The following is a 109,050-nucleotide window of genomic DNA, read 5'->3' on the forward strand; positions in this document are numbered from 1 at the left end:
CCTTCGCCGCCTCCTCCGCCCTTGCCCGCCAGATCAGGAGCGGCGCGCCCGCCGACCTGTTCGTGTCGGCCGATGAGGACTGGATGGACGATGTCGAAAAGGCAGGCCTGCTCCAGCGCGGCACAAGGGCCGACATGGCGGGCAACCGGCTGGTGCTGGTCGCCCCGGCGCGGGCGCCGCTGCGGCTCCGCATCGCGCGCGGCATGCCGATCGCCAAGGCGCTGGGCGATTCCCGGCTCGCCATGGCCAATCCCGACAGCGTGCCCGCGGGCAAATATGGCAAGGCGGCGCTCAGCGCGCTGGGCGTCTGGCCCAGCGTCGCAGGCCGGCTGGCGCTGGGCGACAATGTCCGCTCGGCCCTGACCCTGGTGGAGCGCAGCGAGGCGCGGCTCGGCATCGTCTATGCGACGGACGCCCGCGCATCGAAGGATGTGGTCGTGGCGGGCATTTTCCCAGCGGGCATCCATGCGCCGATCCGCTACCCCATCGCCCGCCTGAGCGCGAGCCGGAACCCGGATGCGGAGGGTTTCCGCCATTTCCTGCTGTCGCGACCCGGACAGAATATCCTGGCCCGCTACGGCTTCAGCCGCCCTTGACCCTCCTCTCCCCTCCCGCAGGCGGGAGGGGCCGGGGGTGGGCATGCCGCGCCAGCGGCAATTCGAACGGATGGCGCAGAAGCGCGCTCCGCTCACCCCATCCCCAGGCTGTATCGGCATTCAATAAACAACGTCATGCTGAACTTGTTTCAGCATCCATTTCTCCCCAAGAGCCGCAGGTGCGTAGAGGCACAATGGATGCTGAGCCGAAGGCCAACGCAGTTAAACAAGTTCAGCATGACGAATGAGGCAGGGGCAGCTTATGTCCCCTATTGGCCGTTTCCCGACATTCCGAATTTGTCCACTCGGCCTAACCCTTCAAACAAGGCGCATGACTCATCTCAACGCCCACGAAAGGGAAATGCGTCATGCTTTATTTCTGACAGGCCACGATGGCATCGATCACCGCCAACGTCTCCTGCGGATCGCGCACCCGCACCGTATCCAGCCCCAATTGCTTCGCCGGATAGTCATTCCCGCCGGGGAAGATCGCGTCCCCGATGAACATCATCGCATCCAGCGCGATCCCGCTCGCGTCGCGCAGCTTCTTGAGGCCATAGGCCTTGTCCACCCCCTCTCGCGTGATGTCGATGGAAGTCGCCCCGCCCATATTGATCGACAGCCCCGGCAAGCGGCCCCGCAAATCCGCCTGGATCACCTTGCGCTTGGCGAAATCCGGGTCCCACAGCTCCTTGGCGTGGATCGGCGCCTGCTGCCCGAGCGCGGAAAAGGTGATCTGGCTCCCGCGATCCTCGATCCGTTCGCCCCACACCTGCTCCGGCACGAAGCCCGTCGCCTCCAGCGAGGCATCGAACGCCGCGAAGATCGCCTGCTTCTGCCCCGCATCGAACAGTTCGGCATAGACCGGCGTCCAACCGCCCGCGCCATAAGTATAAAGCTTCGTCCCCGTCGTCGGCATCAGCCACAGGCGCGAGCGGTCCGCCCGCTCCGGCAAGCGGCTCGCCACCTGCTTGTCGAATTGCGGCCAGTCGCCGCCGGAGATCACCGCGACATGCGCGACCTCCAGCAGCCGGGCCAACGCATCCCCCATCGCCTCGCCCAGCGGCTGCTTGCTCTCCGCAAGGGTTCCATCAAGGTCGAAGGCGATCAGGGATTTCATGCGGGAGGCTCCGGACGCGACAGGCAGCGGCTTTGCCCCGCGAACCAGCGCGATGCAATAGCGATGGGAGTGTGAGCATTCAGTTCAGGGTGCGGTGAAAATGGTGGATTTCGAGAACCTCGAAACGAGGCACGTGACTCGTTTCGACGCAGCGTACTCAAAGTATGTGAGCACCGGAAGCGCAGAAATTGAAGCGAGGCACGTGACTCGCTTCAACCATTTGCAGCCCGCCCTGGGCTGAAGCCCCGCACTCCCACGACGAATGCTGGCATTTTCCCCCATCCTGTTAGAAAGAGGGCGGCATGATCCTCTCCCCCGAAGAATGGAGCATCGTCGCGCTGTCGCTCCGGGTCAGCCTGGTCGCGGTCGGGCTGATGCTGCCGGTCGCCTTCGCGCTCGCCTGGCTGCTCGCCCGGTCGCGCTTTCCCGGCAAGCTGCTCGTCGACGCGCTCGTCCATCTGCCGCTGGTGGTGCCGCCGGTCGTGACCGGATGGCTGCTGCTGCTGCTGTTCGGCGCGAACGGCCCTCTGGGCAAGCTGTTCGAACAGGTGCTGGGCGTCAGCTTCATGTTCCGCTGGACCGGCGCGGCGCTTGCCTCCGCGATCATGGCGATGCCGCTGATGGTGCGCGCCATGCGCCTGTCGATCGAGGGCATAGACCGGCGGCTGGAGCAGGCCGCCCAGACACTGGGCGCGAAACGCCGCCGCGTCTTCCTCACCATCTCCCTGCCCCTCGCATTGCCCGGCATATTGGCGGGACTGGTGCTCGGCTTCGCCCGTTCCATCGGGGAATTCGGCGCGACCATCACCTTCGTGTCCGACGTCCCCGGCGAAACCCGCACCCTGCCCATCGCCATCTATTCCGCCCTGCAAATGCCCGGCGCGGAGACAGCGGTGACGCGGCTCGCCATCATCTCGATCCTGCTGTCGCTGGGCGCGCTGGTCGCTTCGGAAGCGCTCGCCCGCCGGGCCGGCGGCGGAAGGACCAACCATGTCCTTTGACCTGGAGATCGACCACCGCATCGGGGAACGCCATATCGCGCTGCGAGCGCATGCGGGCGCGGGCCTGATCGCCCTGTTCGGCCCGTCCGGCGCGGGCAAGACCAGCATCCTCAACATGGTCGCGGGCATCGTCACGCCCGACCAGGGCCGGATCGCGGTCGCGGGCGAAACATTGTTCGACAGCAGCGCCGCGATCAACGTCCCCGCCGCCCAGCGCCGCGCAGGCTATGTCTTTCAGGACGGACGCCTCTTCCCCCATATGCGGGTGCGGGCGAACCTGCTGTACGGACGGCATGGCGATGCCCCCTTGCCCTTCGACGCCGTGCTCGATTTCCTGGGCATCGGCCATTTGCTCGACCGATGGCCCGCCACGCTCTCCGGCGGCGAAGCGCAACGCGTCGCCATCGGCCGGGCGCTGCTCTCCGGCCCCCGATTCCTGCTGCTGGACGAACCGCTTTCCTCGCTCGATCCGGCCCGGCGGGAGGAGATATTGACCGTCATCGAACGGATGAAGCGCGATCTCGCCATGCCGATGCTCTACGTCAGCCACGACCGGGCGGAGGTCGAACGGCTGGCCGATCACGTCATCCCGCTATAAGCGGCAGGCCCACCGCCGCCAGCGCGCCGTTGAGATAGGCCAGGAAGGCCTTCCGCCGCACCGGCGCCCGCGCCCGCAGCCAGGCCAGCGCCACCACCGCCCGCCATTCCGCCACCTGCGCGAAATGCCCCGGCGCGATCCGGCGGTAATGATCCGCATAGCAGCGCGCCGCCCAGTCCCGCGCCCGGTTGGTCAGCCAGTCCTGCGGCCCCTCGCCAAAGCGCATCAGCATTTCCGTGCGCAATATGTCCGGCGTGACCGGCCCCCGCGCCGCCTTCGACCAGTCGATCGCGACCGGTCCGTCCCGCGCCATCAGGATATTCTTCACATGGAAATCGCCATGCAGCAGCCGGTCGCCATCGGGTAGCCCGTCGAGCAGCCGAAGCGCCGCCCGCTGCAAGTCCGCCTCGGCAGGCCCATAGAGTATGTCCGTCCGCAACACCGCCCGCAGCGACCGCAGCTCCGGCGCTCCGCAATCGTGAATCCGCCGATGGAACGCCGCCATCTCCCGCAGCATCGCCCCGCTGCGCAGCGGCCGCAGGCGCAGTTGCCGCATCATCGTCGGCCCCTCGACCTCCGGATAGAGGATCCCCCGCCCCGCCCTCAGCCGCAATTGCCCGACCGGCCGGGCGACGGCGACGCCGCAGTCCGCCGCCAGCGTCGCGGCGGCATATTCGCGCTCGATCATCTCCTCCGACACGGCGGCGTGGAAAATCTTGACGACATGGCGCTCCCCGACGCGGCACACCCGCGCGCTGGCGCCCGACGCCAGGGTCGCCAGATTGTCCTCCACTATCTCCGAAAGCGTCGGCGGCATCCCCGCCATGCTAACGAACGCCATTCTAACGAACAGCGGTGCGGGCGCTGTTCAGATCATGCACCACGGCCGCTCGCCGGGCGGGCGTCCGCGCAGGCGGCCTGCGGGTCAGCCGCTCCACCGCATTCTCGACCAACAGGCGCAACCCTTCCTCGCTCAGCAACCCGCCCCGGATCAGGCAGCGATCGATCAACACCCGGCGGAAGGCCGAATAAAGCGCCATGTCCGGCGCACCCGGCGCGGACCAGAATTCGTCCAGCGACCGTTTATGCACCACGCCCGGCACCTTGTAGACCGCATGGCCCAGCACGACGACCGGCTTCCCGGCATTCAGCGCCAGCGTGCCCACGGTGCTGTTGACCGTGACCACGCCCAGCGAATGGCCGACCACCTCGGCAATGTCCCAGTCCGCCAGATAATATACCCGGTCGCCCACGCCATAATGCGCCGCCAGCCGCCGCGTCAGCCGCCCCCAAGCGACCAGCCCGGGATCGAGCGGATGCCGCTTCACCACCAAAGCGGTATTGGCCGGGGCGTGCGCGGCAAAGCTCTTGATCACGAAGCGCAACGCCGCCCGCATCGTGCCGAAGGGCGAATGGACGCGGATCTGATAATCGGAATCCAGTTGCAGCGGCAAAGTGAAATAGGGCCGGTCCTTGACCTTCGCCCATTCCTCCCGCGACCTGCGCCGCTCGGTCTGGCGCAGGTTCAGCTTCTTGAACCAGCCCACCGTCTCCCAGAGGAAGCTGTTGGGCCGGTGCGTCCGGTAGAAGGGAAAGGCAGGCCGCATCAGCGCCGACGCCATGCCGTTGCGCCCGGTGTTGAAGGCGCGCTGGCGGAAGGTGGAGGGGATTTGCGGCTCCAGGCCATTCTCCTCCGGCGGCAGGGTCTTCGCCTGCTCCAGAAACCATTCGGGGTCGAGCGGCAGGGTCGAATTGCCGTTCACCCCATCTTCCTGCAAGGTCAGGAAATCGGGGCGGATATAGCCCTCCTCCACCACATGGACGCGCAGGTTGCGCAGCCGCGCCATCTTGTGCGCGGAATCATGATAGGGTCGGCAATCGCCATAGAGGATCAGGTCGGTCACGCCATGGCTGACGATATGATCGTCGAAGAAAAGCGGCCAGTTGCGGAAGGTGCCGCGATAGTCGGTCGCGCCCTCGCCCGGCCAGTCGACCTTGTCGCCGCCATTGATGTTGATGCGCAGCGCCCGGTGCCCCCGCGCCCGCAGCGCATCGGCCAGCATCGCGAAATAGGGGCCATGCGGTCCCTGAAGGAAGAGGAAGGTCTTGGCGGACACGTCAACCATGGAAATACTCGGCGGACAAGGTCATAAATCTCTGCAACTTCCCCTGTAAAGTGCGCAGGCGGATTAACCATGACGCCCGAGACGGCGCCCCGCTTGCCAAACGCTCCACCATGATTTCAGGTCCGCAAGGCAGGCGGGTGACCGGGTCCAGATACCGTGGATAGAGAATCAAGGCGCCCGCGACAAGCTGATCCAGGGTGAGCCGACGACCGCGCCGTCCATTGGGCGCGGCGAGATCCCGGGTCAGCCCCCAGCCCGCATAGAAAGGCATGCCGTGGACCGTGACGGGCCGGTCGCGCATCAGCGCCTCGAACCCGGTCAGGGAGGAGAGCACATGCACCTCATCCACCGCCTGCACCAGCGCCATCAGCGGCGATCCGGTGTCGATGGCGTCGGCCAGGGCGAGCACCGTGGCGTCGCTCAGATGGCCCTTGCGCAGCCCCGCCTGCACATCGGGATGGGGGCGATAAACGATGAAGGCATCCGGCTCGGCGGCGCGCACCCGCTGCAACAGGTCCAGATTGCCCGTCACGCCCGCGCCGCCATATTCGACCGACAGATCATCCTCGACCTGCCCCACGGCCAATACCGTCCGGCGCCCCTGGGGCAGATCGATCATCCGCCCCATATCCTTGCCATATTTGGTGACGCCTGAAGCCCGGATCATGGCCCGCAGGCGCGCCGCCCGCTGCTCCAGCGCCGGGGTAAAGCCCTGGGTCGCCAGCAGCTTTTCCATGTCGCTTGGGAAGCGCGCATCATAATAGATGCCCGACCGGTCGATCACCACAGACCCCGGCGGATGCAGCGCCGCCCCCAATCCCTTCGACCGGAGGAAGCCGTCCTCGACCTTGGCGACGGTCACGCCCCGCCGCCGCGCTTCATCCATCGCGGCGGACGGCACCCGCGAGGGCCAGACCGCCAGCGCGCCGCCTTGCCTGACCGCCCGCCGCAGTCCCCTGTCCGGCGACAGGAAGGGCGGCGAGCGAACCCCATCCCACAGAAAATAACGGATCGCCTCCCGCTTCCAGAAGGCCATGCCGCAGGCCACCGCTATGCCGTGATTGCCGTCCAGATGCCGTCGCCAGTCGGCAAGCTGCGCCACGGCATGCAGGGCATCGACCGGCTCGCCGCTGAAACAGTCGCGATAGCGGGCCGACGCCACCGCCGACCGGGCCGCCTCCCGCAACACCTCCGCCGCGACCGGACGCGAATCCACCCCATAGACCGGCACGCCCAGCAAGCCCGCAATGATCGCCAGTTCGTCATCCGCCCCCGCATGCACGGACCGCGCACCGGCAACCGCCGCCCAAAGGTCGACAGGCGACGGCAGCTCACGACCCGCAATGCCATTCCTTGGCCGACCACCCCCAACAATGCCGATTTCCTGCGCGGAAAGCCCTTCCAGCGCTTCCGGCGGTACGGCTATCCCGGCCCGCGCCACCAGCCTGATCCCTTCCGGCCTGTGGCCCCAGAAAGCGCCGCCCACCCGCGCCTCGGCCATGGCCTCCAGCACAGCGTCGGCCACGACGACGGGCGCGTCCCCGGCCTGGCGCGGATGGCTGATCGCGGCCGTCGCCGCCTTGATGCCCGGAAAGGGGGGAGAGCGCAGAAAAGCTGGCGCGTTCACGAAAAAAGCCGTCCCCTGCCCCGTCCAGTCCCCGAGCGATGCTTTCCGCCGCCAAAAAAACCCGTCACATCAGCTTCTTGCGCGCCCAATGGGAGGACGTCAAGCAAAGGCCGAAGCCGTCATTTCATGCAGCATATCGGCCACAATATCGAAATAGGCATCCCATGTCGGCGCCCGCCAACCTGCGATCCGCGCCAGTTGCGCCGCTCGCTCCGGCGAATCCGGTCTGCTATAAGCCTCGATGGCCCTCAGCCAGCCCAGACCGTCCAGCGGATCGAGATAATCCGGCGCCTCCCCGCCGACCTCCCGATGCGCGACGATGTCGCTGCAGATCACGGGCACGCCCGCCGACAGGGTCTCGATCACCGGCATGCCATAGCCTTCCTCGAAGGAGGGCATCAGCATCGCCCGCGCCCCCGCGACCAGCGCGTTCATTGCATTGTCGGGCACGCTGCCCGCCTCTATCACATGGCCGCGCAGGATTTCGGCGCGCTCCAGCATGTCGACGACATTCTCATTCTCCCAGCCGCGCCGTCCGATCAGCACCAGCACCGGCGCCTGATCGCCCAGCCTTTCCACCAGCCGCCGCCAGATGTTCAGCAGCAACAGATGGTTCTTTCGCGGCTCGATGGTCGAAATATAGACGAAATAGGGCCGCTCCGGCACCTCATGGCCGCCCTCCACCACCATGTCCGGCGCATCGGCCCCGAAATGCGCCACCCGGATCACCCGCCCGTCCAGCCCGCGCTTGAGATGCGGCGCCAGCGCATCGATGGTCGCCTGGCTGTTGCCGATAATCCCGTCGGCATAGCGGTCGATCGTCCGCACCCGCTTCAAATGCTCCTCCGCGCCCTGAGGCCGGGCGAATTCGGGATGGGTGAGCGGGATCACGTCATGCACCAAAGTCACGAAGCGCGCGCCCTCCGCCCGCAGGATCGCGCCGACCTGATCGGCGTCGTCCAGATGATGCGGCGACACCTGCAAATAGATGCGCGGCCCCTCCGCCACCGGCACCGGGCGGGGCCGCAAGGCGATCAGATGGCGGATCACCGCCGCCTTGCTCTCCTTTTCATCCACCGGCCCCTTGTTGCGCCAGCGCGCCGCCGTGAACGCCAGGAACTGGCGCACCGCCGCATCCTTCAGCCGTCCATAATAGCCGCCCGCCGGATGCACGGCGGCAAAGGCGAGCCGTTCCGGCATCCGCTCCAGCAATTCGCGGGCATAGGTGAACTCGACCCGGTCGATCCCGGTCGGCGCGGCATGGAAACTGCGCGAGAGCAACCGCGAAATGTCGAGGATCACCTCGGCAGGCCGTTCGCCACCGGCAAAGCGCCGGCTCTCCCGCTTGGAACGCAGCGCCAGCCGCGCACCGGGAGCCTTGAAGGGCTTGAGCGCCATGTCAGAGCGCTTTCATCGGGATTGGCCGCATCAGAACTGGGCGCGAATCTCTTCGGCCAGCGCCTGCAAGGCCGCAGGGTCAGCGAAATCGCCCTGCGCATGGGCGACGAAGTTGCGCGGCTGCCCCTCCCAGCGCGGCACGATATGGACATGCAGGTGGAACACCGTCTGCCCGGCGGGGGCGCCGTTGAACTGCGCGACGTGGATGCCGTCGGGGTCCAGCGCCTTGCGGGTGGCGATGGCGACCTTCTTCACCGTCGCCATCACCTGCGCCAGCGCCTCATCCTCGACCTCCAATATGTTGCGCGCCTTCGACCATTTGGAAATGACCAGGCTGTGCCCCTTGGACTGCGGCTGGATGTCCAGGAAAGCGTAGCTATGCTCATCCTCATAGAGCTTGGTCGAAGGGATTTTTCCCTGAAGGATCAGGGCAAAGACATTGCCCTCGTCATAGGTGCCGTCGAGGCTCATCGCGCTTCCTTAAGCCAGATAATGCGCACTGGTCTTAGCGGCGACTTCCTCCGCCGTCACGCCCGGAGCGAGCTCGACGAGGCGGAACGGGCTGTCATGGTCCGACCGCTGGAACACGCAAAGGTCGGTGACGATCATGTCGACCACATTCTTGCCGGTCAGAGGCAGGGTGCAGGCGGGGATGAACTTGGGGCTGCCGTCCTTGGACGTATGCTCCATGACGACGATGATCTTCTTGACGCCCGCGACCAGATCCATCGCGCCGCCCATGCCCTTGATCATCTTGCCGGGGATCATCCAGTTGGCGATGTCGCCATTTTCCGCCACTTCCATCGCGCCCAGCACGGTCAGGTCGATATGCCCGCCCCGGATCATCGCGAAGCTGTCGGCGCTGGAAATAGACCGACTGCGGCAATTCGCTGATCGTCTGCTTGCCCGCGTTGATCAGGTCCGGGTCTTCCTCCCCCTCGAACGGGAAAGGCCCGATGCCCAGCATGCCATTCTCCGACTGGAGCGTCACTTCCACGCCCGCCGGTATATGGTTCGCCACCAGCGTCGGAATGCCGATGCCCAGGTTCACATAGAAACCGTCCTGCAATTCCTTCGCCGCACGCGCGGCCATCTCATCTCTGGTCCAGGCCATTATGCAGCCTCCCTCTGGCGAACGGTGCGGAATTCGATCTTCTTCTCATAGGGGCTGCCTATGATCATGCGCTTGACGTAAATGCCCGGCAGATGGATCGCATCGGGATCGAGGCTGCCGGTCGGCACCACCTCCTCGACTTCCGCGATGCAGACCTTCGCCGCCGTCGCCATGGGCTGGTTGAAGTTGCGCGCCGTCTTGCGGAAGATCAGATTGCCGCTCTCATCGGCCTTCCAGCCCTTGATGATGGCGACGTCCGCGAAGATGCCCCGCTCCAATATATAATCCTGCCCGTCGAAATTCTTGACTTCCTTGCCCTCGGCCACGGCCGTTCCGACGCCGGTCTTGGTGTAGAAGCCCGGAATGCCCGCGCCGCCCGCCCGGCAGCGCTCCGCCAGCGTGCCCTGGGGGCAGAACTCCACCTCCAGCTCGCCCGCCAGATATTGCCGCTCGAACTCTTTATTCTCCCCGACATAGGAGGAGATCATCTTCTTCACCTGCCGCGTGCGCAGCAGCTTGCCCAGCCCCTCGCCGTCGATCCCGGCATTGTTGGAGGCGATGGTCAGATCCTTGACGCCCGAATCCCGGATCGCGTCGATCAGCCGCTCGGGAATCCCGCACAGCCCAAAACCGCCCGCGCACAGATGCATCCCGTCGAAGAGAAGCCCCTCCAACGCGCTCGCAGCATCAGGGTAGAGCTTGTTCACCATCGCAATCCTCCTGTCCGGGAATCCGCCCAAGGAAATAGGAGCAACCCGGCAAAGGGTCAATTTGCTGCGACAGCGAAAAACACGCTCCCGTGCTCCTGCGCAGGCAGGAGCCTAGTCCCGCCCTCGCGTGAACAGGCAACTTCCGAACTGGGCTCCTGCCTGCGCAGGAGCACGTCGGATCGGGAAATCAGATCAGCCCGGCGAGCGGACTCGACGGATCGGCATACATGCGCTTGCCCATCCGCCCGGCGCGATAGGCCATGCGGCCCGCCTCAACCCCCGCCTTCATCGCGGCGGCCATCAGTACCGGGTCCTTCGCCTCGGCGATCGCCGTGTTCATGAGAACCCCGGTGCAACCCAGCTCCATCGCCTCAGCCGCTTCCGAAGCCGTCCCCACGCCCGCATCGACCAGCACCGGCAGCTTGGTGCCCTCGACGATCAACCGGATCGTCACGCGATTCTGAATGCCCAGCCCCGACCCGATCGGCGCGCCCAGCGGCATGATCGCCACCGCGCCCGCATCCTCCAGCCGCTTCGCCGCGATCGGATCGTCGACGCAATAGACCATCGGCTTGAAACCTTCCTTGGCCAGAACCTCGGTCGCCCGCAGCGTCTCCACCATGTCGGGATAGAGCGTCCGCGCCTCGCCCAGCACCTCCAGCTTGATCAGCTCCCAGCCACCCGCTTCCCGCGCCAAGCGCAGCGTGCGGATCGCCTCCTCACCCGTAAAGCACCCCGCCGTATTCGGCAGATAGGTGATCTTCTTCGGATCGATGAAATCCGTCAGCATCGGCGCCTTGGGGTCCGACACATTGACCCGCCGCACCGCCACGGTGACGATCTCCGCCCCCGAAGCCGCGACCGCCGCCGCATTCTGCTCGAAATTCTTGTACTTGCCCGTGCCGACGATCAGCCGCGAGCGGAAGGTCTGCCCCGCGACGGTCCAGCTATCTTCGTCCACCGCCGACACGTCGCCACCACCAACAAAGTGCACGATCTCCAGCTCGTCGCCATCCTCGACGCACACCTGCGCCAGCGTCGAGCGCGGCACCACCTCCAGATTGCGCTCCACCGCGACCTTTTCCGGCACGAAGCCCAGCTCGCTCGCCAGCTCCGCCAGCGTCAGCCCGGCGCGCACGCGGCGATGCTCGCCGTTGATATGGATGGAGACGGTTCCGTCGACGCTCAATGCTCTGTCCTGTCAAACAAGGTGTCTCGACTTGGCGCGACACGAAGGGCTAAAGATCAGCGCGCATATAGGGGCGGCATGGCCCCGCAAGCAACATAAAGGGGGACCGTCATGGCCGAAACGCGCAAAATCTATGTCCTGAACGGCCCCAACCTCAACATGCTGGGCACGCGGGAGCCGGAAATCTACGGCTATGACACGCTGGACGACATTGCCGAACGCATGGAAGACGCCGCCGGCCGCGCCCATGTGGAGATCGATTTCCGCCAGTCCAACCATGAGGGCCACCTCATCGACTGGCTTCAGGAAGCCCATGCGGAGGGCGCCCACGCCGTCCTCCTCAACCCCGGCGGCCTCACCCACACGTCGATCGCGCTGCACGATGCGATCAAGGGCATCACGGTCCCGGTGATCGAAATCCACCTCTCCAACCCCCATGCGCGCGAGCCTTTCCGCCACAAAAGCTATGTCGGCATGGCGGCGAAGGGCACCATCGCGGGCTTCGGCGCCATGTCCTACATGCTGGCGCTCGAAGCCGCTCTCGAACTGTAACTCGACGCACATAAGTTGCGCTCCGGCGCAAATGCGCATAGGCGCGACCGTCAGAAACGAAATTCACCGTCCAGGGACTGAAAATGAACGACAAGGCTGAAAAGGGCGCGATGCAGGTGGACGTACAACTGGTGCGCGATCTCGCCGCGCTGCTCGACGACACCAACCTGACGGAAATCGAGGTGGAGGACGGCGACCGCAAGATCCGCGTCGCCCGTAAGGTCAGCAACGGCAATGGCGCGCCCGCCTATATCGCCGCGCCTGCTCCGGCGGCCGTCGCGCCGGTCGCCGCTGCCGCTCCGGCCGCCGCCCCGGCCGAAGCGGTCGCCACCAACGCCATCCGTTCGCCCATCGTCGGCACCGCCTATCTGTCGGCCGAGCCGGGCGCCGCGCCCTTCGCCTCGGTCGGTTCGACCGTAAAGGCAGGCGACACCGTACTGATCGTGGAGGCGATGAAGGTCATGAACGCCATCACCGCGCCCAACGCCGGCACGGTCAAGGCCGTGCTGGTCGATAACGGCCAGCCGGTCGAATATGACCAGCCGCTGATCGTCATCGAATAAGGGCCGCTTCACATATGGCCATCGAAAAGCTGCTGATCGCGAACCGGGGCGAAATTGCGCTCCGCATCCACCGCGCCTGCCATGAAATGGGCATCAAGACGGTGGCGGTCCACTCGACCGCCGACGCCGACGCCATGCATGTGCGCCTTGCCGACGAAGCGATCTGCATCGGGCCGCCCGCGGCGAAGGACAGCTATCTCAACATCGCCGCGATCATCTCCGCCGCCGAAATCTCCGGCGCGGACGCGATCCATCCCGGCTATGGCTTCCTGTCGGAAAACGCGCAGTTCGCGGAAATCGTGGAGGCGCATAACCTCGCCTTCGTCGGCCCGAAGCCCGAACATATCCGCATCATGGGCGACAAGGTGGAAGCCAAGCGCACCGCAGGCGCGCTCGGCCTGCCGCTGGTCCCCGGCTCCGACGGCGCGCTCACCAGCGTCGAGGAAGCGAAGGAAGTGGCCGCGAAGATCGGCTATCCGGTACTGATCAAGGCCGCATCGGGCGGCGGCGGTCGCGGCATGAAGGTCGTGCCCTCCGAAGACCTGCTCGAAACGTCGATGAAGCAGGCTGGCAGCGAAGCCAAGGCCGCCTTCGGTGACGACACCGTCTATATGGAAAAATATCTGGGCAATCCCCGGCATATCGAATTCCAGGTCTTCGGTGACGGCAAGGGCAACGCCATCCATCTGGGCGAGCGCGACTGCTCGCTCCAGCGCCGCCACCAGAAGGTGCTGGAGGAAGCCCCCTCCCCCGTCCTTTCCGCCGCCGAACGCGACCGAATGGGCGAAGTGGTGCGCAAGGCGATGGCCGACATGGGCTATCGCGGCGCGGGCACGATCGAATTCCTGTGGGAAGACGGCGAATTCTACTTCATCGAGATGAACACCCGCCTGCAGGTGGAGCATCCGGTAACGGAGATGATCACCGGCCTCGACCTGGTCCGCGAACAGATCCGCATCGCGGAAGGCAAGCCGCTCTCAGTGGCCCAGGAAGACCTGCGCTTCACCGGCCATGCCATCGAATGCCGCATCAACGCCGAAGACCCCCGGACTTTCGCGCCCTCGCCGGGCACCGTCACCAGCTATCATGTGCCGGGCGGGATGCATGTCCGCGTCGATAGCGGGCTGTACCAGGGCTATAAAGTGCCGCCCTATTATGACAGCATGATCGGCAAGCTGATCGTCTACGGCCGCACCCGCGAAGGCTGCATCATGCGCCTGAAGCGCGCTCTGGAGGAATATGTGATCGAGGGCATGAAGACCACGATCCCGCTCCACCAGAAGCTGCTGACCGACCCGGATTTCCTCAACGGCGACTATACGATCAAATGGCTGGAAGAGTGGCTGGCGAAGGACGAAGCCCAGTGAAAGCGATCATCTGGCACAACCCCCGCTGCTCCAAGTCGCGGCAGGCGCTGGCGATCCTCGAAGCCACGCCGGGGGTCGAGGTGGAGGTCGTCGAATATCTCAAGACCCCGCCCAGCCGCACCGAAATCGAAGCGGTGCTGGCCAAGGCGGGCGTCCGCTCCTCCGAAGCCGTCCGCAAGGGCGAGGCGGTGGTGAAAGAAATCGGCCTCGACCTGACGGACAACAAGGCGGTGCTCGACGCCATGGCGCAACACCCGATCCTGATCGAACGCGCCATCGTGATTACGGACAAAGGCGCCGTCATCGCCCGCCCTCCGGAACGCGTGAGCGAGGTCCTTTAAGACCCGCCCCCTACGCCGTCACCCCAGCAGAAGCTGGGGTCTCAGGCCATGTCGCGCATCGCCTCCCTAAATGCCTGCTTTCGCTGGCATGACGGAAAAGAGGTGGTTAGCGGACGGGCAGCTAAACCGATCAATCATGCTCTTGGCTTGTGCATCATCCTGCCAACCGTAGTGCCCACAAACGCAAATCCGAAAATAAACGGCAGACCAACTACCGTGGCAATGAGGCCGCCGTCATTGTTGCGCTCGATGAAAATCAAGATCGCTAAGGAGAGCAGGGATAGAAACGTGCCAATGAATACGGCCTTCCAAACTCTTCCCCATTCCGCTGACACGATCAAGGAAGCAAATAGGGGAAGCAGTGTCCCGGCAAGGATCATCAAAGCATGCATGAAAGGCTCCGTTGAGCGCCTTATCACGTTGATGGATTAAATGACCTTTAAATTCGCTCCTGAGGGCTACCGTAAGCTCATAGGCCGATAGCCAGATGTCCTTTATTGGTCGCTTCCAGTCTATCCTTAGTCCATCCGGCCTTGAGCCTGGATGACTGGTTAACGGTCATGCGTGACTCAACCGCCACAGCCCGTTCCCAAAAACATCCTATTTCTCCACCAGAGAGCGATTTTATCCTGTCCTATTCCGCTCCAACCGACCTATCCCGTTCCCTTCTTTGAAAAGTCCGACACAATCCGCCTCGCGCCTACGCGCGCTCAGGCACGCGCGCGCATACACTGTGAACTTCGGCCCAAAAATGGCGGATTTCCGTCCTTTCCGCTGCATCGCCCCAGTCTTGCGCCGGGAACCCGCTTCCTACACCGACAACCCCACTAGAGCCCCTCCCCATAACCCGCTATCCCCTCACCCCATGCCCCAGAATCATCTCTACCTCGTCGACGGCAGCGGCTACATCTTCCGCGCCTATCACCAGCTTCCGCCGCTCACCAACAAGCATGGCCAGCCCGTCGGCGCGGTCTATGGCTACACCACCATGCTCTGGAAGCTGGCCGAGGAACTGGGCAAGGCGGAAGGCCCCACCCACCTCGCCGTGGTGCTGGACAAGGGCAGCCACACCTTCCGCAACGACATGTACGACCAGTATAAGGCGAACCGCCCTCCCGCGCCGGAAGACCTGGTCCCCCAATTCCCGATGATCCGCGACGCCACCCGCGCCTTCTCCCTCCCCTGCATCGAGGAAGCGGGGTTCGAGGCGGACGACATCATCGCCAGCTACACCAAGGCCGCCGTCGCGGCGGGCTGGCACGTCACCATCGTCAGCTCCGACAAGGATTTGATGCAGCTCATCCAGCCCGGCGTCGACATGTACGACACGATGAAGAATGAGCGGCGCGGCGCCGACTATGTGATGGGCAAATTCGGCGTCCAGCCGGAGCAATTGGGCGACGTCCTCGCGCTGATGGGCGACAGCGTCGACAATGTCCCCGGCATCCCCGGCATCGGGCCCAAGACCGCCGCCAAGCTCATCACCGAATATGGCGGGCTGGAAGCGGCGCTCGAAGCCGCGCCTTCGATGAAAAAGTCGAAGATGCAGGAAAATCTCATCGCCCATGCCGACATGGCGCGGCTGTCGCGCCGCCTCGTCGCGCTGCACGATGCGATGGACCTGCCCGAACCGCTGGACGACCTGACGCTCAAGGGCATTCCGTTGGAACCGCTGCAAGCCTTCCTCGAACATCATGGCTTCAAGTCGCTGCTCGCCCGCGCCGGAGCGCCCGCCGCCGCCGTGGCGGTCGCGACCGCAGCCGCCGCCGTCACGCAAGCGACGCCCCCCGCCGCCCCGGTCCATGAGGAAGAACCGCCGATCGACCGCAGCCTCTACGAAACGGTCGTTACCGAGGAAGCGCTCGACCGCTGGATCGCCGCCGCTCATGCCGAAGGTCTGGTCGCCGTCGACACCGAAACCGATATGCTGGACTGCGTCTCCTGCACACTGGTCGGCGTCAGCCTCGCCGTCGGGCCGAACGCCGCCTGCTACATCCCGGTCGGCCATGGCGGCAGGGACATGTTCGCGGAGAAACCCGACCAACCCCCCCTCGCCCTCGTCCTCGCGAAATTGAAGCCGCTGCTGGAGGACGACAGTGTCCTCAAGATCGGCCAGAACCTCAAATATGACATGACGGTCCTGCGCCGCCATGGGATCGAGATCACTCCCTATGACGACACCATCGTCATGAGCTTCGACCTCGACGCCGGGCAGAGCCTCGCGGGCCACGGCATGGACGAGGCGGCGAAGGTGCACCTGGGTCACACCTGCATCAGCTTCAAGGAGGTATGCGGCACCGGCAAGAGCCAGATCAGCTTCGCGGAAGTCCCGCTCGACAAGGCGACCGAATATGCCGCCGAGGATGCCGACGTCACGCTGCGCCTGTGGAAGCTGTTCAAGAACCGCGTCGCCCATGAAGGCGCGACCCGCGTCTACGAGCTGGTCGACCGCCCGCTCGTCTCCGTCATCGCGAAGATGGAGCATGAGGGCATCAAGGTCGACCGCGAAGCCCTCTCCCGCCTCTCCGCCGAATTCACCGCCGGAATCGCCGCGCTGGAAACGGAAATCCACGGCCTTGCGGGCCAGCCCTTCGCCATCGGATCGACCCAGCAACTGGGCGCGATCCTGTTCGACAAAATGGGCTACAAGGGCGGGAAGAAGGGCAAGTCGGGCGCCTATTCCACCGACGTCACCATATTGGAGCAGCTCAAGGCCCAAGGCGTCGAAATCGCGGGCAAGGTGTTGGACTGGCGGCAGCTATCGAAGCTCAAATCCACCTATACCGACGCGCTCCAGGCCCAGATCAACAAGGACACCAGCCGCGTCCACACCAGCTACTCGCTGTCCGGCGCGCAGACCGGCCGCCTGTCCTCGACCGATCCCAACCTCCAGAACATCCCGATCCGCACCGAAGTCGGCCGCCAGATCCGCCATGCCTTCGTCGCGGAGCCGGGCAATGTCATCCTGGCGGCGGACTATAGCCAGATCGAACTGCGCCTCGCTGCGCACATGGCCGATGTTCCGGCACTGAAAGAGGCCTTCGCGAACGGCGAGGACATCCACGCCGCCACCGCGCAGCAGCTTTTCGGAGAGGTCAATCGCGACACGCGGGGCCGGGCCAAGACGATCAACTTCGCCATCCTCTACGGCATCAGCCGCTGGGGCCTTGCCGGACGGCTGGAGATCAGCGCCGACGAAGCGCAGGACATGATCTCCCGCTATTATGAGCGCTTCCCCGGCATCAGCCTCTACATCACCGACACGATCGAAAAGGCGCGGGAGCGGGGCTATACCGAAACCCTGTTCGGCCGGAAGACCTGGTTCCCGCGCATCAAGGCCTCCGTCCAGCACGAACGGCAGGGCGCCGAGCGCGCCGCGATCAACGCCCCGATCCAGGGCACCAGCGCCGACATCATCAAGCGCGCCATGGCCCGCATGGGCCCGGCGCTGGCGGCGGAGGGATTGGATAAGGTCAAGATGCTGCTGCAAGTGCACGACGAACTGGTCTTCGAACTGCCGGAAGGCGATGTGGAGCAGGCCAGCGCCGTCATCCGCCGCGTGATGGAAGGCGCCGCCGAGCCGATCGTGAAACTGAGCGTGCCACTAGGGGTAGAGATCGGCCACGGCCCAAGCTGGGGCGCGGCGCACTGACCTTCTCTTCCGTCATCCCCGCGAAGGCGGGAATCCATCTCCCGACGTCGCATCCAGCGCTTCGGGTAGGAGATGGATCCCCGCCTTCGCGGGGATGACGAAGCGCGCTTTATCAGCGCTTCGTTCACTTTCGCGCGTATCGATCCTCATACCGCACGATGTCATCCTCCCCCAGATAGGTGCCCGTCTGCACTTCGATGAACACCACCGGTATCTTCCCCGGATTCTCCACCCGATGCTTCGCTCCGGCGGGCACATAAAGCGACTGGTTCTCGGTCAGCAGCGTCACATCGCCGTCCACCGTGACCTTGGCCGTCCCCTCGACCACGATCCAATGCTCCGACCGATGGAAGTGACTCTGTAAGCTCAGCGATTGCCCCGGCTGCACCACGATGCGCTTCACCTGGAAGCGCTCCCCGGTCAGCAGGCCTTCCACCCAGCCCCAGGGCCGGTGATCCTTGGGAAAGCTCTCCGCCTGCACCGCGCCCTTCTTCTTGAGCGCCTCCACCGCCAGTTTCACATCCTGCGCCCGCGACTTGTCCGCGATCAGCACCGCATCGCTCATCGCCACCGCGATGATGTTGCTGAGGCCAATGCCGACCAGTTCCATGCCCTCGCTGTCGGAGCGCAGCAGCGTATCGCTGCAATCGATCGCCGTCGCTCCGCCGCCCAGCGTCACGCCAGCGCCATCCGGCCCGGCATGGCTCCACACCGCGTCCCAGCCGCCAAGGTCCGACCAGCCGGAATCATAAGGGACGACCGACAGATTGCCGGCCCGCTCCATGATCGCATAGTCGATGGAGATGTCCGGCGCGGCATCCCACGCCTCGGCCGCCAGTCGCAAAAAGCCCAGATCGCCCTCCGCCGCATCCACGGCAGGCCGCACCGCCGCCAGCACGTCGGGCGCATGACGTTCGAACGCCGCGATCAGATCCTTTGCCGCGAACAGGAAAATCCCGGCATTCCAGAGGTGATCGCCGCTCGCCAGCATCTCCTGCGCCCGCGCCGCATCCGGCTTCTCCACGAAACGGGCCAGCTTGATCGGCTGTCCCGATCCGTCGGGCCTGGCCACGACCTGCAAATAGCCATAGCCCGTCTCCGGCCGCGTCGGCTGGATGCCGAAGGTCACCAGATCGCCGTCCCGCGCAGCCGTCAGCCCCTGGCTCACCGCCGCCCGGAAAGCCACTCCATCCGGCACCACATGGTCCGACGGCGCGACCAGCATCACCGCATCGGGATCGCCCGCCGCCAGATGCAGCGCCGCCGCCAATATCGCGGGCGCGGTGTTGCGCACCGAAGGCTCGATCATGATCGCCTCAGCGTCCGCGCCTTCCTGCGCCAATTGCTCGGCCACGATGAAGCGGAAGGCTGCGTTGGTCAGCACCACCGGTCGGGCAAAGGCAAAACCCTCCCCCGCGCCCGACAGCCGTTCCACGACGGATCGGAACAGCGTCTGCTCGCCCAGCAGGGGCACGAACTGCTTGGGGTAGGATTTGCGCGACAGCGGCCACAGCCGCGTCCCCGATCCTCCCGCCAATATGACCGGCGTAACCTGCTGAAAAGCGTCCCCGTGGGTACCTGGCATGCAACTCACTCGAATAAGGCGATCCGGCCCGATGGGATCATATCCGCCCCTCTTATCGCCATTCCGGGAAAGCGCCTATGATGCATCCATAAAAAAAGCGGCCCGCAATCGGGGCCGCTTCCGGTCAGTCGAACAGCTCTTCCAGAAAGCTCTTCTTCCGCTTCTTCTGATAATATCGCCCGTCGTCACGATCCGGCCGATAGCTGGGCGGTGGCACCGGAACTCCGCCCACCGACCGCTCGATGATCTTGTCCAGTTCACCCCGGTCCAGCCAGACGCCCCGGCATTGCGGACAATAGTCAATTTCGACCCCCTGCCGGTCCGTCATGGAGAGTCCCACATGACAGACCGGGCAGAGCATGGCCGACACCGCGGCCTGATCCCGCATCCGGATTACTCCCGCTCGCCGGTCAGGCTGAGCAGCATCTGGAACAGGTTGACGAAGTTCAGATAAAGCGACAGCGCGCCCATCACCTGCATCTTCTGCGCGACTTCATGGCCAGCGTAAGTGAAATATTCCGACTTGATGCGCTGCACGTCCCAGGCGGTCAGGCCGGTGAAGACCACCACGCCGATGATCGAGATCACCATTTGCATGGCCGAGGAGCCGATGAAGATGTTGATCAGGCTCGCGACCAGGATGCCGATCAGGCCCATGATCAGGAACGACCCGAATTTCGACAGGTCGCGCCCGGTCGTATAGCCCCACAGCGCCATGGCCAGGAACATCACGGCGGCAGAGAAGAAGGCCTGCGCGATCGACCCGCCGGTAAAGACCAGGAAGATGCTGGCCAGCGACACGCCCATCACGCCCGAAAAGGCGTAGAAGGCCATGCGCGCGCCCGCGGTCGTCATCTTTTCGATGCGGAAGCTGAAGAAGAACACGAAGGCCAGCGGCGCGAAGATCGCCACCCACTTGAGCGGCGTGCCGAAGATCGCGGCGGCCAGCACCGGCGTGTTGCCGATGAAGGCGGCGACCAGCCCGGTAATGACCAGGCCGATGCCCATATTGCGGAAAACGCCCAGCATGTGCGCGCGCAGCCCGGCATCGGTCTGCGCCGTCTGGCTCGCACCATAGCCCGGCATACGAACGGGATTGTTCACGGCGTTGATACTCCATCCAACAGTCAGTTACGGCCGAAACAGCCTTGGGATCGAGTGGCCCGGCGCGGTCTTCGTGAGGTCAGAGGGGGGCAAACGCTCACGAACCTGCACCGAGCACACTCGATGCGGTCCGACATCGCGGCTGGACATGTCACATCATCCAACCGCCAGAGGGGCCCGGCCCGCACAAGCAATATCGGGGGACCAACGCGCCAATGCAAGGGATGGGACAAAGGATCGGCCCGTCAGCAACAATTTGTTACAAATGCACAGCCCAGTTGACGCCTCGATCCAACCGCCGCATGGCTGCGCCCATGAGCGACCAGTTCACCCCCGCCGAGCAGCATGCCGACGCCCCCTTGCGCCTGTTCAACAGCCTGACGCGCACGGTCGAACCCTTCACGCCGATCGAAGCCAACCACGCCCGCGTCTATAGCTGCGGCCCGACGGTCTATAATTACGCCCATCTCGGCAATCTGCGCGCCTATGTCTTCACCGACACGCTGCGCCGGACGCTGCTGTGGAAGGGGCTGGACGTCACCCACATCATCAACATCACCGATGTCGGCCATCTGACCTCGGATGCCGACGCGGGCGACGACAAGATGGAAGCGGCCGCCCGCGCCCAGGCGAAGAGCATCTGGGACATCGCGGCCCATTATACCGACGCCTTCAAGCGCAACATCGCGGACCTCAACATCATCGCGCCCAGCGAATGGACGGTCGCGACCGATTACGTCCCACAAATGATCGCCTTCGCGGAGAAGATCGCGCCCGATCATTGCTACGAGCTGGAAACCGGCCTTTATTTCGACAGCAGCACCGTCCCGGATTATGGCGCGCTTGCCGGGGGCCGCGATGATGCCGCTCACGCCCGCATCGATCCGGTCGCGGGCAAGCGCAACCCCAGCGACTTCGCCATCTGGCGCAAGTCCCCTCCGGGCGAGCAGCGCCAGATGGAATGGGATTCTCCCTGGGGCAAGGGCGCGCCGGGCTGGCATCTCGAATGTTCGGTGATGAGCGAGGCGCGCCTTGGCCATCCGTTCGACATCCATACCGGCGGCATCGACCATCGCGAGATCCACCACCCGAACGAGATCGCCCAGAACCAGGCCTATTGCGGCTGCAATGACGCGCAACCGGGCTTCACCGGCGCCCAATGGTGGATGCACAACAACTTCCTGGTCGATCGTCAGGGCAAGATGAGCAAGTCGAAGGGCGGCTTCACCACCCTATTCTCGCTGATCGACGCAGGCGTGCATCCGCTCGCCTACCGTCTGCTGTGTCTGGGCGCCCATTATCGCAGCGAACTGGAGTTCAGCGCGGAAAGCGTCAGCGCCGCCCTCACCCGCCTCAAGCGCCTCATCATGGGCGTCGAAAATCTCAAGGCCCGCGCTGAAGGCATCACCTGGCAATCGCTGCGCCTGGACTGGCTGCGCGCCAATCTCCACCCCAAGCTGGCCCCGCTGCTCGAACAGTTCGACGCCGCGATCAGCGACGATCTAATGACTCCCCGCGCCCTTCCGCTGCTGGAAGAGACGATCGCCCTGAAAAAGGTGCCGGTGGACGAAAAGCTTTGCCTGCTAGCCGCCTTCGATCAGGCACTGGGGCTCAACCTGCTGACGATCAGCCGCGCCGACCTGCGTATCCAGCCCAAGGACGCCCAGATCACGCCGGAAGAGATCGAAGCCGCACTGGACCGCCGCCAGACCGCCCGCGCCGAAAAGGACTTCGCCCTGTCGGACGAAATCCGCGACGCCCTGATCGCCCGCGGCGTCGAAGTAATGGACGGCGACCCGCTCCGCTGGGACTGGCGCCTGAACCTCGCTTAAAGCTTGCCGGCAGGCGTTTGCACGGAGCGCGCTGGAAAACGTCCCTCATCTGAGGCAGGATGTGCGCGGGGAAGGCCGGTCCGTTTGGACAGGCCGCGCCGAAACGGGCAGATTCCGCACATGCTCAAACACGCAACGGCAGCGCTTATCGCGCTCAGTGCAATGGCGGCAATCCCAATTGCTGCACCTGCTCAGACCTATATGTTCGAAACGGGGACCACCCTGCTCGTCAAATGCCGCAACAAGGCACCCGAATATGCGCTCGCCTGCACCGCCTATATCGTCGGCGCGGTGGACGGCATCAAGAAGGACGTGTTCATCGGCCGCGCCAAGCCCAATTGCTGGCCCGCGCAGATGGACGCGGAGGAAGTGAAACGCATCGTCATCGCCTATCTCAACCGCTATCCCGACCAGCGAAAGGCGCCCGCCTCCGTCCTGGTCAGCGTCGCGCTCAACGAACATTATCCTTGCGAGAAATAACGCCGGTCGCCCCGGCCGCGCCGCTATAGGAACCCGGCACGCGCCACCGCCGCTATAAACTTGCGTCAGGCTCTGGTTGCGCGTAGGTGCGGCCCCTATTTTAGACTTTTTGGGAGACTCAAAGTGGCGGCGAAGTGGACGCCGGAAAGCTGGCGGGAGCATAAGGGCATTCAGATGCCCTTCTATCGGGATGCCCAGGCGCTTGGCGCGGTGGAGGCACAGCTCAGCCAGTTTCCCCCGCTCGTCTTTGCCGGCGAAGCGCGCAACCTGAAGCATGAACTCGCCAAGGTGACGAATGGCGAGGCGTTCCTGCTGCAAGGCGGCGACTGCGCCGAGAGTTTCGCGGAGTTCCACCCGAACAATATCCGCGACACCTTCCGCGTGCTGCTGCAAATGGCGGTGGTGCTGACCTTTGCCTCCAAGCTGCCGATCGTGAAGGTCGGCCGCATGGCGGGCCAGTTCGCCAAGCCCCGCTCCGCCGATACGGAGACGATCGGCGGCGTGGAGCTGCCCAGCTATCGCGGCGACAATGTCAACGACATCGCTTTCACGCCCGAGGCCCGCGAACCCGACGCCCAGCGCATGATCCGCGCCTATAACCAATCGGCGGCGACGCTGAACCTGGTGCGCGCCTTCTCGACCGGCGGCTATGCCAGCCTGGACCGAGTGCATGGCTGGATGCTGGATTTCATGGGCCGCAGCCCCTGGGCCGCAAAGTTCGAGGCGATGGCGGACCAGATCGGCCAGGCGCTCGACTTCATGCGCGCCTGCGGCCTGTCGCCCGAAACCGTGCCGCAGCTTGGCGGGACTAGCTTCTACACCAGCCATGAGGCGCTGCTGCTCCCCTATGAGGAGGCGCTGACCCGGCAGGATTCGTTGACCGGCGACTGGTACGACACCTCCGCGCACATGCTGTGGATTGGGGACCGCACGCGGTTCGAAGGGTCGGCCCATGTCGAATATCTGCGCGGCATCGGCAATCCGATCGGCATGAAGTGCGGCCCGTCGCTGGAGCCCGATGCGCTTATCCGCCTGCTGGACGTGCTGAACCCGACCCGCGAGGCCGGGCGCATCACGCTGATCACCCGCTACGGCCATGACAAGATCGAGGCGGGCCTGCCCAAGCTGGTCCGCGCCGTCCTGCGCGAAGGCCATCCGGTGGTCTGGTCCTGCGACCCGATGCACGGCAATGTGATCAAGGCGGCCAATGGCTACAAGACGCGCCCGTTCGACCGCATCCTGGCGGAAGTGCGCGGCTTCTTCGCCGTGCACCGCGCCGAGGGCAGCTTCGGCGGTGGCATCCATGCCGAAATGACTGGCCAGAATGTGACGGAATGCACCGGCGGCGCTGTGGCGATCACCGACGAAGGACTGGCGGACCGCTACCACACCCATTGCGACCCGCGCCTCAACGCGGCGCAGAGCCTCGAACTCGCTTTCCTGCTCGCGGAAATGCTGAACGAGGAACTGAAGGAACGCCGCGCCGCGGCATAAGCCATGGCACTTCCGTGCTCCTGCGCAGGCAGGAGCCCAGTCCCGCCGTCAGTGGATCGTCGCAACGTCTGAACTGGGCTCCTGCCTGCGCAGGAGCACAACATTCTTCGAACTAAGGTCATCCGCAGCAGAATCTTGAGCAAAGCCCCCTCCCTTGGGCGAAAAATGCTGCTGCTCTCGGTCTAAATCCTCACCCTGCCCGACAGGATAAGGACCACCCATGACCGAAGCACTGGCCATCGAAACCCGCAGCTTCCGCGACCTGCGCGCCTTTGCCGAGACCGCCACGCTCCCCGCCGAAACCCTGGGCGACCCCTTCCTGGCCAGCCGCGCCGCTCTCGATCTCCCCGCAGGCCCGATCTCGATCAGCCTTGTCGTCCTGCCGCAAGGGCGCGGCCGCGTCGAAGCCCTGCCCGATGACGAATTCCTCATCCTCCTCGACGGCGCGCTCACCCTGGAAACCGCCGACGGCACGACCCAGCTTGCCGCCAACCAGAGCACCGTCATCACCAAGGGCACCAGCTTCACCTGGTCCTCGCGCGAGGGCGCGCGCCTCATCGCCATGCGCCGCAACGGCAGCCCGGACGGCGCCCCGGCCGTCATCCCCATCGACGAAAGCGCCCCGCTCGAACCGTCCAACCCGCCGCTGGCCGAGTTGCTGGTCGGCCCGACGCCCACCTGCCGCAACTTCACCGACTATCGCTCCGCCGACACGGAATTCGTCTGCGGCACATGGGATTCGACCCCCTATCACCGCCTTTCCATGTCCTATCGCCATTATGAACTGATGCACCTGCTCGACGGCAGCGTCACTTTCGTCGACGGCGACGGCCGGGAAGGCACTTTTCGCAAGGGCGACATCTTCCTGGTCGAACAGGGCGCGCAGTGCAGTTGGGACAGCCGCGAACAGGTGAAGAAGGTCTACGCCATCTACCGTCCGGCCTGAATTCAACCTTCTATCCACTACTCCTGCGCTGACGGGGATGGCGGGCGCTGCCTGAGCCCTTCATCGGCGCCCAATGTCATGACCCCGTAACATTGCCATGATTCAGCCCTTGCTTTGGCGGTGCAGCAATATAGCTTCCGCTCATGGCAAAGGAACCGCAAGTGGCGACCATCGCCGTTTACAGCCTCAAGGGGGGCGTGGGCAAAACCACCTTCGCGATCAACCTCGCCTGGGCATCCGCAAGCATCTCGAAACGGCGAACATTGCTCTGGGATCTCGACCCGCAGGCGGCGTCGAGCTGGCTGATCTCCACCGACAGCGAAAGCCGCGACGCCGCGCAGGCTATCTTCAGCAAGGATGTGGAGGTCCGCAAGCTGATCCAGCCCTCGACCGTGCCCGGCCTGGACCTGATCGCCGCCGACACCTCGCTGCGCAGCCTGGACCATCTGTTCCGCGAGATGGACAAGAAGAAACGCCTCGCCAAGCTGATCGAGAGCCTGGGCAAGGATTATGACCGCATCATCCTCGATTGCCCGCCCGGCTTGACCGAAACCAGCGAGCAGGTGCTGCGCGCCGCCGACATGATCGTGATTCCCGTCATCCCCTCCCCCCTCGCCCAGCGCGCCATGGGGGAGGTCGCCCGCTATCTGGTCCAGCGCGGCGGCAGCCATCCGCCGATCATGCCGGTCTATTCCATGGTCGACCGCCGCCGCGCCCTGCACCGCGCGGCGCTGGAAGCGCAGCCCGGCTGGCCCGCCATTCCCATGGCCAGCACGGTCGAGCAGATGGCGGTCCGCCGCAAGCCGCTGGGCGCCTTCGCCGCCGCGTCAGCCCCGGCTCAGGCCTTTGCCGCGCTGTGGACGACGATCGAACGGCAATTGCAGAAACGCTAAGGTTCGTGCGGGGATTTTGCCGCTAAGCGTTCCGTACTCCTGCGAAGGCAGGAGCCCAGTTCAGACGGCGCGGTGATCCATTCAGGGCGGGACTGGGCTCCTGCCTTCGCAGGAGCACGGAACGCTTCAAGGAGCGGACGGTCCGCTTCCCACCCAAGCCCCCATTCCCAACGCCATGGAATCTACGCCCGCGCCCGCAACTGATCCGCCGGGAAGAGCGCCGCTGCGTCCGACGCCGGCATGGGTCGCCCGAAATAGAAACCCTGCACCTTGCGGCAGCCAAGCCCACGGACCATCGCCAGTTCCGCTTCGGTTTCGACGCCCTCCGCCGTGGTCGCCATGCCCAGGCTGTCGGCCAGCGTCACCACGGCGCGGATGATCGCCAGGCTCTCTGCCTTGTTGTTGGCCGCGCCCACTACGAAGCTGCGGTCGATCTTGATCGTATCGAAGCGCGTCCGGCTCAAATAGCCGAGCGAGGAATAGCCCGTCCCGAAATCGTCAAGCGACAGCCGCACCCCCAGCCCGCGCAACTGATCCAATATCTTGAGCGCCCCGGTATCGGCGTTGACGAACACGCTTTCGGTGACTTCCAGCTCCAGCCGCCGCGCATCCAGCCCGCTTTGCGCCAGCGCCGACACCACCGCGCCGACGAAGCTGGGATGCGTCAGTTGCTCGGCCGAAACATTGACCGCGATCCGCACCCCATCGGGCCAGCGCGACGCCTCCTTGCAGGCAGTCCGCAACACCCATTCCCCGATCGGCCCGATCAGCCGCGCCTCCTCCGCGACGGGGATGAATTTGGCGGGCGAAATCGGCCCCATTTCCGGATGCGTCCAGCGCACCAGCGCCTCGAACCCGACCACCGTGCCCTCCTGCGCCTCCACCACGGGCTGGAACAGGACGTGCAACTGATTCTTCTCCAGCGCGTCGCGCAGCGCTAGCTCCAACTGGCGCCGTTCCTCCGCCTGCGCGTGCAGTTGCGGCTCATAGGCGCAATGCAGGCCGCCGCCCTCGCTCTTGGCGCGATAGAGGGCCAGGTCCGCGCTGCGGATCAGTGCCTCCGATTCGCTGCCGTCCTGCGGCGACACCGCCGAACCGACCGACGCGCCCACATACAGCGTATGTTCGTCCACCTGATAAGGGGCGGAAAGGCCGCTGATGATCCTGACCGCCAGCTTCTCTATGCCGTGATGCTCTCCCGCCTGCGGGACGACGACGGCAAATTCGTCGCCGCCGATCCGGCCGCAAAATTCCGCGCCGGAACAGATGTGCCGCAACCGCCGCGCCACCTGGCTCAGCAGCTTGTCACCGATCTGGTGGCCCAGCGTGTCGTTCACCGCCTTGAACCGGTCGAGGTCGATCATCAGGAAAGCGCAGCCAGCCCCGCGCCCGCCGCCGCCCGCCATCGCCTGGTCCAGCACATCGCGCAGATGCGCGCGGTTGGGCAGGCCCGTCAGCGGATCGAAACGCGCAAGCTGCGCGATCCGCTCCGCCGATTCCCGCTGCTCGGTAATATCCGACCCGACGCCCCGGAATCCCAGGAACGTCCCCCCTTCGTCATAACGGGGGGAGGCCGACAATTCCCACCAGCATATCGCGCCCGCCAGTTCGACCGGCAGGACGATGTTGCTGAAGCTCTCCCGCCGCTTCAGATGGTCGGCCAGCTCATGCAGCTCGGTCGGAAATAGGCCGCTTTCCCAAGCGCTTCCCGCCAGCAACTGCACCAGCAGCACGCCCTCCGCCTGGGCCGGCGCGCGGCCCAGCATTTCAGCCAGGCGCGGCGACACGCCGTTCAACCGCCGCGCGGCATCGGTCTGCCACAGCCAGTCGGACGCGCCATGTTCATATTCGCGCAGCAGCAGGCTGACGACCTCGCTCTTTTCCTCCAGTTGCACGCTGGCGCTATGCTGGCGGGCGAAGGTCCGCGCATAGAGGAAACAGCCGACCAGCAGCGACAGCGCATAGCTGGTGGCGAGCGCCAGCAACGGCGCCTGGTCCCGCCCGCCGAACATGACGAAAAGAGCGGCGATGCATGGCAGCAGGAAACCGGTCGCCGCCAGCGGCGTCGGGGCATAGCTGATCGCGCCGCACACCATGATGCAACTGATCAGCGTCCAGTGCGCCACCAACTGCGCCGCGCCATGGCCCGACGACAGCGACATCATGCACGCCGCCCAGACCAGCCCATGGAGCAGGCCGGTAAGGCCGTGAATCCTGATGTCGGCCGCGCTCACCGCTCCGGCGGTCCGCCTGCGCCGCAGAAAGGCGCCGACCGCCATGGAAAGAACCAGCGCGACGCTCCACGACGTCAGCCCCGTCCCCGATCCATGATGCCCAAAAACCTGCCACAGAAAGACAAGGCCAAAGACGTTCATCGCCTGGCGCAGCAGCGCGACATGATCCGCCGATCGCAATTGCGCGGTCAGCACCCGTTCGGCGGCGTCGCCCTGGACGGCAGCAAGCCCCATCATCGCCCGAAGCGACATGCGCTCCTGACAAGTCTGATCAGAGGATGGCCCTTGCCCGCGTTTCACCCTGCCGGTTTAGCAGCAAGCGGTTAGCAATCCGTAACGCTCGGGCGAAAAGGTGCAGAAAAAAGCGCAGGGCCTGGACCGATCGATATTCGGCCGTGAAAAAGGTGATTACTCTAAGAACATTCGTCATGCTGAACTTGTTTCAGCATCCATTTATCCCAACGAGCGAACGTCTCTGGAGGCACGATGGATGCTGAGCCAAAGGCCAACGCAGTTAAACAAGTTCAGTATGACGAATTGGAATACGATCAGCCTTGGGAAAGCGCCACGCGAACAGGATCAGGCGGCGATGTCGTAGGGCCGGATTTCGCCGGTCAGATAGAGGTTGCGCGCCTTCGACCGGCTGAGCTTGCCCGAGCTGGTGCGCGGCAGGGTGCGCGGCGGCACCAGTTCGACCACGCAGTTCATGCCGGTGATCGCCCGCACCCGCTCGCGGATCTGGTCGCGCAGGCGCGTGCGCTCATCATTGTCGGAGGTGCGGCAATGCACCAGAACCGCGGGCGCTTCCTCGCCGCCCGGCGTGGTGATGGCGAAGGCGGCGATGTCGCCCTGCTTGAAGCCGGGGAGTTGCTCCACCGCCCATTCAATGTCCTGCGGCCAGTGATTCTTGCCGTTGATGATGATCATGTCCTTGGCGCGGCCGACAATATAGAGATAGCCGTCGCTCAAATAGCCCATGTCGCCGGTGTCGAGCCAGCCGTCGGCCATGCAGGCGTCGGTCGCCTCCTGGTCGCGGAAATAGCCGACCATCAGGCTTGGTCCGGTGGTCCACACCTTGCCAATCTGGCGCTCGTTCAGCTTGGCCCCATCCTCGTCGCGAATTTCCACGATCATGTCGCGGGCGGGCTTGCCGCAGTTGACGATCGAGCGGAAACGCTGCGGACGGCCCTCGGTCGCGTCGCCGCCGGACAGGTCGGTTTCCTCGACCAGCTCGACGATGATGCCCTCGCCCGGCGGCATGATGGTGACGGCCAGCGTCGCCTCGGCCAGACCATAGCTCGGCAGGAACGCCTTGGGGCTGAAACCCGCGTCGCCAAAGGCGTCGACGAAGCTCTGCATCACATCCGGGCGGATCATGTCCGCGCCATTACCCGCGAGCCGCCAGCGGGACAGGTCGAAGCGATCCTGCGCCTTGGTCTGGCTCGACATGCGGCGCGCGCAGATGTCGTAGCCGAAGGTCGGGGAATAGCTGATCGACGTGCCTTCGTTGCGGCTGATCAGGTCCAGCCACGCCAGCGGACGGCGGGCGAAATCCTCGGTCTTCATATAGTCGGTCGACACCTGATTGGCGACGACCGACAAGAAGCAGCCGACCAGCCCCATGTCATGATACCAGGGCAGCCAACTGATGCAGCGGTCGCTGTCCTGCACCTGCATGCCATGGCTGTGCGCGGCGAGATTGCTGAGCAGCGCATGATGCGTCACCGCCACGCCATGGGGGAAGCGGGTCGAACCGCTCGAATATTGCAGATAAGCGATTTCCTCGCCCTTCGCCTGCGGGAGTTCGCAGGGCACCGCCTCCCGCGCGATGAAATCCTCGAAAGCGATGCTCTCGACCGCCTTCTGACGGCCGGATTCCCCCGCCATCTCTTCCAATTCCTTGGGGAAGAGGAACAGCATCGGGTCGCAGCTCGAAAGCTGGACGTTCAACTGATCGATATAGCTTTCCTTGCCGCCAAAGCTGGTCGGCAGCGGCAGCGGCACCGGCCAGCCGCCGGCATAGACGATGCCGAAGAACAGCATCGCGAAATCCTCGCCTGTTTCCGCCACCAGAGCGACGCGATCCTCCGGCTTCACCCCATGGGCGATCAGCCGGTGCGCGCAGGCGATGGCGTCCTCGCGCAGCTCCGCAAACGGATAGGGCCGCGCCAGATTCCCCCGCGCATCGTGGAAGTTCAGGCCACGCCGCCCGGCCGCAGCATAGTCCAGCGCTTCGCCCAGCGTCTCGAAGTCCGAGAAACGGCGCGGCAGATCGTCGGTGGTCGGCGTCGGTGCCATCATGCTTTGCGAACCCGTCATATTGGTGTCACCCAATGTCTTAATTGTCATAATCCGGCGCGCCGCTAACAGCTTTCACGCCGCTTTGCACCGGATAGTTGCATTCCAGCTTGGGCTTTTACTCCAAAAGGGGCGGTAAAATTCCGGCCCGACTGTGGCATAATCAAGGCGCCAAAGGCATAAACGCCGCATGAAGCATTGCCATGGCCGATAAACGCCCTCCTCCCCCGCTCGATGAAGAGGCCCTGCGCGAGCTGGCGCTGCGCTATGTCGGCCGTTTCGCCACCAGCCGCGCCAAGCTGCTCGCTTATCTGGGCCGGAAAATCCAGGAACGCGGCTGGGGCGGCGAAGACCCCGCCGACCCGCACGCGCTGGTCGATCGCCTCACTGAACTGCGCTATGTCGACGACGCCAGCTATGCGGTGATGAAAAGCGCGTCGCTTGCCCGTCGCGGCTATGGCGCGCGCCGCGTTGCCGAAACGCTGCGCGCCGACGGCATAGCCGAAGCCGACCGGGAGGAAGCCGACAGCCAGACCCGAAACGAAGCCTGGACCGCCGCCGACCGCTTCGCCCGCCGCAAGCGCATCGGCCCCTATGCGCAAGAGCGCCCGGACCCCAAACAACGCGAGAAATGGATCGCCGCCTTCCTTCGCGCAGGCCACAGCTACGCCACCGCCCGCCGCTGGACTGACGCCGCGCCGGGGGAGGTGCCGGAAGCGGAAGAATAGCCGTTCAGCACGACGTGCTCCTGCGCAGGCAGGAGCCCAGTTCGGATGTTGCGTCAATGAGTTGAGGGCAGGACTGGACTCCTGCCTTCGCAGGAGCACGCTGTTTTTTAACCGCTAGGCTGTGATACCTCACCCCCATGAAGCCCCTCCCCCTCCTTCTCGCGATCCTCCTCGCCGCCTGCTCCCAGGGCGCGCCCAAAGCCGAAAACGCCACCACCACCGCCGTTACCCAGCGCGCCGCCCTCCTCCCCCTCGCCATCCACAGCGCCAAAACCACTCACCGCTTCACCGTCGAACTCGCTCTCACCGAGCAGCAACAGGAACAGGGGCTGATGTTCCGCAAGTCGCTCGCCCCCGATTCCGGCATGCTCTTCCCCATGTCCCCGCCGCGCACGGCGAACTTCTGGATGAAGAACACGCTGATCCCGCTCGACATGCTGTTCATCCACACCGACGGCAGCATCGCCTATCTCAAGGCCAACGCTGCCCCTCATTCCCGCGAGCCGGTTTCCGCGGGCATCCCCGTCGCCGCCGTCCTGGAATTGCGCGGCGGCCGCGCGGCCGAACTCGGCATCCGGGAAGGCGACCGCGTCACTTGGGGCGATTGCGACCGGCCGTCCCCGCCAAACCCCCTCAATTTCTGCCCAGGCCAATGATCCGCCCTTGCCAAGCGCCAGCCCCAGCGGCTAAGCGCTTCGCCCATGGGAATCCTTGGCAAGATCTTCACCTGGTGGGATGGCGCGACCATCGGCACCTCGCTCTACACCTCCCGCAAGGGCACCAAGGTGGGTGAGGATCATCAGGGCAATGTCTATTATCAGGGCGGCACCGACCCCAATGGCCTGACACGACGCTGGGTGATCTATAATGGCGCGAACGACGCCAGCCGCGTGCCCGCCGAATGGCATGGCTGGCTGCATCATACGATCGAGGGCGCGCCGGAAAGCTTCCTGCCGCCGCCGCACATCTGGGAAAAGGATTTCACCCCCAACGCCACCGGCACGGCCCAGGCCTATCGCCCCTCGGGCGCGCTGGAAAAGGGCGGCCTGCGCCAGAAGGCGACCGGCGATTATGAGGCGTGGAGCCCCGACGCATCATGATCCGGCGCCCGGCGGGACGTTTCCTGCCGCTTCTTGGCTGCACGCTGATTCTCGCAAGCTGCGGCGGCGACGACATGCCCACGGAGAACCGGACCGGCCCCGTCCGCATCGAAGGACAGAAGATCCGCGACGGCGACGAATCGGCCCTGTCCGGCACGCCGATGAACGAGCGGGTCGCCGTCATCGGCCTGCTCAACAAGCGCAACGGCATCACAACCGATCTTAAGATGAAGCCCGGCGAAGCGCTGCGCGTGGGCGACGCCATCGTCCGGCTGCAAGCGTGCGAAACCACCGCGCCCTGGGAAAATGTCCAGGAAACCGGCGCCTTCGTGCAACTCGACGTGCGCAGCACCGCCGACAATAAATGGCGCCGCAATTTTTCCGGCTGGCTGTTCAAGGAACGGCCGGACCGCAATGTGGTCCAGCACCCGATCTATGACGTCTGGGTGAGAAGCTGCACGATGTCCTGGCCCGAAACCGGCCCGGACACGGTGAAGCTGGGCGACAAGGGCGATGTGCCGGACGGACCGGCCAAGGCGTCCCCGGCGAGCGGCGAAAATGCCAGTTCCGCCCAGACGCCGGAGCCGCCCGCCAGCACGCCGCGCCCAGCCCCCAGCGCTACGCCGTCCAACGCACCCGCCAACGATTGAAGATAATCGCGCTGGCTGATTTCGACGGCGCCCAATGAACGGAGATGCTCGGTCATGAACTGGCAGTCGAGCAGCGTGAAGCCCCCGAAACGCATCCGCGCCGTCAGCCAGGCCAGCGCCACCTTGGACGCGTCGGTCCGCCGCGACACCATGCTTTCCCCAAAGAAGGCCCGCCCCAGCGCCACGCCATAAAGCCCGCCGACCAGTTCCTCCCCCTCCCACACCTCGACGCTGTGAGCGAAGCCGATCTCGTGCAGATGGCGGTAGGCGCGCTCGATCGGATGGTTGATCCAGGTCGAGGGCCGATCCGGCGCGACCTGCGCGCAGAGCTGGACGATCCCGGCGAAGTCGCGATTGGCGGTCACCCGGAACCGTTCCCGCCGGATCGTCTTGGCCAGCGAATGGGAGATATGGAAGCCATCGAGCGGCATGATCGCCCGCCGCTTCGGCTCAATCCAGTAAACCTCGTCCGCTTCCCGGTCATCCGACATGGGAAACACGCCGATGGCATAGGCCTGCAACAGCACCAACGGATCAATCGTCATCAGACAAAGACTTAGAACGAGATGAGCCGCCGCGCCAGTAGGACTTTCGCGCGTCGGCCTTCTCATTTGGATGGATTGCCGACCTGCTGCTTTCCGCGCAATATATCGTGCTCCTGTGAAGGCAGGAGCCCAGTCCCGCCCTCCGTATATCATTGCATCGTCTGAACTGGGTTCCTGCCTTCGCAGGAACACGCCGCGCCTAATGTCCATTCGCTGACATTGCGCAGGTCACCCCCCGCCGGGATCACGTCCATCAGAACAGATCATATTGCCCGCTACCGTTCAGCCGCCAGGTGGCGAGCGTTTCATGATGGGTGCGGCCGACATGGCTGCATATCAGCATGAACTGATCGGCATGCCAGCCGAAGCCGTCGACCCGCCGCTGTTCGGGACGGCCGTCGCGGTAGAAGAGCGTCTGATGCGGGCTGAAGCTCCAGCCGGGGCGCAACATCACGCCCGCCCCCTTCATGCCCGCCACGATCTGCTTTTGCAGCGCATTCAACAATGGCACCCCATGCGAAGGGCGCAGCGCGGCCGATCGATTGCCGATGCTGAGCTGGTCCAGCCGCAGGTCGAAGGGTTCGGCCATCACCCCCGTTCCAGCGCGCAGCAGCGCCTTGATGACGGCATAGGGATAATCGACATAGTCGCAGGTGATCGCCAGCGTCACATGCTGATGATCCACGGCGATGCGCCGGGCGCCGGCGGCAATGGTTTCAGCGAAATGGTCCGTCTGGCGCGCGATCAGCGGGCTGGGCTTCAAGGCGAAGAACAGGCGGAACAGGGTATGGGCGGAACGGCTTTCCATCGCGTTGCTCCATGCGAATCGGGCATATTTGTTCATGATATGTTCTTTTTGACCGTAAGGCGAATCCTCGGGAGCCTGCCATGATGTGATGCGTTTAGGCGGAAGCGGACAAGGAGAGTGACGATGATGCAGTTGACGCTCGCCAACCTGGCGGAGAAGATGAAGGACATCGATTTCGCGATGTTGTCGACCCATGCGGACGACGGGCAGATCGGCGCGCGGCCGATGAGCAACAACCGGGATGTCGCCTATGGCGGCGACAGCTATTATTTCACCACCGAAGACACGCTGATGGTCAAGGATATTGAGCGCGATCCGCGGGTCGGGCTTTCCTTTCAGGGCCGGACGGGGCTGCTCAAGCAGAAGCCGCTGTTCATCGCCGTGGAGGGCCGCGCCGACCTGATCCGCGACCGCGACGCGTTCGAGGCGCATTGGAACAGCGATCTGCAAGGCTGGTTCGAAGAAGGGCCGGACACGCCGGGGCTGGTGATGATAAAGGTTCACGCGGAGCGCGCCCATGTCTGGGACGGCGAGAATGAGGCGGAACTGGAGCTTGGATGACATTCGGCCGTGCGGCGCCTGAAAGGCGGGGGAGACGGATCGCGCGGATGATGCTGGCGGCGGCCTATGGCGTGGCCGGGGTCGCGCACCTGACCCGGCCCGGCGGCTTCGTCGCGATCACGCCGGATTGGGTGCCCTCTCCCGAGACCGTGGTCGCGCTGACCGGAGCGGCGGAGATTGCGGGGGCGGTCGGGCTGATGATCCCCCCCTTGCGCAAGGCGGCGGGGGTTGGACTGGCGCTCTATGCGTTATGCGTCTGGCCGGCCAATTTCCATCATGCGCTGAGCGACGTTCCGCTGAACGGCGTCCATCTGAGCTGGTGGTATCATGGGCCACGGCTGGCGTTGCAGCCCGTGATCATCTGGTGGGCGCTTTGGGCGAGCGGCGCGGTGGACTGGCCTTTCGGGGCGGGTCGCCCTCATCGAAATCCTCCCCATCCCTAGTCGCGAACGGGCCGGTCGCTGCCTTTCGGACAAGAGACGATTGTCTTTGCAGGCACCGGCCTTACTGTGTCGCGCTTCGGACGAACAGCCAGCCAGAGAGAATGATGACCCGCCATATCCCATGGATTCTGATCGCCATCGTCGGCGCGGTGGCGCTGTCAGTGGTGGCCGTGTCGCGCGGCGAGGCGGTCAATGCGCTCTGGATCGTGGTGGCGGCGGTGAGCAGCTTCCTCGTCGCCTATCGCTATTATGCGCTCTATATTGCGCGGAATGTGATGCGGCTGGACCCGTCGCGGCCCACGCCGGCGATCCGGCGGGCCGATGGGCTGGACTATGTCGCGACCGACCGGACAGTATTGTTCGGGCATCATTTCGCCGCGATCGCCGGGGCCGGGCCCCTGGTGGGACCGGTGCTGGCGGCGCAGATGGGCTATCTGCCGGGCACGCTCTGGATCATCGCGGGCGTGGTGCTGGCGGGCGCGGTGCAGGACTTCATGGTCCTCTTCATCTCCATGCGGCGGGACGGCAAGTCGCTGGGCGAGCTGATCCGCATGGAAATGGGGCAAGTCGCCGGGACCATCGCGCTATTCGGCGCCTTCATGATCATGGTGATCATCCTCGCCGTGCTGGCCTTGATCGTGGTCAAGGCACTGGCGGAAAGCCCCTGGGGCATGTTCACCGTGGCGGCAACGGTGCCATTGGCGATGGCCATGGGCGCCTATACGCGCTGGATCAGGCCGGGGCGGATCGGGGAAGTGTCGTTGCTGGGGCTGGTCGGGCTGCTGGCGGCGATCGTCTATGGGCAGAGCATCGCGCAGTCGCCGGTCTGGGGGCCGGCCTTCACCTTCACGCCGGTTCAGCTTTGCTGGATATTGATCGGCTATGGCGCGGTGGCTTCGGTGCTGCCGGTATGGCTGTTGCTGGCGCCGCGCGATTATCTGTCGACCTTCCTCAAGATCGGGGCGATCGCGGCACTGGCGATTGGCATCGTCATCATGGCGCCGCCGCTCAAGATGCACGCCGTCACCCAGTTCGCGAGCGGCAACGGGCCGGTCTGGGCGGGCGGGCTATTCCCCTTCCTGTTCATCACCATTGCCTGCGGGGCGGTGTCTGGCTTCCATGCCCTCATTTCCAGCGGCACTACGCCCAAGCTGATCGCCAGCGAAGCCCATGCGCCGATCATCGGCTATGGCGCGATGCTGATGGAGGCGTTCGTGGCGATCATGGCGCTGGTGGGCGCATCGATCCTCGATCCGGGCATTTATTTCACCATGAACAGCCCGGCGGCGGTGATCGGCAAGGATGCGGTCAGCGCGGCGGCGGCGGTGACGGCCATGGGTTTCCCGATCTCGCCCGAACTGATCGTCCAGACCGCGAAGGATGTGGGAGAGCATAGCATCATCTCCCGCGCTGGCGGGGCGCCGACGCTGGCGGTGGCGATGGCGGAGATTTTCTCCCATGTCGTGGGCGGCCCGGCGATGAAGGCCTTCTGGTATCATTTCGCGATATTGTTCGAAGCGCTCTTCATCCTGACCGCCGTGGATGCGGGCACGCGGGCCGGGCGCTTCATGTTGCAGGATCTGATCGCGCTGGCGGTGCCGGGGTTCAAGGAGACGAAGAGCATGGCGCCGGGCATCGTCGCCACGGCGCTGACGGTCGCGGCCTGGGGATTTTTTCTGTATCAGGGCGTCACCGATCCGCTCGGCGGGGTGAACACGCTCTGGCCGGTGTTCGGCATTTCCAACCAGATGCTGGCGGCCATCGCGCTGATGCTGGGGACGGCGGTGCTGTTCCGGATGAAGCGGGACAGGTTCGCCTGGGTGACGTTGGCGCCGACGGCGTGGCTGTTGATCTGCACCCTGTCGGCGGGCTGGCTGAAGCTGTTCTCGGCCGACGCGAAGGTGGGTTTCCTGGCGCATGCGGCCAAGTTCGGCGCGGCGGCTGACAGGGGCGAAGTGCTGGCACCCGCCAAGTCGATGGCGGAGATGGAAGCGATCATCTTCAACGACCGGGTCGATGCCGGGTTGGTGGCGATCTTCCTGTTCGTGGTGCTGGCGGTGCTGTTCTTCACGGTGCGGACCTGCCTGGCGGCGCGGAGAGTTGCGGCGCCGACTGCGCGGGAGATTCCGGCACAACTGGTGCCGGCGGAATGAGTGTCTTCCTCCACAGGCTGCGGCAGATGGCGCGGATGATGGTCGGGGTGCCGGATTATGACGCCTATTTGCGGCATATGCGGGAGCATCATCCCGAACGGCCGCCCATGGATCGGACCGCCTTTTTCCGGGAGCGGCAGGAGGCGCGCTATGGGGGCAAGAATGGGGGGAAGTGCTGCTAGAGTCTATGTAGAGACTATGCTGGTTGATTGAAGCGCAACCTGCTCCTGCATAGGCTGGAGTCCATTCGCGCCGTCTGAACTGGGTTCCTGCCTGCTCAGGAACATGGTTGAACTTAACAGGCCATAATCCGGGGAAGCGTTGCGCCATTTCCCCTCCACCATTTGCTTTGCAAACGGTCCCCCTCCCCATCCCTGATGGGGAGGATTTTTAGTGCTTGGCGTTGAAGCCAGCGATCATGCCCGCCGCGATGGAAAGGGCGATTTCGGCGGCACCCACTGCACCTATGTCGAGGCCGGCCGGGCCGTCTATGCGCGCCAAATCGTCCGCCGAGAAGCCCATGGCAGTCAGCCGCTCCAACCGCGCCGCGTGGCTTTTGCGCGATCCCAGCGCGGCGATATAGCCGGTGGGCGCGCGCAGGGCGACCGCCAGCGCGGGATCGTCGATCTTGATGTCATGGCTGAGCGTCACCACCGCCGTCGATTCGCCGGGAAAGCGGGCAACGACCGCTTCGTCAGGCCAGCGATCGTCCAGTTCGACGCCAGGGAAGCGCTCCTCCGTCAAGAAGCGGCCACGCGGGTCGATGATGACCGGGGTGACGCCGATCGCCTGCGCCAGCGCGCTCAGCGACTGGGCGATCTGCACCGCGCCGACGATCAGCACCCGGCGCGGCGGATCGTAGCGGTTGTGGAACTGTCCCTCGATCGCGCCTTCCCACGTCTCTCCCGTTTCCAGGTCGGTGGACAGGATGAGCGCCCTGCCTTTCCCGCTTTCCGCCGCGATCCGCTCGAACAGCGCCGGATCGAAGCCCTCGGGGCCGACCGGCTGGACCAGCACGCTGATTTCCCCGCCGCAGGGCAGGCCGACCGCCCAGGCGTCGCCATCGGCCACACCATATATCTCCAGATGCGCCGGACGCCCGGCGATCACTTCGGCGGCGCGCTGGAGCACGTCGGTTTCGACGCATCCGCCCGATATGCTGCCCTCGAAGCGGCCATCCTCATGCACGATCATATGGCTGCCGCGCGGCCGGGGCGCCGAGCCCCAGGTCGACACGACCGTCGCCAGCGCCAGCCGCGCGCCGCGCCATTCCATGGCCTTGCGGATGATCGCGCCATTGTCGTTCAAAATAGTACCTCCTAAACCAGCCGTCGTCCGGTCCATACCACTCGTCCGACGATCACGACCAGTGCCGGATCGATGTCGATCCAGTCAGGATAATGGGGATTGTCGCTGAGCACCGAAAACAGTCCCCGGCGCGGCCCCATCGCGACCCGCTTCACCATCAGCACGCCGTCGAGCCGCAGCACATAGACGCCATCGCGCAGCCGCGCCGCGTCATCGTCATGATCGACCATGATCTCATCGCCGTCGCTCAGCGTCGGCGCCATGGATTCGCCGTCGACGCGGATGATCGATATTTTTTGCGGCCGCACGCCCAGATGGCGCAGCCAGTTGGCGTCGAACGCCATCACGCCCGTTGTCCGCTCATCCTCGTCCAGCGATCCCGGTCCGGCCGATGCGCCCAGGGACAGGCGCGGCACGGTGACGACGGAGGGCAAGGATCGCCCCTTGGCCGGCGCGGTTCCGCGCGCGGCCGATCCGCCCAGCATATCCTCCGCCACGCCGAAATAGCGGGCCAGGATTCGCCGGTCCTCCTCGTCCAGCTTGCGGGGCGTGCCGCGCTTGATGAACTGCTGGATGTAGGCGGGATTGCGGTTGAGCAGGCGCGAGAGATCGGAATAGCTGTCCCCCCGCTCGGCAATCAGCCGCTCCAGCACGATGCGTGGATCTTCTCCGTTACCGACCATATTTCATCCATAATGATAGGAATTTTCCTAGACAAGTAGGAAATAGGGTAACAAGAAAATGACCTATGGATTCGCAGGGGGCGAATCGAATCGACAGAGGAGAAGCAGGACGATGCTGTTGCGTGCCGTCGAAAAATTTCTGCGGGAAAATGGCGTTCCGGCGACCCGATTCGGCCGAGAGAGCGTCCGCGATCCACGGCTGGTCTTCGATCTGCGCAAGGGGCGCGAACCGGGCGACAGAATGAGGAGACGGGTAGAACATTTCATGAACACATATCGCAGGAGCGCCAGCGAATGACAAGCATCGACATGAACGCCTCCAAGGGAAATCTGGTCCGAAATGGGGAGTCAGCGGCGAAAGCACGCGATCCCCTGCCCCGGCTATTGGCGCAATTGCTGGAGCGGGCGGGGGCGCCCGTCACGGTGGATCGCGCCGCCAGCCGCCCATGGGCCAGCGCGCTGTTTCAGGGGCGGCGCCATGTCGTCGCGCTGACCCTCGCCGGGCCCGATGCGGCGGAACGGCGCGCAGCCTTTGTCGAAGGGATAGAGGAAGCGGAATGGAACCTGACAGGTCATTTCGTCGCTGACATCAGCGTCGACGGCAATCGTCCGGCGCCGGGCGGCGAATGGATCGAGCTGTCGGCGCTGACCATCGAGGATTGGTGAGCGCTGACTTAGCGGGCGCGACCCGCCATGCTGCGCAAAGTCCCCAAAGCGGCGCGCAGGGCTTCGTCGACGCCCTGCTCGACATGCTCGCGCACCGGCACGGCGGCCTCGACCGGCATGTCGGCCAACACGGAGACAGGCCGGCCCATCCGTTTGCGCTGGGCAAGGCCCTGTTCCAGCCTTTGGGTCAATTCCGCCAGCGAAAGATGCGCGATGGGAGCGGGAGCGGGTGCGCTCTGGGGCTGGGCGGGCTCCGCAATCTCCTCAAAATCGGCGTCGACGGTTTCCGGCGAAAAGGCGCGCTGGAGGCGGGCGAAGGCTGTTTCCTCCGTCATCTCCTCCGGCATGCTCGGGATGGAGAGGCCGGCGGCGGGCGTGGTGGCGGGCGCTTCGGCCGTGACCTCCGCCTCGACCTCATCGCGGCCCGGCGCGGTGCGGGCGAAAATGTCCAGCCCGCCAAAGTCGCGGCTGGCGAAGATCGGCGGGCGGGCGGGCGCGTCGGGATGGGCGTCGGCGCGGCGCAGCGCCGGACCCGACCTGTTCCGGTCACGCGACAGCCAGTTCAGCTTCGACAATGCAAAACCCATTTCGCTCACTCCTGCGGCGCCGTTCCCGCGCCCTTCCTTGTCATGCGTCAGCAGAGCGACGCGCTTTTCCCTTTGTCCCATCCCGATCAGGCCCAGCGCCATCGCCGCGCCGAACCCGGCCAGCAGCAGCCGCGCCTTCAGCCCCAGCGGCGGCGCTGCGGCGGGGACGGCTTCGCTGACGCCGCTCGACGCGACCACCGTCTCGACCAGCCCGACCGGCAGCGAGCAGAGGAGCAGCCCGGCCCCCAGCGCGCCCAACAGCGCCTTTGCCAGCCTGCCCATTTTCTCAGGCCGCCGCCCGCACCCGCTGAGGGCGGGTCAGCAATTGCCGATAGACGGGTTCGTAGCGAAGAATGTTTGACGACCAGTTACGCTCGCGCTCCACGAAGGCGCGGGCCGCTGTCCGCCGCTGATCCCAGAAGCCGCGATCCGCGAACATCTCCGCCAGCGCGGCGGCGATGGCGGGCGGATCGTCGGGCGCGAACAACGTGCCGGTGACGCCATGTTCGATCAGTTCGCGATGGCCGCCGACGCTGGACGCGGCGACCAGACGGCCCTGCGCCATGGCTTCCAGCGGCTTCAGCGGCGTCACCAGATCGGTCAGCCGCATCGCCTTGCGCGGATAGGCGAGGATGTCGACCTGCGCATAATAATCCTCGACCTGATCGTGCGGCACGCGGCCGACAAAGACGATATGGTCGGCAAAGGGCGAGGCCATGGCCTGATCGCGCAACGCCTGTTCGCACGGACCGCCGCCGACCAGCAGCAGCTTCGCCTTGGGGCGGGCGCGCACCAGCTTCGGCAGGGCAGCGATCAGGTCGTCCAGTCCCTCATAATCGTAGAAGCTGCCGATGAAGCCGACGACATCGGCGCCTTCCAGACCCAGCTTCGCGGTCAGCGCCGGATCGCGGGGAACGGGCGTGCCGAACTGGTCCATGTCGACGCCATTGGGCGAGACGATGATCTTTTCCTTGTCGATCCCGCGAGCGACCAGATCGCCGCGCAGCCCTTCGCAGATCACCGAGACCGCATCGGCGGCGCGCACCGCATGGGTTTCGAGCTGGCGGGTCAGCCAGTAGCGCGGGCTGCCCTCCGTCCCTGTGCCGTTGCCGACCGCCGCATCCTCCCAGAAGGCGCGGATCTCGTAGATCATGGGGATGTTGTGACGCTTAGCCACCTTTTGCGCGGCGATGGCGTTCAGCACCGGCGAATGGGCGTGGATGATGTCCGGCCGCCACTGGCGCACCAACGATTCTATGGCGTCGGCATGGGCGGAAATGTCTCTCCATTCGCGCAGCAGCGGATTGCCGCCGGTCGATTCGCCGGGCGTGCGGTGGAAATGCAGGCCATCGACGATCTCCTCCAAAGGCCCCGGCGCGGCGTGGCGATGGCCCGTGATGCCGCGCACGTCCCAGCCCTTCGCCAGTTGCGCCCGCAGGATCGCGCGGGTGCGGAAGGTGTAGCCGCTATGCATCGGCAGGCTGTGGTCCAGCACATGGAGAATCCGTGTCATGGCCCTGAGTCTTGCCGGAAAAGGTTTAACGGGCCGTCAACTCTGTTGGGTTAGGGGTGGGATGGTTCGGAGCAAAGAGCGCGGTGTTCCTGCGAAGGCAGAAACCCAGTTCCAACGTCTGGACTGGGCTCCTGCCTTCGCAGGAGCACGTTGGAAGTGACGGATAGCCCAAGCGCAGAATGATCGACGCCCTTTCCCTTCTCATCAGCCATGGCGTCATTTTGCTGGCGGCCTGGCGGCTGCTGTCCCGCGCCGATCTCGACCGCGATCTCCCCTCCGACCTGGAAAGGGAGGGCGGCGATGCGTGACCTGTTCTTCGTTGCCTTCCTCGGCGTCTTCTTCTTGGCTGGCCTAAAGCGGCCGTTCCTGCTGATTGCGGTCTATGCCTATATCGACATCGTCTCGCCGCAGCGGCTCTCCTATTTCCTGCTGAACAGCATCCCCATCTCTTTCATCGCCTTCGTGCTGGCGGTCGGCGCATGGGCGCTGGTCGACGACAAGAAGGACTGCCGCTTTTCCGCGCGGCAGGTGATCCTGCTGCTGCTGCTCGCCTGGTGCGGCTATACGACCGCGACGGCGGACTTCCCGATCAACGCGGCGACCAAATGGGGCTGGGTCTGGAAGGCGATGGTGTTCGCCATCTTCCTGCCCGTCACCCTGCGCACGCGGTTGCGGATCGAGGCGCTGGCGCTGTTCATGGTGCTCTGCGCCAGCACGATCATCATCAATGGCGGCATGAAGACGGCGCTGTCGGGCGGCGGCTATGGCGTGCTGAACCTGATGGTCGACAATAATAGCGGCCTCTATGAAGGCAGCATCATCTCGACCGTCGCCATTTCGCTGATTCCGCTGATCCTTTGGCTGGCCCGGCATGGCACCGTCTTTCCGCCCGACTGGCGGGTCAGGCTGTTCGCCTATGCGCTTTGCTTCGCCTGCCTGCTGATGCCGATCGGAACGGAGGCGCGCACGGGGCTGGTGTGCATCGCCGTCCTCGCAGGGCTGATGCTGATGCGGTCGAAGCGGCGCTTCATCTATGGTCCGCTGATGGCGGTCGCGGCGCTAGCGGCGATCCCCTTCCTGCCCGCCAGCTTCACCCAACGCATGTCAACCATCGAGAACCACAGCCAGGACGAAAGCGCCTCGACCCGCCTTGCCGTGTGGAAATGGACGCTCGACTATGTGAAGGAGCATCCGGGCGGCGGCGGCTTCGACAATTATCTGCAGAACAAATTCACCTATGCCATGCAGGAGCGGGTCATAGACGCCGCCGGATCGCGCATGGAAAAGCGCATCGTCACCGATCATGGCCGCGCCTATCACAGCGCTTATTTCGAGATGCTGGGCGAACAGGGCTATTTCGGCTTCTTCCTCTGGGCGCTGCTGCACCTGACTTGCTTCATCCGGACCGAGGCGATCCGGCGCAGATACCGGAACCGGGAGGGCGATGAAGCCTGGGTGTCGCCCTTCGCCCTCGCTCTGCAGCAGGGGCATGTCATCTATATGTTCGGATCGCTGTTCGTGGGCATCGCCTATCAGCCCTTCATCTTCATGATGCTGTCGCTGCAGATCGGCCTCGACACCTATTTGACCCGCAAGCGCAAGTTTGCCGCGCGCCAACCGTTATTCCCCGCAACACCAGTCGCGCAAGGGAGCGCCGCATGAAGGGCGAGTTGAAGATATTGGGGGCAGCCCACGGCCTGCTGCTGGGGCTGGTGCTCGCCGCGCCGCTGATCGCCCCATCGCTGCTGCCCTGGGGCGCGGAGGCCTTGTTCATCATCGCCGCCTTCCAGTTGCGGCTGGCCGACCGGCGTTGGGAAACGCGGGCGGGGTTGCAGGGGTGGATCAGCCATATCCGCATGGCGCCGCTGCGGCTGGCGCCATGGGCCGGGACGGCGATCGTCGCGCTGATCGCGGGGCCGGAACAGGCCCGGCTCGCCACCGCGATCCTGATCGCCATCGCCATGGGCGAATTGCTGATCTATCCGGTCATCGCCAATCTGCTCGGCCGCCTGCCGCGCCTGGGACTGGCGGGGGCGATTCTGTTGCTGCTCATCGGCTGCGGCCTGGCGGAACCGGGACAGGCGGCGCGCTTTGCCATGGCCTTCGCGCTGGGCGTCGGCGGCTGCGTCTTCTGGCTGCGCGGCCCGGATGGCGAGGCGGGCGCGACGCTCGCCGCGCTGGCGGGCGCGGTTGCCGCGCTGATCGCCGCCCTGTCGTGGCCGGCGGCGCAGACCGTGGCCATTCCCGCCGCGCTTCTCTGCCTGACGCTGACGCTTGCTCATTTGTCGGTCATGCGCCGCCATCCGCTGCATTGGCGCCTGCCGAGCGGGATGCGGTTCATACGGTTTCACTAAGCGGCGTTTTCGGAAGACTTTGGCGAGGGCAACCGGCCAGAAACCGATCCGCTCACCGGCCCGGCTGGACTAAGCCGTCCCCTATTCAGGACCGGTCACTTCCTCGGAATACGCCGGGCGCTTGCCAGATGATGCGCATGGGTGATCGCCACCGCCAGGGCATCCGAAGCATCCGGCCCCGCGACTTTCGCGCCGGGAAGAAGGCGGGACACCATGGCGTGGACCTGCTCCTTGGACGCATTGCCGACGCCGACCACGGATTTCTTCACCAATCGGGCGGCATATTCGCCCACCTCCATGCCGGACCGGGACGCCGCCAGCAAAACGACCCCGCGCGCCTGACCAAGCTTCAGTGTCGATTGCGGGTTCACGTTGACGAACACCTCCTCGACCGCCGCGCCATTGGGCTGATGTTCGAGGATCAGGTCGGTCAGGGCCAGGTCCAGCACCAGCAGGCGGGACGCCAGAGCCATCTCGGAATCGGTCTTGATCTGCCCATTGGCGATATGGGTGAGGCGATTGCCGTCAGCCGCGATCAGCCCCCAGCCGGTCGTGCCGAGGCCGGGATCGAGTCCCAGGATGATCATGAAATCTCCCTCGCCCCGTCAGGGGAGAGGAGAGGCTTGCTGCCCGGTCGTATTTTGAGAGGGGCTGTGCAACGATCGAATGTCGCGCTGCCCCCTCTCCCAACTCCGCCTAGGCGGCAGAGCCGCCAAGGCTGCGTAACCCTCTCCCCCATGGGGAGAGGGGTGGAAGTCATCAACCCAGCTTCTCCATGACCTCGTCGGACACTTCATAATTGCCCCAGACGGTCTGGACGTCGTCATCGTCTTCCAACGTGTCGACCAGCTTCATCAGCGTCGCGGCATTGCTTTCGTCGACTTCGACGGTGGTCTGCGGCTTCCAGGCGAGCTTGGCGCCCTCGGCCGGACCCAGCTTGACCTCCAGACCCTTGGCGACTTCGTGCAGCGCGTCCATGGCGGTCCAGATTTCATGCTCGTCTTCGTTCGAGGACACGTCTTCCGCGCCCGCTTCCAGCGCCGCTTCGAAGATCGCGTCGGCATCGCCCGCGCTCGCCGGATAGGTGATCAGGCCCATGCGGTCGAAGCCATGGCTGACCGCGCCCGAAGCGCCCAGATTGCCGCCATTCTTGGAGAAGGCCGTGCGCACGTTGGTCGCGGTGCGGTTGCGGTTGTCGGTCAGCGCTTCGACGATGATCGCGACGCCGCCGGGGCCATAGCCCTCATAGCGGATTTCCTCGTAATTCTCGGTATCGCCGCCGATCGCCTTGTCGATGGCGCGCTGGATATTGTCCTTGGGCATGGACTGCGCCTTGGCGGCGTTGATCGCCAGGCGAAGGCGCGGGTTCATGTCCGGATCGGGCATGCCCATTTTCGCCGCGACGGTGATTTCGCGGCTGAGCTTGGAGAACATCGAGGAGCGCTTCTTGTCCTGCGCGCCCTTGCGATGCATGATGTTCTTGAATTTGCTATGGCCGGCCACGGCCTGCTCCTGACTTGTCTGGTTATCCGAAGCGCGCTCTCTAGCGAGCGCGCCCGTGATGCGCAACGTCAGACGAGGATCGCGGTGCCCGAAGCCGTCACCATCAGCATCGACCCGCTGGACCCGACGGTCTCATAATCGAGGTCGACGCCGACCACGGCATTGGCGCCCAGCGTCGCGGCCCGCGTGCGCATTTCCGCGATCGCCTGTTCGCGGGCACGCTGAAGCACATCCTCATAGGCGCCCGATCGTCCGCCAACAATGTCGCGCACGCTGGCGAACAGGTCGCGGAAAAGGTTGGCGCCCACGATCACCTCGCCTGTGACGATGCCGAGATACTCTTTCGCGGGACGCCCTTCCAATGTGGGGGTGGTGCTGACGATGATCTCGGACATATGGGCGCTCTCCTTGTTTGCAGGGGTTATTCGATCCCCAATGCCGATTTGTAGGTATCCAGCAGCGCTTCGGCTTCCATGCGGGCGTTGCGCTCCATCTTGCGCAGGCGCACGATCGACCGCATCGTCTTCACGTCATAGCCATTGGCCTTGGCCTCCAGATAGACGTCCTTGATGTCGTCCGCGATGCCCTTCTTTTCTTCCTCAAGACGCTCGATGCGCTCTATGAAAAGGCGTAGCTGTTCGGCGGCGACATTGCCATCGCTCATGAGAATCTCCAGTCAGTGTGAATCATTTGGGTGAATCGGTCGGGACACGCCTCTAGAGCATTTTTACTTGGCGTGAAAATGCCCATCATTGCTTTGATACCGCATTTTCCCAGCCGTTGACCGTGAACGGTCAACTCGAAAATGCTCTAATGGCCGTCGGCGTTCTTCGCCACGCTCTCCTGCATGCGGGCGATCTGTTCCGGCGTCGCTTCGCCCTGATAGCGGGATTTCCATTCGGCAAAGGGCATGCCGTGGATGATTTCCCGCGCTTCGTCCTTGCCCAATGCGCCGTCGGCTTCCGCGATCCAGTCGGCCAGGCAATTCCGGCAGAAACCCGCCGCGCCCATCAGGTCGATATTCTGAACGTCGGTGCGGTGCTGCAAATGCGCCACCAGCCGCCGGAAGGCGGTTGCGGCGACCGCGTCGCTGAGTATGCTATCGCTCACGGCGAAACCTTTCGCTGGTCTACATCATCCTGTCGTGCAGCACGGATAATCGAAAACCGCGCCCTGGCAAACCAGCGGCGACCATGACGGTCAGGAGTTTGGGAAGAATGACGAAATTACCGCCCCGCACGCGCAAGGTCCGCATCCTCGCGACCCTTGGGCCCGCAAGCGACAGCCCGGAGATGATCCGGGCGCTGTTCGTCGCGGGGGCTGACGCTTTCCGCATCAATATGAGCCATGGCGCGCATGAGGATCATGCCGCCCGCATCGCCGCGATCCGGGCGCTGGAGAAGGAGTTCGGCCGCCCGACGACGATCCTGGGCGACCTGCAGGGGCCAAAGCTGCGCGTCGGCACGTTCGAGCGCGGACTGGCGGTGCTGGAGACCGGCGCCGCCTTCACGCTCGACAGCGATCCGGCGCCGGGCGACGCGACCCGCGTGAACCTGCCGCATCCGGAGATCTACGCGGCCTTGGTGCCCGAAACCCGGCTGCTGCTGGATGACGGCAAGCTGGTGCTGCGGGTCAAGCAGGTGGCGGACGACCGCATCGACACGGTGGTCGAGGTCGGCGGCACCCTCTCCAACCGCAAGGGCGTCAATGTGCCGGACGTGGTCGTGCCGGTGCCCGCGTTGACCGAGAAGGACCGGCGCGACCTGAGCTTCGCGGTGGAGCAGGGCTGCGACTGGATCGCCTTGAGCTTCGTCCAGCGGCCCGAGGATCTGGCCGAGGCGCGCAAGCTGATGGGCGGCTATGGCGCGCTGATGGCGAAGATCGAAAAGCCCGCCGCCGTGCAGCGGCTGGAGGAGATTATCGAGCTGGCCGACGGCGTGATGGTAGCGCGGGGCGATCTGGGCGTGGAATTGCCGCCGCAAGCTGTGCCGCCGCTGCAGAAGCAGATCGTGGCGACGGCGCGGCGCATGGGCCGTCCGGTCGTAGTGGCGACGCAGATGCTCGAATCGATGATCAAGTCCCCGTCCCCCACACGCGCCGAAGTGTCCGACGTGGCCACGGCGGTCTATGACGGGGCGGACGCGATCATGCTGTCGGCGGAGACGGCGGCGGGCGACTGGCCGGTCGAGGCGGTGACGATGATGGACAGCATTGCCCATAGCGTGGAGCGCGATCCGGGCTATTTCGGACGCCTGCACTATACCGAGACCAAGCCCGATCCGACCACGGCCGACGCTCTGGCGGAGGGCGCGGGGGGCATCGTGTCGGTGGTCGGGGCAAGCGCGATCACCTGCTTCACCTCATCGGGCAGCACGGTGCGTCGCGTCGCTCGCGAGCGGCCGATGACGCCGATCCTGGCGCTGACGCCACGAGCGGACACGGCGCGCAAGCTGGGGCTGACCTGGGGCGTCTATGCGGTGCGGACCAAGGACATCGGCACGTTCGAGGAGATGATCGGCAAGGCGCGGCGCATGGCGCTGCGGCACGATATGGTCGAGAAGGGCGGCAAGATCGTCGTCCTGGCCGGGGTGCCGTTCGGGACGCCGGGGTCGACCAATGTGCTGCATGTGGCGGCGATTCGCGGGGATGAGCTGAGAGGGCGGGACGAGGGCTGATCAGGGTGAGGATGAGGCCGTCCCGAATGACTCGCGCGGCCTCCATCCCCTCCGTCATGCTGAACTTGTTTCAGCATCCATCGGGCCTGACGCGCCAAGGTCCGTACATTGAACGCCATTGCTGCCATGCCGCGTTTCCTCTCTCCACCTGGGTCAAGAGGCGCAATGGATGCTGAAACAAGTTCAGCATGACGGAGAGACGGTTGGGCTATGATTGTGCGCGGATCTGGACGTTCAGCAATCCGAGAGAGGCGAGTTCCTCCCGCAACGCCGCCGCGTCGCGGAACAGATGGCCGCGCATCCCCTCCGACTCGGCCGCGATCACATTCTCCTCGCGGTCGTCGATGAACAGCGCCTCTTCCGCCCGCAGCCCGAATCGCTCCAGCGCCAGCCGGTAGATCGCCGGATCGGGCTTCACCAGCTTTTCCGCGCCGGAGACGAGGATGTCGCGAAAGGGCGCGAACAGCGCCGCTTCCCGCGCATGAAAGGGCGGCCAGAATTCGTCGCTGAAATTGGTGATGGCAAAGATCGGAACGCCGCCGTCGTCCAGTTCGCGGACGATCTCCGGCATACCCTCGATCGCTGATCCCACGCTGTCGATGAACTTCTCGCCCCACAGGCGAATCAGGTCCGCATGTTCGGGATGGCGCGCGATCAGTTCGGCGCTGGTCTCGGCAAAAGGGCGGCCCTGATCATGCTGGAAATGCCAGTCCAGCGTCACCACATGCTGGAGAAACGCGTCGAGCGCCCGATCGTCGTCGATCAGGCGCTCGTACAGAACCCTGGGGTTCCAGTGGTACAGGACATTGCCGACGTCGAAGATGACGGCGGCCACCGCCATGAATCAGCCCTGGCGGGCCTTGAAGCGGCGGTTGGTCTTGTTGATGACATAGGTGCGGCCGCGGCGGCGGATCACGCGGTTATCCCGGTGACGGCCCTTGAGCGACTTGAGCGAATTGCGGATCTTCATGGAACCAGCCTTTGAATGAATCTTGCTTGATCGAAAAATCGAAGCGCTGCCCCTATGGGCGAGGAGGCCGAAAGTCAAGGGGAACGACCCGGATTTCGGCCCCGTCGCGCATGGCGTTCATCCCCCGTGCAGCAAAGCCATGGCTTCAACGCTTTTAAGGGATTAGCGCCGCCGTGTCGTGTAGAGGGTCAGCATCCCTTGGAGTTCAGGCCATGTTGAAAAAGATCGTCCTTCCTTCCCTGCTCGCCCTGTCCCTGAGCGCCTGCGCCACGGCCGTTCCGCCGGTGGAAGTGACGCGATTCCATATCGGCAATCCGGTGCGCAGCGGCACTGTCGCGGTCGAGGAAATGGCCGGGAACCCCGATGTCGGCCTGGAATTCCGGACCTATGCCGCCGCCGTGGATCAGGAATTGCAGCGCGTGGGCTTCACCCCGGCCGGGCAAGGGGCGAAGAGCGACTATGTCGCGCTGGTCGGCTTCCGCCGGACCTTCCGCGAGCCGAACAGCTATGGCGCCAATGGCAAGCCGGTGAGCGTCGGCGTGGGCGGCGCCGTGGGCAGCGGCGGCTATTCCGGCCTGGGGCTTGGCATCGGCATCAACCTGTCGGGCAAGCCCAAGGGGCAGGTCGTCACCGAATTGCAAGTGCAGTTGCGGCGCCGGGTCGATTCGACCACCATCTGGGAAGGCCGCGCGCAGACGGAGGCGCGGGAGGGAACGCCCGCTTCCCAGCCCGGTCTGGCGGCGCAGAAGCTCGCAGCGGCGCTCATCGGGGGCTATCCGGGGGAATCGGGCCGGACTATAACCGTCCAATGAGCATCTCCATCACCAGCGCTTTCGACAGCGGCAATATTCGCGTTATTTCCCTAGATGATAGCCCGGCCGGCGTCCGCGCCGAGCTGGAGATCGTCAAGGACCGGCAGAGCGACTTTTACCAATGGTTCCACTTCCGCGTGGCGGGCGTGGCCGGGCGGGAGGTCGAACTGGCGATCACCAATTGCGGCGCGTCGGCCTATCCCGATGGTTGGCCGGGCTACAAGGCGCGCTATAGCGAGGATCGGGAGAACTGGCTGCTGGCGGACACCAGCTATGCCGACGGCACGTTGACGATCCGCCTGGCGCCCGACGCCAATGCGGTGTGGCTCGCCTATTTCGCGCCCTATTCGATGGAGCGGCACCATGATCTGGTCGCCTGGGCGGCGTCCCAGCCGGGAGTCGAGCATCGCGAACTGGGGCTGACGCTGGACAAGCAGCCGCTCGACCTGCTGGTGCTGGGCGAGGGGCCGAAAAAGGTGTGGCTCTACGCCCGCCAGCATCCGGGCGAGAGCATGGCCGAATGGTGGATGGAAGGCGCGCTGGAGCGGCTCTGCGACGAGGAGGATGCCGTGGCGCGGCTGCTGCGGCAAAAGGCGACCTTTTACATCGTGCCGAACATGAATCCCGACGGCAGCCGGCGCGGCCATTTGCGGACCAATGCGGCGGGCATCAACCTCAACCGCGAATGGCATGAGCCGTCGATGGAGAAGAGCCCGGAGGTGTTCCTTGTGCGCGGGGCGATGGACGAGGCCGGGGTCGACTTCGCCATGGACGTGCATGGCGACGAGGCGATCGCGGCCGTGTTCCTGGCCGGGTTCGAGGGGATTCCCTCGATCACCGAGCGGCAGTCGGGCCTGTATCGCCGCTATCGCGATACGCTGGCCGCCCGGACGCCCGATTTCCAGACAAGGAAGGGCTATCCCGCCGCGCCGCAGGGCAAGGCGAACCTGTCCATGTCCACCAACCAGTTGGCCGAGCGTTTCGGCGCGGTGGCGATGACGCTGGAAATGCCGTTCAAGGACAATGACGATCTGCCCGATGCCGATTTCGGCTGGTCGCCGGCGCGGTCGATCCAGCTCGCCAAGGATTGCCTGGGCGTGCTGGCGGAGATGATGGGCGAGATTTGATGGAGGTTTTGCCCTTTTCATCACCCCGGGCTTGACCCGGGGTCTCGCTTTTTCTTTCGATACTAGAGCATCGTGCGCAAAAGTGGGAACCGGTTTTGCGCTTAAAACGATGCGACAACAAAAGCTTAGAGCGCGCGACCTGCGTCCGTTTCAACGCAGCGCGCTCTAGGTCCAGCTCCAGGCAGCCGGCCCCAGGGCCAAGCCTGTCTTGAGCTTGTCGAAGGGCACGGAGACGGGTGCCGCAATGTCAGGAATGACGATCAGCGCGCCATTCATCCGAACAGTTCGCCCAGGAAATCGACCATGGACCGGAAACTGCGGCGGTCGGCGTCCGGCTGATAGGCCAGGCCCCTCTCCGGCATCTTCGCATCATGATCGGTAAAAGCATGGCCGGTGCGGCCATAAGCGTGGATCTGCCAGTCGCAGCCGGCTTCGGTCAGTTCCTTCGCCAGCGCGACGGTGGCTTCGGGCGGAGCGATCGGGTCGTCCCAGCCGTGGCAGACCAGCAATTTCGCGCTGATCTTCGCATTGGGGAAAGATGGCGCTTCATAGACGCCATGGAAGCTGACGCCGCCCGCAATGTCCGCGCCGGAGCGGGCAAGGTCGAGCACGCATCTGCCGCCGAAGCAGAAGCCGATCGCGGCGGTGCGGGCTTCGTCGGTTTCGTCGAGGGACTTCAGCAAAGCATGGGCGGCGTTCACCCGGTCGCGCAGCAGGGCGCGGTCGGCGTTCAGTTCGGCCATGTAACGGCCCATGTCGGGATCGGCGCGGGTAGTGCGCTTGCCCTGGCCGAAGACGTCCGCGACGAGCACGGTATAGCCCAGCGCAGCGACCTTCTCGGCATAGGCGAAATCGGCTTCCTTGGTGCCCAGCACATTGGGGAAGAGCAGGATGCCGGGGCGCGGCGCGGGCGCGGCGTCGTCGAACACCGCCATGCTCTCGAACAGGCCGCCGGGGCCTTCATGCACGGTGACGCGGCGGGTGATGGGCATGGGAGCGGTTCCTTGGCTATGGGGTTGGTCGGGAAGGGACATTAAGGCGTTCGGCAAGGTTTGGCCAAGAGCGGACTCAGCGATCTGCGTCGATCAAGCAGGCCGGTGTCCCTTACGCCATTTGGTGAACAGATGCCGCGCCAGCATGGCGGGCGGCATCCGCAGCCAGTGCGAGCGGAGGTAAAAGGCGAAGCGGAGCCATTTGCGCCGTTCCCGGCCCCAGCCGTCCCGCGCCAGCAGCCGGGCCGCGACGATCCGGTCCCATGGCGTCAGCCGCGCTCCATCGCCATAAAGCGCCACCGCCAGCCGCCTGGCCTGCCGCACATGAGCCGCAATGCCATGCCGCGCGGCGCGCCTCTCCAGCGCAGCGGCATCCACGCCGTCGAGCAGGCAATATATGTCCCACAGGTTGCGCAGCCCGCCCGCCAGATCGCCATCGGCCAGCAGATGCGCGGCGGCATGACACAGCCTGTCCTCCGCAGAGAGCATGGACAATATATTGGTGATGGGAACCGCATCAGCGATCATCGCCGCCGCATCCGGCGTCTGCCGCGCCGTCAGGGGCAGGACGGTATGGTGCACGTCGATCATCCGGTCCCGCCCGGCATGGATCATCGGCGGCAGCTCATGCATCCATTGCCGGTAATAGGCGTCGTCATAGGGGTCGTCCTTGACCCATTCCCACCCGGCGCGAAGCAGGGCCTGCTCGACCGGCTGCATCGCTTCACGGGGCACCAATATGTCGAGATCTCCGATGAAGCGCCCTTGGCCGGCGCGCAGGCCCGCCGCCGCATAGGCCGCGCCCTTGAGCAGCACCACCGGCACGTCGAGACCCGCCAGCGCCTCGGCGGCGCGGTCCGCTTCCCACAGCGCCTGTCGCGCTTCCCGCTCCGCCTCCAGCCGCGCATCGTTCAGGATCGGGCGCACGGCTTCGGGTACCGGTCTTTCCCCGATCCGCAGGGCCAGCGTGCCGATCAGCCGCTCCGCCCGCGCCGCGGCGATCAGTGCGTTCCAGCCCTGCGCATCCAGCATCGCCACCCCATCGGGATCGCGCAGGGCCCGCACCAGCAGCCAGGCGCTCATGCCAGCTCCTCCCACAGCCGTTCGACCAGGGCGATGGCTTCGTCCCCAGAAGGAAAATCGATGGCCCGCGCCGGGACATTCCGCACGAAGCGGGTCAGCGCCGCGAAGCCCGGCTCGCCCAGTGCGACATAGTTGGTCGATGCCTGGGTCAGCCGCATGAACACCTCGCCCTGCCCCACGGCCCGGACATCCGCCTCATGGCCGAAGCGCGGGAACAGCAGCAACGCGGGCACGGCGGCCTCGCCCATGCGCCTGACCGCATCGCCGTGGGGTATGAGGTGGCGGATGTCGCCCTTGGCCGTTCCGGCGAGCAGTGGCCCCATGCGCGTCGGCGGCGCCTCCGCCGCCAGCACGTCGATGGCGCGGTTCTTGAGCGAGATGAGGCGCGGGAAGGGAAAGACCGCCCCCGTCTCCAGGTCGAGCAGCGCGAACTCATCGCCCATCAGGCGCCAGCCGCGCTCGCCCAGTTGCGCCGCCAGGGTCGACTTGCCGGAACCGGACTCGCCCGTCATCACCAGCGCTCGCCCGTCCTTCTCGACGCTGGAGGCGTGGAGCAGCAGATGCCGCCGCCAGCCGAGCGCCATTTGCAGGTTCATGCCCATTTCCGCCGCCAGCAGCCCATGGGAAAGGCTCATCGGCGCGGCATCGGCCAGCCCATGATCGCCGGTGATGAAGATGGAGGGGCGCAGCCAGCGCCGGAACGGGCCGGCCGGCTCCAGCCGGACGGTGAAATCCGCAATGCCGCTCGAAGGCGCGGGGTAATCGGCATAGAGCCGCGCCAGCGCCTCCACCGGCTGGCGCCAGGCCGATCCGATGCGGAAGGTCGCCGGACCGATCTTCAGGGACAGCGCATGCTTCACGCGATGCGGACCAATCCCAGCGCGGTCAGTTCGGCAAGATGCGCCTCGATCAGCGGCTGCGCTTCCTCTGCCGGGCCGAGATCGTAGAGCAGGGTCAGTTCGGCATGGACCTCGCCCGCCGTCAGCGCCGCGCCATCACCCAGCGCCGCCAAAATCTCCGGCACCGGGCTGATCACCATATGGGTCTGCCCCGAAGACCGATGATAGAGCAGCACCATGTCCTCCAGCATGCAAGACGCGATGGCGTCCGGGCTGTCCTGGCAATAGCGGCGCGGCATGGTCACGAAACGGGGCCTTCGGATGGGAATGTCGCGCCACCCTTAGGGCAAAGGAGTAGCCAAGTGCCTAACGCGTCAGGCTGTTTTGCGCGACCTCGCTCCATCGCACGCCGTCGGACCGGACCAGCCGGGCAAAGGCCCGCAGATGCGCGTCGAGGGCGCTTTCGACGCAATGCTCCCGCACCGCCTGCCCCAGACGGTCCGGCGGAACCGGATGCGCCAGCGCCCAGAGGATCGCTGCGGCAAAGGCATCGACATCGCCCACCGGCACCGGCGCATGCTGGCCCGCGGCCGCCAGCGCCGGATGGATGTTGGGCGTGGAATCGGTCGCCACCACGCCTGTCCCGCAGCCCAGCGCCTCGATCAGAGTCGCGACCAACCCTTCCCAGCGGGACGGCTGAAGCAGCAGGTCAGCCTCCGCCATCAGCGCCGCCAGTTCCGCCGGGTCGCTGACGAAACCGCTGAACTGGACCCTACCGGCCATGCCCAGCCGGTCGCAAAGCGCCTCCAGGTCGCGGCGCAGCGGACCCTGCCCGACGATCTTCAAGCGCCAGTCGACATGCTTCAGCCGGGCCAGCGCCAGCAGCGCGGTCGCCTGGTCCTTCTGCTCGACCAGCCGCCCGACCATCAGGAAATGCCGGGGTGCATCATCCGGCCTCGCCTCGCGATCCTGCCGCAGCCGTTGCAGCAGGGGAGTGACGGTCGGACGCGGCAGCAGCGTCACGCGGCGCCCCTCCAGCGGACCAGCTTTGGCCAAGGTGATGCGGTCCGCCTCGCCCATCACGATGGTCATGGCGCTGGTGCGGGCGATGGCGCGAAAGCGGCCGCGCCGGACCCAGGCCGACAGCCCGCGTTGGTGCGGACGGACGATGGGATTGGAAATGCGGCAAACCGCCTGCGTCGCCGTACCCAGGGCCGCGAGGGCGCAAAGCATGTTGCTCTGATTGCCCGCGGAATAGAGAATATCCGGGCGGCGGCGCCTTACCATGGCCGCCAGAGCCGGGAATTGCGCGATCATCGAGAGCCTCCGCCTAAGGGGCGGGGCAGGCACGCGCCGCACGGTCAGGCGCGGGTCGATCAGCTCGGCCACCGGGCCGTCCGTACGCGTCATCCACAGTTCGACGTCCACGCCGCGCATCAGCAGATGATTGGCCAACAGGATGGCGACCCGGTCCAGGCCGCCGTCGCTGGGTTCATAGAGATAGATCGCGACCGAACAATTTTGCGTCACCCAATGGGGTGTGTGGAACATGAGGTCGCCCTTGCTGCGTCTGACGGGATGGTCGAAGCTTCGACGGCGTCAACGCGGGCGAACCGTAAAAGGGTCCGGTCTAGTTGGGAGGTCAGGTGTCTACCCCCCTCCGTCATGCTGAACTTGTTTCAGCATCCATCGCGCCTCCGGAGAGGGCGGCTCGTGGGGAGAAATGGATGCTGAAACGAGTTCAGCATGACGGTTTTGGTAGCTGGCGCCGACGCTAACGCGGCATTTGCAGGGATGCGTAGCAGGTGAAGCCGCTGGTGCCTGATTGAAGGCGGCGGATATAGTTCAGATAGGCCTGATTCTGGTCGTAGCTGGTGCCGGGCAACCGGCCGCCGCGCAGCGCCTGTTTCACCTGATCGCCGGTAAAGCCCTGGCCCGCGCCGGGGAAGGCGCCCTGCGTGCCCGCCGGAACCACCTGGCCGTTGGCGGCAATATATTGGCCCGAACGGCCCTGATCGGGAACGGGAATCGTGCAATTGAGGACCGACGCGGCCGTGTTCGCCAGCGCCGGGCGGATCGATATGATGGCCGACGCCGCGACCGCGCCGCCCATCAGCAACTGACGGCGCGAGGGCACTGCAAGGTCCGCTCCGTCGTCCCGCGACTCGGTGCTGTTCCCAGGGGGCAATGGCTCGCTCATGTCATCCTGATCCGCTATCGCGCTTGCCAAACTGTAAAAATTGCACGTTATTGCGACGGTCTTTGCAGCAAATGCGTCAAATTTCCAGCATGGTAACCATGAATCGCCTGACCGCTTCCCAGATCACCGCATCGCTTGCCGTCCTGCTGCTGGCTACGGGGGGCGCGCTGATGATCGGCGCGGCGCCGCTCGACATCATCCTGCCGGTGCTGGCTGGGCTGGTGGTGCTGATCATCGCGGCGGGCGGCGGTCAGGAGCAGGCCGAAGAATTGCCCGCCGCGACAACGGAAGCGACCGACATCATCGCCCATCCCGATGCCCGCAGCCTGCTGGAAGGCATTTCCGATCCGCTGATGCTGATCGATCGAGGCAGGATCATCTCCGCCAACCGCGCGGCGCAGCGCCTATTGGGCGCGCATATCGAGGGGGAGGACGCCCGCATCGCCATCCGCCACCCCGCCGCCGCCGAACGGCTCGCCAGCCTGGCGCCGATGGCCGAACCCGTGATGATCGAGCTGGTGGGCCTGGGCACTCGCGACCAGCGCTGGCAGATGCGCATCGCGCCAGTGGGCGCCGCCGACGGGAATGGCGGCCAGGTGCGGCGGCTGGTGCATCTGGCCGACCATAGCGGCGCCCATGCGGCGGAAAAGATGCGCGTCGACTTCGTCGCCAATGCCAGCCACGAGCTGCGCACGCCGCTGGCCGGGATATTGGGCTTCATCGAGACTTTGGCCGACCCCGATCTGGGCAAGGATGACGAAACGCGCCAGCGCTTCCTGAAGATCATGGACGGCGAGGCGCGGCGGATGCAGCGGCTGATCGACGATCTCATCTCCCTCTCCCGCATCGAGGCGGAGAAATATCGCGCGCCCGACAGCGCGGTCGACCTGTCGGGCCTTGTGGCCGAGGTGGTCGGCGTGTTCCGCACCAGCCATGGCGAACGCGGGCGCGAGGTGGAGATGGAGATCGCGCCGGATCTGCCCGACGTGCAGGGCGACCGGGCGCAGCTATCGCAACTGCTGCACAATCTGATCGGCAATTCGGTCAAATATGGCCGGGCGGGCACGCCGATCCGCGTGACGCTGAACGAGGGGCCGAGCGGCATGACCCGGCTCAGCGTTGCGGACGAGGGGGAAGGCATCGGCCCCGATCATCTGCCGCGCCTGACCGAGCGCTTTTATCGCGTCGATTCGGGGCGAAGCCGCGCGGTCGGCGGCACGGGCCTGGGCCTGGCCATCGTCAAGCATATCGTGGAGCGGCATCGCGGCCGGCTCGACATAGCGAGCGTGCTGGGCAAGGGCACCACCATCTCCATCCTGCTGCCCCGCATCGCCGTCGAAGAAAAGGCGTTCGCTGCAAAGGCTTGAACAAAAAAAGACGGCGACAGGCCGGGCTTCCGGCCCCATTGTCATAAAAATGCAATCCGATTGTCACAAAGGCGCGACGTACCGCGGCTACGGCGCGTGCCCAGAGGGGGGCAGCGAGAAGCGAATCGCGGCCTTTGACGAAGGAGATTATCCCGTGAAGCATTTCGCTCTGATGGCTGCCACTGCCGCGGCCGCACTCACTCTCGCCGGCTGCGGCCAGCAGTCCGGCGGCGCGGCGGGCGGCACCCGCGACCAGATTCGCGCGGTCGGCTCCTCCACCGTCTATCCCTTCGCCACCGCGATTGCCGAAATGTTCGTCCAGGGCAATCCCGGCATGAAGTCCCCGATCGTCGAATCGACGGGCACCGGCGGCGGCATGAAGCTGTTCTGCGCGGGCGTCGGCGCCCAGCATCCCGACATTGAGGACGCCTCGCGCCGCATGAAGAAGTCCGAGTTTGAGGATTGCCAGAAGAATGGCGTCAAGGACATCATCGAAATCCAGGTCGGCGTCGACGGCTTGGCCTTCGCGGAATCGAAGAACGGCCCCGGCCTGAAGCTGACGCCGAAGATCGTCTATGACGCGCTGGCCGCCAACCCCTATGGCAAGGGTCCGAACAAGGCGCAGACCTGGAAGGATGTCGACCCCAGCCTGCCCGCCACGCCGATCAGCGTCTTCGGCCCGCCGTCCACCAGCGGCACGCGCGATTCGCTGGCCGAACTGATCCTGACCAAAGGCTGCGAAACCGATCCGGCGATGAAGGCGCTCAAGGACAAGGACGAGAAGGAATTCAAGGCCACCTGCACCCGCATCCGCGAGGACGGCAAATATGTGGATTCGGGCGAGAACGACAATCTGATTGTCCAGAAGCTGGGCGCCAACCCCAATGCGCTCGGCGTATTCGGCTACAGCTTCCTGGAGGAGAATAAGGACACGCTGAAGGACGTCACCATCAACGGCGTCGAGGCGACCTATGAGACCGTGTCGACCGGCACCTATCCCGGCGCGCGCCCGCTCTACATCTACGTCAAGAAGGCGCACATGACCGCGATCCCCGGTCTTCAGGCCTATCTCAACACCTTCGCGGCGAACTGGGATCCCAATGGCGCGCTGACCAAGCGCGGCATGGTCGCGGCGCCGGAAGATGTGCGCAAGGCGAGCGCCGAAACGGTGAAGTCGCTGGCGGTCCTCGACGGCTCGCAGCTCAAGTAAGACGGGGAATATGACAGGTCCTGCAATCCTCCTGCTGCTGGCCGGCCTGGGCGCCATCGCCTGGGTCAGCGCCCGCGCCCGCGCGATGCGGCTGCAAAGCGCGGCTCGGGCGTCGGGCCGCCGCGATGCCGTGCATAGCCTGCCGGGCTATCATGGCTGGTATGTCGCGCTGTGGACACTTGTGCCCGCCGGCATCTTCCTGGCGGTCTGGGCCAATGTCGCGCCCGGCCTGGTCATCCAGGACGTGCTGAACAGCCCGGCGGCGCAGAGCCTGCCCGCCGACGATTTCTCGCGTTCCGCCGTTCTGGGCGAGGCGCGGGCGATCGCGATGGGGATGCAGGCGGGGGCGTTCAATCCGCTCTCGCAGGGCCTGGTCGAACCTTATAAGAACGCCATCGGCAAATATGGGTTGGCGGGCGCGGCGCTCGCGATCGTGCTGGCCTTTGCCGGTGGCGCCTATGCCTTCACCCGCGTCAAGCCCGACTTCCGGGCGCGGACGCGGGTCGAGCGGCTGGTGATGGCGACCCTGCTGATCGCATCGCTGCTGGCGATCATCACGACGCTGGGCATCGTCGCTTCGCTGCTGTGGGAAAGTTTCCGCTTCTTCTCCATGGTGAGTCCCATCGACTTCCTGTTCGGCGCCAAATGGAGCCCGCAATCGGCGGCTCTCGGCTATGGCAATGACGACGCGTTCGGCGCCGTGCCGCTCTTCTGGGGCACGATCTTCATCGGCGCGATCATCGCCATGGTCGTCGCCATCCCGCTCGGCCTGATGAGCGCCATCTACCTGACGCAATATGCCAGCCCCACCTTCCGCAAGTGGATGAAGCCGATCCTGGAAGTGCTGGCGGGCGTGCCGACCGTCGTCTACGGCTATTTCGCGGCGCTCACCATCGCCCCGGCCCTGCGCGACTTCGCGGTGATGATCGGCATCCATGGCGCCTCTTCGGAAAGCGCGCTGGCCGCCGGTCTGGTGATGGGCGTGATGATCATTCCCTTCGTCTCCTCCATGGCGGACGACAGCATCGCCGCCGTGCCGCAGTCGATGCGCGACGGCAGCCTGGCCATGGGCGCCACCACCAGCGAGACGATCCGCCGCGTGCTGATCCCCGCAGCGCTGCCCGGCGTGGTCGGCGGCGTGCTGCTGGCCGTCAGCCGCGCCATCGGTGAGACGATGATCGTGGTGATGGCCGCCGGTCTGGCCGCCAACCTCACCCTCAATCCCTTTGCCAGCGTGACCACGGTGACGACGCAGATCGTCCAGTTGCTGACCGGCGATCAGGAATTCGACAGCGCCAAGACGCTGGCGGCCTTCGCTTTGGGTCTGGTGCTGTTCATCGTCACGCTGCTGCTCAACATCGTGGCCCTGCGGGTCGTGAAGAAATATCGCGAGGCTTACGAATAATGACCGTTGAACGCCTCCCCACCGACTGGAAGTCGGATGCGATGCGCAAGCGGATCGCGCGGCGCTATGCCTCCGAACGCCGCTTCAAGGCCGCGGGCATGCTGGCCGTCGCCCTCTCAGCCGCTTTCCTCGCCTTCCTGCTGTTCACCATGATCGGCAACGGCGTGCGCGGCTTCACCCGGACGGAGATTGCGGTGAAGGTGGACTTCCCGGCCTCCCCGCTGCTGCTCGATCCCAATGCCATCACCGACCAGGCGCTCGCCAACGCGAACCTGCCGATGGTGACGGGTGAGGTCGTCAAGAAGGCGCTGGGCGCGGACGCGGAGGAATGGGTGTCGCCCACCGCCTGGACCGTGCTGCGCGACAGGATCAAGGCCGATCCCAAGATATTGGGCCGCACCGAGACGATCGACCTGCCCGCATCGACCGCCGTCGATCTGGCCGCCAAGAGCAAGGGGTCGCCCGAAGCCGAGGCGGCGGTGGATCGTCTGAACAAGACGGGCCTCCTCGACACCGGCTTCAATTTCGGCTTCCTGACCGCGAGCGACGGCACCGACCCGACGCAGGTCGGCATCTGGGGCGCGTTCAAGGGATCGCTGCTGACCATGTTGGTGACGCTGGCGCTGAGCTTTCCCATCGGCGTCGCCACGGCCGTCTATCTGGAGGAATATGCGCGCAAGAACTGGCTGACCGACATCATCGAAGTGTCGATCAACAATCTGGCCGCCGTTCCCTCCATCATCTTCGGCCTGCTGGGCCTGTCGATCTTCCTCAATTTCCTGGCGCTGCCGCGCTCGGCTGCGCTGGTGGGCGGCATGACGCTGGCGCTGATGACCATGCCGGTCATCGTCATCGCGGGCCGCAACGCCATCAAGTCGGTGCCGCCCAGCATTCGCGACGCCGCGCTCGGCATCGGCGCCAGCCCCGTGCAGGTGGTGTTCCACCATGTCCTGCCCCTCGCCCTGCCCGGCATCCTCACCGGCACCATCATCGGCATGGCCCGCGCTTTGGGTGAAACCGCGCCGCTGCTGATGATCGGCATGCGCGCCTTCATCGCCACGCCGCCGGGCGGGATCACCGACCCTGCGACTGTGCTGCCGGTACAGATCTTCCTCTGGTCCGACGAAGTCTCCAAGGGTTTCGTCGAAAAGACCTCCGCCGCCATCATCGTCCTGCTGGTGTTCCTGCTCGCGATGAACGGCCTCGCCATCTACCTGCGCAACAAGTTCGAAAGGCGGTGGTAACCGCGATGACAGCCATGATCCATGAACAGCAAAGCATGACGCCCGCCGTCGAAACCAAGATGACGGCGCGGGACGTCAAGGTCTTCTATGGCGAGAAACAGGCGATCAAGGGCGTGTCGATCGATGTCGACATGGACAATGTCACCGCCTTCATCGGCCCGTCGGGCTGCGGCAAGTCGACCTTCCTGCGGACGCTGAACCGCATGAACGACACCGTGGCGAGCGCCCGCACCGAAGGCACGATCACGCTGGACGGCGAGGATATCTACGCCGCCAGCATGGACGTGGTGCAGCTCCGCGCCCGCGTCGGCATGGTGTTCCAGAAGCCCAATCCCTTTCCCAAGTCGATCTATGAGAATATCGCCTATGGCCCGCGCATCCATGGCCTGGCCCATGCGAAGGCGGACCTGGACGTCATCGTTGAAAAGTCGCTGCGCCGCGCCGGGCTTTGGGACGAGGTGAAGGACCGGCTGCACGACAGCGGCACCGCGCTTTCGGGCGGCCAGCAGCAGCGCCTGTGCATCGGCCGCGCCATCGCGGTCGAGCCGGAAGTCATCCTGATGGACGAGCCCTGCTCTGCGCTGGACCCGATCGCCACGGCCAAGATCGAGGAACTGATCCACGAGCTGCGCGGCCGCTACGCCATCGTGATCGTGACGCACAATATGCAACAGGCCGCCCGCGTGTCGCAGCGGACCGCCTTTTTCCATCTGGGCGAGCTGGTCGAATATGGCGTGACGTCCGACATCTTCACCAATCCGCGGCAGGAACGGACCAAGGATTACATCACCGGGCGCTACGGCTGAACCGGGGGAGAAAAAGACAATGGCAGAACATACGATCAAGGCGTTCGACCAGGAAATGGATAAGCTCCGCGGCCTGATCGCGGAAATGGGCGGTCGCGCCGAATCCGCCATCGAAAAGGCGATGCTGGCGCTGCAACGCCATGACAAGGAAATGGCGGCGGACGTCGTAGCCGAGGACAAGCGCATCGACGCGATCGAAGCGGAAGTCGAGAAGCTGGCGATCGAGATCATCGCCCTGCGCGCGCCCATGGCGAACGATCTGCGCGACGTGATCGCCGCGCTGAAGATCGTCGGCGTGGTCGAGCGGATCGGGGATTATGCCAAGAACATCGCCAAGCGCGTTCCCCTAATCGCTGCCAACCAGCGCACGCAGGAGCCGATCGCGCTTCTTCCTTCGATGGGCCAGGTCGCGGGCGAGATGGTGCAGGATGCCCTCAACGCCTTTGCCGCGCGCGATGCGGACCTGGCCGTCGCAGTGGTCGAGCGCGATACGGTGGTGGACGATTTCTACAACAGCGTCTTCCGCACGCTCGTCACCTTCATGGTCGAAAATCCCAAGACGATCAGCGAATGCGCGCATCTGCTGTTCATCGCCAAGAATATCGAGCGGATCGGTGACCATGCCACCAATGTGGCGGAGATGGTCTATTATGCCGCGACCGGCCAGACCCTGCCCGACCGCGAGCGCGGCGGCGAGCAGGCGGAGGACTGAGCATGGCGCGAGCCAAGATGCTGCTGGTGGAGGATGACGCGGCGCTGGCCGAACTGCTCATCTGGCATTTCAAGCGCGAGGATTTCGACGTCGCCCATACGGTGGACGGCGAGGAAGCGTTGTTGATGGCGCAGGAAAATGTGCCGGACATCGTGCTGCTCGACTGGATGGTCGAAAGCCTGTCCGGGATTGAGGTCTGCCGCCGCCTGCGCCGGATGAACGGCACGGCGAACGTGCCGATCATCATGCTGACCGCGCGCGGCGAGGAAGAGGATCGGGTGCGCGGGCTGGAAACCGGCGCGGACGATTATGTGACCAAGCCCTTCTCGCCCCGCGAGCTGGTGGCGCGGGTCGGCGCGGTGCTGCGTCGCGTGCGCCCGGCGCTGGCGGGCGAAACGCTGACCTTCGCGGACGTCGAGATGGATACGGTGGGGCACAAGGTCCGCCGCGGCGGACAGGTCATCCCGCTGGGGCCGACCGAGTTCCGCCTGCTCAAGCATTTCCTGGAACATCCCGGCTGGGTCTTTTCCCGCGAGAGGTTGCTCGACAGCGTCTGGGGACAGGACAGCGACATCGAACTGCGCACGGTCGACGTGCATATCCGGCGCTTGCGCAAAGCGATCAATGGCGACGGGCGCTATCACGACATCATCCGGACGGTGCGCTCGGCGGGCTATGCGCTGGATACGGACGGGGTGGCGTAAATTAGGCGGGTTTGGGTGGAGAGCGGACGGTCCGCTTTCCTTGAAGTAGGCCGTGCTCCTGCGAAGGCAGGAACCCAGTTCAGACGATGCTGTGATACACGGAGGGCAGGACTGGGCTCTCATGAGCCACTTGTCTCATTCGAGTGCCTTCGCAGGAGCACGGTGCGCTTAGACGGCAGCCATTGAACAAAATCCGCCGCTGCACCTCCCAAACCCCTGATCCAACCGGATCAGAAGTCCAGCTCCGCGCGCCAGCCGACGACATCGACGCCATAATCCTTCCGCCCTCCGGCAAGGATGGCCGCGTCGGTATAATCGATATGCGCATAATTGAGGTTGAAGCGCAGATATTCCACCGGCGTCCACACCAGCGCGGCGATGATGCCGTTCTGCGTGCCACCGACGATGTCCTTGTCGTTGAGGCTCAGATAATCGTAACGCACCGTCGCCTGGAGCGCGCCCCAGCCGCCGCTGCCGACCGGGCGGTCGGGCTTCACGATGCCGAATATCCCGTTCTTGTAGCCCCGCGACTCCCCGGTCAGCACATAGCCGACTTCGCCATAGCCGCCGAAGAAGGTCGGATCGGCCAGGCCCGGCCGCGACACCCGCAGCCAATGCGCCTCGCCCGCCCACCAGAGCGGCCCGTGCGCGCCGGCGAATTCGGCGCCATAATGGGTTTCGCCGTCCGCCGCCATGCGCGGCGTCGAAAGGAAGCGGCTGTTGGCGGTATGGAGATAGGCCCGCTGGCGGTAGCGCTGCGGCGTTTCCGACAGGCGCTGAAAGTCCCGCCAGTGACCGGAAAGCCCGAAATGCAACTGGGTCTTGCCCAGCTTCGGCGCCAGCACGATCCGCCCGTCGACGCCATAGCTGTTATTCTCGTCGCCCCCTTCCGGCCCGTCCGCGTCATTGGTGAGCGAATCGGCGCTGTCGGAGAAGATCCCCGCCTGCGCCAGCAGCATGCCGGAACGATATTGCGCCGACAGGCCCAGCCGCCGCTCGAAACCGAAAGCATCGGTAAAGGCGGCGCGCTCCATCACCGATCCGCCGGTGTCGCTGATCAGCTCGTCCAGCGACTGGAACGCATTGTGGTTGCCCAGCGTGACCAGCCACTTGCCTTTCTCATAGGTGATGAAGGTGTCGACCAGATCGACGCTGTTATCGGAAAGTTCCAGTTCCAGCTTATAACCGAAACCGCCGCCCAATTGCCCCTCCCCGCCCAGGCGCAGGCGGCGCAGCTCGTTCGAATAGCCCTTGGCCCGATCCTGCACGCTCTGCGGCGTCATCAGCAGCCCGGCATCATATTGGATGCGCCCCTTCACCTTGAAGCTGGCCGCGCCCTTGCTGAAGACCGGCCCACCTTTCCAACTGATGCTGGTCGCTTCGGACTTCGGCGCGGCGACAGCCGCCTGGACAATGGGAGGCGGTGGCGGCGCGCTGCCGAGCCGCGCTTCCAGCCGTTCGACCTGCGCCTTGAGCGCCGCGATCTGGGCGCGCAATTCGACGGCTTCGGTTTCGCTGATGGCCTGGGCCGCAACCGGCGAAGGCATGATGCACATCGCCAGCCCGCTGGCCAGCCGGGAGGTTCGGTTCATGAAGGTCCCCTGAAAATCAGGGACGCCAATATGAAAGACAGGTTACGGTTCAGCGTCTATTTGATGACGTTTTTATGACAATCACTCCGCCGCCATGGCATAGGTCGAACGCGGCAGCTCATGGGCGAGCGCGTTCACGATGGCCCCAACCACCTGCTGCAAGCGGGCAAGCCCGGCCCCCGGCTGATCCAACGCGCCGTCGAGATAGAGGCTGCGGTCGCATTCCAACTGGATCGCATACAGCCCATGGGCGGGCCGGCCATGACGCTCGATCATATGGTCGCCGGCATAGGGATGATTTTGCGCGACGGTCAGCCCATGGGCCGCCGCCACATCCGCCGCCAGCGTCATTAGCCGGGCCGAAGCGCTGCGCCCGAATCGATCCCCCAGAACCAGTCCCGGCGCGACCTGCCCCGCAGTGGGCGGCGGCAGCGGCGGCATGGAATGCAGGTCGATCAGGATCGCATGACCATGGGCATCGCGGGCCGCCCGCATCAACCGGGCCAGCGTCGCATGATAGGGCCTGTGGAACTGATCGATCCGGCGTTCGACCTCCGCCCAGCCGAGCGACCGCAACCAGAGTTCATGCGCGCCGGGCAGGCGGCGCGGGATCAGGCCCAGCCCGCCCCGCAATTTGGCGCTGCTCTGCAAGGGCTGGTCGCGTGGAATGCCGCTGACCATGCCCGCATCGATTTCCCGTTCATGCCGGTTGAGGTCGATCGTCGCCCGCGGCACCCGCGCCACCAGCAGCGGAATGCCGCGCCCGATCAGCGGATAGGCGATCAGATCGGCCCAGCGATCCTCCAGCCGTTGCAGCACATCCTGCCGGACCCGCGCCTGCGCCAGCAACGCCTCATCATAGTCGCGCCCGGCATGCGGCACGGAAATGACGACCGGGCCGGACGGGACATCCGGCTCGTAAAGATCATAGGCGGGGGTGGTTTCGGTCGGAACCGGCGGCGCGCTATCTAACAAAAAAGCTCCTTCCCTGCCCGCTTCCCAAGGCCGCCGCCCAAAAATGGTTACTCGGCTGGATAATATTTACACCTTGTCGCATATATAGGCGCTGCACGCCATCCGCGAAGGGGGCGATCCGGGGGCGGCCTTAAAGGCCTGGGGAACGAGACGTACGGGGCAATGGTTCGAATTCTGCTAGCCGAAGATGATGAGAGCATGCGCGCCTATCTGGCCCGCGCCCTGGAGCGGTCGGGTTACGACGTCGTCGCCGTCGCCACGGGCGCGCAGGCGGTGCCGCATATCGACAGCGACCGGTTCGACCTGTTGCTGACCGACATCGTCATGCCGGAAATGGACGGGATCGAACTGGCCCAGCACGCCGCCGCCGTGGCGCCCGACATGCGAATCATGTTCATCACCGGCTTTGCCGCCGTCACGCTGAAGGCAGGCAAGGCGGTGCCGCAGGCGAAGGTGCTGTCCAAGCCCTTCCACCTGCGCGACCTGGTGCTGGAGGTCGAGCGGATGTTCGGCACCGAAAGCCTGACCGGGCTGAACTGAGCGCCGTTCAGGCCGAAACCACCTCTTCCATGTCCGGCGTGGGAGGCAAGGGCTGCCCGGCCATGGCGGCGGCGAAACGTTCCCGGTCCAGCCCCTTTTCCCATACCGAAATCACCACCGTCGCCACCGCATTGCCGATGAAGTTGGTGAGACTGCGGCATTCGCTCATGAAACGGTCGACGCCCAGGATCAGGGTCATGCCCGCCACCGGCACCGAGGGCACGATGGAAAGCGTCGCCGCCAGGGTGATGAAGCCCGCCCCGGTCACACCCGCCGCACCCTTGCTGGAAAGCATGGCGACCAGCAGCAGCAATATCTGCTCCTCCAGGCTCAAATGGACATTGGTCGCCTGCGCGATGAACAGCGCCGCCAGCGTCATGTAGATGTTGGTGCCGTCCAGGTTGAAACTGTAGCCGGTCGGCACGACCAGCCCGACCACCGATTTGCGGCACCCGGCGCGCTCCATCTTCTCGATCAGGCTCGGCAAGGCCGCCTCGGAGGAGGAGGTGCCCAGCACCAACAGCAACTCCGCCTTCAGATAGCGGATGAGATGCAGGATGTTGAACCCCGCCAGCCGCGCCACCACGCCCAACACCACCAGCACGAACAGCAGCGACGTCAGGTAGAAGGTCGCCACCAGCCCCACCAGATTGGCCAGCGCCCCCACGCCATATTTGCCGATGGTGAAGGCCATCGCGCCGAAAGCGCCCAGGGGCGCGGCTTTCATCAGGAAGGACACCAGCTTGAAGATGGCGTGGCTGGCCGATTCGAGCACCGTCATCAGCGGATCGGCCTTCTCCCCGATCATGGTGAGCGCGATGCCGAACAGGATCGCGACGAACAGCACCTGCAGGATATTATGCCCGTCCGCCACGGCGGAGATCAGCGTGCCGGGGATGATGTCCATCAGGAATCCGGTCAGCGTCCGGTCATGCGCCTGCTGCTGATATTGCGCCACCTTGCCGACATCCAGCGTCGCCGGATCGATATTGAGGCCCGCGCCGGGATGCACGACATTGGCGACGATCAGCCCGACGATCAGCGCCAATGTCGAAAAAGTCAGGAAATAAGCGAAGGCCTTCGCCGCCACCCGGCCGATCGCGCCCAGCTCCTTCATCCCCGCCACGCCGGTCACGATGGTGAGAAAGATGACGGGCGCGATGATCATCTTGACCAGCTTGATGAAGGCTTCGCCCAACGGCTGAAGCGCCACGCCGGTTTCGGGGAAAAAATGCCCGATCGCCACGCCCAACGCGATCGCGATCAACACCTGGACATAGAGCTGGCGATAGAATGGCAGGCGCGCGACGGCCTGATCAGACGGCGTGGTCGAAGGCAGCATGATGGTTTGCGTCCCCTTTTCGCACCGCAGCATATGGCTTGGCGGGCTGCTGTCCAGAAGAATAGCGGGAGCGCTCAATTTCCCGCTTGCGCTACCTGCCGCCCCCCGCTATTGGCCCACTCCACCGTGGGCGTGTAGCTCAGTGGTAGAGCACTGTGTTGACATCGCAGGGGTCGCAAGTTCAATCCTTGCCACGCCCACCATGATCAGGCCCGGACCCGTATCGGTATCCGGGCCTTTTCTGTTTCCGGCCATGTTTGGTGTGTCCTGCGACCTTGTCGGCTCCTCATCCCGGCGCGGCCGGAAATCGGGCTATGGCGGACAGGTCTATCGCCAGAGCGCGCGCTTCCTTTTCGTTCAGGTCCACCCGCTTCAGCATCCGCGCGAACGCCTCCGGGTCCGGCTGGCCCAGGGCGAGCCGGTAATAGAGCAGATCCTTCAGCATCTGTTCGCGACGCGCCGACCGAAGGCTGAAGCGCCAATCGAAGCTGATGCTCACCGGTCGTCCCCTCTCCGGCAGCCACCAGCGTTCCAGCCCCGTCTTTCCCGGCGCCTGCTGGCGCGCCAGGGTGAGAAGCGCGCCGAAGGGGCTGCCTCCCCCGCTGCTCGCCAGCGCGTCGCGGCCATGCGCATCGGCCAGCGACTGCCGCACCGACAAGCTGCCATAGCGCGCGATGCGCCCTTCCCGCTGCTCGAAATCGACGGGATCGGTGGGCAGGTCCCAATGCACGATCCTGCGGCACCAGAGATGGAAATCCAGCCCCTCCTGCCCGATGGAGGTCGTGCAGAGCATGTGCGGCCAAAAGGGCGAATTGAAGGCGCGCCGGAGCGAATCGCTGCGGACGCGCTTGCCCTTCCGACCGCCCGACCGGCCCGGTTCCCCGCCCGCGAAGGGGGTCACGGCCTGCACCGGAACGCGGTATTTGCCCTTGCCGCGCCGGAACTGGACAAGACCGGGCCGATCAAGGAGGCAGCGCGCCAGTTGATCCACGATCTCGATCCCGCGGGCATCGCCCAGCCGGCCGAGCAAGCCCATCTGCTCGTCGATGACCGCTTCGAACCCGCCCTTGAGCATCGCCTCGCACAATGCGTCGGGGTAGCGCGACCGGTCGGACGCCGCGAGGATGAGGTCAGCGAAGGTCCGGTGCCCCAGATAGGATCGCAGATGGTCCCAGAGGAAGGAGAATGCGCGCTGCCTTTCCGCCTTGCTGTCCTGCGGAACATCATGCCGGGCAAGGCAGCGCGCGAAGATCGCGCCGGGGGAGGCGATCAAATGCCAGGCAAGCCCCTCCAGCTCGGCACGCGATATTTCGGAAATCGCGTCGATTGTCCGCCAATCCTTCGCCTTCGCGCTTTTGCCCGTCTGCGCGGCCATGCCGGAAACATGCTGGTAGCCTTGCCCCGAAATCCGGCGTTCGATGCCGGCGGCGACGATCCAGTTCGGCCTCTTCTCGCGCCCCGCAAGAGAAATGCGCTTCGCCCGAAGATAGTCCTCCAGCCTTTCCACCGCATGGCGGCGCACATCCTCCAGCGATGCGTCGGCCGATTTGAGCGGGTCGATCGCATGCGACAGATGCGGCCATGGCATGAACAGGCTAATCAGCGCGCCGCTCTCGTTCCCGCCGGACCGCAGCAGCGGCGCAGGGGCCTTCTCCTTGGGCTTGCGCAGGCCGCCGTTCAGGCTGATCGAGAGCAAGGCGGAGACCGCCGTGGGCGCGCCTCTCCATTTGCTGAACAGCAACGTCTTGCCGGGCAGCCGCTTTCGGGAGGACCATGGGCCTTCCAGTTTCCACCAGCGCACGGTCGGCGGCTGCCAGGGGAGCGCCAGATGCGCGGATCGCCCGGCCATTTCCGAAAGAAGCCGCAATTGGGGATGGGCGAACCGTCCGCTGCCCGAACCGGCTTCCACAGCCGCCGGTCCAGCAGCCGATAGCCTGTCCCATATCTTGTAGCCATGCATCGTCTGCGCGGGATAAGGGATCGAACTCCACATGGCGGGCGCCCATCCGGCGAATTCCTTCCCGCAGCTCGCGGCCAGATGCCGGAAGACGACCAGATCCCGCGCCTCCACCTCGACGCGGCGATTGTCGCGCTCGAACAGATCCTCCTCATGCACGAGCGCCCGCTCCGTCCGGGCCATGAGCGGTCGCAGCACCTGCTCGACACGCTCTTTCGCGGCCAGAACCGCCTGACGCACCGCCTCGATCGGTCCGGCGGCATCCAGGGCATCGTGATAATCGCGCATCGCCGCTTCCACGGCGGTCCCGCTGCCCGGATCGTCGGCCAGGAAAGCGGCAAGGTCGACAAGCGCCCGATAATGCTCGACGGGGTGAAGCTCCTCCCCATCCAGGCGGCGAAGGCGATAGGGCGTGGCGGACAGAAGGAGGAGCGCGGGCCGATCCTCGCCGCCGAGCAGCGCGTGGACCAGCAACCGGTGCACCCGCGCCCTCTCCCGCTTCAGGGGAATATCGCTTTTCTCCTCGCGGGGGAGGATCAGGTCGGCATAGCGGTGAAATTCGTCAAGGATGATCAGGTCCGGCCGGACGGTCTTCGAACGGAGCGCCGCCAGCGCCAGCGCCGATCGAAACCGGGCGACGAACTCCAACATGTCCACATCGTCGCGCTTGAGCCATTCCATGATGGCCTTTTCGACATTGCCGTCCGGGCAGTCGAACATGTCCCGCAGCGCGCGCTCGATGCCGATATGGGTGTAGCCTTTCAGGCTGGCGGCGCGCTCCCCCAGCAGCGGACGTTTATTCGGCCCCCGCGCATTGTCCATTTGCAGGACGAAGGGCCTCAAGCTGTGGTAACGGTCGAGCGCGGACCGGATCAGCGCCCTCTCCGCCTTGCGCCCGGTGCGCGGCCCCGGTTTCCAGCCGGGCAGGCTGGTCTCGGGCGTGAAGGTGAAGATGCGGTAGCCATCGCCTTCCTCGGGCGGATCGCCGGGCACCAGGGCAAGCCTGTCCTCGCCGCTGTCGTATTCCTTCTCGTCGATCCCGGTGAGCGACACGAATTTAAGCCGGTTCTGCCGGACGATCTCCAGACTGGGGCAAAGATACATGACATTCAGCCGCCGCCGCTTCGCCCGCAGCCCCGCCGCGACCGCCCGCGCTATGACGGTCTTGCCAAGGCCGACCTCGTCCGCGACCAGAAAGCGTCTGGGGCCGGGCGCATCCAAGCGTTGCAGCGCGACCTCCACGGTCCGCCGCTGAAATTCGGCCAAATCCATCAGGCGGCTCCGTGGATGGCGTCGTGCAGCGCCTGCAGGAACGGCCGGACCTCCGCGAGATCGTCGAGCGCGGCGCGCCGCTCCTCCTCGTCAGGCCATGATTCGAATGTCTCGCGGAAGGATTCGAGCATCGCCATGATGCCGGCGATCCGACGCTCGAAGGCGGCCTGGTCGCTGGCCCAGGCGGAGAGCATCGTCTCCAGCGTGAACATCGCCGCGAACCGCGCTCCATCCCCTCTCCGGACGCCGGTCGGCTGCGGATCGGACCAGCATTCCCCCGCCGTGCCGTCGATCCCGTCGAGCCGCGAACGGAGCCAATCGCGGAACCGGCCCGCGCCCACATAGCGGGCAAGGAGCGCGCGGTCGCGGCGCTCCTCGTCCAGCCCGTCGACCCGCAGCGACAAGACCCAGCTCCGGGAGATTCCGGCGTCGTCCGCGCTGACGGCGCGGAAGGTCACCAGCGAAGTCTGCTCGCTGAGCGCGGGCGGACGCTCCAGCAGCCGCACCGACCGGACGCCCGGCGCCAATGCGATCCATGCTTCCGGGTCAAGGAACGGCGAAACCGCAAAGCGCGCATGCTTCAACGGCTCTTCGCAGCCCTCCCCGATGAGCAGCAGCAGCCCCGCGCCATCATAGACGAGACGCAGTTCGCATTCGAGGAAACGGCTTATATGCTCGTCAAGCTGGCGGGCCGCCTTCTCCTGCGCGACCAGCTCCGGATCAGGCGCCGCCCCGTCAAATTCGAACCCGCCCGCGACGAATGCGTGGAGCGAATCGCTGAGCGCCGGATCGTCGATGTCCAACAGGGCGACGGCTTCGGCGTTCGGCCCGACCAGCCCGCGTTTGGTGAGATTGGCGCTGCCGATCATCAAGGCGGTCCGCTTCCCGCGGGTCATGGCGATCAGCTTGGCATGGACGCCGGTCGGCGGCAGTTCCGTGAACTCGCCCACCGTCTCCCCCTGCTGTTGCTCGACGGAGACGGAGGTTTCCGGCTCGGGCGGCGTGCCGGTCCGGAAGGCGATGCCCGTCGCCGGGGAAGACCGGCTCGCGGCCATGTCGGTCGTGAGCAAGGTGATCCCCTCCGACCCGGCCGCCTTGACGACTTCGCCCAGGCCCATCCTGTCGATGAACGGGCTGACGGCGGAGGCCTTCTCGGCGCGCGGCAGCAAGGGCGCGCCGATGAAGGGACGCATCGCCCCCGGTTGCCGCCACAACAGGCTCCGCACCTTCACGCCGGCAGGCGCGGCCCAGCGGGCCGACTGGAGTTCGCCAAGCTCGGCGGGCGAGAAGGCCGCCTTGCCCAAAAGATCCTCGGCCAACAGCGCAATGTCCGGGATCGGCCTTGCCCCCCTGCCCTTCGAACTCACCAGCAGAAGCCCGGCATCGAGATCGGCGGCGCCCGTCAGATTGCGGCTGCCGATCCAGAAACGCCATTGCACGCCATCCCCGCCTTCATATCGGACGAGGGCGACTTTCGGATGCCAGCTCTCTGTCCGCTCGTTCGCCTCGATCGCGCAGAGCATGGTGTCGAGCAGCGGCAGGACCGACCGATGCGCCCGCGGCGCGATCACCCGCCCAAGCTGGTGGAGCACGAGCAGCCGCCCCCGCATCCGGTCGAAAGCCTCCACCAGTTCAAGCGGCGAATTTTCGAACTCCGCCTCTCCATCTCCCCCAAGCGCCAGCACCAGGCCCAGCAGCGCGATCAGGTCGAGCGAATAGGTCGCGACCACGGCCCTGGAGACCGTCTGCCCCTCGGCAGGCCGCAGCGCCCCGAAGATCGAGATGCGGTCCCGGCGGCGAAAGCTCATGCAACCGCCCGCACGGTGTCGATCATGTCCCGGACCACCGGCCATCTATAATCCAGCGGCGTGGCGATCCCCTTGCGCCAATCCCGCCGCCGCGTCTCGTTGAGCAGGAAGGCGCGGCTCTCCTTCAGGTCACGCTCCCGCGAAGCCATGTCCCTGGCAAGGGCGTCGAGCGGCCGCTCCTCCCGCGTCCAATCCATGACGACCTCCATGAAGCGGGCAAGCCCGTCGTCGATCCGGATGGAGGAGCGGAGGGCGCTCAGGTCAAGCGCGAGCGCGGCGTCCCTGTGCCGCGCAACCAGCCGGGGCAGCGCATCGGCGTGCGCCCGATCGTTGGAGCGCCCCTCCTCATTCCGCTTCGCCTCGATCAGCGCGGCATAGGCGGCGCGTGCGATGCAGGCGACGGATGCCGCGCGTTCGGCCAGGGTCAGGTCGTCGCGTTCGGTCGCCGTCGCGAAACGCCGGACCTCCGCCGACCAGAGGGAGTCGGTCGTCACGCCGGCTTCGGCCAATCTGCTCAAAAGCGGCTGGGTTCCGCCCTCTCCCGCCGTCCGCCACTTCGTCCGGATATAGTCCGCCTCCACCTTCCGGAGAGCGAAGTCCAGCTTTCCCGTCCTGCTCCGCCATCCGGGAGGAGCGGGCGGCAATCCTTCGAACAGGGGGGCGATGGCGATCCGCCCTTCATCGCCATCCTCCCTTCCGAGCAGGCGCGGCCACAGCCCCTGAAGCTGCACCTCCGTCGGCGGATCGGACAAGCCGGCGACCGCGCTGGCCATCCGCCAGGATCGCAAGGCCGTCCAGTAAATGGTGCTGGCGCGCACCACCGGCCGCTGGTCCGCTTCATATTTCATCCATCCGGAAATGCCGGAATTCTGCAGAATCTTGACCGTCGCCATCAGCCGTTTGGAATAGCGTCGCTCGATCTCGAACAATTTCTCCCGGCTGAAGCGCTCTCCCGCCGTCCCAGCCAGCAGCTCCTCATAGGCCCAGGCGACGAAGAAGACATAGCGGAGCTGCGCATGCTGGACCGAGGTGCCGGGGAAGAAACGGTCGGCAAAGGCGAAATGGATCGGCGCGAAGCCAAGCTCGTCCCGCGTCCCGTCGGACGACAGGGTCGACAGATATTTGCTGGCGGCGGACCGATCAGCCTCCGAAAGCATGAACCAGCCGATCTTCGGTTCAGAATTGCGCATGCGGCGACCCTCCGCGCGCTGGACCGGATGGGCCGCGAAGAAGCGGACGCCGCGCATCCGGCGTTGAGATCACAGCAAAATTTCCCAAGATCGCACCCCCGCCGGAGGAGTAGGATCAAGGGCGGCAACCGGTCAAGCCATGCCGAACGAGATTATGATCGATACCGAAACGACCCGCTAAGGCGCGGCAAGCGAGTAAGGGACCGCCTGATCCCGGTCGACGAAGGCCAGCGGATCGGCGGACGTCTCCGCCAGAAGCAGCGAGGCCGCAACCGACAGCAACAAGGTGGCGGCAAGCGGCAGGGAGTTGAAGGAAAGGGTCTGCCCGATCATCGTCTATTGCCTCCTTGGCATCAGCGCTTCGGACGCGCTTTCCTGCCTTTATCGCTACCGGTTATGGCATATGATTGGAACGTCATGATGAACGCTGAACCGATATTGGCCGGGGTCGAACTTGGGGGAACCAAGGTGTTCGTGCTGCGCGCGCGCGGCAGGACGATATGGGGCCGGGAGATCATTCCCACCACGACGCCAGCCGAAACGCTATCCAAGGCCGTGGCCATTCTGCAGCGCTGGCATGCGGAAACTTCTTTCGCGGCGATCGGCATCGGCAGCTTCGGCCCGCTTCGGCTGGACCGTCACGCGCCGGATTTCGGCTTCATGCTGCCGACGCCCAAACCGGGTTGGGCAGGCGCCGACATTTTCGGCACGCTGACGGCGCCTTTCGATTGCCCCGCCGCGATCGACACCGACGTCAACGGCGCGGCGCTCGCGGAATTGCGCTGGGGCGCGGGCGCGCAAGCGGACATTCCCTCCGACAGCCTGTGCTACATCACCATCGGCACCGGGGTGGGTGGCGGCTTTGCCTTCAACGGCCGCCCCGTCCATGGCGCCATGCATCCGGAAATCGGCCATATCCGCGTCCCCCGCGCGCCCGGCGACAGTTTTGCGGGCAGTTGCCCCTTTCATGGCGACTGCATCGAAGGGCTGGTGTCCGGCCCGGCGCTTGCCAGGCGCTTCGGCGTTCCGGGTCATGAAATCGACGCGGCCGATCCGCGCTGGAACAATGTGGCGAACGACATCGCCCATCTGGTTTCGACCATCCTGCTCAGCACGGCGGCGCGTCAGGTGCTGATCGGCGGCGGCGTCGGCATGGGACGGACCGATCTACTGAACCGGGTCCGGGAAAAGGTCGTCGCCCAGCTTGGAGGCTATTTGCCGCATGTCGATGGCGACAGCATCGGCCGAATCGTTACCGCTCCGCTGCTTGGCGATCAGGCCGGCCCGCTGGGCGCGGTGGCCCTGGCCATGGATGCGCTGGAGGGGAAAGGGATCAGTGCACGCCCCGCCGACGAAAAAGCGGCAGGAAGATCATCGGCACGATCAGGGCGACCACGCCCGCGACCAGCAGATCGTCCACCAGCCGATAGAGGATCGTGAAGAACATCAGCACCGCAGCCGCCGCCAGGGCAGGAAGGAGCAAGCGAAGCAGACCCTCCTCCATCCGGAAAAGGAGCTGCCCGACCAGACCCGGAACCGGCTCTTGCCGCCGCCCGTAAATGCTGCCCCTGCCCAACCGGTCCATCGTCTGATCCTTGCCGAAATTGTGAGTTGCATATAGAAACTGAAAGTCGGATTTCCATAGGCGAAGATCGCTACGGATCGTTTCCGGTCCTGACACATGTCCGCGGTCTTCCTCCTGTCGTGGGACAGCCTTAGCCCTGCCCCTTTCGGGATGCTTCGCGGTCACGGCCCACCACCCGCTCCGCGACAAGAATCCTTGCCTGCCACGAACGACCGCTCATAAGGAATCGCATGACCGCCACCCGCCTCCTCGCCCATATGGTCGAAAAGCCCTGGGGCCGCGCCGACATCCCCTTCATCGCCCCGGGCGACGGCAGGCGTGTGGGAGAAGTCCGGTTTTCGCTCCCAAAGGCAGCCGGCCCGGACAGGCCGCTCCCGCTGCTGGTCAAATATATCTTCACCAGCGAGAAGCTGTCGGTTCAGGTCCATCCCAATGACGCGCAGGCACGGGCGCAGGGGCTGGCGGGCGGCAAGTCCGAATGCTGGTATATTCTCGATGCGGAGCCGGCTGCGCGGCTGGGCATCGGCCCGACGCGCAGCCTGACGGCGGAGGATTGGCGCGCCGCCGCTCTCGACGGCAGCATCGAAACGCTGATGAACTGGAAACCGGTGAGCGCGGGCAGCTTCTATTATATCCCCGCCGGTACGGTGCATGCGATCGGCGGCGGCGTGACATTGGTGGAAGTGCAGCAGAATAACGACGTGACCTACCGCCTCTACGACTATGGCCGCCCGCGCGAGCTGCATCTGGAGGAGGCGATAGCCGTCAGCGTCACCGCACCCTATGCAATGCCCGACCGCATCGTCCCCGGCACGGCGGAAGAAAGGCTGATCACGGGCCCCGATACGCCCTTCATCCTGGACATGGTGCAGGGAAAGGCGGGAAGCAGCCAGCGGATGGAGGGCGAGATGCTGTGGTTCGTTCCACTGGCAGGCTCCGGCACGATCGAAGGGGAGCCGTGGCGCCAGGGCGAATGCTGGCTGATCGAGGGAACCGCCGCCCTTGCCGTCGAAACCGGCATGAGCGCGCTGCTCGCCCGCCTGCCCTGATCGAACATCGAGACAAGAAAGAGGGTATGATCATGCCGCATGGAGAAATGATCGCGAACAAGCGGGTTCTGTTCGTGATGGCGGTGGAGGATGAATATGGCCCCCATCTCAAGGCCCGCTTCGATCCGCTGATGGTCGGCGTCGGTCCGGTGGAGGCGGCGCTCCATAGCGGGCTGGCGCTCCAGCGGCTGGAACGGGATGCCGCCTTGCCCGATCTGGTCGTGTCCCTGGGGTCGGCGGGATCGCGCATCTGCACCTTGGGCGAGGTCTATCAGGTTTCCAGCGTGTCCTGGCGCGACATGGACGCCTCCCGCCTTGGTTTTCCAAAGGGCGTGACGCCCTTCGCGGACCATCCGCCGGAAATGCCGCTGCGCACGCCGCTGGAACTGCGCGCCGCGCGGCTGTCCACTGGCGCGAATATCGTGGGCGGCGAGGATTATGCCGCGATCGACGCTGATATGGTCGATATGGAAACCTTCGCGGTGGTGCGCGCCTGCCAGCGCTTCGGCGTGCCGGTGATCGGCCTGCGGGGAATATCCGACGGGCCGGGAGAACTGGCCGATATGCTGGGATGGACGCAATTGCTGGCCCTGCTGGACGAAAGGCTGGCGCAGGCGGTGGATATGCTGGCGGAGGCGCTTGGAGGCGAAGCGGTGCCGGAGTGAAGGGAAGGGTGGAAGGAGGACATCGAGTTTGCGCTAGGTGAACCGTGCTCCTGCGCAGGCAGGAGCCCAGTCCCGCCCTAGTGGATCATCGCACCGTCTGAACTGGGCTCCTGCCTGCGCAGGAGCATGCACCGCTTAACGGTAGCCAATGGCACTCCAGCCATTACCCTCCACGGATAGTTCGTGCAATTCCACCCCGATCAATGCCCTTCAAAGGCGATGATCGCCGCCGACGCCACGCCATCGGCTTCCAGCGCAGCCATGCCGCCCAGATCGGGCAGGTCGATGGCGAAGAGCGCCATCAGCACGGTCGCGCCCTGTTCGCGGATGAGCTGCGCCGCCGCGAGCGCGGTCCCGCCGGTCGCGATCAGATCGTCCACCAGCACCACCCGCGCCCCGTCCGGAATCTGCCCTTCATGCAGTTCCAGCCGGTCGGTGCCATATTCCAGCACATAATCGATGCCCACCGTCTTGCCGGGGAGCTTGCCCTTCTTGCGCACGGGCACGAACCCCACGCCCAGCGCATGGGCCAGCGCCGCGCCCAGGATGAAGCCCCGCGCCTCGATCCCCACGATGAATCCTGGATCGAGCGGTCGGGCGACCGCCGCCATGCGCTCCACCAGTTCGGTCAATCCCGCGCCGTCCGCCAACAGAGTCGTGATGTCCCGGAACTGGATGCCGGGCTTGGGGAAGTCGGGGATGGTGCGGACCAGGGCCGCCAGACTGTCAGCGCTCATTTGAAGCCCTCATAAGAAAAGGGGGCCCGGTTTCCCGCGCCCCCTCCGATGTTTTGTTTCAGCTCGCGATCAGGCGGCCTTTTTCTTGTCCGCCCAGATATTCTGATAGGCCATATAAGCCAAGCCCGTCGCGATCAGCAGGAAGAAGATCGTCGCCAGACCCGCGCGCCGGCGGTTTTCCAGCTTGGGCTCCGCCGTCCACGTCAGGAAGGCCGCGACGTCCTGCGCCATCTGGTCGACCGACGCCTTGGTGCCGTCGCCATAGGTCACTTGACCGTCGGCCGTCAGCGGCGGCGCCATGGCCAAGTTCAGGTTGGCGAAATAGGGGTTGTAGTGCAGCCCCTCCGGCGTCTTGGCGTCGGGGAATTCCTTCAGCAACTCGGCCGGCTGCGCCTGGAAGCCCGTCAGCAGCGAATAGACATAGGCGCTGCCATGGTGGCGGGCCTTGGTCATCAGCGAGAGATCCGGCGGGATCGCATTGTTGTTCGCCGCCGCCGCCGCGACATTGTTCGCGAAGGGCTTGGGGAAATAATCCGCCGGGATCGGATCGCGGGTCGACATCTCACCCGTCTTGGGGTCGACGTCGGGGGTCTTGATCGCCCACTGCTTGGCGATCGCCTTGATCTCCGCCTCGTTATAACCAATGCCCTTGAGGTCGCGGAAAGCGACGAACTTCAGGCTGTGGCAGGCTGAGCAGACTTCCTTGAACACCTGGAAACCGCGCTGGAGCTGCGCCTGGTCGAACTTGCCGAAGGGGCCATCGAACGAGAAAGCGACATGCTTGGGATCGCGGTGGAATTCATGCTCCACCGTGACCGCCGGCGGCTCGGTGACATAGGCCACCGCACCCACCAGGAAGGAAACCAGCAGCCAGCCCGCGAAAAAGAGGCCGACGAGAAATGCGCCAATGCGAACCATCTTCTGTCTACCCCCTTATTCGGCCGGAACCGCGGCGAGTTCGCCGTCAGTCTTGCCATATTTCGCCAGCACCGCCTCGGTGATCGAGTTCGGCAGCGGCAGCGGCTTTTCGAAGCGCGAGATCAGCGGCAGGATGATCAGGAAGTGGGCGAAATAATAAGCCGCCGCGACCTGGGAGATCATCACATAGGGTTCCGCCGCCGGCGCGCCGCCGCAATAACCCAGGACGAATACGTCGAGGATCAGGATCCAGAAGAACTTCTTGAAGGTCGGGCGATAGCTGCCCGAACGCACCGGCGAGGTATCCAGCCAGGGCAGGAAGAAGAGCAGCAGGATCGACGCGAACATCGCCAGCACGCCCAGCAGCTTCGCCGGAACGAAGAAGAAGTCCACGGTGAAGGCGCGCAGGATCGCGTAGAAGGGCCAGAAATACCATTCCGGCACGATATGCGCGGGCGTCGAGAGCGGGTTCGCCTCGATATAGTTGTCCGGGTGCCCCAGATAGTTCGGCGCATAGAACAGCAGGATCGCGAAGATGATCAGGAACACGCCGGCCCCGAAACCGTCCTTCGCGGTGTAATAGGGGTGGAAGGGCACAGTGTCCTGCGGCCCCTTCACTTCCACGCCGGTCGGGTTGGACGAGCCCGGAATGTGCAGCGCCCAGATGTGCAGGATCACCACCGCCGCGATCACGAAGGGCAGCAGGAAGTGCAGCGAGAAGAAGCGGTTGAGCGAGGCGTTGCCGGGCGCGAAACCGCCGAGCAGCCAGGTCTGGATCGGCTCGCCCACCACGGGAATCGCGCCGAACAGGCCGGTGATCACCTTCGCCCCCCAATAGGACATCTGACCCCAGGGCAACACATAGCCCATGAAGGCGGTCGCCATCATGAGGAGGAAGATCACGAGGCCCAGCAGCCACACCATTTCGCGAGGCGCCTTATAGGAGCCGAAATAGAGGCCGCGGAAGATGTGCAGATAGACGACGATGAAGAAGAAGCTGGCGCCATTGGCATGCGCATAGCGCATCAGCCAGCCCGCATTCACGTCGCGCATCGTGTGTTCGACGGTGCTGAACGCAACCGCGGCATTGGCACCATAGTGCATCGCCATGATCACGCCGGTGACGATCTGGATCACCAGCGCAAGGCCGGCGAGTACGCCGAAGTTCCAGAAATAATTGAGGTTGCGCGGCACAGGATAGCCGGCGCCGATGGCATTGTAGACGAGGCGCGGCAAAGGCAGCTTCTCGTCGATCCACTGCATCGCGGGATGCTTGGGAGTATAATGTTCAGCCCATGGAAAGCTCATGACGGTCCCCCTCAACCCACGAGAATGGCGGTGTCGGAAGTGAAGCTGTACTTCGGCACTTCCAGGTTCTTCGGCGCGGGGCCTTTGCGGATGCGGGCGGCCGTGTCGTAGGACGAACCGTGGCAGGGGCAGAAATAACCGCCGAATTCGCCACGATTCTCACCCTCGCCCGCGCCCAACGGGACGCAGCCCAGATGGGTGCAGACGCCCATGGTGATCAACCACTGCTTCTTGCCGTCGACGGTGCGTTCCTCCAGCGTCTGCGGATCGCGCAGGGTGGAGGGATCGACCTTGTCGGCCTCGGCTATTTCCTTGTCGGTCAGATGCCGGACGAACAGCGGCTGCGACCGGAAAGTGGTCTTGATCGCCTGACCCGGCTGGATCGACGAGATGTCCACCTCGGTCGAGGCGAGCGCCAGCACGTCGGCGCTGGGATTCATCTGGTCGACCAGCGGCACCACGACCGCAACGGCACCGACGCCGGCGAAACTCACCGCGGCGATATTGATGAAATCACGCCGACGAACACCATCGCCGCCCCCACCGGAGACGGATGCCGCCTCACTCTCCATATGTTCAACGATCGCCATGCACCTCAACCCTTGCAAGAACGTCCTGGCCCCGCCGCATTGCCCCTTATGGCTATGTTATCGGGGGAGCCTCGACGCCCATGCAGATGGGCGCGCCTTTCCCCCTGGCGCGGTTTGCAGGCCTGATAACCGTAGGATGCGCCATTTGCCAAGCCTTTTAGACAGGCTAGGAGAATTAACCGCGCTGTTCTATGGCGCGGGGCATGCGTATCGCCCTTTATCAACCCGAAATCGCCGGCAATGTCGGCGCGATTCTGCGCCTTGCGGCCTGCTTTTCCGTGCCCGTGGACATCATCATGCCGATGGGATTCGCCTTTTCCGACGCGAAGCTGAAGCGCGCGGCGATGGACTATGGCGCGTCGGCCGACGTGACCCGCCACGCCAATTTCGAGGCGTTCGACGCCGTCCGCCGGACCGAGGGACGGCGGCTGATGCTGATGAGCAGCCATGCCTCGCAGCGCTTGCCCGATGTCGAATTCCGCGCCGACGATATTTTGCTGATGGGATCGGAAAGCGCCGGCGTGCCGGATGCCGTCCGCGATCTGGCCGATGTGCGCGTGCGCATTCCGATGGCGCCGGGCTTTCGCTCCTTGAACATCGCCGTTTCCACGGGCATCGCGATTGCCGAGGCCCTTCGCCAGACTGGAAGTTTCCCGCAATGACCTTGACGCTCGACCCCCAACAGCAAGCCGCCCGCACCTGGTTCGAATCGCTCCGCGACCGCATCTGCGCCGAGTTCGAGGCGATCGAGCGGGAGGCAGGCTCCGACGCCCGCTTCGACTATATCGCCTGGGACCGGGAGGCGGCGGGCCTGGCGCCGGGAGAAGGCGGCGGCGGCGTGCGCGGCGTCATGAAGGGCAAGATATTCGAGAAGGTCGGCGTCAACGTCTCGACCGTAGGCGGCGCCTTCTCGCCCGAATTCGCGAAGACCATCCATGGCGCGAGCGAAGACCCCCGTTTCTTCGCCACCGGCATCAGCCTGGTCGCGCATATGGCCAACCCCCATGTGCCCGCCGTGCATATGAACACGCGCTATCTAAGGACGTCCAAAAGCTGGTTCGGCGGCGGCGCGGACCTCAATCCGCCGCTGCCCCGCGACGAGGATACGGTCCATTTCCATGATGTGCTGAAAGCCGCCTGCGACGCCCATGACGCGGACTATTATCCGCGCTTCAAGGCCTGGGCGGACGATTATTTCTTCATCCCCCATCGTGGCGTGCATCGCGGCGTCGGCGGGATTTTCTACGATCATCTGGAGGGCGATTTCGACGCGAATTTCGCCTTCACGCGGGATGTGGGCGAGGCGTTCCTCAAGGCCTTCCCGCCGATCGTCCGGCAGCGCATGGGGGAAAGCTGGTCGCAGGAGGACTATGCCCGGATGCTAGAATGGCGCGGCCGCTATGCCGAATTCAATCTGGTGCATGATCGCGGCACGCTGTTCGGGCTCAAGACCGGGGGCAATGTCGACGCGATCCTGATGAGCCTGCCGCCGATGGCGAGCTGGAGCTGATAGTGAGCCTGACGCCCGTCCCCGACGACCAGATCGCGACCATCGTCACGCATCTGGAGATGCGGGAGCGGCCCCGACCCGCGCCCATTCCGCCCGCCCCGTTGCGGCTGGTGCCGTGGAAGGTGCCGACGCCCGACGCCTATAGGACGCTGTTTCGCCGCGTCGGGGAGCCATGGCTGTGGTTTTCCCGGCTGGCGATGGATGATGCCGCGCTGACGGCGATCATCCACGATCCCGCTGTGGAGGTCTATGCCGTGACCGACCTGCGCGGGGTGGAGGTCGGGCTGCTTGAGCTGGATTTCCGTTCCCCGCCCGATTGCGAGCTGGCCTTTTTCGGGCTGATCCCCGATCTCACCGGCAAGGGGCTGGGCCAATGGCTGATGGCGCAGGCAAAGACGCTGGCCTGGCGCAAGCAGGTCACGCGCTTCTGGGTGCATAGCTGCACGCTCGACAGTCCGGCGGCGCTGGGTTTCTACCGGAAGGCGGGGTTCGTGCCTTATAAGCGGGAGGTGGAGATTTTCGCTGATCCGCGACTGGCGGGTCTATTGCCGCCCGATGCCGCACCGCATGTGCCGATGCTGGATCAAACGCCCTCCGCCTGACGATAGAGGCGCGCCAGCATCACCAGCATATAGACTTGCACCACGGTCGAGACGGCGGCGGCCGCCACCCCGCCGATCAGCCGCCCGCTGGTCTGCCCGCCGATCAGCGTGCCGACCACGCCGAACACGGACTGCGCGGCGCCCCCGATAATGGCCGACAGCAAAGTCAGCACCAGGACGAAGCCGAACAGCCGCCAGAAATGGCCGCGCGTCAGGGCCCAGCCATGGCGCAGCGACGCCATCACCCCCTCCGTCCCGTCGATCACCACGGGATTGAGCAGCAGCAGCCGCACGCTGGCGAAGACGGTGACGGCGACCACCCCCGCGCCGAGCAGCAGCGCCAGGGTCGCCGCCAGCGGCTTGGCCACCAGCGTCAGCACGGTCACGACCAGCGTCGCGGCGATCACCGCCCCGGCCAGGAAACCCGCCACCACCAGCGCCACGCCCAGCAGCACCGGCAGGCGCGCGAAGCTCAGCCGCAGCGCTTCGCCCACGCTGATGCCGGGGCGCAGCGCCAGCGCGAACAGGGTCAGCGATCCGAACCAAATGATGATCACCGCCAGCATCATCGCCAGCCAGAAGCTGCCCGGCACCTGCGGCATGGTGGTTTCCGACAGGGTCCATTTGGCGAGTTCGGGCGGCGTCATTTCCTGAATGATCAGGCCCGGCAGCGCCACGAACAGCAAGGCGACAGGGAAGAGCAGGCTCTTTTCGCGGGAGACGAAGGCGACCGCCTCCTCCCAAGCCTTGCCGATGGACATTGTCGCCATATCTTTAACCCTGTTGTCTATGGTGGCATCGCTGCCCGCTTTGCGCGCGATGCTTTCGGAAAAACGCGGAGGAGACTTGATCGCTCGCTCATGCCAAGTCAAGGAAGCGCCATGTCGTCCCTGCCCGAACCCTTAGCCCAAGCGATTGAGTGGCGCGTGGAAAGCGCGCCCGTCGACTATCCCGCCGCGCTGGCGGAAATGGAAGCGCGGGCGGCCGCGATCTACGAGGGGCAGGCCCGCGAACGGGTCTGGCTGCTCGAACATCCGGCTCTCTATACGGCGGGCACCAGCGCCGATCCGGCCGAACTGCTCGACCCGCGCTTTCCGGTGCACGATGCCGGGCGCGGCGGACGCTATACCTATCATGGGCCTGGACAGCGGATCGGCTATCTCAACATCGACCTTGGCAAGCGCGGCAAGGATGTGCGCAATTTCGTCCATCATCTGGAGGGCTGGATGATCGACGCGCTGGGCGACCTGGGCATAGCGGCGCGGCGCGCGGAGGGGCGCATCGGCATCTGGACCGACGACCGGGAGGGACGGGAGGCGAAGATCGGCGCGCTTGGCATAAGGGTGCGGCGCTGGGTCACGCTTCATGGTTTTTCGATCAATGTCGATCCCGATCTGTCCCATTTCGGAGGCATCGTGCCGTGCGGCCTTGCCGAATATCCCGTGACCAGCATCGCCGCCCTGGGCGCGAAAGCGTCGATGGCGGAACTGGACGAGGCGCTGGCCCGGCATTTTCCCGCCTTTATCGGCCGGCTGCGCCGCTGCCCCCCGGGGCTTGAGCAATGCGAGACACGCCGCTAGGGTCGCCGCTTTCGCCAGGTGGGGGGCTACCGGGCATGCTTGACAGGCTTAAGGAGACCCGGATGCGTCCTGACGCGAAGACGATGACGACAAGGCTGATTTCGGTTGGACTGATGGCGGCGGGCTGCATCGCCCTGGCCGGATGCGGCAGCAAGAAGGAAAGCAGCACCGCTGTTCCGATGAACAATCTGGAAGTGGCCGACGGCACCGCCACCGACGCCATGACCGACCTGGACGGCGTGCAGAGCGAGGGCACGGCTATGGCCCTGCCCGCAAACCGCAGCGACAATGCGGCCGCCCCGGCCGCGGCGCCGAAGAATGAGAGCGAGGAAAAGCCCGCCGCCGATACGGAAGTGCTGTCGGATCAATAGGCTGGCGTCCGCGTTCAGCCATGATACAGACGGGCAGGGCATAGTCCGCAGCATTTCTTCCGAAGAGGGATTTCGATGACATTCCGTTCCACGGTACGCAGCTCCCTTGGGCGCCGGGCCGCTCTGGGATTGGCCGTTCTGGCGGCGCCGCTGCTGACGCAACCGGCCGCGGCGCAATTCTTCTGGTCGCCGCCCGATTTCTCCACCCCGCCCCTGACCGATGCGGAGGCGGCGACCGCGCTTGGCCTGCCCGGCGCGACCCCGGCGGAGATCAAGGCGGGGCTGGTGTGGAATCTGCGCGCGGCATTGAACGTCGCGGCGCTGCAATGCCAGTTCGAACCGACCCTGCTGTCGATCAGCAACTATAATGCGATGATCGCCCATCATGACGCCGAACTGGACGCGGCGCAGGCCACGCTGCTCGGCTATTTCCAGCGGACCGTCGGCAAGGGCAAGCCCGGCCAGATGGCGGCGGATCAATATGGGACGCGCATCTATTCGGGCTATTCGACGGTGCAGGCGCAGCGCGGCTTCTGCCAGGCGGCGGCGCTGGTCGGACGGCAGGCGATCTTCGCCCAGCGCGGCACGCTCAACGACGTGGCGCGGGGTGGGCTCGGCTCGATCAAGAAGTCGCTGATCCTGGCGGGCGAGCAATATTATGGCGATCCGGGGCGGAGCTATTCGCTGGCGCTGCCCTCCTTCGATCCCAAATGCTGGAAGAAGGGCAAGATGCTGCCCGCCTGCCAGATTGCGTGGAACCAGAAGATCGGGGTTCAGCCCTGAGGGATTGATGGCTGGGATTGGCCAATAGGGGACGTAAGCTGGCCTATCCCTCATTCGTCATGCTGAACTTGTTTCAGCATCCATTTCTCCCCACGAACCAAGGCTCAATCCGGAGGAATGGACCCTGAGCCGCAGGCCAGCGCAGCTAAACAAGTTCAGGGTGACGATTATGGAAACGGCAGGAAACCACCCAATCCAGTCAGCGCCCTCTACCGCAAGCCCAGATATTTGTGCGACTGAAGGCTAAGCCGCCAGCGCGGCCTGTCCATCACCAGATCGACCGCCGCCTGCGCATTGCGCGCCGCATTGGGATCGTCCAGCGGCTGCACCAGCAGATGGTCGAAGGCCCAGCCCTCCATATCCTCGACATCGGCCAGGCTGTGCCCCTGCCCCGGCTGCGGCCAGACCAGCTTCAGTTCATTGCCGCTGCGCTGGACGACCTCGCTGCCCGCCTTGGGGCTGATGCAGACCCAATCCAGCCCCGTATGCGCGGGCAGGGTGCCGTTGCTCTCGATCGCAATGGCGAAGCCCCGCGCATGCAACGCATCCACCAATGCATCGTCGATCTGCAACATCGGCTCCCCGCCGGTGAGCACGATATAACGCCCTTCCCGCCCCTCGCCCCAAAAGGCCAGCGCCGCGTCGGCCAGGCTGTCGGCATCCGCGAACTTGCCGCCGCCATCGCCGTCCGTGCCGACGAAATCCGTGTCGCAGAACTGGCAGACCGCGCTCGCCCGGTCCTGCTCCCGCCCGGTCCAGAGATTGCAGCCGGCAAAACGCAGGAACACCGCCCGGCGGCCGGCATGCACGCCTTCCCCCTGAAGGGTGAGGAACATTTCCTTGACAGCATAGCTCATGGCGTCAGGGCTTCACCGCATAGACGGTGGGATCGGGCAGCCCGGCTTCCACGAAGCCCTTCGACCGCAAGCGACAGCTATCGCACAGGCCGCAATGCTTGCCGTCGGGCGTCGGGTCGTAGCAGGACCAGCTCAGCCCCGCGTCCAGCCCCAGCCGGTGCGCCTCCCGCACGATGTCGGCCTTGCTCATATGCTGGAGCGGCGCGTTGATGCGGATCGGATGGCCTTCAACGCCCGCCTTGGTCGCCAGCGCCGCCATTTTCTGAAACGCGTCGATGAACTCCGGGCGGCAGTCGGGATAGCCCGAATAATCCAGCGCGTTGACGCCGATAAACACGTCGTTCGCGCCCGCCACTTCCGCCAGGCCCAGGGTCAGCGACAGGAAGATGGTGTTGCGCGCGGGCACATAGGTCACGGGAATGCCGGGACCGACCCCACCCTTGGGCACGGCGATGTCGGCGGTCAGCGCCGATCCGCCGAACGCCGTCAGGTCGAGCGGCAGCACGATATGCGAGATCGCGTTGAGCGCCGCAGCCACCCGCCCCGCCGCCCGCAATTCCAGGCGATGGCGCTGATTATAATCGATCGACAGGGCAAGCACGCGATGGCCGGCCTCACGCGCCAGCCCGCCCGCGACCATGGAGTCGAGCCCGCCGGACAGCAGGACGACGGCGAATTTTCCGCTATTGGCAACCATAAGCGCCGCGCTACCCCTCCCGACGCGTCAGCGCAAGCGAGTCGGGCTTAACGGCAGGCGCCGAGCCACCGGCCCTCCAGCGCGAAGTCGAAGGGCGCGCCGTCGGCTATGCCCTGCGAGCGGAGTTGCACCAGCCGTGCGGTTTCGATGCGCAGGTCGGACCGGCCATTGCCCGCGGCGCCGCATTCATAGGCGACGACCAGACGGTTGGCGGCATCGCTGACGGTGAAGCTCTTGCAGCTATGGCCGGCATGGCGGCTTTGCAGAAGCTGACTGAGGTTGGATACGCAAAGTTTGCGAACCGCGCCGTCCGCGCCCCGCTCGCGCAATTCCCACTCGCCCGCTTCCAGCCCTTTGGGCAGGCGCGCGGGAGGGGCGGCCGCCAGCACGGCGGACGCCGCCATCATCATCGCCATCGCCGCCGCCAGGGCGCGCAAGCCTGCCGTCATTCCGATCCCCCGTCGATCATCCCCTGATCCCGATCAGCCTTGCCCGCCAATTGCGGCAATTTGATAGCGGAACCGAATCGACCGGCCATAATGACGCCCGGCCCAACGGCCCGGCCTATCCGAAGCTGGCCAGCGCCACCGGAAAGAGGCGCGAACAGAAGGCGCAATCCACGCCGATGATCCCCTGATCGTCGGCCATCTCCGCCCGTTCGGTCGCCGGAAACCGACCAATGACGCTGCGGATATGGTCGAGGTCGCAGCGGCACCCCTTGCTGAGCGCTGTCGGATCGGTGACGCGCACCTCATCCTCTTCATGGAACAGCCGCCAGACGATGTCGGTCAGCGGCAACTCGCGATCGGTCAGTTCCGCGTCCTTCAGCGTATGGGCCAGCGCCTGGACATGCTCCCATTCGGGATGGTCGTGGCGGACATGCAGGCGTTCGCGCCCGACCTCGCCCTCCGGCAGATGCTGGAGCAGCAGACCCGCCGCCAGGCAGCCTTCGCCCGCATCGTGGCGGGTCGCGATCTGGATGATGCTGGGAATTTGTTCGGACTGGAAGAAATAATGCTCCGCCGCGTCCGCCAGCGATTCGCCGTCCAGCGGCACGATGCCCTGGTAGCGCTCGCCGGAGACGGCCTGGTCGAAGGTGATGGCGAGATAGCCCTTGCCGAACAGGCCGAACAGCGTCGGGTCGGGGCCAAGTTCGGCCAGCCGGTCGGCATCGAACTTGGCATAGCCGCGCACTTCGCCGCCCTTATAATCGGCCACCAGCAGGCTGACGACGCCATTTTCGGTCTGCGCCTGCATGGTGAGCTGCCCGCCCGCATCCTTGAGCGTCGTGCCGAGCAGCGCCGCCAGCACCAGCGCGGAGGCAAGCAGCCGCTCGATCTGCGGGGGGTAGGCGTGGGCGGCGAGAACATCGTCGAGGACCGGCCCCAGCCGCACGATCCGCCCCCGCGCATGGCGGGAGGGAATGGTGAAGCCCAAGGCTTGGTCGAGGGTGGCGGTAGAGGTCAAATCAGGCTCCGTACGGCGCGCTGGGGGCGGGCCGGTCATGCAAAGGCGCTTAGATAGGGGGCGAAGCGGTCGCTTGCAAATCGACCGGCATTCCGGCCGGATTGGGTGGAATGCGGACGTTGATGTTCGCCTTGTGCAAAACGTGCTCCTGCGAAGGCAGGAGCCCAGTCCTGCCCTCCGTATATCATTGCATCGTCTGAACTGGGTCCCTGCCTTCGCAGGAACACGGCGCGCCTAATGTCCGCTACTGGCCAAAACCCACCACTCACCCAAACTCACCCAAGCCGCCCCAGCGCCCAGAGCAGCACCGACTTCTGGGCATGGATGCGGTTTTCGGCCTCGTCCCAGATCACCGATTGCGGCCCGTCGATCACCGCTTCCACCACTTCCTCGCCGCGATGGGCGGGCAGGCAGTGGAGGAATTTCGCCGTCGGCTTGGCCAGCGCCATCAGTTCCGGCGTCACCTGATAGGGCATCATCGCCGCCAACTTCTCCTCGGCATGGGCCTGGCCCATGGAAATCCAGGTGTCGGTGACGACGATGTCCGCGCCCGCAACCGCCGCCTGCGGATCGCGGGTGCGGGTGATCGTCGCGCCGCGCGCCTGCGCTTCGGCTTCGAATGACGGGTCGGGATCATAGCCCTCCGGCACGGCGATGCGCACGCCGAACTTCATCAGGCCCGCCGCCTCGACGATGGAATGAAGGACATTGTTGCCGTCGCCCAGCCAGGCCCATTGGCTGCCGGGCAGCGCCACGCCATGCTCCACCACGGTCAGCAGGTCCGCGACGATCTGACAGGGATGCGACAGGTCGGTCAGGCCATTGATGACCGGAACCGTCGCTTGATGCGCCATTTCCTCGATCTTGGCGTGATCGTCGGTGCGGATCATGATGGCGTCGGCCATGCGGCTCAGCACGCGGGCGGTGTCGGCAATCGTCTCGCCCCGGCCAAGCTGGCTGGTCGCGCCGTCCAGGATCAGCGATGTGCCGCCCAACTGGCGGATCGCTATGTCGAAGCTGACGCGGGTACGGGTCGAATTCTTCTCGAAGATCATCGCCAGCGTGTGGCCGGCGAGCGGCGCATCCGCGTCGGCTTGGCCCTTGGGTTGCCCAAGGCGCGCCGCCTTCCGGTCGATGGCGTCGGCTATCATGGCGGCGATCGCATCGCCGCCCGCGTCACTCAGATTCAGGAAATGATTGGTCATGAGGAAACCCCCTCAACCCGTTCGGGCTGAGCCTGTCGAAGCCCTGTTCTTTCCCTTCAAGAAAGAACGACCCTTCGACAAGCTCAGGGCGAACGGAGATTAATTCAGGCCGTAGCAGCCTCCGCGAAGCTCCGCGCACCGGCCGAAAGCCTTCCGACGCATTCCGCGACATGGCTTTCCTCGATCACCAGCGGCGGCAGGATACGCACGACATTCTGCCCGGCCGACACGGTCAGCAGGCCATGATTGTCGCGCAGATGCGCCACGAACTCACGGGCGTCGACATCACTCTTCAGCTTCACGCCCAGCATCAGACCCAGCCCGCGCACATCCTCGAACATGTCGTGATTGGGGATGAGCTGCTCCAGCGCCGAGCGCAGGCGCGCGCCGATGCCCTTCACATGGTCGAGGAAGCCGTCGCCCAGCACTTCGTCGAGCACGGTCATGCCGACCGCCATGGCCAGCGGATTGCCGCCATAGGTCGACCCATGGGTGCCGAACACCATGCCCTTGGCCGCTTCCTCGGTCGCGAGGCAGGCGCCCAGCGGGAAGCCCGCGCCGATCCCCTTGGCCACCGCCATGATGTCGGGCGTCAGGCCATATTGCTCATAAGCGAAGAAGGTGCCGGTGCGGGCATAACCGCACTGCACTTCGTCCAGGATCAGCAGCAGGCCCTGCTCGTCGCACAGCTTGCGAAGCCCTGCGAGAAATTCTTGGGTCGCCGGGGTCACGCCGCCTTCGCCCTGCACCGTTTCCACCAGGAAACCGGCGGTGTTGTCATCGACGGCGGCCGTCGCGGCCTCCAGATCGTTGAACGGCACCACGGTGAAACCGGGCAGCAGCGGTTCGAAACCGTCGCGCATCTTGGGCTGGCTGGTGGCGGAGATCGTTCCCAGCGTCCGCCCATGGAAGGCGTTGTCGAAGCTGATGATCTTGTGCCGGTGCGCCTGCCCGTTGGCATAGTGATAGCGGCGCGCCGTCTTGATCGCGCATTCCACCGCTTCCGCGCCCGAATTGGTGAAGAACACCGTGTCGGCAAAGGTCGTGTCGACCAGACGCTGCGCGAATTTCTCGCCCAGCGGCATGCCGTAGAGGTTCGACGTGTGCATCAGCGTCGCGGCCTGATCCGCGATCGCCTTGACCAGCTTCGGATGGCCATGGCCCAGCAGGTTCACCGCGATGCCGCTGGCGAAATCCAGATAGCGCTCGCCGCGCTCCCCGATCAGATAGCAGCCCTCGCCTCGGACCGGGCGTACATCGCACCGGGGGTAAACGGGCATGAGCGGCGTAATCGACATGGTCCTTCCCTTTCTGGGCTGATGCAAACACTTCCGAAACGCAAAAAGGCGGCCCCCGCCGGGCCGCCCTTTGCGAGCGCTGCCTATACAAGCGCGCCTTTGATGGCGCAACCCCATGCGGCAGCGTCAGCAATATGCTTGTATCGCAGTTCTCATCATTACCGTCATCCCCGGCTTGACCCGGGATCCCGCTTTTCTTCCGCCGATACGCAGGAGAGAGCGGGACCCCGGGTCAAGCCCGGGGTGACGAAACCAATGCGGCGAATTTTAGCTTCTGGTGACTAGCCGATCTGGTTCCACGCTTCCGCAATCTCCCCGACCATGACGCGGGCCTGATCGACCGGTGCGGCATCATGCTCCTTGGCGCTGGCCAGCAGCAGGCGGCGGGCTTCGCGATAGATTTGCGCCAGGCCAGTCGCGATGTCGCCGCCCTTGTCGAAGTCCAGGCTCGATTCGAGCGCGAACAGGATGGACATGGCGCGCGCCTGCTTGTCCGACACCTTCAGCCGGTCGCCATTGCGCTCGGCCAGCGCCGTCGCGTCCAGCGCCAGCAGCAGTTCGTCGAACAGCAGCTTGACCAGCGCATGGGGCGTCGCGCCCTCGATCCGGCTGCCGGTGTGAACCGCCGCATAACGCCGCGCCGCCGCGCCGCCGAAACCGCCATGATTATAGAACATGATCTTCCTGACCCTTTTGTATCAATCGTTGCTTTTGGTCCACAGCGCCACCTGCTGCGTCAGATAGCTTTGCGTCGCCTTGAGGGCGGACAGCCGGGTTTCCATGGCCGAATAGACCTTGGTGAGCTGCTCCTGATAATCCGTCATCTGGGTGTCGAGCTTCTCAAGCTGCTTGGCCAGATCGTCGGCCAGCGCCTTATATTTGCTCTGCGACGCGGCGAGCGGGCCGTCGGTCTTCTGGATATTGTCGCGCACGCTGTCCATCAGCCCGGCCAGGCCGATATTGGTCGCGGTCTTGACCGAGGGGTTCAGCATCTGCGTGATCGCCTTCGGATCGGCCGCGATCGCCTTGTCCAGCGCCGCCGTGTCCAGCGCGATCGTGCCGTCGCGGTTGGTGCTGACGCCCAGATCGTTCAGCGTCTTGTAGGCGCCCGTCGCGGTAAGCTGCGTCGAGACCATTGCCGACAATTGCCGCTTCATGTCGCGGATCGAGGATTCGCCGTTCAGCACGCCCGCATTGGACTGGTCCGTGCCGGTCGAGGTCGCCGTGTTCAGCGCCTTCATCAGCGTGTTGTAGGCGTCGACGAACTCGACCATCAGGTCGCGCATCGACGTGGTCGGCTCGGTCGTGGCGAGCGTGACGCTGGTGCCCGGCGCCGCCTTGTTCAGATCGATGCGCAGAAAGGGGATCGCGCTGTCGATCGTGTTGCCGGCATAATGCTGCTCCACCCCGTCGAGCAGGATGATCGAATCCTTGGGCTGGGCGGCGGAGCTCATCCTGCTGCCGGCGGGCGGCGTGGTCGCGGAGAAGGCGAATTGGGAGAGGTCCGCACCCGTCGTCGCATCGGTGGAGGAGGAAACCGTGGTCAGCGAGAAATCATTCGCCGCGCCGGTCGGCCCCTTCAGCATCAGCCGCGTGCCCTGCGAGTCGGTGACGACGGTCGCGGTCACGCCCGTCCCCGAGCTGTTGATCGCGGCGGCAAGGCCGGTATAGCTGTTGTTGGCCGCAGTGATCGTGATGGAAACGGGATTGCCGGTGCCGACCTTCAGCGACAATTCCCCGATGCCGACGGTGGCCGCAGCCCCTTGCGCCGCGTCCTGATTGGCGTTGACCGCCGAAACCGCGGTCCGGGCCGATGCAAGCTGCTGCACCTCGATCTGCGCCGGAAGGCCGGTCGGCGTGCCGCCGGGGAGGGCGCTGACGGAGGCGATGCTGGCGTCGTTGGAAGCTGGCGTGCCCGAATAACCGGTGCCCGCGAGCAGGCTGTTCAGCGCATCGGCAAAGGTATCGAGCGAGCTGGAGGCGGAAGCCAGCGCGGAAATGCGCGCGCTGTTCAGCGTCTGGCGATTGGTGATGGCCGTCTGCTTCGGCTCCCTGGAGGCGCTGACCAGGCTGGAGACGAGCGAGGCGGTGTCGATGCCCGATCCCGCGCCAAGCGCCGTCAAGATGCTGCTGCTCACCGAAGTCATGGGCCGTCCTTTCAAATGCCAGAACGGCCCTAGGCCCAAGACCTTTAGGAATGATTTTCGTGGAGATGCAAAAAGGGCCTCAGACCATAGTCCTGCGCGAACACTCGAACGGCGAAACTGGCTCCTGCCTCCGCAGAAGCACATTGGCGCTTCGTTCGACGGGTGTTCTCAGGCGCCGATGGTCACGATCTGATCAACCGCTCCGTGCCGGATATTGGCCTGGGCGACATGGGCGATGGCGGCCTGCTCGGCAAGGCGCCTGGCGATGCGGATGGAGCTTTCCACGGCTTCCCTGGAAGCAGGGGGCAGCGGCACGAGCACCTGCGGTGAAGGCAGCATGGACTGGATTTCCTCCGCCGCGCCGTCGACCGTGGCGGTCGTGCCCTGGCTGCTCAGTTCCGCCAATATGTCGGCTATGCGCGCATGCACCCTGGCATATTCGGCGCTGCTGGCGATGCGGCCTTCCGCTGGCGCCTGATCGTCCTGGCTGGTTTGCGCCGACGATCCCCCGCCCTGACGAACCGTCGCGGAGGAGGAAACCGGCTGAACGGCGGACACGGCGGAGGGCGCACGCGTCGCGCTCCTTTCAACCGGCGATACCTCGCTCCGCGAAAAATAGTCGTTCATGACGCACCATCATAATGCGTCCCCGTCAACATTATACGGATAATCAATCCTAAGCTTTAGTTAAGCATCGTCTTTTTCTTGAGACACATTCTCAATGGACTGAAATCACGGCATTTTCTTGCCTTCGGCGTCGAAGCGCAGATCGTCCGGCACGGTGATGAAGGGGCGGTCCATCTCGCCCGCCATGCGGTTTTCGACCCGGAAGACGAAGGCCAGGACAGTGGCGACGGCCATGTAGAGGCCTTCATTCACGATCTGCCCGGCCCGCGAGGTGAAGTAGATGGCGCGGGCCAGTTCCGGATATTGCAGCACCGTCACGCCATTCTGGTCGGCCAGCTCGCGGATCGCCGCAGCGATGGCGTCGCATCCCCGCGCCACCACGATCGGCGCGGCGTCCTGCCCCGGCTTGTAGCGCAGCGCGACGGCGAAATGGGTCGGGTTGGTGATGATGACGCTCGCCTCGGCCACCGCCTTGCGGGTCGAACCGCTCAGCACCTCATATTGCTTGCGGCGGATATGACCCTTGAGTTCGGGCGAGCCTTCGCTTTCCTTATGCTCGTCCTTGATCTCCTGCTTGCTCATCGACAGGCGTTTCGAACGCTGCATGAGCTGCGCGGGCACGTCGATGCCAGCGATCAGGAACAGGCCGCCCGCCATCACCAGGCAGGTCATGATGAACATATTGCCCAGGTCCGCCATGGCGGGGGCGAGGCCCGACTTGCCGAGGCCGACAATCTCCGTCAGCCGGTCCCAGATCATCCAGACGCCGATCGCGCCAAGCAGCGAAACCTTGGCGATGGATTTCACCAGTTCGATCAGGCCCTGAAGCCCGAACATGCGCTTGAGGCCAGCGGCCGGGTTGAGCTTCGACGCCTTGGGTGCAAAGGCCCCCGGCCGGAAGCCCAGCGAGCCGAGCAGCGCCGGCCCGGCGATGGCGGCGAGCAGCGTCGCCAGCATGATCCCCGCCACCGGCAGGGCGATGCCGGACAGCAACGCGAACCCCCGGTCGGCTGGCGCGAAATTGACGATGTCCTCCCGCCGGAAGCGCAGCGCCTCGATCAGCATGTCGGACAGGGATTTGACGACGGAGGGGCCGGTCACGGCGATCCAGCCAATGCCCGCCATCACCACCAAGGCGGTGGCGAGGTCGCGGGACTGGAGGATGTCGCCATTCTTCGCGGCGTCCTTCAGCTTCTTGGCTGTCGGCTTTTCGGTCTTTTCGCCGCCGCCATTGCTCTCCGCCATGGGTCAGCGCCCTTCCGCAATATATTGGGCCTGGTCCAGCCCCGCCTTGAGCGCGGCGGTGATCCCCTCCCCCATGATCGGCGCGGTGACGGCCAGCAGGATCAGGCCCGCCATCAGCGCCACCGGCATGCCGACGGAGAAGAGGTTGAGCGCGGGCGCGGTGCGCGCCAGCATGCCCATGACGATCTGCACCAGCACCAGCGCGAAACCGACCGGCAAGGCGATGGTCACGCCCGCGCCCAACAGCGCTCCGCCGAACTCGATCAGATGCCAGATGGCGTCGTTGCTGAGCATCGCGCCATTGGGCGGCAGCGCCTGATAGCTTTGCACCACAAAGCTGACGAGCATCAGATGCCCGTCCATGGCGAGCAACAGGAAGGTCGAGAGGATCGAGAGGAACTGCCCCACCGCCTGCGTCGCCTGTCCCGAGGACGGATCGACCATGGCGGCGAAATTGAGACCCATAGTGTTGCCGATGGCTTCGCCCGCGACGAGCGCGGCGGCATAGCCGATCTGCACCGCAAAGCCGATGGCGAGCCCGGCCAGCACCTCGCCCGCCACGAGCATCACGCCCTGAAAGCTGGCGACGCCGTCGGCGGGCAGCACGATATGCACGCTGTTGAGCGCCGCCATGCCCAGCGCCAGCGAGAGGATCAGGCGCAATTGCAGCGGCACGGCAGGCGCGCCGAAGACCGGGGCAGCGATAAAGGCCGCGCCGGGACGGATCATGGCGATCAGCCAGATCCAGAGCTGGACTTCCACATTGGCGAAGCCCGGCGCGATCATTGGAGCAGGTCCGGAATGCGCTCGAAAATCTCACGCGTGAAATCAGCGATCAGCACCATGATGGAGCCGCCGAACAGCACCAGCATCGCGCCGACGACGATAATCTTGGGAATGAAGGCCAGCGTCTGTTCGTTGATGGAGGTCGCCGCCTGGATCATGCCGATCAGCACGCCCGCTACCAGCGCCGGAATCAGGATCGGCGCTGCCGCCAGCGCCGTGATCCACAGCGCCTGCTGCGCCAGCCCCATGAAGAAATCGGCGTTTTCCATGGCCTAGATCGCCCTCGATCCGTTCGGGCTGATACCCCAATCCGTTCGGGCTGAGCCTGTCGAAGCCCCGTATTTTTCCTTCGAAGAAAAGGACAGCCCTTCGACAAGCTCAGGGCGAACGGGGGGTGAGGAATGCAAACCCATCATGTCGCGAACGATCCGGCCAGCGATCCCATCGTCAACGCCCAGCCGTCGACCAGCACGAACAGCAGCAGCTTGAACGGCATGGAGATGATGGTGGGAGACAGCATCATCATGCCCAGCGCCATCAATGTAGAGGCGACCACAAGGTCGATGATGAGGAAGGGCAGGAAGATCATGAAGCCGATCTGGAACGCGGTCTTCAGTTCCGACGTCACGAAGGCGGGCAGCAGGATCGAGAAGGGAATGTCGGCGGGCGTGCGGAAAGCGGGCGCCTCGGCCAGATTCTGGAACAGCTTGAGGTCGGTTTCGCGGGTCTGCTTGGTCATGAAGCCGTGCAACACCTTGGCGGAGCGGCCGACCGCTTCCTCGATGGGTATCTGCCCCTTGCCATAGGGGTCGAAGGCCTGGGCGTTGATCTGGTCGATGGCGGGCCGCATCACGAACAGCGAAAGGAACAGCGACAGGCCGACCAGCACCTGATTGGGCGGCGTCTGCTGCAATCCCAGCGCCTGGCGCAGCAGCGACAGGACGATGATGATGCGGGTGAAGCTGGTCATCATGAGGATCAGCGACGGCAGCACCGTCAGCAAGCTCATGAGGATCAGGATTTGCAGCGACAGCGACAGCGAGCGCCCGTCGCCGCTGATCTGGCCCATGGCGCGGGTCAAGGCGCCGCCATTGTTGACGGGAGCGGCGGGAGCGGCCTGGGCGAAGGCGGGGATGGTGAGAAACAAGGCTGCCAGCAGCAGCCCAGTCAACACCAATCTCGTCATCCCCGCGCAGGCGGGGATCCATCTCCCAACAGTAGCCTCTGGATGCGAAGTGGGGAGATGGATTCCCGCCTGCGCGGGAATGACGGTAGTAAAAACGTCAGCGCCCGGCACGATAGCTATCGCCTTCCGCGATCTTCTCTATCCGTCCGCGCGTCACGGAGAGGAGGATCTTCTTCCCCTCGAACTCCACCACGGCGAGCTTGCCGAAAGTCCCCATCGGCAGCGCTTCGAGCAGTTTCAGGGACCGGTCGTTCTGCCCGACCATCATGCCGGGTTGATATTTGCGCCACAGCCACAGCGCGCCAAAGGCCATTCCGCCCACCAGCGGCAACAATATCAGCAGCTTGACGAAGTACCAGATCATGGACAGGCTTTCGCGACTATGGTTAATCCGTCAAGCGGTCTGCCGATAATGGCGCGCAAGGCAAGCGGTAAATCGCGTCAGCCGCGCCGTTCGACGCCGGCCAGACGGGTTTCGGTCGCCGCGATCTCCACGATGCGGATGCCGTAACGGCCGTTCACCGTCACCACCTCGCCCTTGGCGATCAGCGCGCCGTTGACCATGATGTCCAGCAGGTCGTCGGCCTGGCGGTCCAGCTCCACCACGCTGCCTTCGGCCAGGTCCATGACCTCGGCCAGACGCAGGGATGTCGACCCGACCTCCACCGACATGCGCACGGGAATGTCCGCCAGCAAGCGGAACTGGCGGTTGTTCACCATGCGGGAAATGCTGTCCTCGCCCATATTGTCGAGGCGCGGCGCGTCGCTCATGTCGCTCATTGTTCTTGTCCCCAGGAAGGTTGATTGCCGGAAAGCTTTTCGATCTGGAAGGCGGCGCGGCCATCCTGTTCACCGATCGAGCCATGGGCGACGATGCGGTCGCCCACGATCAGCGGCAGGCTGCGGTTGATGGTCACGGGAATGATGTCCCCGGCCTTGAGCTGCATCAGCTCGGCCAGCGAGAGATGGGGGCGCGCCAGCACGGTGCGGGCGGGCAGGCGGATGTCGCGCATGCGGGCGGCGATGCGGGCCTGCCAGACCGGATCGGCGCGCTCGTCGTCGACCGGGACGCGAGCGCCCATCAGCGGCTCGACGGCGCGCAGCGCGCCCAGCGGGAACAGCAAGTCGATCGGCCATTCGGCGTCCCGGCTGATGCTGAGCAGGAAGCGTTGCAGCACCATCTGTTCGCCGGGCTGCGCGGCGGCGGCAAAGCCGATGCCGGTTTCCCGGACGATCAGGCCCGCGTCGATCGCCAGCATGTCGCTCCAGCATTCGACCAGCCGGGCGATGAACGCATCGGAAATGCGGGCGATCAGCCGGTCTTCGGTCGGCGTGAATTCGCCGCGCGGCGGCAAGGCGCGGTTGCCGATGCCGCCATAGAAACAGTCGACCAGGGTCGAGATCATCGCCGCGTCCAGCCGCAGCAGCACCTGCCCCTTCAGCGGCGCCAGGCGATAGACGCCGATGCTGGAGGAGGCGGGGACGTCCAGGGCCCAGGCGCCGAATTCGATCGCCCGCGCATCCTGCGCGGCGACATGCGGGCGAACCCCGGCAATCGGCTCCATCACGGCGCGCAAACGCCGGCCGAGCTTTTCGCCCAGCCGGTCCAGCCATGACAGCATCAGCGGCGCCTGCGATTCCCCCCGCCCGAAGGCATAGGCTTGAACGTCGGTCATTTCAGTCCCCAGCCGTCCCAAGCGGGGGACTTCCCGCGCGTTCAGGCAACCCTATTGAATAACGAAATTGGTAAAATAAACGTTATCGACGCCGCCATAGCCCGTCTTCTGCTTCAAAATGTCGTTAATAATGGCCTTGATCTTGCTCTGGAGCGCCCTTTTTCCCTCCGGCGTGGAGAGCGCCTCCACCGGCTGTTCGGCCAGCATCATCAGAACCTGGCTGCGAATCGCCATTTCATGGGCCTTGATCGCCTCCACCACGCGGATGTCGTAATAGGTCGAAATGGCGATGGAAATCTGCGCGAACGCGTCCGTGTCGGACATGTTTGATGTGAAGGGCGTCTGCAACTGGAAATAGGTCGCCTGATAGGCCGTCGGATTGGACGGGGTCGGCAGGTCGATGCCCTTGGCGGGCACATGGACGCCGGTCGCGACATGACCGCCGCCGCCGCCCTCATGGCCGCCGCCTTCACCACCGCCGCCCCCGCCGGCATAGCCATGCGCCTTGGCGACGTCCTCCGCGCTTTCGCCCGCCAGGACGAGCACCGGCTTGTTGGGATCTTCCTTCGGCCCTTCTTCCTTCGGGCTGAAGAAACCGGCGGCATAGAGACCGCCGGCCGCACCCGCGCCGCCCACCACCATGGCGATGACGATGAGCAGGATCATCTTCATGCCCCCGCCCTTCTTCTTTTTCGGCTTCGCATCGTCACTCATGGAAAATCCCCCGTAAATCCCGCATCTCAGGCATAACGCGCACGCACGGCGTCATTGCCCGCCCGGCGCGTCTCGTCATGGTTAAGAACGGCGGGATCGGCGGAATTTTTAGAGGCGAATGCGTTATTTTCCCGGGGTTGCCAGCGGCCCTGCCCCTGCGCCTGTCCTTGGGACTGCGCCATGTTCTGGCCGTTATTCGCCCAGCCATTGGCGGTCTGGGAGGATTGCTGCTGGGAATTTTGCTGGCTCGTACTGTCCGTCCGCGCCGCTTCAACGACATGCGGCGCCCGCTCGATCCTGACCTCCGATATACGCACGGCCGACAGGCTGGCGTCGAGGCGCAGCCGGTCGCTGTCCTGGCGCAGCGCCATCTCCGCAGCCTCGCTGGCGACGGTCAGACTGACCGCGGCGCCATCGGCGCCCTGGCGGATGTCGACCTGCACCGGACCGAGCTGGTCGGCGTTAATCTGGAAACGGCCCTGCGCCCCATTGGCGGAAAGACCAGCAAGATCGCGGGCGAGACCGTTGATCCACTGCCCCGAAACGCCCATGTCGACGACCTGCGCGCCAAGGCTGGCGGACAGGTCCACCACCGGCGACGCTGCGACGGTCGGCTGGACCGAGGGAACGGCGGCAGGCTGGGCAAACGGTGTTTGGGTCGCGACGTCGGTCGGGACCGGCTGCGCTGTGCTGGCTGGCGCAACCTCAACGGGAGTGCCTGCGCGGCCAGTCTTGGCGCGTGCCGCGACCGCTTCCCCGGCCCGAACCGGCGTGCCGGGCTGGCGGGCAGCGACCTGATCGCGCACCAGTTGAAGCAAGGCAAGGGCTTCGGATTTCAGGACTTCGGATTTTACCGGGCGGCTCTCGGCCGCGGGCGCTGCCGGGACGGGCAAGTCGACCGGAACGGGCGCGTTGTCGGGAGCCGATGTCGCGACAGTCGATTTCGGGCGGTCGACAGACGCCGATGGGACCGGAGCGGCATTGGCGGACTGCGCATGGCCATCCATCGTGGGGAACTTTTCGGCCGTCGCCTGAGCGGGAATGGACTGCTGGGCGGCTTGGGGCTGCATCTGCCCCTCTGCCGGCAGATTCTTGCCGCCATCCGGCTTCACCGCTGCCGTCTCCGACGGAGGCGCGGCTATGACAGCAGGCGCAGATGTCGGCAGCGGCTGCGTCAGAGCGCTTTGCGGCACCGGCGTCTGCACGGCGGCGACAACGGACAATGGAAGCGACGCGGCTTCAGCCTGTTCTTTCGGTTCGTCCTTGTCGCCCCGATCGGCCTTCACCGGCTCATCCGGCCGTTCCGTTGCAGGCGCTTCAGGCAAAGCCTCGGCCATTTCCAGCTTCGCTTCCTTGGCAGGACGGGCCGCCTTGGGCTGCGCATGAGGCTTCGTGACGGATAGTTGCGGCGCGTCGACTTCGCTATCCTCGACAGCCACGGGCAATGGCGCGGACGTTTCCGCCGCGACCTCTTCGGCAGGCTCGCCATCCGCAACAGGAGCAGGAATCCCATCGCTAGTCTCGACGGACGCTTCGATTTTCCCGGCAAGACCGGGCGGAAGCGACAGCGTCTCCTTGCGATGGCTCTGCACGGCCTTCAGGGCGTTCGCCAAGCCGAAGGGCAAGGGAGCGGCGGTTTCGACCTCCCCCTTTTCAGCCTCGGTGCTATCGGCCTTGGCGGGCGCAATGCCCTCGCCTTCCATCTCCAAGCCTTCGACTGCAATGGCATCGGCCATGACAGCCGGGGCCGCCGCCTGCTTGCCCTCGGGCGTGGCGTCCATCGTGCCGTCCAGCAGCTTGGCGAAATCCGCCGCGCCCTCTGCCGGCACAGCGCCCGTGCCGGCAACGGGCACCTGCGCCGAGGCCGACGAAAAGAGCAAAGCCTTGAGGCTGGTCAACATGTTCACGTCAGACATCTCCTGTCCTCTGCATCCGGCGATAGCGCGGCAGGGCCGCGAGTTTATTCTCCCGCCATTCCTCCAGGTCCGCGCGGGCGCGATCCTTGAGCTTCACGGCGATTTCGCGATCCCGATTGGCCGCGAGGCTAAGGCCTTCCTTGACCTCCACCTTGCGGCGCGCATCGTAGAGCGCACCGTCCAACTGACGCCCCGCCTGTTCCAGACGGCCCGCCAGTTCCTGCATCGCTGCAAAATTCGCGCCAGTTGCGATGCCCTGCCCGGTAAAAAGATCATCGCGCACCGTCCGCAGGCGATCGACATTGCGGGCGATGCCTTCCGCCTCGTCGCGCGCGCGCGCGGTTTCGGCCACGGCCATGGCATGCTGCACATGGCGGACGCGCAGCACGCGCTGGCGGCGGGCGACTTCTCCCTTCACGCGCCGAACTCAGCGATAAGGGCGTTGGCGCTGGTGTCGAGATCGATGAAACTCTTCTGATCCTGGCGGATGAATTCCAGGATTTCCTGACGGCGCTGCACGGCTTCGTCGATCACCGGATCATTGCCGGGGCGATAGGCGCCCATCAGGATGAGGTCGCGATTTTCCTCATAGGCGGCCCAGAGGCGGCGATAGGCGGCGGCGGCGAGGCGATGCTCGTCCGGCACCACATCGGCCATGACGCGGGACAGCGACTTGCCGACATCGATGGCGGGGAAGATCGACTGTTCGGAAAGATGGCGCGACAGCACGAAATGGCCGTCGACAATGGCGCGGGCCGCATCGACGATCGGATCGTCCGTATCGTCGCCGTCGGCCAGTACGGTATAGAGCGCGGTGATCGAGCCGCCGGTCCGGGTATCGACGCCAGCGCGTTCCACCAGCCGGGGGATCAGCGCCAGAGCGGAAGGCGGATAGCCCTTCATCGCAGGCGGCTCGCCCAGCGCCAGCCCGATCTCGCGCTGCGCATGGGCGCAGCGGGTCAGGCTGTCGATCAGCAGCAGCACCTTCTTGCCGCGGGCGCGGAAATATTCGGCAATGGCGGTGGCGCGGGCGGCGGCGCGCAGACGCAGCACCGGCGGATGATCGGCGGGGACGGCAACGACGATGCTCTTGTGCATCGCGCCCTTGAGCTTGGTTTCAAGAAAATCGCTGACCTCCCGGCCGCGTTCCCCGATCAGGCCGGCGACGACGATGTCGGCTTCGGCGCCCTGGATCATCTGGCCCATCAGGACCGACTTGCCGACGCCCGAACCCGCGATGATCGCGATGCGCTGGCCGCGCCCGGCAGTGAGCAGGGCGTTGACGGCGCGGACGCCGAGATCAAAGGGCTCGGTGACGCGGCCCCGGTCGAGCACATTGCCCTTCACGCCGTTGAGCGGCCACGAACCGCCCGCGATGATCGGCCCCTTGCGGTCCAGCGGCTGGCCCATGGCATCGATGACGCGGCCGATCAGCCCCTCGCCTACCTGCACCATGGTCGCCTGAGAATCCGGCTCGACCCGCGCCCCATTTTCCAGCGGTGCATCGCTGTCGAGCGGCACCAGCAGGGTCTTATCGCCGCGAAAGCCCACGACTTCGGCTCGACAGATCGTCCCGTCCGATGCGATCACCCGCGCTCCCGCGCCGATGGGGCGACGGAAGCCGGTGACTTCCAGCATGCCCGCATCATGGCTGACCAGCCGGCCGACATGGCGCGGCTGGCGGTTCTGCACCTGCATATGGTCGAACAGCGTCTCCGCCTGGGCGAGCGCGGCATTGATCATGCCTTACCCTCCATATCGTCAAGCAACGCACGCAGGCGCGACAGGCGTATGTCGGGGCCGTCCTCGACCCAGCCGTCAGCGGTTTCCAACCGGACGCAGCCGCGCTGCATGCCGTGGTCCGCGACCAGCTTCACGCCGATATTCTCGCCTTCCAGCAGTTCGATGTCGTCCGGATGCAGGTGCAGCGCGCCTTTCTCATCATTATCCTCGATGAAGGCGGCGACGCTGTCGCAGCGCTGGAGCAAGCGTTCGATGTCGATCTCGACCTCGCCCACGATCTGCTCGACCAGCCGCACGACAGTGGCCGACAGCATGGTCGACAACATGCCGCTGGGCGCGGGGGCCAACAATTCCAGCGCTTCGGCAAGGCGTTGGCGCGCTTCGGCGTCGGCCGCATTGGCTTCCGCCGTCACGCGGCTGCCTTCGTCAAAGCCCATGGCGAAGGCTTCGATCCGGGCCTGTTCCAGCACGTCCTCTTCGCTTTGCGGCACGCTGTCATGCACCGGCTGGCCGGGCGCGGCATGCACCGGCGCGAACAGGCTGCGGAAACCGCCGCTCGTCACCTGTCCCATGCCGCCCAGCGGAATGCTGGCGACCTCTGCATTGGCCCAAAGCTTAGACAAAATCATTCCCCTTGCCGCCCAGCATGATGGTGCCCGCATCGGCCATGCGGCGGGCGGTGGCGATGATGAGTTTCTGCGCGTCGATCACTTCGGCCAGGCGGATCGGGCCGCGTTCCTCAATCTCGTCGGCAATGGCCTGCGCAGCGCGGGCCGACATGGACCCGGAGATCTTCGCCTTCAGCATCTCGTTCGCGCCCTTCAGCGCCACGACCAGCACGGCGCTGTCGACGGTGCGCATCAGCGTGCCCATATTCTTGTCGTCCATGTCGATCAGGTTGTCGAAGACGAACATTTCCTCCTCGATCGTCTGGGCGACCATCTTGTCCCGCTTGGCCAGCGCCTTGATGATGCGCTGTTCATTCTCCTTGCGGACATTGTTCATGATCGCCGCCGCCTCGATCGTGCCGCCGCGCTGCGAGGCGCCGCCCTGCTTCTTGGCCATATTGCCGCGCAGCAGGAGCTGCTCCAGATCGTCCAGCGCCTCGTTCGATACGGGGCCGAGCGTGGCGATGCGGTAGACGACCTCTTCCTGATATTCGGTCGGCAGCAATTGCAGCACGTCGGCGGCGATCGGCGCCTCCAGATGGGCAAGGACGATGGCCATGATCTGCGGATGCTCCGCCTCGATCAGCACGGCGATCTCCTTGGCGTCCATCCATTTCAGCATCTCAAGCTGGGTGGAGCGGGTCGGCGGGGTGATGCGGGCCAGCATGTTCTCGGCCCGCTCCTCGCCCAACGCCTTGGTCATCGCGCCACGGATATGGCGGGTCGCGCCGTAACCGATGGTGGTGCGCTTCTTCGCCTTGGTGACGAAATGGTCGAGCGCTTCGTTGACTTCCTCGACCTGCACATCGGCCACGTCATACATGGCATAGCCAAGCTGGCGCACTTCGTCCGGCTCCAGGCGGGAGAGGATCTGCGCGGCCTCATCCTCGTCGAACAGCATCAGCAGGACGGCGGCGGCGGCGCTGCCCTTCAGCGCCGTGGCGGTGGCGGCGTCAGGCATTTTCCTTCTTCCCTTCCTTCAGAAGGTCGCGGACGACCAGCGCGGCGCGATCAGGGTCCTGCTTCACGAAATTGCGGATCAGGTCGGCGCGCTGGGCATAGTCGTAAGTGGAGGAGATCATGTCGAGCGTGATGGGCGTCGAACCATCGGGGTTCACCGTCACCTGACGCGTGATCTCGGTAGAGATTTCGCGGCCGATCTTCTGGCCCTCAGCGGCGACCTGTTCGGCAGCAGCCGCCTGTGCAGCGGCGCGGCGCTTCAGCAGCGGGCGGCCGATACCGAAGATCACCAGCAGCGCGACCAGCAGGGCCGAGACATTGCGCACCAGTGGCGACACCCATTCGGCTTCATACCAGGGCGCCTGAACCACTTCTTCCTTGGCGAAGCTGCGCGAGGACAGCGCCACCACGTCGCCGCGTGCCTGGTCGAAGCCGACCGCGCCCTTCACCAGCGCTTCGAGAGCGGCGATCTCCTGCGCCGAACGCGGCTTGCCGTCCGGGCCGTTGTCCAACGCGACCGCGACCGACAGGCGCTTGACCGTGCCGATGGCGTCCTTCGTCACCGAAACCTCCCGGCCCAGTTCGAAGCTGCGGTTGAAGGTTTCTTCGGTCTTCATCAGCGGATTGGGCGGCGTGCCCGGCTGGGCGGCGGTCTGCGCGCTCTGCGTGCCTTGAGCGACGGCCTGACCGTTGGGATTGGTCTGGGTCACGGTCGGATTGACCGGCGCCTGGTTGCTGAGCGCGCCGGGGATGCCGCTCGCCTCGCTACCGGCGCCTTGTCCGCGCGGGTCGGAGGCCCAGGTGCCCTGCTCCGTGCGCAGGCGGGCTTCATCCTGCGGATAGGTTTCGCGGGTCGCCTGACGCTCCGCAAAGTTCAGTTCGGTATGAACTTCGGTCGAGAATTTGCCCGCGCCCAGGATCGGCGTCAGCAGCGCGATCACCGACTGGCGATAGCGATCCTCCATCCGGGTCTGAACGGCCAACTGGCGGTCGTCAGCGGCGTTGCTGTCATTATTGCTGATCAGGCGGCCATTCTGGTCGACGACCGAGATGTCCTCCGGATTGAGTTCAGGGATCGAGGAAGCGACCAGATGCACGATGGCGCTGACCTGCGCGTCGGTGAGCTGACGGCCCGAGGCGAGACGCAGCATCACCGAAGCGGATGGCTTGGACCGTTCGCGCAGGAAGACGCTGGGCGGCTCGACCGCGAGGTGGACCTTGGCGCTCTCGACGCTGTCGATCGCCTCGATGGTGCGGGCCAGGTCCATTTCGCGGGCAGACCGCAGCTTTTCGCCCTCGACGGCGCGGCTGGCGCCCATGGGCAGGCTGTCGATCATGCTGTTGCCGTCGGGCGCGCTCTTGGGCAGGCCCTGCGCGGCGAGCATCATCTTCGCCTTGAAATAATCATCCTCGCCAACGGTCATGCTGCCCGAATTGTCGAAGTCGTAGCGGATGCCATTCTGATCCAGCACGCTCGCCACCGCCGACTTGTCGGCATCGGGCAGAGCGCGGAACAGGTCGCGCTGCGGCGGTTCGCGCAGCGCCAGCCAGGCCGCGCCCGCGGTCGCGACGACGCCCAACAGGCCCAGCAGCGGCAGGCTCTTCGCCACCGCCGGCTGCTTCATGAAGCCGGTGAAGCGCGCCTTCAGCGCATCGACGCCCTTCGCGCCGCCAAAAGAGGCGGGGCTGGTGGCCGGGAGAGCGGCAGCGCCGCCGACGGAGGGGGTGAGTGCGTTCTCGCTCATATTACACCGGCATGCTCATGATGTCCTTGTAAGCGGACAGCAATTTGTTGCGGACCTGAAGGGTGGCTTCGAAGCTGACGGAGGCCTGCTGCTTGGCCAGCATGACCCCGGCAATATCGGTGGTTTCCCCCCGTTCGAACGAGGCGGCTGCTTCACCCGCTTGATTTTGCAAGCCGTTGACCTGCTCCAGCGCTGATTTCAGCGCGTCGGTAAAGCCGCCCGGGGCGGTGGCGCCGTTGGTGCCGACCGCTGCAGGACCGCCAGTGTTGCCGGTCTGGGCGACATCGCGCAGCGCGGCGTTTTTCTGAAGGATGGCGTTGCGGATCGCCATCACGCTGTCGGTGGGGGAAATGCCGGTCATGCCCTAATCTCCCCTCAAGCGGCCAGCTCGCGCATCTCGGCAAGCCGATAGCGCAGCGTACGTTCGGAAATGCCCAGTTTGGCCGCGGCGGCGGCACGGTGGCCGTCAGTCTCGCGCAACGCGGCGCGGACAGCCTCCAGCTTGCTGTTATGCGCGACGTCGCGCAGGCGGATCGGTTCGGCGGTTTCCAGAACCTTGGCCTGCACCACCCGCAATTGCGGCGCGCCGGTGATGTGCAGATCGTCGGCGTCGATTCGATCGCCGTCACGCAGCACCACCGCGCGCTGGAGCACATTGCCCAACTCGCGCGCATTGCCCGGCCAGATATGGGCGGTCAGCTTTTCGAGCGCGGCGACGGTCGGCCAGACGAAGGCGTCCTTCGCCATATCCTGATGCCGCAACAGCATGGCGGCGGCGATCGCGGTCACGTCGCCCGGCCGCTCGGCCAGCGGGCGCAGCTCCAGCGGCATGACGTTGAGGCGCCAGTAAAGATCCTCGCGGAACCGCCCGGCGGCGACTTCGGCGGCGAGGTTGCGGTTGCAGGCCGCGATGATGCGGACATTGACCGGAACCGGATGAGTCGCGCCGACGGGCAGCACTTCGCCTTCCTGAAGGGCGCGCAGCAGCTTCGCCTGAAGGGCAAGCGGCAGCTCCGCAATCTCGTCGAGGAACAGCGTGCCGCCGTCCGCCGCCAGGAACAGGCCCTCCGACGCATTGGCCGCGCCGGTGAAGCTGCCCTTCTTGTGGCCAAAGAGCATGGCTTCCATCATGGTTTCGGGCAGCGCCGCGCAATTGACGGCGATGAAGTCG

Annotated in this window: 116 protein-coding genes, 1 tRNA gene and 2 pseudogenes (2 of these 119 running past the window's edge); 47 read left to right on the forward strand and 72 right to left on the reverse strand. The window is 65.2% G+C overall.

The features are described from left to right. Positions 1–596, forward strand: partial view of a molybdate ABC transporter substrate-binding protein gene (gene modA / locus HUK72_RS09625; RefSeq protein ID WP_176596595.1) — the 3' portion only. The gene continues 178 nt to the left of window position 1, outside the view; 596 of the gene's 774 nt are visible here — the last part of the coding sequence; the start codon falls outside the window, past its left edge; it ends in the stop codon at positions 594–596. Positions 597–969: 373 nt separating this feature from the next. Here the strand turns inward: modA and HUK72_RS09630 are convergent, their stop codons facing one another. Continuing rightward, the gene (locus HUK72_RS09630; protein WP_176596596.1) at positions 970–1,716 is read right to left on the reverse strand and encodes an HAD-IIB family hydrolase; all 747 of its coding nucleotides are present in this window, start codon (positions 1,714–1,716) and stop codon (positions 970–972) included. A 302-nt stretch (positions 1,717–2,018) separates the two neighbouring features. Between HUK72_RS09630 and modB the strand changes: the two genes are divergently transcribed. Together modB and HUK72_RS09640 are read left to right on the forward strand one after the other, a co-directional pair. Next, entirely contained in the window at positions 2,019–2,717 is a 699-nt protein-coding gene (gene modB, locus HUK72_RS09635; RefSeq protein WP_176596597.1) for a molybdate ABC transporter permease subunit, read from the forward strand. Continuing rightward, the gene (locus HUK72_RS09640; RefSeq protein WP_176596598.1) at positions 2,707–3,315 is read left to right on the forward strand and encodes an ATP-binding cassette domain-containing protein; all 609 of its coding nucleotides are present in this window, start codon (positions 2,707–2,709) and stop codon (positions 3,313–3,315) included. The genes modB and HUK72_RS09640 overlap by 11 nt, the downstream gene beginning before the upstream one ends. On the opposite strand, the gene HUK72_RS09645 is transcribed toward HUK72_RS09640, so the two are convergent. The 8 genes and pseudogenes from HUK72_RS09645 to thiS all read right to left on the reverse strand — a co-directional run bounded on the left by HUK72_RS09645 (position 3,302) and on the right by thiS (position 11,479). Then, on the reverse strand, positions 3,302–4,156 hold the full coding sequence (locus HUK72_RS09645; protein ID WP_255325655.1) for an aminoglycoside phosphotransferase family protein: 855 nt from the start codon (positions 4,154–4,156) through the stop codon (positions 3,302–3,304). The two genes, HUK72_RS09640 and HUK72_RS09645, sit on opposite strands and share 14 nt — an antisense overlap. A 1-nt stretch (position 4,157) precedes the next feature. Continuing rightward, positions 4,158–5,441, reverse strand: coding sequence for a capsule biosynthesis protein (locus HUK72_RS09650; RefSeq protein ID WP_176596600.1), 1,284 nt, complete (start codon positions 5,439–5,441; stop codon positions 4,158–4,160). Further along, positions 5,434–7,068 carry a beta-3-deoxy-D-manno-oct-2-ulosonic acid transferase gene (locus tag HUK72_RS09655; RefSeq protein WP_176596601.1) on the reverse strand — a complete coding sequence of 545 codons (1,635 nt, stop codon included), beginning with the start codon at positions 7,066–7,068 and terminating at the stop codon, positions 5,434–5,436. The genes HUK72_RS09650 and HUK72_RS09655 overlap by 8 nt, the downstream gene beginning before the upstream one ends. 99 nt (positions 7,069–7,167) lie before the next feature. Beyond that, the gene (locus tag HUK72_RS09660; protein ID WP_176596602.1) at positions 7,168–8,466 is read right to left on the reverse strand and encodes a glycosyltransferase family 1 protein; all 1,299 of its coding nucleotides are present in this window, start codon (positions 8,464–8,466) and stop codon (positions 7,168–7,170) included. Between the two features lie 30 nt (positions 8,467–8,496). Then, positions 8,497–8,937: an HIT family protein gene (locus tag HUK72_RS09665; RefSeq protein WP_176596603.1), complete on the reverse strand. Its 441-nt coding sequence runs from the start codon at positions 8,935–8,937 to the stop codon at positions 8,497–8,499. Between the two features lie 9 nt (positions 8,938–8,946). Further along, a pseudogene (locus HUK72_RS09670) lies at positions 8,947–9,580 on the reverse strand (CoA transferase subunit B). After that, on the reverse strand, positions 9,580–10,290 hold the full coding sequence (locus HUK72_RS09675) for a CoA transferase subunit A (RefSeq protein WP_176596604.1): 711 nt from the start codon (positions 10,288–10,290) through the stop codon (positions 9,580–9,582). The pseudogene HUK72_RS09670 and the gene HUK72_RS09675 overlap by 1 nt, the downstream one beginning before the upstream one ends. A gap of 187 nt (positions 10,291–10,477) precedes the next feature. Continuing rightward, on the reverse strand, positions 10,478–11,479 hold the full coding sequence (thiS, locus tag HUK72_RS09680) for a sulfur carrier protein ThiS (RefSeq protein ID WP_176596605.1): 1,002 nt from the start codon (positions 11,477–11,479) through the stop codon (positions 10,478–10,480). A gap of 111 nt (positions 11,480–11,590) precedes the next feature. On the opposite strand from thiS, the gene aroQ reads away from it, so the two are divergent. The 4 genes from aroQ to arsC all read left to right on the forward strand — a co-directional run bounded on the left by aroQ (position 11,591) and on the right by arsC (position 14,302). Then, positions 11,591–12,031 (forward strand): type II 3-dehydroquinate dehydratase, encoded by a 441-nt coding sequence (gene aroQ, locus HUK72_RS09685; protein ID WP_066555288.1) that lies wholly within the window; start codon positions 11,591–11,593, stop codon positions 12,029–12,031. An 83-nt stretch (positions 12,032–12,114) separates the two neighbouring features. Continuing rightward, complete coding sequence (gene accB, locus HUK72_RS09690) at positions 12,115–12,594, forward strand: acetyl-CoA carboxylase biotin carboxyl carrier protein (RefSeq protein WP_176596606.1); 480 nt, start codon at positions 12,115–12,117, stop codon at positions 12,592–12,594. A 14-nt stretch (positions 12,595–12,608) separates the two neighbouring features. After that, entirely contained in the window at positions 12,609–13,961 is a 1,353-nt protein-coding gene (gene accC, locus HUK72_RS09695; protein WP_176596607.1) for an acetyl-CoA carboxylase biotin carboxylase subunit, read from the forward strand. Beyond that, on the forward strand, positions 13,958–14,302 hold the full coding sequence (arsC, locus tag HUK72_RS09700) for an arsenate reductase (glutaredoxin) (protein ID WP_176596608.1): 345 nt from the start codon (positions 13,958–13,960) through the stop codon (positions 14,300–14,302). The genes accC and arsC overlap by 4 nt, the downstream gene beginning before the upstream one ends. Before the next feature lie 134 nt (positions 14,303–14,436). Here arsC and HUK72_RS09705 read toward each other — a convergent pair whose 3' ends face one another. Continuing rightward, a complete protein-coding gene (locus tag HUK72_RS09705; protein ID WP_176596609.1) occupies positions 14,437–14,694 on the reverse strand; it encodes a hypothetical protein in 258 nt (85 codons plus the stop codon). 473 nt (positions 14,695–15,167) lie between these two features. On the opposite strand from HUK72_RS09705, the gene polA reads away from it, so the two are divergent. Beyond that, positions 15,168–17,954: a DNA polymerase I gene (gene polA / locus HUK72_RS09710; protein ID WP_176596610.1), complete on the forward strand. Its 2,787-nt coding sequence runs from the start codon at positions 15,168–15,170 to the stop codon at positions 17,952–17,954. A gap of 124 nt (positions 17,955–18,078) precedes the next feature. On the opposite strand, the gene HUK72_RS09715 is transcribed toward polA, so the two are convergent. The 3 genes from HUK72_RS09715 to HUK72_RS09725 all read right to left on the reverse strand — a co-directional run bounded on the left by HUK72_RS09715 (position 18,079) and on the right by HUK72_RS09725 (position 20,625). Further along, positions 18,079–19,539 carry a mannose-1-phosphate guanylyltransferase/mannose-6-phosphate isomerase gene (locus tag HUK72_RS09715; RefSeq protein WP_176596611.1) on the reverse strand — a complete coding sequence of 487 codons (1,461 nt, stop codon included), beginning with the start codon at positions 19,537–19,539 and terminating at the stop codon, positions 18,079–18,081. Positions 19,540–19,663: 124 nt separating this feature from the next. Beyond that, complete coding sequence (locus HUK72_RS09720; protein WP_066555269.1) at positions 19,664–19,927, reverse strand: zf-TFIIB domain-containing protein; 264 nt, start codon at positions 19,925–19,927, stop codon at positions 19,664–19,666. Positions 19,928–19,932: 5 nt separating this feature from the next. Continuing rightward, positions 19,933–20,625, reverse strand: coding sequence for a Bax inhibitor-1/YccA family protein (locus tag HUK72_RS09725; RefSeq protein WP_176597808.1), 693 nt, complete (start codon positions 20,623–20,625; stop codon positions 19,933–19,935). Positions 20,626–20,957: 332 nt separating this feature from the next. Between HUK72_RS09725 and cysS the strand changes: the two genes are divergently transcribed. From cysS to HUK72_RS09750, 5 genes are all read left to right on the forward strand, one after another. Then, complete coding sequence (gene cysS / locus HUK72_RS09730; RefSeq protein ID WP_176596612.1) at positions 20,958–22,475, forward strand: cysteine--tRNA ligase; 1,518 nt, start codon at positions 20,958–20,960, stop codon at positions 22,473–22,475. Positions 22,476–22,637: 162 nt separating this feature from the next. Next, complete coding sequence (locus HUK72_RS09735) at positions 22,638–22,955, forward strand: Rap1a/Tai family immunity protein (RefSeq protein WP_176597809.1); 318 nt, start codon at positions 22,638–22,640, stop codon at positions 22,953–22,955. Positions 22,956–23,078: 123 nt separating this feature from the next. Beyond that, complete coding sequence (locus HUK72_RS09740; RefSeq protein WP_176596613.1) at positions 23,079–24,449, forward strand: class II 3-deoxy-7-phosphoheptulonate synthase; 1,371 nt, start codon at positions 23,079–23,081, stop codon at positions 24,447–24,449. 220 nt (positions 24,450–24,669) lie between these two features. Continuing rightward, positions 24,670–25,395: a cupin domain-containing protein gene (locus HUK72_RS09745; RefSeq protein WP_176596614.1), complete on the forward strand. Its 726-nt coding sequence runs from the start codon at positions 24,670–24,672 to the stop codon at positions 25,393–25,395. A 143-nt stretch (positions 25,396–25,538) separates the two neighbouring features. After that, a complete protein-coding gene (locus HUK72_RS09750) occupies positions 25,539–26,288 on the forward strand; it encodes a ParA family protein (protein ID WP_176596615.1) in 750 nt (249 codons plus the stop codon). Between the two features lie 182 nt (positions 26,289–26,470). Here HUK72_RS09750 and HUK72_RS09755 read toward each other — a convergent pair whose 3' ends face one another. Together HUK72_RS09755 and HUK72_RS09760 are read right to left on the reverse strand one after the other, a co-directional pair. After that, the gene (locus tag HUK72_RS09755) at positions 26,471–28,759 is read right to left on the reverse strand and encodes a bifunctional diguanylate cyclase/phosphodiesterase (RefSeq protein ID WP_176597810.1); all 2,289 of its coding nucleotides are present in this window, start codon (positions 28,757–28,759) and stop codon (positions 26,471–26,473) included. Between the two features lie 342 nt (positions 28,760–29,101). Next, a complete protein-coding gene (locus tag HUK72_RS09760; protein WP_176597811.1) occupies positions 29,102–30,823 on the reverse strand; it encodes a fatty acyl-AMP ligase in 1,722 nt (573 codons plus the stop codon). Positions 30,824–31,023: 200 nt separating this feature from the next. Between HUK72_RS09760 and HUK72_RS09765 the strand changes: the two genes are divergently transcribed. The 4 genes and pseudogenes from HUK72_RS09765 to HUK72_RS27215 form a co-directional block, all read left to right on the forward strand. Next, positions 31,024–31,548 carry a regulatory protein RecX gene (locus HUK72_RS09765; protein ID WP_176596616.1) on the forward strand — a complete coding sequence of 175 codons (525 nt, stop codon included), beginning with the start codon at positions 31,024–31,026 and terminating at the stop codon, positions 31,546–31,548. Between the two features lie 137 nt (positions 31,549–31,685). Continuing rightward, a complete protein-coding gene (locus HUK72_RS09770) occupies positions 31,686–32,204 on the forward strand; it encodes a DUF192 domain-containing protein (protein WP_176596617.1) in 519 nt (172 codons plus the stop codon). A 45-nt stretch (positions 32,205–32,249) separates the two neighbouring features. Continuing rightward, positions 32,250–32,648 carry an NADH:ubiquinone oxidoreductase subunit NDUFA12 gene (locus HUK72_RS09775; protein WP_176596618.1) on the forward strand — a complete coding sequence of 133 codons (399 nt, stop codon included), beginning with the start codon at positions 32,250–32,252 and terminating at the stop codon, positions 32,646–32,648. 227 nt (positions 32,649–32,875) lie between these two features. Beyond that, positions 32,876–33,046 (forward strand): annotated as a pseudogene (locus HUK72_RS27215) (DUF2155 domain-containing protein); the annotation flags it as partial. 35 nt (positions 33,047–33,081) lie between these two features. On the opposite strand, the gene aat reads toward HUK72_RS27215, so the two are convergent. Together aat and HUK72_RS09790 are read right to left on the reverse strand one after the other, a co-directional pair. Next, positions 33,082–33,843, reverse strand: a complete 762-nt coding sequence (gene aat, locus HUK72_RS09785; protein WP_176596619.1) for a leucyl/phenylalanyl-tRNA--protein transferase — start codon at positions 33,841–33,843, stop codon at positions 33,082–33,084. A gap of 253 nt (positions 33,844–34,096) precedes the next feature. After that, entirely contained in the window at positions 34,097–34,651 is a 555-nt protein-coding gene (locus HUK72_RS09790; RefSeq protein ID WP_176596620.1) for a 2'-5' RNA ligase family protein, read from the reverse strand. A 123-nt stretch (positions 34,652–34,774) separates the two neighbouring features. On the opposite strand from HUK72_RS09790, the gene HUK72_RS09795 reads away from it, so the two are divergent. The 4 genes from HUK72_RS09795 to HUK72_RS09810 all read left to right on the forward strand — a co-directional run bounded on the left by HUK72_RS09795 (position 34,775) and on the right by HUK72_RS09810 (position 37,990). After that, positions 34,775–35,212: a pyridoxamine 5'-phosphate oxidase family protein gene (locus HUK72_RS09795; protein WP_176596621.1), complete on the forward strand. Its 438-nt coding sequence runs from the start codon at positions 34,775–34,777 to the stop codon at positions 35,210–35,212. Next, the gene (locus HUK72_RS09800; protein WP_255325658.1) at positions 35,209–35,655 is read left to right on the forward strand and encodes a DoxX family protein; all 447 of its coding nucleotides are present in this window, start codon (positions 35,209–35,211) and stop codon (positions 35,653–35,655) included. The genes HUK72_RS09795 and HUK72_RS09800 overlap by 4 nt, the downstream gene beginning before the upstream one ends. A gap of 104 nt (positions 35,656–35,759) precedes the next feature. Continuing rightward, entirely contained in the window at positions 35,760–37,808 is a 2,049-nt protein-coding gene (locus HUK72_RS09805; protein ID WP_176596622.1) for a carbon starvation CstA family protein, read from the forward strand. After that, positions 37,805–37,990 carry a YbdD/YjiX family protein gene (locus tag HUK72_RS09810; RefSeq protein WP_176596623.1) on the forward strand — a complete coding sequence of 62 codons (186 nt, stop codon included), beginning with the start codon at positions 37,805–37,807 and terminating at the stop codon, positions 37,988–37,990. The genes HUK72_RS09805 and HUK72_RS09810 overlap by 4 nt, the downstream gene beginning before the upstream one ends. Before the next feature lie 208 nt (positions 37,991–38,198). Here the strand turns inward: HUK72_RS09810 and HUK72_RS09815 are convergent, their stop codons facing one another. Continuing rightward, positions 38,199–39,116, reverse strand: a complete 918-nt coding sequence (locus tag HUK72_RS09815) for an XdhC family protein (RefSeq protein ID WP_176596624.1) — start codon at positions 39,114–39,116, stop codon at positions 38,199–38,201. A gap of 11 nt (positions 39,117–39,127) precedes the next feature. Further along, positions 39,128–39,799, reverse strand: coding sequence for a S24 family peptidase (locus HUK72_RS09820; RefSeq protein WP_176596625.1), 672 nt, complete (start codon positions 39,797–39,799; stop codon positions 39,128–39,130). Between the two features lie 112 nt (positions 39,800–39,911). Between HUK72_RS09820 and HUK72_RS27220 the strand changes: the two genes are divergently transcribed. Both HUK72_RS27220 and HUK72_RS09825 read left to right on the forward strand, forming a co-directional pair. Continuing rightward, the gene (locus HUK72_RS27220) at positions 39,912–40,097 is read left to right on the forward strand and encodes a hypothetical protein (RefSeq protein ID WP_255325799.1); all 186 of its coding nucleotides are present in this window, start codon (positions 39,912–39,914) and stop codon (positions 40,095–40,097) included. Continuing rightward, a complete protein-coding gene (locus HUK72_RS09825; RefSeq protein WP_176596626.1) occupies positions 40,094–40,465 on the forward strand; it encodes a hypothetical protein in 372 nt (123 codons plus the stop codon). The genes HUK72_RS27220 and HUK72_RS09825 overlap by 4 nt, the downstream gene beginning before the upstream one ends. Positions 40,466–40,473: 8 nt before the next feature. Here the strand turns inward: HUK72_RS09825 and HUK72_RS09830 are convergent, their stop codons facing one another. Together HUK72_RS09830 and HUK72_RS09835 are read right to left on the reverse strand one after the other, a co-directional pair. Next, the gene (locus HUK72_RS09830) at positions 40,474–41,334 is read right to left on the reverse strand and encodes a hypothetical protein (protein ID WP_176596627.1); all 861 of its coding nucleotides are present in this window, start codon (positions 41,332–41,334) and stop codon (positions 40,474–40,476) included. Positions 41,335–41,338: 4 nt separating this feature from the next. Further along, on the reverse strand, positions 41,339–42,565 hold the full coding sequence (locus HUK72_RS09835) for a TIGR04063 family PEP-CTERM/XrtA system glycosyltransferase (protein ID WP_176596628.1): 1,227 nt from the start codon (positions 42,563–42,565) through the stop codon (positions 41,339–41,341). A 179-nt stretch (positions 42,566–42,744) separates the two neighbouring features. Between HUK72_RS09835 and HUK72_RS27225 the strand changes: the two genes are divergently transcribed. Genes HUK72_RS27225 through HUK72_RS09845 form a run of 3 tightly spaced genes read left to right on the forward strand, consistent with a single transcriptional unit; the run spans position 42,745 to position 44,919 of the window. Beyond that, positions 42,745–42,873: a hypothetical protein gene (locus HUK72_RS27225; protein ID WP_255325659.1), complete on the forward strand. Its 129-nt coding sequence runs from the start codon at positions 42,745–42,747 to the stop codon at positions 42,871–42,873. Beyond that, positions 42,866–44,227: a putative O-glycosylation ligase, exosortase A system-associated gene (locus HUK72_RS09840; protein WP_176596629.1), complete on the forward strand. Its 1,362-nt coding sequence runs from the start codon at positions 42,866–42,868 to the stop codon at positions 44,225–44,227. Before HUK72_RS27225 ends, HUK72_RS09840 begins: the two co-directional genes overlap by 8 nt. Further along, complete coding sequence (locus tag HUK72_RS09845; RefSeq protein ID WP_176596630.1) at positions 44,224–44,919, forward strand: hypothetical protein; 696 nt, start codon at positions 44,224–44,226, stop codon at positions 44,917–44,919. Before HUK72_RS09840 ends, HUK72_RS09845 begins: the two co-directional genes overlap by 4 nt. A gap of 95 nt (positions 44,920–45,014) precedes the next feature. Here the strand turns inward: HUK72_RS09845 and ruvC are convergent, their stop codons facing one another. The 5 genes from ruvC to HUK72_RS09870 all read right to left on the reverse strand — a co-directional run bounded on the left by ruvC (position 45,015) and on the right by HUK72_RS09870 (position 47,532). Continuing rightward, positions 45,015–45,506 carry a crossover junction endodeoxyribonuclease RuvC gene (gene ruvC / locus HUK72_RS09850; RefSeq protein ID WP_066555197.1) on the reverse strand — a complete coding sequence of 164 codons (492 nt, stop codon included), beginning with the start codon at positions 45,504–45,506 and terminating at the stop codon, positions 45,015–45,017. A gap of 172 nt (positions 45,507–45,678) precedes the next feature. Then, entirely contained in the window at positions 45,679–46,422 is a 744-nt protein-coding gene (locus HUK72_RS09855) for a YebC/PmpR family DNA-binding transcriptional regulator (RefSeq protein ID WP_176596631.1), read from the reverse strand. Between the two features lie 68 nt (positions 46,423–46,490). Then, positions 46,491–46,817: a heavy metal-binding domain-containing protein gene (locus tag HUK72_RS09860; protein ID WP_218035947.1), complete on the reverse strand. Its 327-nt coding sequence runs from the start codon at positions 46,815–46,817 to the stop codon at positions 46,491–46,493. 26 nt (positions 46,818–46,843) lie between these two features. Further along, positions 46,844–47,086: a DUF2312 domain-containing protein gene (locus HUK72_RS09865; protein WP_176596632.1), complete on the reverse strand. Its 243-nt coding sequence runs from the start codon at positions 47,084–47,086 to the stop codon at positions 46,844–46,846. A 146-nt stretch (positions 47,087–47,232) separates the two neighbouring features. Further along, positions 47,233–47,532, reverse strand: a complete 300-nt coding sequence (locus HUK72_RS09870; RefSeq protein WP_176596633.1) for a DUF1244 domain-containing protein — start codon at positions 47,530–47,532, stop codon at positions 47,233–47,235. Positions 47,533–47,639: 107 nt separating this feature from the next. On the opposite strand from HUK72_RS09870, the gene pyk reads away from it, so the two are divergent. Then, complete coding sequence (pyk, locus tag HUK72_RS09875; RefSeq protein ID WP_176596634.1) at positions 47,640–49,097, forward strand: pyruvate kinase; 1,458 nt, start codon at positions 47,640–47,642, stop codon at positions 49,095–49,097. Between the two features lie 208 nt (positions 49,098–49,305). Here the strand turns inward: pyk and HUK72_RS09880 are convergent, their stop codons facing one another. Both HUK72_RS09880 and ykgO read right to left on the reverse strand, forming a co-directional pair. After that, a complete protein-coding gene (locus HUK72_RS09880; protein ID WP_176596635.1) occupies positions 49,306–49,938 on the reverse strand; it encodes an HAD family phosphatase in 633 nt (210 codons plus the stop codon). A 3-nt stretch (positions 49,939–49,941) separates the two neighbouring features. Next, positions 49,942–50,067, reverse strand: coding sequence for a type B 50S ribosomal protein L36 (ykgO, locus tag HUK72_RS09885; RefSeq protein ID WP_004210176.1), 126 nt, complete (start codon positions 50,065–50,067; stop codon positions 49,942–49,944). A 212-nt stretch (positions 50,068–50,279) separates the two neighbouring features. On the opposite strand from ykgO, the gene HUK72_RS09890 reads away from it, so the two are divergent. Both HUK72_RS09890 and HUK72_RS09895 read left to right on the forward strand, forming a co-directional pair. Next, entirely contained in the window at positions 50,280–50,879 is a 600-nt protein-coding gene (locus HUK72_RS09890; RefSeq protein ID WP_176596636.1) for a hypothetical protein, read from the forward strand. Further along, positions 50,876–52,006 (forward strand): carboxypeptidase family protein, encoded by a 1,131-nt coding sequence (locus HUK72_RS09895; protein WP_176596637.1) that lies wholly within the window; start codon positions 50,876–50,878, stop codon positions 52,004–52,006. Before HUK72_RS09890 ends, HUK72_RS09895 begins: the two co-directional genes overlap by 4 nt. A 272-nt stretch (positions 52,007–52,278) precedes the next feature. On the opposite strand, the gene HUK72_RS09900 is transcribed toward HUK72_RS09895, so the two are convergent. The 6 genes from HUK72_RS09900 to HUK72_RS09925 form a co-directional block, all read right to left on the reverse strand. Beyond that, complete coding sequence (locus tag HUK72_RS09900) at positions 52,279–52,998, reverse strand: dienelactone hydrolase family protein (protein ID WP_176596638.1); 720 nt, start codon at positions 52,996–52,998, stop codon at positions 52,279–52,281. Between the two features lie 93 nt (positions 52,999–53,091). Continuing rightward, positions 53,092–54,081, reverse strand: coding sequence for a nucleotidyltransferase family protein (locus HUK72_RS09905; protein ID WP_176596639.1), 990 nt, complete (start codon positions 54,079–54,081; stop codon positions 53,092–53,094). Further along, positions 54,078–54,941, reverse strand: a complete 864-nt coding sequence (locus HUK72_RS09910) for an HprK-related kinase A (RefSeq protein WP_176596640.1) — start codon at positions 54,939–54,941, stop codon at positions 54,078–54,080. Before HUK72_RS09910 ends, HUK72_RS09905 begins: the two co-directional genes overlap by 4 nt. Continuing rightward, positions 54,938–55,219, reverse strand: a complete 282-nt coding sequence (locus tag HUK72_RS09915; RefSeq protein WP_176597814.1) for an HPr-rel-A system PqqD family peptide chaperone — start codon at positions 55,217–55,219, stop codon at positions 54,938–54,940. The genes HUK72_RS09910 and HUK72_RS09915 overlap by 4 nt, the downstream gene beginning before the upstream one ends. Before the next feature lie 67 nt (positions 55,220–55,286). Next, the gene (locus HUK72_RS09920) at positions 55,287–56,471 is read right to left on the reverse strand and encodes a glycosyltransferase (RefSeq protein ID WP_176596641.1); all 1,185 of its coding nucleotides are present in this window, start codon (positions 56,469–56,471) and stop codon (positions 55,287–55,289) included. A gap of 223 nt (positions 56,472–56,694) precedes the next feature. Next, a complete protein-coding gene (locus tag HUK72_RS09925; RefSeq protein ID WP_176596642.1) occupies positions 56,695–57,120 on the reverse strand; it encodes a hypothetical protein in 426 nt (141 codons plus the stop codon). A gap of 98 nt (positions 57,121–57,218) precedes the next feature. Between HUK72_RS09925 and HUK72_RS09930 the strand changes: the two genes are divergently transcribed. From HUK72_RS09930 to phoB, 7 genes are all read left to right on the forward strand, one after another. Beyond that, a complete protein-coding gene (locus tag HUK72_RS09930) occupies positions 57,219–58,487 on the forward strand; it encodes an ATP-binding protein (RefSeq protein WP_176596643.1) in 1,269 nt (422 codons plus the stop codon). A gap of 154 nt (positions 58,488–58,641) precedes the next feature. Continuing rightward, positions 58,642–59,697 carry a substrate-binding domain-containing protein gene (locus tag HUK72_RS09935; RefSeq protein WP_176596644.1) on the forward strand — a complete coding sequence of 352 codons (1,056 nt, stop codon included), beginning with the start codon at positions 58,642–58,644 and terminating at the stop codon, positions 59,695–59,697. A 10-nt stretch (positions 59,698–59,707) separates the two neighbouring features. Further along, a complete protein-coding gene (pstC, locus tag HUK72_RS09940; protein ID WP_176596645.1) occupies positions 59,708–61,102 on the forward strand; it encodes a phosphate ABC transporter permease subunit PstC in 1,395 nt (464 codons plus the stop codon). Then, entirely contained in the window at positions 61,102–62,346 is a 1,245-nt protein-coding gene (pstA, locus tag HUK72_RS09945; RefSeq protein ID WP_176596646.1) for a phosphate ABC transporter permease PstA, read from the forward strand. The genes pstC and pstA overlap by 1 nt, the downstream gene beginning before the upstream one ends. A 5-nt stretch (positions 62,347–62,351) precedes the next feature. Further along, positions 62,352–63,152: a phosphate ABC transporter ATP-binding protein PstB gene (gene pstB, locus HUK72_RS09950; protein ID WP_269465587.1), complete on the forward strand. Its 801-nt coding sequence runs from the start codon at positions 62,352–62,354 to the stop codon at positions 63,150–63,152. A gap of 19 nt (positions 63,153–63,171) precedes the next feature. Beyond that, positions 63,172–63,864: a phosphate signaling complex protein PhoU gene (phoU, locus tag HUK72_RS09955; RefSeq protein ID WP_176596647.1), complete on the forward strand. Its 693-nt coding sequence runs from the start codon at positions 63,172–63,174 to the stop codon at positions 63,862–63,864. Positions 63,865–63,866: 2 nt separating this feature from the next. Then, a complete protein-coding gene (gene phoB / locus HUK72_RS09960; protein ID WP_176596648.1) occupies positions 63,867–64,568 on the forward strand; it encodes a phosphate regulon transcriptional regulator PhoB in 702 nt (233 codons plus the stop codon). 230 nt (positions 64,569–64,798) lie between these two features. On the opposite strand, the gene HUK72_RS09965 is transcribed toward phoB, so the two are convergent. Both HUK72_RS09965 and HUK72_RS09970 read right to left on the reverse strand, forming a co-directional pair. Further along, positions 64,799–66,160: a porin gene (locus HUK72_RS09965; RefSeq protein ID WP_176596649.1), complete on the reverse strand. Its 1,362-nt coding sequence runs from the start codon at positions 66,158–66,160 to the stop codon at positions 64,799–64,801. Positions 66,161–66,241: 81 nt separating this feature from the next. After that, positions 66,242–67,135 (reverse strand): N-formylglutamate amidohydrolase, encoded by an 894-nt coding sequence (locus tag HUK72_RS09970; protein ID WP_176596650.1) that lies wholly within the window; start codon positions 67,133–67,135, stop codon positions 66,242–66,244. Positions 67,136–67,297: 162 nt separating this feature from the next. Between HUK72_RS09970 and cpdR the strand changes: the two genes are divergently transcribed. Beyond that, positions 67,298–67,675: a cell cycle two-component system response regulator CpdR gene (cpdR, locus tag HUK72_RS09975; protein ID WP_066554856.1), complete on the forward strand. Its 378-nt coding sequence runs from the start codon at positions 67,298–67,300 to the stop codon at positions 67,673–67,675. Between the two features lie 7 nt (positions 67,676–67,682). Here the strand turns inward: cpdR and HUK72_RS09980 are convergent, their stop codons facing one another. Then, positions 67,683–69,017, reverse strand: a complete 1,335-nt coding sequence (locus HUK72_RS09980; RefSeq protein ID WP_176596651.1) for a dicarboxylate/amino acid:cation symporter — start codon at positions 69,015–69,017, stop codon at positions 67,683–67,685. Between the two features lie 128 nt (positions 69,018–69,145). Here HUK72_RS09980 and HUK72_RS09985 point away from each other — a divergent pair. Continuing rightward, positions 69,146–69,220: transfer RNA gene (locus HUK72_RS09985), tRNA-Val, on the forward strand. An 83-nt stretch (positions 69,221–69,303) separates the two neighbouring features. Here HUK72_RS09985 and HUK72_RS09990 read toward each other — a convergent pair. The 4 genes from HUK72_RS09990 to HUK72_RS10005 form a co-directional block, all read right to left on the reverse strand. Beyond that, on the reverse strand, positions 69,304–72,246 hold the full coding sequence (locus HUK72_RS09990; RefSeq protein WP_176596652.1) for a DEAD/DEAH box helicase family protein: 2,943 nt from the start codon (positions 72,244–72,246) through the stop codon (positions 69,304–69,306). After that, the gene (locus HUK72_RS09995; protein ID WP_176596653.1) at positions 72,246–74,054 is read right to left on the reverse strand and encodes a hypothetical protein; all 1,809 of its coding nucleotides are present in this window, start codon (positions 74,052–74,054) and stop codon (positions 72,246–72,248) included. Before HUK72_RS09995 ends, HUK72_RS09990 begins: the two co-directional genes overlap by 1 nt. After that, positions 74,051–75,244, reverse strand: coding sequence for a DUF6361 family protein (locus HUK72_RS10000; protein ID WP_176596654.1), 1,194 nt, complete (start codon positions 75,242–75,244; stop codon positions 74,051–74,053). Before HUK72_RS10000 ends, HUK72_RS09995 begins: the two co-directional genes overlap by 4 nt. A gap of 177 nt (positions 75,245–75,421) precedes the next feature. Beyond that, a complete protein-coding gene (locus HUK72_RS10005) occupies positions 75,422–75,577 on the reverse strand; it encodes a hypothetical protein (RefSeq protein ID WP_176596655.1) in 156 nt (51 codons plus the stop codon). A 63-nt stretch (positions 75,578–75,640) separates the two neighbouring features. Between HUK72_RS10005 and HUK72_RS10010 the strand changes: the two genes are divergently transcribed. Further along, positions 75,641–76,684: an ROK family protein gene (locus HUK72_RS10010; RefSeq protein WP_255325660.1), complete on the forward strand. Its 1,044-nt coding sequence runs from the start codon at positions 75,641–75,643 to the stop codon at positions 76,682–76,684. On the opposite strand, the gene HUK72_RS10015 is transcribed toward HUK72_RS10010, so the two are convergent. Beyond that, the gene (locus tag HUK72_RS10015; RefSeq protein ID WP_176594948.1) at positions 76,578–76,925 is read right to left on the reverse strand and encodes a hypothetical protein; all 348 of its coding nucleotides are present in this window, start codon (positions 76,923–76,925) and stop codon (positions 76,578–76,580) included. The two genes, HUK72_RS10010 and HUK72_RS10015, sit on opposite strands and share 107 nt — an antisense overlap. A 134-nt stretch (positions 76,926–77,059) precedes the next feature. On the opposite strand from HUK72_RS10015, the gene HUK72_RS10020 reads away from it, so the two are divergent. Together HUK72_RS10020 and HUK72_RS10025 are read left to right on the forward strand one after the other, a co-directional pair. Beyond that, positions 77,060–77,878, forward strand: a complete 819-nt coding sequence (locus HUK72_RS10020; RefSeq protein ID WP_176596657.1) for a class I mannose-6-phosphate isomerase — start codon at positions 77,060–77,062, stop codon at positions 77,876–77,878. A 47-nt stretch (positions 77,879–77,925) separates the two neighbouring features. Further along, positions 77,926–78,543: a 5'-methylthioadenosine/S-adenosylhomocysteine nucleosidase gene (locus tag HUK72_RS10025; RefSeq protein WP_176597815.1), complete on the forward strand. Its 618-nt coding sequence runs from the start codon at positions 77,926–77,928 to the stop codon at positions 78,541–78,543. Between the two features lie 200 nt (positions 78,544–78,743). On the opposite strand, the gene HUK72_RS10030 is transcribed toward HUK72_RS10025, so the two are convergent. The 4 genes from HUK72_RS10030 to petA all read right to left on the reverse strand — a co-directional run bounded on the left by HUK72_RS10030 (position 78,744) and on the right by petA (position 82,096). Further along, positions 78,744–79,280, reverse strand: a complete 537-nt coding sequence (locus tag HUK72_RS10030; RefSeq protein ID WP_176596658.1) for an adenine phosphoribosyltransferase — start codon at positions 79,278–79,280, stop codon at positions 78,744–78,746. 69 nt (positions 79,281–79,349) lie between these two features. Continuing rightward, a complete protein-coding gene (locus tag HUK72_RS10035; protein ID WP_176596659.1) occupies positions 79,350–80,198 on the reverse strand; it encodes a cytochrome c1 in 849 nt (282 codons plus the stop codon). Between the two features lie 15 nt (positions 80,199–80,213). Then, positions 80,214–81,506 carry a cytochrome b/b6 gene (locus tag HUK72_RS10040; protein ID WP_176596660.1) on the reverse strand — a complete coding sequence of 431 codons (1,293 nt, stop codon included), beginning with the start codon at positions 81,504–81,506 and terminating at the stop codon, positions 80,214–80,216. Positions 81,507–81,517: 11 nt separating this feature from the next. Beyond that, complete coding sequence (gene petA, locus HUK72_RS10045) at positions 81,518–82,096, reverse strand: ubiquinol-cytochrome c reductase iron-sulfur subunit (protein ID WP_176596661.1); 579 nt, start codon at positions 82,094–82,096, stop codon at positions 81,518–81,520. A 191-nt stretch (positions 82,097–82,287) separates the two neighbouring features. Here petA and HUK72_RS10050 point away from each other — a divergent pair, with 191 nt between their 5' ends. The 3 genes from HUK72_RS10050 to HUK72_RS10060 are packed head-to-tail and all read left to right on the forward strand — an operon-like array spanning position 82,288 to position 84,208. Then, positions 82,288–82,758, forward strand: coding sequence for a tRNA (cytidine(34)-2'-O)-methyltransferase (locus HUK72_RS10050; protein WP_176596662.1), 471 nt, complete (start codon positions 82,288–82,290; stop codon positions 82,756–82,758). Beyond that, a complete protein-coding gene (hemF, locus tag HUK72_RS10055) occupies positions 82,755–83,606 on the forward strand; it encodes an oxygen-dependent coproporphyrinogen oxidase (protein WP_176596663.1) in 852 nt (283 codons plus the stop codon). The genes HUK72_RS10050 and hemF overlap by 4 nt, the downstream gene beginning before the upstream one ends. A gap of 2 nt (positions 83,607–83,608) precedes the next feature. Beyond that, positions 83,609–84,208 carry a GNAT family N-acetyltransferase gene (locus HUK72_RS10060; protein WP_176596664.1) on the forward strand — a complete coding sequence of 200 codons (600 nt, stop codon included), beginning with the start codon at positions 83,609–83,611 and terminating at the stop codon, positions 84,206–84,208. Here HUK72_RS10060 and HUK72_RS10065 read toward each other — a convergent pair. Beyond that, positions 84,190–84,978, reverse strand: a complete 789-nt coding sequence (locus HUK72_RS10065; RefSeq protein WP_176596665.1) for a hypothetical protein — start codon at positions 84,976–84,978, stop codon at positions 84,190–84,192. The two genes, HUK72_RS10060 and HUK72_RS10065, sit on opposite strands and share 19 nt — an antisense overlap. A 111-nt stretch (positions 84,979–85,089) precedes the next feature. Here HUK72_RS10065 and lipB point away from each other — a divergent pair, with 111 nt between their 5' ends. From lipB to HUK72_RS10080, 3 genes are all read left to right on the forward strand, one after another. Continuing rightward, complete coding sequence (gene lipB, locus HUK72_RS10070) at positions 85,090–85,788, forward strand: lipoyl(octanoyl) transferase LipB (RefSeq protein WP_176596666.1); 699 nt, start codon at positions 85,090–85,092, stop codon at positions 85,786–85,788. Positions 85,789–85,850: 62 nt separating this feature from the next. Further along, positions 85,851–86,159, forward strand: a complete 309-nt coding sequence (locus HUK72_RS10075; RefSeq protein ID WP_176596667.1) for a hypothetical protein — start codon at positions 85,851–85,853, stop codon at positions 86,157–86,159. A 75-nt stretch (positions 86,160–86,234) separates the two neighbouring features. Next, positions 86,235–86,942, forward strand: a complete 708-nt coding sequence (locus HUK72_RS10080; protein ID WP_176596668.1) for a hypothetical protein — start codon at positions 86,235–86,237, stop codon at positions 86,940–86,942. A gap of 209 nt (positions 86,943–87,151) precedes the next feature. Here the strand turns inward: HUK72_RS10080 and queE are convergent, their stop codons facing one another. The 25 genes from queE to HUK72_RS10205 form a co-directional block, all read right to left on the reverse strand. Continuing rightward, entirely contained in the window at positions 87,152–87,799 is a 648-nt protein-coding gene (gene queE / locus HUK72_RS10085; protein WP_176596669.1) for a 7-carboxy-7-deazaguanine synthase, read from the reverse strand. A 4-nt stretch (positions 87,800–87,803) separates the two neighbouring features. After that, on the reverse strand, positions 87,804–88,496 hold the full coding sequence (gene queC, locus HUK72_RS10090) for a 7-cyano-7-deazaguanine synthase QueC (protein WP_176596670.1): 693 nt from the start codon (positions 88,494–88,496) through the stop codon (positions 87,804–87,806). A gap of 47 nt (positions 88,497–88,543) precedes the next feature. Beyond that, on the reverse strand, positions 88,544–88,945 hold the full coding sequence (locus tag HUK72_RS10095; RefSeq protein WP_176596671.1) for a hypothetical protein: 402 nt from the start codon (positions 88,943–88,945) through the stop codon (positions 88,544–88,546). Positions 88,946–89,060: 115 nt separating this feature from the next. After that, positions 89,061–90,002 (reverse strand): Hsp33 family molecular chaperone HslO, encoded by a 942-nt coding sequence (locus tag HUK72_RS10100; protein ID WP_176596672.1) that lies wholly within the window; start codon positions 90,000–90,002, stop codon positions 89,061–89,063. 236 nt (positions 90,003–90,238) lie between these two features. Further along, complete coding sequence (argF, locus tag HUK72_RS10105; RefSeq protein WP_176596673.1) at positions 90,239–91,168, reverse strand: ornithine carbamoyltransferase; 930 nt, start codon at positions 91,166–91,168, stop codon at positions 90,239–90,241. A gap of 104 nt (positions 91,169–91,272) precedes the next feature. Further along, entirely contained in the window at positions 91,273–92,466 is a 1,194-nt protein-coding gene (locus HUK72_RS10110; RefSeq protein ID WP_176596674.1) for an aspartate aminotransferase family protein, read from the reverse strand. A 281-nt stretch (positions 92,467–92,747) separates the two neighbouring features. After that, positions 92,748–93,143, reverse strand: a complete 396-nt coding sequence (gene fliS, locus HUK72_RS10115) for a flagellar export chaperone FliS (protein WP_037449181.1) — start codon at positions 93,141–93,143, stop codon at positions 92,748–92,750. A 21-nt stretch (positions 93,144–93,164) separates the two neighbouring features. Continuing rightward, complete coding sequence (gene fliD, locus HUK72_RS10120; RefSeq protein WP_176596675.1) at positions 93,165–94,613, reverse strand: flagellar filament capping protein FliD; 1,449 nt, start codon at positions 94,611–94,613, stop codon at positions 93,165–93,167. A gap of 168 nt (positions 94,614–94,781) precedes the next feature. Next, positions 94,782–95,240: a hypothetical protein gene (locus tag HUK72_RS10125; protein ID WP_176596676.1), complete on the reverse strand. Its 459-nt coding sequence runs from the start codon at positions 95,238–95,240 to the stop codon at positions 94,782–94,784. 105 nt (positions 95,241–95,345) lie between these two features. Then, positions 95,346–96,485, reverse strand: a complete 1,140-nt coding sequence (gene flhB, locus HUK72_RS10130; RefSeq protein ID WP_176596677.1) for a flagellar type III secretion system protein FlhB — start codon at positions 96,483–96,485, stop codon at positions 95,346–95,348. Positions 96,486–96,488: 3 nt separating this feature from the next. Next, positions 96,489–97,271, reverse strand: coding sequence for a flagellar biosynthetic protein FliR (gene fliR / locus HUK72_RS10135; RefSeq protein WP_176596678.1), 783 nt, complete (start codon positions 97,269–97,271; stop codon positions 96,489–96,491). Then, positions 97,268–97,540, reverse strand: a complete 273-nt coding sequence (fliQ, locus tag HUK72_RS10140; RefSeq protein WP_046761916.1) for a flagellar biosynthesis protein FliQ — start codon at positions 97,538–97,540, stop codon at positions 97,268–97,270. Before fliQ ends, fliR begins: the two co-directional genes overlap by 4 nt. 143 nt (positions 97,541–97,683) lie before the next feature. Next, complete coding sequence (fliP, locus tag HUK72_RS10145; protein WP_176596679.1) at positions 97,684–98,457, reverse strand: flagellar type III secretion system pore protein FliP; 774 nt, start codon at positions 98,455–98,457, stop codon at positions 97,684–97,686. Positions 98,458–98,554: 97 nt separating this feature from the next. Next, positions 98,555–98,821 carry a flagellar biosynthetic protein FliO gene (locus HUK72_RS10150; protein WP_176596680.1) on the reverse strand — a complete coding sequence of 89 codons (267 nt, stop codon included), beginning with the start codon at positions 98,819–98,821 and terminating at the stop codon, positions 98,555–98,557. A gap of 77 nt (positions 98,822–98,898) precedes the next feature. Then, entirely contained in the window at positions 98,899–99,237 is a 339-nt protein-coding gene (gene fliN / locus HUK72_RS10155) for a flagellar motor switch protein FliN (RefSeq protein ID WP_176596681.1), read from the reverse strand. Next, positions 99,234–100,133 (reverse strand): flagellar motor switch protein FliM, encoded by a 900-nt coding sequence (locus tag HUK72_RS10160; protein WP_176596682.1) that lies wholly within the window; start codon positions 100,131–100,133, stop codon positions 99,234–99,236. The genes fliN and HUK72_RS10160 overlap by 4 nt, the downstream gene beginning before the upstream one ends. 51 nt (positions 100,134–100,184) lie before the next feature. After that, the gene (gene fliL / locus HUK72_RS10165; RefSeq protein ID WP_176596683.1) at positions 100,185–100,847 is read right to left on the reverse strand and encodes a flagellar basal body-associated protein FliL; all 663 of its coding nucleotides are present in this window, start codon (positions 100,845–100,847) and stop codon (positions 100,185–100,187) included. 26 nt (positions 100,848–100,873) lie between these two features. Further along, positions 100,874–102,748 carry a flagellar hook-length control protein FliK gene (locus tag HUK72_RS10170; RefSeq protein ID WP_255325800.1) on the reverse strand — a complete coding sequence of 625 codons (1,875 nt, stop codon included), beginning with the start codon at positions 102,746–102,748 and terminating at the stop codon, positions 100,874–100,876. Positions 102,749–102,755: 7 nt separating this feature from the next. Then, the gene (locus HUK72_RS10175; protein WP_066554703.1) at positions 102,756–103,181 is read right to left on the reverse strand and encodes a hypothetical protein; all 426 of its coding nucleotides are present in this window, start codon (positions 103,179–103,181) and stop codon (positions 102,756–102,758) included. Next, the gene (locus tag HUK72_RS10180) at positions 103,178–104,506 is read right to left on the reverse strand and encodes a FliI/YscN family ATPase (RefSeq protein ID WP_176596685.1); all 1,329 of its coding nucleotides are present in this window, start codon (positions 104,504–104,506) and stop codon (positions 103,178–103,180) included. Before HUK72_RS10180 ends, HUK72_RS10175 begins: the two co-directional genes overlap by 4 nt. Beyond that, positions 104,503–105,135 carry a FliH/SctL family protein gene (locus tag HUK72_RS10185; RefSeq protein WP_176596686.1) on the reverse strand — a complete coding sequence of 211 codons (633 nt, stop codon included), beginning with the start codon at positions 105,133–105,135 and terminating at the stop codon, positions 104,503–104,505. The genes HUK72_RS10180 and HUK72_RS10185 overlap by 4 nt, the downstream gene beginning before the upstream one ends. Then, the gene (fliG, locus tag HUK72_RS10190) at positions 105,122–106,135 is read right to left on the reverse strand and encodes a flagellar motor switch protein FliG (protein ID WP_176596687.1); all 1,014 of its coding nucleotides are present in this window, start codon (positions 106,133–106,135) and stop codon (positions 105,122–105,124) included. The genes HUK72_RS10185 and fliG overlap by 14 nt, the downstream gene beginning before the upstream one ends. Beyond that, the gene (gene fliF, locus HUK72_RS10195) at positions 106,128–107,879 is read right to left on the reverse strand and encodes a flagellar basal-body MS-ring/collar protein FliF (RefSeq protein ID WP_176596688.1); all 1,752 of its coding nucleotides are present in this window, start codon (positions 107,877–107,879) and stop codon (positions 106,128–106,130) included. Before fliF ends, fliG begins: the two co-directional genes overlap by 8 nt. A 1-nt stretch (position 107,880) precedes the next feature. Continuing rightward, entirely contained in the window at positions 107,881–108,240 is a 360-nt protein-coding gene (gene fliE / locus HUK72_RS10200; protein WP_176596689.1) for a flagellar hook-basal body complex protein FliE, read from the reverse strand. A gap of 14 nt (positions 108,241–108,254) precedes the next feature. After that, positions 108,255–109,050, reverse strand: partial view of a sigma-54-dependent Fis family transcriptional regulator gene (locus HUK72_RS10205; RefSeq protein WP_176596690.1) — the 3' portion only. 476 nt of this gene lie beyond the right edge of the window; 796 of the gene's 1,272 nt are visible here — the last part of the coding sequence; its start codon lies off the right edge, out of view; the stop codon is at positions 108,255–108,257.

Origin of the sequence: Sphingobium sp. 15-1 (assembly GCF_013375535.1) — a bacterium.
GTDB lineage: Bacteria > Pseudomonadota > Alphaproteobacteria > Sphingomonadales > Sphingomonadaceae > Sphingobium > Sphingobium aromaticivastans.

What these genes read in the sequence shown, in the direction of transcription:
- HUK72_RS09795 (WP_176596621.1), top strand. Translation starts at nt 34,775, where the DNA reads ATGATGCAGTTGACGCTCGCCAACCTGGCGGAGAAGATGAAGGACATC.
- HUK72_RS10170 (WP_255325800.1), bottom strand. Translation starts at nt 102,748, where the DNA reads ATGTTGACCAGCCTCAAGGCTTTGCTCTTTTCGTCGGCCTCGGCGCAG.
- HUK72_RS10160 (WP_176596682.1), bottom strand. Translation starts at nt 100,133, where the DNA reads ATGACCGACGTTCAAGCCTATGCCTTCGGGCGGGGGGAATCGCAGGCG.
- HUK72_RS09715 (WP_176596611.1), bottom strand. Translation starts at nt 19,539, where the DNA reads ATGCCAGGTACCCACGGGGACGCTTTTCAGCAGGTTACGCCGGTCATA.
- HUK72_RS09915 (WP_176597814.1), bottom strand. Translation starts at nt 55,219, where the DNA reads ATGCCGCGCCGCTATTGCCAGGACAGCCCGGACGCCATCGCGTCTTGC.
- HUK72_RS09725 (WP_176597808.1), bottom strand. Translation starts at nt 20,625, where the DNA reads ATGCCGGGCTATGGTGCGAGCCAGACGGCGCAGACCGATGCCGGGCTG.
- HUK72_RS10080 (WP_176596668.1), top strand. Translation starts at nt 86,235, where the DNA reads ATGACATTCCGTTCCACGGTACGCAGCTCCCTTGGGCGCCGGGCCGCT.
- HUK72_RS09840 (WP_176596629.1), top strand. Translation starts at nt 42,866, where the DNA reads ATGCGTGACCTGTTCTTCGTTGCCTTCCTCGGCGTCTTCTTCTTGGCT.
- queC (WP_176596670.1), bottom strand. Translation starts at nt 88,496, where the DNA reads ATGGTTGCCAATAGCGGAAAATTCGCCGTCGTCCTGCTGTCCGGCGGG.
- pstB (WP_269465587.1), top strand. Translation starts at nt 62,352, where the DNA reads ATGACAGCCATGATCCATGAACAGCAAAGCATGACGCCCGCCGTCGAA.
- HUK72_RS09925 (WP_176596642.1), bottom strand. Translation starts at nt 57,120, where the DNA reads ATGAGCGAGCCATTGCCCCCTGGGAACAGCACCGAGTCGCGGGACGAC.
- HUK72_RS09660 (WP_176596602.1), bottom strand. Translation starts at nt 8,466, where the DNA reads ATGGCGCTCAAGCCCTTCAAGGCTCCCGGTGCGCGGCTGGCGCTGCGT.
- fliL (WP_176596683.1), bottom strand. Translation starts at nt 100,847, where the DNA reads ATGAGTGACGATGCGAAGCCGAAAAAGAAGAAGGGCGGGGGCATGAAG.
- HUK72_RS10185 (WP_176596686.1), bottom strand. Translation starts at nt 105,135, where the DNA reads ATGATTTTGTCTAAGCTTTGGGCCAATGCAGAGGTCGCCAGCATTCCG.
- HUK72_RS09650 (WP_176596600.1), bottom strand. Translation starts at nt 5,441, where the DNA reads ATGGTTGACGTGTCCGCCAAGACCTTCCTCTTCCTTCAGGGACCGCAT.
- phoU (WP_176596647.1), top strand. Translation starts at nt 63,172, where the DNA reads ATGGCAGAACATACGATCAAGGCGTTCGACCAGGAAATGGATAAGCTC.
- HUK72_RS09930 (WP_176596643.1), top strand. Translation starts at nt 57,219, where the DNA reads ATGAATCGCCTGACCGCTTCCCAGATCACCGCATCGCTTGCCGTCCTG.
- HUK72_RS10025 (WP_176597815.1), top strand. Translation starts at nt 77,926, where the DNA reads ATGATCGCGAACAAGCGGGTTCTGTTCGTGATGGCGGTGGAGGATGAA.
- HUK72_RS09640 (WP_176596598.1), top strand. Translation starts at nt 2,707, where the DNA reads ATGTCCTTTGACCTGGAGATCGACCACCGCATCGGGGAACGCCATATC.
- pstC (WP_176596645.1), top strand. Translation starts at nt 59,708, where the DNA reads ATGACAGGTCCTGCAATCCTCCTGCTGCTGGCCGGCCTGGGCGCCATC.
- ykgO (WP_004210176.1), bottom strand. Translation starts at nt 50,067, where the DNA reads ATGAAGATCCGCAATTCGCTCAAGTCGCTCAAGGGCCGTCACCGGGAT.
- HUK72_RS09630 (WP_176596596.1), bottom strand. Translation starts at nt 1,716, where the DNA reads ATGAAATCCCTGATCGCCTTCGACCTTGATGGAACCCTTGCGGAGAGC.
- HUK72_RS27220 (WP_255325799.1), top strand. Translation starts at nt 39,912, where the DNA reads ATGCTGTTGCGTGCCGTCGAAAAATTTCTGCGGGAAAATGGCGTTCCG.
- HUK72_RS09920 (WP_176596641.1), bottom strand. Translation starts at nt 56,471, where the DNA reads ATGTTCCACACACCCCATTGGGTGACGCAAAATTGTTCGGTCGCGATC.
- HUK72_RS09990 (WP_176596652.1), bottom strand. Translation starts at nt 72,246, where the DNA reads ATGGATTTGGCCGAATTTCAGCGGCGGACCGTGGAGGTCGCGCTGCAA.
- HUK72_RS10150 (WP_176596680.1), bottom strand. Translation starts at nt 98,821, where the DNA reads ATGATCTGGTACTTCGTCAAGCTGCTGATATTGTTGCCGCTGGTGGGC.
- HUK72_RS10065 (WP_176596665.1), bottom strand. Translation starts at nt 84,978, where the DNA reads ATGGCGACAATGTCCATCGGCAAGGCTTGGGAGGAGGCGGTCGCCTTC.
- fliD (WP_176596675.1), bottom strand. Translation starts at nt 94,613, where the DNA reads ATGACTTCGGTGAGCAGCAGCATCTTGACGGCGCTTGGCGCGGGATCG.
- HUK72_RS09790 (WP_176596620.1), bottom strand. Translation starts at nt 34,651, where the DNA reads ATGGAAAGCCGTTCCGCCCATACCCTGTTCCGCCTGTTCTTCGCCTTG.
- HUK72_RS09675 (WP_176596604.1), bottom strand. Translation starts at nt 10,290, where the DNA reads ATGGTGAACAAGCTCTACCCTGATGCTGCGAGCGCGTTGGAGGGGCTT.
- pstA (WP_176596646.1), top strand. Translation starts at nt 61,102, where the DNA reads ATGACCGTTGAACGCCTCCCCACCGACTGGAAGTCGGATGCGATGCGC.
- aat (WP_176596619.1), bottom strand. Translation starts at nt 33,843, where the DNA reads ATGACGATTGATCCGTTGGTGCTGTTGCAGGCCTATGCCATCGGCGTG.
- fliE (WP_176596689.1), bottom strand. Translation starts at nt 108,240, where the DNA reads ATGACCGGCATTTCCCCCACCGACAGCGTGATGGCGATCCGCAACGCC.
- HUK72_RS10075 (WP_176596667.1), top strand. Translation starts at nt 85,851, where the DNA reads ATGCGTCCTGACGCGAAGACGATGACGACAAGGCTGATTTCGGTTGGA.
- HUK72_RS09645 (WP_255325655.1), bottom strand. Translation starts at nt 4,156, where the DNA reads ATGGCGTTCGTTAGCATGGCGGGGATGCCGCCGACGCTTTCGGAGATA.
- HUK72_RS09810 (WP_176596623.1), top strand. Translation starts at nt 37,805, where the DNA reads ATGAGTGTCTTCCTCCACAGGCTGCGGCAGATGGCGCGGATGATGGTC.
- HUK72_RS27225 (WP_255325659.1), top strand. Translation starts at nt 42,745, where the DNA reads ATGATCGACGCCCTTTCCCTTCTCATCAGCCATGGCGTCATTTTGCTG.
- HUK72_RS10020 (WP_176596657.1), top strand. Translation starts at nt 77,060, where the DNA reads ATGACCGCCACCCGCCTCCTCGCCCATATGGTCGAAAAGCCCTGGGGC.
- fliR (WP_176596678.1), bottom strand. Translation starts at nt 97,271, where the DNA reads ATGATCGCGCCGGGCTTCGCCAATGTGGAAGTCCAGCTCTGGATCTGG.
- fliP (WP_176596679.1), bottom strand. Translation starts at nt 98,457, where the DNA reads ATGACGAGATTGGTGTTGACTGGGCTGCTGCTGGCAGCCTTGTTTCTC.
- HUK72_RS09720 (WP_066555269.1), bottom strand. Translation starts at nt 19,927, where the DNA reads ATGCGGGATCAGGCCGCGGTGTCGGCCATGCTCTGCCCGGTCTGTCAT.
- HUK72_RS10040 (WP_176596660.1), bottom strand. Translation starts at nt 81,506, where the DNA reads ATGAGCTTTCCATGGGCTGAACATTATACTCCCAAGCATCCCGCGATG.
- HUK72_RS09900 (WP_176596638.1), bottom strand. Translation starts at nt 52,998, where the DNA reads ATGCCCATCACCCGCCGCGTCACCGTGCATGAAGGCCCCGGCGGCCTG.
- HUK72_RS09880 (WP_176596635.1), bottom strand. Translation starts at nt 49,938, where the DNA reads ATGGCGGTGGCCGCCGTCATCTTCGACGTCGGCAATGTCCTGTACCAC.
- HUK72_RS09905 (WP_176596639.1), bottom strand. Translation starts at nt 54,081, where the DNA reads ATGAGCGCCTGGCTGCTGGTGCGGGCCCTGCGCGATCCCGATGGGGTG.
- HUK72_RS09735 (WP_176597809.1), top strand. Translation starts at nt 22,638, where the DNA reads ATGGCGGCAATCCCAATTGCTGCACCTGCTCAGACCTATATGTTCGAA.
- accB (WP_176596606.1), top strand. Translation starts at nt 12,115, where the DNA reads ATGAACGACAAGGCTGAAAAGGGCGCGATGCAGGTGGACGTACAACTG.
- HUK72_RS09705 (WP_176596609.1), bottom strand. Translation starts at nt 14,694, where the DNA reads ATGCATGCTTTGATGATCCTTGCCGGGACACTGCTTCCCCTATTTGCT.
- phoB (WP_176596648.1), top strand. Translation starts at nt 63,867, where the DNA reads ATGGCGCGAGCCAAGATGCTGCTGGTGGAGGATGACGCGGCGCTGGCC.
- polA (WP_176596610.1), top strand. Translation starts at nt 15,168, where the DNA reads ATGCCCCAGAATCATCTCTACCTCGTCGACGGCAGCGGCTACATCTTC.
- HUK72_RS09775 (WP_176596618.1), top strand. Translation starts at nt 32,250, where the DNA reads ATGGGAATCCTTGGCAAGATCTTCACCTGGTGGGATGGCGCGACCATC.
- aroQ (WP_066555288.1), top strand. Translation starts at nt 11,591, where the DNA reads ATGGCCGAAACGCGCAAAATCTATGTCCTGAACGGCCCCAACCTCAAC.
- HUK72_RS09965 (WP_176596649.1), bottom strand. Translation starts at nt 66,160, where the DNA reads ATGAACCGAACCTCCCGGCTGGCCAGCGGGCTGGCGATGTGCATCATG.
- HUK72_RS09750 (WP_176596615.1), top strand. Translation starts at nt 25,539, where the DNA reads ATGGCAAAGGAACCGCAAGTGGCGACCATCGCCGTTTACAGCCTCAAG.
- HUK72_RS09765 (WP_176596616.1), top strand. Translation starts at nt 31,024, where the DNA reads ATGGCCGATAAACGCCCTCCTCCCCCGCTCGATGAAGAGGCCCTGCGC.
- argF (WP_176596673.1), bottom strand. Translation starts at nt 91,168, where the DNA reads ATGACCAATCATTTCCTGAATCTGAGTGACGCGGGCGGCGATGCGATC.
- accC (WP_176596607.1), top strand. Translation starts at nt 12,609, where the DNA reads ATGGCCATCGAAAAGCTGCTGATCGCGAACCGGGGCGAAATTGCGCTC.
- HUK72_RS09865 (WP_176596632.1), bottom strand. Translation starts at nt 47,086, where the DNA reads ATGAGCGATGGCAATGTCGCCGCCGAACAGCTACGCCTTTTCATAGAG.
- HUK72_RS09995 (WP_176596653.1), bottom strand. Translation starts at nt 74,054, where the DNA reads ATGAGCTTTCGCCGCCGGGACCGCATCTCGATCTTCGGGGCGCTGCGG.
- HUK72_RS09860 (WP_218035947.1), bottom strand. Translation starts at nt 46,817, where the DNA reads ATGTCCGAGATCATCGTCAGCACCACCCCCACATTGGAAGGGCGTCCC.
- HUK72_RS10125 (WP_176596676.1), bottom strand. Translation starts at nt 95,240, where the DNA reads ATGAACGACTATTTTTCGCGGAGCGAGGTATCGCCGGTTGAAAGGAGC.
- HUK72_RS10110 (WP_176596674.1), bottom strand. Translation starts at nt 92,466, where the DNA reads ATGTCGATTACGCCGCTCATGCCCGTTTACCCCCGGTGCGATGTACGC.
- fliG (WP_176596687.1), bottom strand. Translation starts at nt 106,135, where the DNA reads ATGCCTGACGCCGCCACCGCCACGGCGCTGAAGGGCAGCGCCGCCGCC.
- HUK72_RS09825 (WP_176596626.1), top strand. Translation starts at nt 40,094, where the DNA reads ATGACAAGCATCGACATGAACGCCTCCAAGGGAAATCTGGTCCGAAAT.
- HUK72_RS09835 (WP_176596628.1), bottom strand. Translation starts at nt 42,565, where the DNA reads ATGACACGGATTCTCCATGTGCTGGACCACAGCCTGCCGATGCATAGC.
- HUK72_RS09820 (WP_176596625.1), bottom strand. Translation starts at nt 39,799, where the DNA reads ATGGTCGGTAACGGAGAAGATCCACGCATCGTGCTGGAGCGGCTGATT.
- HUK72_RS10010 (WP_255325660.1), top strand. Translation starts at nt 75,641, where the DNA reads ATGGCATATGATTGGAACGTCATGATGAACGCTGAACCGATATTGGCC.
- HUK72_RS10035 (WP_176596659.1), bottom strand. Translation starts at nt 80,198, where the DNA reads ATGGTTCGCATTGGCGCATTTCTCGTCGGCCTCTTTTTCGCGGGCTGG.
- modB (WP_176596597.1), top strand. Translation starts at nt 2,019, where the DNA reads ATGATCCTCTCCCCCGAAGAATGGAGCATCGTCGCGCTGTCGCTCCGG.
- cysS (WP_176596612.1), top strand. Translation starts at nt 20,958, where the DNA reads ATGAGCGACCAGTTCACCCCCGCCGAGCAGCATGCCGACGCCCCCTTG.
- HUK72_RS10100 (WP_176596672.1), bottom strand. Translation starts at nt 90,002, where the DNA reads ATGACCGGCCCGCCCCCAGCGCGCCGTACGGAGCCTGATTTGACCTCT.
- HUK72_RS09745 (WP_176596614.1), top strand. Translation starts at nt 24,670, where the DNA reads ATGACCGAAGCACTGGCCATCGAAACCCGCAGCTTCCGCGACCTGCGC.
- HUK72_RS09800 (WP_255325658.1), top strand. Translation starts at nt 35,209, where the DNA reads ATGACATTCGGCCGTGCGGCGCCTGAAAGGCGGGGGAGACGGATCGCG.
- HUK72_RS09830 (WP_176596627.1), bottom strand. Translation starts at nt 41,334, where the DNA reads ATGGGCAGGCTGGCAAAGGCGCTGTTGGGCGCGCTGGGGGCCGGGCTG.
- HUK72_RS09895 (WP_176596637.1), top strand. Translation starts at nt 50,876, where the DNA reads ATGAGCATCTCCATCACCAGCGCTTTCGACAGCGGCAATATTCGCGTT.
- HUK72_RS09755 (WP_176597810.1), bottom strand. Translation starts at nt 28,759, where the DNA reads ATGATGGGGCTTGCTGCCGTCCAGGGCGACGCCGCCGAACGGGTGCTG.
- HUK72_RS09890 (WP_176596636.1), top strand. Translation starts at nt 50,280, where the DNA reads ATGTTGAAAAAGATCGTCCTTCCTTCCCTGCTCGCCCTGTCCCTGAGC.
- fliF (WP_176596688.1), bottom strand. Translation starts at nt 107,879, where the DNA reads ATGAGCGAGAACGCACTCACCCCCTCCGTCGGCGGCGCTGCCGCTCTC.
- fliS (WP_037449181.1), bottom strand. Translation starts at nt 93,143, where the DNA reads ATGTTCTATAATCATGGCGGTTTCGGCGGCGCGGCGGCGCGGCGTTAT.
- fliN (WP_176596681.1), bottom strand. Translation starts at nt 99,237, where the DNA reads ATGAGCGACATGAGCGACGCGCCGCGCCTCGACAATATGGGCGAGGAC.
- HUK72_RS09665 (WP_176596603.1), bottom strand. Translation starts at nt 8,937, where the DNA reads ATGAGCCTCGACGGCACCTATGACGAGGGCAATGTCTTTGCCCTGATC.
- HUK72_RS10095 (WP_176596671.1), bottom strand. Translation starts at nt 88,945, where the DNA reads ATGACGGCAGGCTTGCGCGCCCTGGCGGCGGCGATGGCGATGATGATG.
- HUK72_RS09805 (WP_176596622.1), top strand. Translation starts at nt 35,760, where the DNA reads ATGACCCGCCATATCCCATGGATTCTGATCGCCATCGTCGGCGCGGTG.
- HUK72_RS10180 (WP_176596685.1), bottom strand. Translation starts at nt 104,506, where the DNA reads ATGATCAATGCCGCGCTCGCCCAGGCGGAGACGCTGTTCGACCATATG.
- lipB (WP_176596666.1), top strand. Translation starts at nt 85,090, where the DNA reads ATGTCGTCCCTGCCCGAACCCTTAGCCCAAGCGATTGAGTGGCGCGTG.
- cpdR (WP_066554856.1), top strand. Translation starts at nt 67,298, where the DNA reads ATGGTTCGAATTCTGCTAGCCGAAGATGATGAGAGCATGCGCGCCTAT.
- HUK72_RS09770 (WP_176596617.1), top strand. Translation starts at nt 31,686, where the DNA reads ATGAAGCCCCTCCCCCTCCTTCTCGCGATCCTCCTCGCCGCCTGCTCC.
- petA (WP_176596661.1), bottom strand. Translation starts at nt 82,096, where the DNA reads ATGGCGATCGTTGAACATATGGAGAGTGAGGCGGCATCCGTCTCCGGT.
- queE (WP_176596669.1), bottom strand. Translation starts at nt 87,799, where the DNA reads ATGAGCTATGCTGTCAAGGAAATGTTCCTCACCCTTCAGGGGGAAGGC.
- fliQ (WP_046761916.1), bottom strand. Translation starts at nt 97,540, where the DNA reads ATGGAAAACGCCGATTTCTTCATGGGGCTGGCGCAGCAGGCGCTGTGG.
- HUK72_RS09980 (WP_176596651.1), bottom strand. Translation starts at nt 69,017, where the DNA reads ATGCTGCCTTCGACCACGCCGTCTGATCAGGCCGTCGCGCGCCTGCCA.
- pyk (WP_176596634.1), top strand. Translation starts at nt 47,640, where the DNA reads ATGACGAAATTACCGCCCCGCACGCGCAAGGTCCGCATCCTCGCGACC.
- HUK72_RS09760 (WP_176597811.1), bottom strand. Translation starts at nt 30,823, where the DNA reads ATGATGGCACCGACGCCGACCACCGACGATCTGCCGCGCCGTTTCTCG.
- HUK72_RS09845 (WP_176596630.1), top strand. Translation starts at nt 44,224, where the DNA reads ATGAAGGGCGAGTTGAAGATATTGGGGGCAGCCCACGGCCTGCTGCTG.
- flhB (WP_176596677.1), bottom strand. Translation starts at nt 96,485, where the DNA reads ATGGCGGAGAGCAATGGCGGCGGCGAAAAGACCGAAAAGCCGACAGCC.
- HUK72_RS10030 (WP_176596658.1), bottom strand. Translation starts at nt 79,280, where the DNA reads ATGAGCGCTGACAGTCTGGCGGCCCTGGTCCGCACCATCCCCGACTTC.
- hemF (WP_176596663.1), top strand. Translation starts at nt 82,755, where the DNA reads ATGACCTTGACGCTCGACCCCCAACAGCAAGCCGCCCGCACCTGGTTC.
- ruvC (WP_066555197.1), bottom strand. Translation starts at nt 45,506, where the DNA reads ATGATCATCCTGGGACTCGATCCCGGCCTCGGCACGACCGGCTGGGGG.
- HUK72_RS10000 (WP_176596654.1), bottom strand. Translation starts at nt 75,244, where the DNA reads ATGCGCAATTCTGAACCGAAGATCGGCTGGTTCATGCTTTCGGAGGCT.
- HUK72_RS10050 (WP_176596662.1), top strand. Translation starts at nt 82,288, where the DNA reads ATGGCGCGGGGCATGCGTATCGCCCTTTATCAACCCGAAATCGCCGGC.
- HUK72_RS10005 (WP_176596655.1), bottom strand. Translation starts at nt 75,577, where the DNA reads ATGATCGGGCAGACCCTTTCCTTCAACTCCCTGCCGCTTGCCGCCACC.